114 protein-coding genes (2 of these 114 running past the window's edge) are annotated in these 113064 nt (G+C 43.7%); 61 read left to right on the top strand and 53 right to left on the bottom strand.

Going from position 1 to position 113064, the window contains the following annotated elements; translation table 11 throughout:
• Nucleotides 1-1282, bottom strand: partial view of a GMC oxidoreductase gene (locus V7S74_RS06210; RefSeq protein WP_406777909.1) — the 5' portion only. The gene continues 416 nt to the left of window position 1, outside the view; 1282 of the gene's 1698 nt are visible here — the first part of the coding sequence; its start codon is at nucleotides 1280-1282; its stop codon lies beyond the left edge, outside the window.
• 3 nt (nucleotides 1283-1285) lie between these two features.
• Nucleotides 1286-2035 carry a sugar phosphate isomerase/epimerase family protein gene (locus V7S74_RS06205; protein ID WP_406777908.1) on the bottom strand — a complete coding sequence of 250 codons (750 nt, stop codon included), beginning with the start codon at nucleotides 2033-2035 and terminating at the stop codon, nucleotides 1286-1288.
• A 204-nt stretch (nucleotides 2036-2239) separates the two neighbouring features.
• Between V7S74_RS06205 and V7S74_RS06200 the strand changes: the two genes are divergently transcribed.
• Genes V7S74_RS06200 through V7S74_RS06180 form a run of 5 tightly spaced genes read left to right on the top strand, consistent with a single transcriptional unit; the run spans nucleotide 2240 to nucleotide 5075 of the window.
• The gene (locus V7S74_RS06200) at nucleotides 2240-2740 is read left to right on the top strand and encodes a CYTH domain-containing protein (protein WP_406777907.1); all 501 of its coding nucleotides are present in this window, start codon (nucleotides 2240-2242) and stop codon (nucleotides 2738-2740) included.
• 47 nt (nucleotides 2741-2787) lie between these two features.
• Nucleotides 2788-3138 (top strand): bleomycin resistance protein, encoded by a 351-nt coding sequence (locus V7S74_RS06195; RefSeq protein WP_406777906.1) that lies wholly within the window; start codon nucleotides 2788-2790, stop codon nucleotides 3136-3138.
• Nucleotides 3135-3872, top strand: a complete 738-nt coding sequence (gene bla / locus V7S74_RS06190) for a subclass B1 metallo-beta-lactamase (protein WP_406777905.1) — start codon at nucleotides 3135-3137, stop codon at nucleotides 3870-3872. The genes V7S74_RS06195 and bla overlap by 4 nt, the downstream gene beginning before the upstream one ends.
• Nucleotides 3865-4161 carry a hypothetical protein gene (locus V7S74_RS06185; protein WP_406777904.1) on the top strand — a complete coding sequence of 99 codons (297 nt, stop codon included), beginning with the start codon at nucleotides 3865-3867 and terminating at the stop codon, nucleotides 4159-4161. Before bla ends, V7S74_RS06185 begins: the two co-directional genes overlap by 8 nt.
• A gap of 41 nt (nucleotides 4162-4202) precedes the next feature.
• On the top strand, nucleotides 4203-5075 hold the full coding sequence (locus V7S74_RS06180; protein WP_406777903.1) for a sugar phosphate isomerase/epimerase family protein: 873 nt from the start codon (nucleotides 4203-4205) through the stop codon (nucleotides 5073-5075).
• Nucleotides 5076-5248: 173 nt separating this feature from the next.
• Here V7S74_RS06180 and V7S74_RS06175 read toward each other — a convergent pair whose 3' ends face one another.
• Nucleotides 5249-5950 (bottom strand): type III pantothenate kinase, encoded by a 702-nt coding sequence (locus tag V7S74_RS06175; protein WP_406777902.1) that lies wholly within the window; start codon nucleotides 5948-5950, stop codon nucleotides 5249-5251.
• Nucleotides 5951-6005: 55 nt separating this feature from the next.
• Here V7S74_RS06175 and panD point away from each other — a divergent pair, with 55 nt between their 5' ends.
• Nucleotides 6006-6356 (top strand): aspartate 1-decarboxylase, encoded by a 351-nt coding sequence (gene panD / locus V7S74_RS06170; RefSeq protein ID WP_406777901.1) that lies wholly within the window; start codon nucleotides 6006-6008, stop codon nucleotides 6354-6356.
• Here the strand turns inward: panD and panB are convergent.
• Both panB and panC read right to left on the bottom strand, forming a co-directional pair.
• Complete coding sequence (gene panB, locus V7S74_RS06165) at nucleotides 6353-7168, bottom strand: 3-methyl-2-oxobutanoate hydroxymethyltransferase (protein ID WP_406777900.1); 816 nt, start codon at nucleotides 7166-7168, stop codon at nucleotides 6353-6355. The two genes, panD and panB, sit on opposite strands and share 4 nt — an antisense overlap.
• Nucleotides 7165-7965, bottom strand: coding sequence for a pantoate--beta-alanine ligase (gene panC / locus V7S74_RS06160; protein ID WP_406777899.1), 801 nt, complete (start codon nucleotides 7963-7965; stop codon nucleotides 7165-7167). The genes panB and panC overlap by 4 nt, the downstream gene beginning before the upstream one ends.
• Before the next feature lie 53 nt (nucleotides 7966-8018).
• Between panC and coaBC the strand changes: the two genes are divergently transcribed.
• On the top strand, nucleotides 8019-9215 hold the full coding sequence (gene coaBC / locus V7S74_RS06155; RefSeq protein WP_406777898.1) for a bifunctional phosphopantothenoylcysteine decarboxylase/phosphopantothenate--cysteine ligase CoaBC: 1197 nt from the start codon (nucleotides 8019-8021) through the stop codon (nucleotides 9213-9215).
• 110 nt (nucleotides 9216-9325) lie between these two features.
• Here the strand turns inward: coaBC and V7S74_RS06150 are convergent, their stop codons facing one another.
• Nucleotides 9326-9769 (bottom strand): QcrA and Rieske domain-containing protein, encoded by a 444-nt coding sequence (locus V7S74_RS06150; RefSeq protein ID WP_406777897.1) that lies wholly within the window; start codon nucleotides 9767-9769, stop codon nucleotides 9326-9328.
• A 120-nt stretch (nucleotides 9770-9889) separates the two neighbouring features.
• On the opposite strand from V7S74_RS06150, the gene fabV reads away from it, so the two are divergent.
• Both fabV and V7S74_RS06140 read left to right on the top strand, forming a co-directional pair.
• The gene (gene fabV, locus V7S74_RS06145) at nucleotides 9890-11092 is read left to right on the top strand and encodes an enoyl-ACP reductase FabV (RefSeq protein ID WP_406777896.1); all 1203 of its coding nucleotides are present in this window, start codon (nucleotides 9890-9892) and stop codon (nucleotides 11090-11092) included.
• Nucleotides 11093-11219: 127 nt separating this feature from the next.
• A complete protein-coding gene (locus V7S74_RS06140; RefSeq protein ID WP_406777895.1) occupies nucleotides 11220-13694 on the top strand; it encodes a zinc-dependent metalloprotease in 2475 nt (824 codons plus the stop codon).
• 9 nt (nucleotides 13695-13703) lie between these two features.
• Here V7S74_RS06140 and V7S74_RS06135 read toward each other — a convergent pair whose 3' ends face one another.
• Genes V7S74_RS06135 through V7S74_RS06125 form a run of 3 tightly spaced genes read right to left on the bottom strand, consistent with a single transcriptional unit; the run spans nucleotide 13704 to nucleotide 16617 of the window.
• Entirely contained in the window at nucleotides 13704-14828 is a 1125-nt protein-coding gene (locus V7S74_RS06135; RefSeq protein WP_406777894.1) for a glycoside hydrolase family 88/105 protein, read from the bottom strand.
• A 2-nt stretch (nucleotides 14829-14830) separates the two neighbouring features.
• A complete protein-coding gene (locus V7S74_RS06130; protein ID WP_406777893.1) occupies nucleotides 14831-16171 on the bottom strand; it encodes an alpha-L-fucosidase in 1341 nt (446 codons plus the stop codon).
• A gap of 38 nt (nucleotides 16172-16209) precedes the next feature.
• Nucleotides 16210-16617: an SRPBCC family protein gene (locus tag V7S74_RS06125; protein ID WP_406777892.1), complete on the bottom strand. Its 408-nt coding sequence runs from the start codon at nucleotides 16615-16617 to the stop codon at nucleotides 16210-16212.
• Nucleotides 16618-16769: 152 nt separating this feature from the next.
• Between V7S74_RS06125 and V7S74_RS06120 the strand changes: the two genes are divergently transcribed.
• Nucleotides 16770-17321, top strand: a complete 552-nt coding sequence (locus V7S74_RS06120; protein WP_406777891.1) for a hypothetical protein — start codon at nucleotides 16770-16772, stop codon at nucleotides 17319-17321.
• A 1-nt stretch (nucleotide 17322) separates the two neighbouring features.
• On the opposite strand, the gene V7S74_RS06115 is transcribed toward V7S74_RS06120, so the two are convergent.
• Complete coding sequence (locus tag V7S74_RS06115) at nucleotides 17323-17772, bottom strand: nuclear transport factor 2 family protein (protein ID WP_406777890.1); 450 nt, start codon at nucleotides 17770-17772, stop codon at nucleotides 17323-17325.
• A gap of 145 nt (nucleotides 17773-17917) precedes the next feature.
• On the opposite strand from V7S74_RS06115, the gene V7S74_RS06110 reads away from it, so the two are divergent.
• The 3 genes from V7S74_RS06110 to V7S74_RS06100 are packed head-to-tail and all read left to right on the top strand — an operon-like array spanning nucleotide 17918 to nucleotide 21539.
• Nucleotides 17918-18832, top strand: a complete 915-nt coding sequence (locus V7S74_RS06110) for a helix-turn-helix domain-containing protein (RefSeq protein ID WP_406777889.1) — start codon at nucleotides 17918-17920, stop codon at nucleotides 18830-18832.
• 6 nt (nucleotides 18833-18838) lie between these two features.
• Nucleotides 18839-19300 (top strand): (2Fe-2S)-binding protein, encoded by a 462-nt coding sequence (locus V7S74_RS06105; protein ID WP_406777888.1) that lies wholly within the window; start codon nucleotides 18839-18841, stop codon nucleotides 19298-19300.
• A gap of 1 nt (nucleotide 19301) precedes the next feature.
• On the top strand, nucleotides 19302-21539 hold the full coding sequence (locus V7S74_RS06100) for a xanthine dehydrogenase family protein molybdopterin-binding subunit (protein WP_406777887.1): 2238 nt from the start codon (nucleotides 19302-19304) through the stop codon (nucleotides 21537-21539).
• Nucleotides 21540-21704: 165 nt separating this feature from the next.
• Here the strand turns inward: V7S74_RS06100 and V7S74_RS06095 are convergent, their stop codons facing one another.
• The gene (locus V7S74_RS06095) at nucleotides 21705-22616 is read right to left on the bottom strand and encodes a LysR family transcriptional regulator (protein WP_406777886.1); all 912 of its coding nucleotides are present in this window, start codon (nucleotides 22614-22616) and stop codon (nucleotides 21705-21707) included.
• A gap of 98 nt (nucleotides 22617-22714) precedes the next feature.
• On the opposite strand from V7S74_RS06095, the gene V7S74_RS06090 reads away from it, so the two are divergent.
• The 4 genes from V7S74_RS06090 to V7S74_RS06075 are packed head-to-tail and all read left to right on the top strand — an operon-like array spanning nucleotide 22715 to nucleotide 26813.
• Entirely contained in the window at nucleotides 22715-23689 is a 975-nt protein-coding gene (locus V7S74_RS06090) for a sodium-dependent bicarbonate transport family permease (protein WP_406777885.1), read from the top strand.
• A complete protein-coding gene (locus V7S74_RS06085) occupies nucleotides 23682-24518 on the top strand; it encodes a DUF6671 family protein (RefSeq protein ID WP_406777884.1) in 837 nt (278 codons plus the stop codon). Before V7S74_RS06090 ends, V7S74_RS06085 begins: the two co-directional genes overlap by 8 nt.
• Nucleotides 24519-24525: 7 nt before the next feature.
• Complete coding sequence (locus V7S74_RS06080) at nucleotides 24526-25473, top strand: L-threonylcarbamoyladenylate synthase (protein ID WP_406777883.1); 948 nt, start codon at nucleotides 24526-24528, stop codon at nucleotides 25471-25473.
• Entirely contained in the window at nucleotides 25470-26813 is a 1344-nt protein-coding gene (locus tag V7S74_RS06075) for a dihydroorotase (RefSeq protein WP_406777882.1), read from the top strand. Before V7S74_RS06080 ends, V7S74_RS06075 begins: the two co-directional genes overlap by 4 nt.
• Here the strand turns inward: V7S74_RS06075 and V7S74_RS06070 are convergent.
• Nucleotides 26790-27320, bottom strand: coding sequence for a GNAT family N-acetyltransferase (locus V7S74_RS06070; protein ID WP_406777881.1), 531 nt, complete (start codon nucleotides 27318-27320; stop codon nucleotides 26790-26792). The two genes, V7S74_RS06075 and V7S74_RS06070, sit on opposite strands and share 24 nt — an antisense overlap.
• Before the next feature lie 76 nt (nucleotides 27321-27396).
• On the opposite strand from V7S74_RS06070, the gene V7S74_RS06065 reads away from it, so the two are divergent.
• Complete coding sequence (locus V7S74_RS06065) at nucleotides 27397-28035, top strand: DUF4386 domain-containing protein (RefSeq protein ID WP_406777880.1); 639 nt, start codon at nucleotides 27397-27399, stop codon at nucleotides 28033-28035.
• Here V7S74_RS06065 and V7S74_RS06060 read toward each other — a convergent pair.
• Together V7S74_RS06060 and V7S74_RS06055 are read right to left on the bottom strand one after the other, a co-directional pair.
• Nucleotides 28009-28812, bottom strand: coding sequence for a glycerophosphodiester phosphodiesterase family protein (locus tag V7S74_RS06060; protein ID WP_406777879.1), 804 nt, complete (start codon nucleotides 28810-28812; stop codon nucleotides 28009-28011). The genes V7S74_RS06065 and V7S74_RS06060 overlap by 27 nt on opposite strands.
• Nucleotides 28813-28815: 3 nt before the next feature.
• Entirely contained in the window at nucleotides 28816-29358 is a 543-nt protein-coding gene (locus V7S74_RS06055; RefSeq protein WP_406777878.1) for a hypothetical protein, read from the bottom strand.
• Between the two features lie 259 nt (nucleotides 29359-29617).
• Between V7S74_RS06055 and V7S74_RS06050 the strand changes: the two genes are divergently transcribed.
• The 8 genes from V7S74_RS06050 to V7S74_RS06015 all read left to right on the top strand — a co-directional run bounded on the left by V7S74_RS06050 (nucleotide 29618) and on the right by V7S74_RS06015 (nucleotide 33822).
• Complete coding sequence (locus tag V7S74_RS06050) at nucleotides 29618-29863, top strand: hypothetical protein (protein WP_406777877.1); 246 nt, start codon at nucleotides 29618-29620, stop codon at nucleotides 29861-29863.
• Between the two features lie 59 nt (nucleotides 29864-29922).
• Nucleotides 29923-30708 carry a PhzF family phenazine biosynthesis protein gene (locus V7S74_RS06045; protein ID WP_406777876.1) on the top strand — a complete coding sequence of 262 codons (786 nt, stop codon included), beginning with the start codon at nucleotides 29923-29925 and terminating at the stop codon, nucleotides 30706-30708.
• A 75-nt stretch (nucleotides 30709-30783) separates the two neighbouring features.
• A complete protein-coding gene (locus V7S74_RS06040) occupies nucleotides 30784-30948 on the top strand; it encodes a hypothetical protein (protein ID WP_406777875.1) in 165 nt (54 codons plus the stop codon).
• Nucleotides 30941-31540 carry a zeta toxin family protein gene (locus V7S74_RS06035; protein WP_406777874.1) on the top strand — a complete coding sequence of 200 codons (600 nt, stop codon included), beginning with the start codon at nucleotides 30941-30943 and terminating at the stop codon, nucleotides 31538-31540. Before V7S74_RS06040 ends, V7S74_RS06035 begins: the two co-directional genes overlap by 8 nt.
• A gap of 232 nt (nucleotides 31541-31772) precedes the next feature.
• Nucleotides 31773-32288: a DinB family protein gene (locus tag V7S74_RS06030; RefSeq protein ID WP_406777873.1), complete on the top strand. Its 516-nt coding sequence runs from the start codon at nucleotides 31773-31775 to the stop codon at nucleotides 32286-32288.
• 52 nt (nucleotides 32289-32340) lie between these two features.
• Complete coding sequence (locus tag V7S74_RS06025) at nucleotides 32341-32478, top strand: DUF2256 domain-containing protein (protein ID WP_252624661.1); 138 nt, start codon at nucleotides 32341-32343, stop codon at nucleotides 32476-32478.
• A complete protein-coding gene (locus tag V7S74_RS06020) occupies nucleotides 32453-32746 on the top strand; it encodes a TIGR03643 family protein (protein ID WP_406777872.1) in 294 nt (97 codons plus the stop codon). The genes V7S74_RS06025 and V7S74_RS06020 overlap by 26 nt, the downstream gene beginning before the upstream one ends.
• The gene (locus V7S74_RS06015; RefSeq protein WP_406777871.1) at nucleotides 32746-33822 is read left to right on the top strand and encodes an FAD-binding domain-containing protein; all 1077 of its coding nucleotides are present in this window, start codon (nucleotides 32746-32748) and stop codon (nucleotides 33820-33822) included. The genes V7S74_RS06020 and V7S74_RS06015 overlap by 1 nt, the downstream gene beginning before the upstream one ends.
• Here the strand turns inward: V7S74_RS06015 and V7S74_RS06010 are convergent.
• Complete coding sequence (locus tag V7S74_RS06010) at nucleotides 33802-35241, bottom strand: cryptochrome/photolyase family protein (RefSeq protein ID WP_406777870.1); 1440 nt, start codon at nucleotides 35239-35241, stop codon at nucleotides 33802-33804. The genes V7S74_RS06015 and V7S74_RS06010 overlap by 21 nt on opposite strands.
• Nucleotides 35238-36701 (bottom strand): cryptochrome/deoxyribodipyrimidine photo-lyase family protein, encoded by a 1464-nt coding sequence (locus V7S74_RS06005; RefSeq protein WP_406777869.1) that lies wholly within the window; start codon nucleotides 36699-36701, stop codon nucleotides 35238-35240. The genes V7S74_RS06010 and V7S74_RS06005 overlap by 4 nt, the downstream gene beginning before the upstream one ends.
• 82 nt (nucleotides 36702-36783) lie before the next feature.
• On the opposite strand from V7S74_RS06005, the gene V7S74_RS06000 reads away from it, so the two are divergent.
• On the top strand, nucleotides 36784-37416 hold the full coding sequence (locus V7S74_RS06000; RefSeq protein WP_406777868.1) for a hypothetical protein: 633 nt from the start codon (nucleotides 36784-36786) through the stop codon (nucleotides 37414-37416).
• Here the strand turns inward: V7S74_RS06000 and V7S74_RS05995 are convergent.
• Nucleotides 37411-37899 (bottom strand): DUF4442 domain-containing protein, encoded by a 489-nt coding sequence (locus V7S74_RS05995; RefSeq protein ID WP_406777867.1) that lies wholly within the window; start codon nucleotides 37897-37899, stop codon nucleotides 37411-37413. The two genes, V7S74_RS06000 and V7S74_RS05995, sit on opposite strands and share 6 nt — an antisense overlap.
• A 57-nt stretch (nucleotides 37900-37956) precedes the next feature.
• Nucleotides 37957-39963: a glycoside hydrolase family 3 protein gene (locus tag V7S74_RS05990; RefSeq protein ID WP_406777866.1), complete on the bottom strand. Its 2007-nt coding sequence runs from the start codon at nucleotides 39961-39963 to the stop codon at nucleotides 37957-37959.
• 53 nt (nucleotides 39964-40016) lie between these two features.
• On the opposite strand from V7S74_RS05990, the gene V7S74_RS05985 reads away from it, so the two are divergent.
• Together V7S74_RS05985 and V7S74_RS05980 are read left to right on the top strand one after the other, a co-directional pair.
• A complete protein-coding gene (locus tag V7S74_RS05985) occupies nucleotides 40017-40664 on the top strand; it encodes a DUF1801 domain-containing protein (RefSeq protein WP_406777865.1) in 648 nt (215 codons plus the stop codon).
• A gap of 59 nt (nucleotides 40665-40723) precedes the next feature.
• Nucleotides 40724-41215 (top strand): 2TM domain-containing protein, encoded by a 492-nt coding sequence (locus V7S74_RS05980; protein WP_406777864.1) that lies wholly within the window; start codon nucleotides 40724-40726, stop codon nucleotides 41213-41215.
• 45 nt (nucleotides 41216-41260) lie between these two features.
• On the opposite strand, the gene katG is transcribed toward V7S74_RS05980, so the two are convergent.
• The gene (katG, locus tag V7S74_RS05975; protein WP_406778255.1) at nucleotides 41261-43405 is read right to left on the bottom strand and encodes a catalase/peroxidase HPI; all 2145 of its coding nucleotides are present in this window, start codon (nucleotides 43403-43405) and stop codon (nucleotides 41261-41263) included.
• Nucleotides 43406-43686: 281 nt separating this feature from the next.
• On the opposite strand from katG, the gene V7S74_RS05970 reads away from it, so the two are divergent.
• Nucleotides 43687-44577 carry a LysR substrate-binding domain-containing protein gene (locus V7S74_RS05970; RefSeq protein ID WP_406777863.1) on the top strand — a complete coding sequence of 297 codons (891 nt, stop codon included), beginning with the start codon at nucleotides 43687-43689 and terminating at the stop codon, nucleotides 44575-44577.
• A gap of 33 nt (nucleotides 44578-44610) precedes the next feature.
• Here the strand turns inward: V7S74_RS05970 and V7S74_RS05965 are convergent, their stop codons facing one another.
• The gene (locus tag V7S74_RS05965; RefSeq protein WP_406777862.1) at nucleotides 44611-45264 is read right to left on the bottom strand and encodes a peroxiredoxin; all 654 of its coding nucleotides are present in this window, start codon (nucleotides 45262-45264) and stop codon (nucleotides 44611-44613) included.
• Nucleotides 45265-45438: 174 nt separating this feature from the next.
• On the opposite strand from V7S74_RS05965, the gene V7S74_RS05960 reads away from it, so the two are divergent.
• On the top strand, nucleotides 45439-47778 hold the full coding sequence (locus V7S74_RS05960; protein ID WP_406777861.1) for a TonB-dependent siderophore receptor: 2340 nt from the start codon (nucleotides 45439-45441) through the stop codon (nucleotides 47776-47778).
• Between the two features lie 3 nt (nucleotides 47779-47781).
• A complete protein-coding gene (locus tag V7S74_RS05955; protein WP_406777860.1) occupies nucleotides 47782-48288 on the top strand; it encodes a hypothetical protein in 507 nt (168 codons plus the stop codon).
• A gap of 2 nt (nucleotides 48289-48290) precedes the next feature.
• Here V7S74_RS05955 and V7S74_RS05950 read toward each other — a convergent pair whose 3' ends face one another.
• Nucleotides 48291-48854 (bottom strand): methyltransferase family protein, encoded by a 564-nt coding sequence (locus tag V7S74_RS05950; protein ID WP_406777859.1) that lies wholly within the window; start codon nucleotides 48852-48854, stop codon nucleotides 48291-48293.
• Nucleotides 48855-48963: 109 nt separating this feature from the next.
• On the opposite strand from V7S74_RS05950, the gene V7S74_RS05945 reads away from it, so the two are divergent.
• The 3 genes from V7S74_RS05945 to V7S74_RS05935 all read left to right on the top strand — a co-directional run bounded on the left by V7S74_RS05945 (nucleotide 48964) and on the right by V7S74_RS05935 (nucleotide 52657).
• A complete protein-coding gene (locus V7S74_RS05945; protein ID WP_406777858.1) occupies nucleotides 48964-49881 on the top strand; it encodes a TolB family protein in 918 nt (305 codons plus the stop codon).
• A gap of 34 nt (nucleotides 49882-49915) precedes the next feature.
• Nucleotides 49916-51316, top strand: a complete 1401-nt coding sequence (locus V7S74_RS05940; protein WP_406777857.1) for a Gfo/Idh/MocA family protein — start codon at nucleotides 49916-49918, stop codon at nucleotides 51314-51316.
• Between the two features lie 117 nt (nucleotides 51317-51433).
• Entirely contained in the window at nucleotides 51434-52657 is a 1224-nt protein-coding gene (locus V7S74_RS05935) for a hypothetical protein (RefSeq protein WP_406777856.1), read from the top strand.
• Between the two features lie 51 nt (nucleotides 52658-52708).
• Here the strand turns inward: V7S74_RS05935 and V7S74_RS05930 are convergent, their stop codons facing one another.
• A complete protein-coding gene (locus V7S74_RS05930; RefSeq protein WP_406777855.1) occupies nucleotides 52709-55309 on the bottom strand; it encodes a TonB-dependent receptor in 2601 nt (866 codons plus the stop codon).
• Between the two features lie 134 nt (nucleotides 55310-55443).
• Here V7S74_RS05930 and V7S74_RS05925 point away from each other — a divergent pair, with 134 nt between their 5' ends.
• Nucleotides 55444-55770, top strand: a complete 327-nt coding sequence (locus V7S74_RS05925) for a DUF6370 family protein (RefSeq protein ID WP_406777854.1) — start codon at nucleotides 55444-55446, stop codon at nucleotides 55768-55770.
• Here V7S74_RS05925 and V7S74_RS05920 read toward each other — a convergent pair.
• The 4 genes from V7S74_RS05920 to V7S74_RS05905 are packed head-to-tail and all read right to left on the bottom strand — an operon-like array spanning nucleotide 55767 to nucleotide 61300.
• Nucleotides 55767-56960: a multidrug effflux MFS transporter gene (locus V7S74_RS05920; protein ID WP_406777853.1), complete on the bottom strand. Its 1194-nt coding sequence runs from the start codon at nucleotides 56958-56960 to the stop codon at nucleotides 55767-55769. The genes V7S74_RS05925 and V7S74_RS05920 overlap by 4 nt on opposite strands.
• Nucleotides 56961-57005: 45 nt before the next feature.
• Nucleotides 57006-58394: a TolC family protein gene (locus tag V7S74_RS05915; protein ID WP_406777852.1), complete on the bottom strand. Its 1389-nt coding sequence runs from the start codon at nucleotides 58392-58394 to the stop codon at nucleotides 57006-57008.
• Nucleotides 58384-59682 carry an HlyD family secretion protein gene (locus V7S74_RS05910; protein WP_406777851.1) on the bottom strand — a complete coding sequence of 433 codons (1299 nt, stop codon included), beginning with the start codon at nucleotides 59680-59682 and terminating at the stop codon, nucleotides 58384-58386. The genes V7S74_RS05915 and V7S74_RS05910 overlap by 11 nt, the downstream gene beginning before the upstream one ends.
• A complete protein-coding gene (locus V7S74_RS05905; protein WP_406777850.1) occupies nucleotides 59669-61300 on the bottom strand; it encodes a peptidase domain-containing ABC transporter in 1632 nt (543 codons plus the stop codon). Before V7S74_RS05905 ends, V7S74_RS05910 begins: the two co-directional genes overlap by 14 nt.
• A gap of 130 nt (nucleotides 61301-61430) precedes the next feature.
• On the opposite strand from V7S74_RS05905, the gene V7S74_RS05900 reads away from it, so the two are divergent.
• Nucleotides 61431-62102 (top strand): TetR/AcrR family transcriptional regulator, encoded by a 672-nt coding sequence (locus V7S74_RS05900; protein ID WP_406777849.1) that lies wholly within the window; start codon nucleotides 61431-61433, stop codon nucleotides 62100-62102.
• A gap of 35 nt (nucleotides 62103-62137) precedes the next feature.
• Here the strand turns inward: V7S74_RS05900 and V7S74_RS05895 are convergent, their stop codons facing one another.
• Both V7S74_RS05895 and V7S74_RS05890 read right to left on the bottom strand, forming a co-directional pair.
• Nucleotides 62138-64372, bottom strand: coding sequence for a glycoside hydrolase family 3 protein (locus tag V7S74_RS05895; RefSeq protein ID WP_406777848.1), 2235 nt, complete (start codon nucleotides 64370-64372; stop codon nucleotides 62138-62140).
• A gap of 45 nt (nucleotides 64373-64417) precedes the next feature.
• Nucleotides 64418-66274, bottom strand: coding sequence for a sialate O-acetylesterase (locus V7S74_RS05890; protein ID WP_406777847.1), 1857 nt, complete (start codon nucleotides 66272-66274; stop codon nucleotides 64418-64420).
• A gap of 123 nt (nucleotides 66275-66397) precedes the next feature.
• On the opposite strand from V7S74_RS05890, the gene V7S74_RS05885 reads away from it, so the two are divergent.
• Nucleotides 66398-69136, top strand: coding sequence for a DUF7133 domain-containing protein (locus tag V7S74_RS05885; RefSeq protein ID WP_406777846.1), 2739 nt, complete (start codon nucleotides 66398-66400; stop codon nucleotides 69134-69136).
• 6 nt (nucleotides 69137-69142) lie between these two features.
• Here the strand turns inward: V7S74_RS05885 and V7S74_RS05880 are convergent, their stop codons facing one another.
• From V7S74_RS05880 to V7S74_RS05845, 8 genes are all read right to left on the bottom strand, one after another.
• Complete coding sequence (locus V7S74_RS05880) at nucleotides 69143-72643, bottom strand: family 78 glycoside hydrolase catalytic domain (protein ID WP_406777845.1); 3501 nt, start codon at nucleotides 72641-72643, stop codon at nucleotides 69143-69145.
• Between the two features lie 108 nt (nucleotides 72644-72751).
• Nucleotides 72752-73276, bottom strand: a complete 525-nt coding sequence (locus tag V7S74_RS05875; protein ID WP_406777844.1) for a hypothetical protein — start codon at nucleotides 73274-73276, stop codon at nucleotides 72752-72754.
• Nucleotides 73277-73386: 110 nt separating this feature from the next.
• Nucleotides 73387-74004, bottom strand: coding sequence for a DUF1835 domain-containing protein (locus tag V7S74_RS05870; protein ID WP_406777843.1), 618 nt, complete (start codon nucleotides 74002-74004; stop codon nucleotides 73387-73389).
• Entirely contained in the window at nucleotides 74005-74391 is a 387-nt protein-coding gene (locus V7S74_RS05865; protein WP_406777842.1) for a Dabb family protein, read from the bottom strand.
• Nucleotides 74392-74395: 4 nt separating this feature from the next.
• A complete protein-coding gene (locus V7S74_RS05860; RefSeq protein ID WP_406777841.1) occupies nucleotides 74396-75634 on the bottom strand; it encodes a flavin-dependent oxidoreductase in 1239 nt (412 codons plus the stop codon).
• Nucleotides 75631-76692 (bottom strand): 3-phosphoserine/phosphohydroxythreonine transaminase, encoded by a 1062-nt coding sequence (gene serC, locus V7S74_RS05855; protein WP_406777840.1) that lies wholly within the window; start codon nucleotides 76690-76692, stop codon nucleotides 75631-75633. Before serC ends, V7S74_RS05860 begins: the two co-directional genes overlap by 4 nt.
• The gene (locus V7S74_RS05850) at nucleotides 76692-77864 is read right to left on the bottom strand and encodes an MFS transporter (RefSeq protein WP_406777839.1); all 1173 of its coding nucleotides are present in this window, start codon (nucleotides 77862-77864) and stop codon (nucleotides 76692-76694) included. The genes serC and V7S74_RS05850 overlap by 1 nt, the downstream gene beginning before the upstream one ends.
• Before the next feature lie 5 nt (nucleotides 77865-77869).
• Nucleotides 77870-78379, bottom strand: coding sequence for a DUF3237 domain-containing protein (locus V7S74_RS05845; protein ID WP_406777838.1), 510 nt, complete (start codon nucleotides 78377-78379; stop codon nucleotides 77870-77872).
• A 92-nt stretch (nucleotides 78380-78471) separates the two neighbouring features.
• Here V7S74_RS05845 and V7S74_RS05840 point away from each other — a divergent pair, with 92 nt between their 5' ends.
• From V7S74_RS05840 to V7S74_RS05820, 5 genes are all read left to right on the top strand, one after another.
• Nucleotides 78472-78768, top strand: a complete 297-nt coding sequence (locus tag V7S74_RS05840; RefSeq protein WP_406777837.1) for a Dabb family protein — start codon at nucleotides 78472-78474, stop codon at nucleotides 78766-78768.
• 5 nt (nucleotides 78769-78773) lie between these two features.
• Entirely contained in the window at nucleotides 78774-79961 is a 1188-nt protein-coding gene (locus tag V7S74_RS05835) for a parallel beta-helix domain-containing protein (protein ID WP_406777836.1), read from the top strand.
• On the top strand, nucleotides 79961-80953 hold the full coding sequence (locus tag V7S74_RS05830; RefSeq protein ID WP_406777835.1) for an SO2930 family diheme c-type cytochrome: 993 nt from the start codon (nucleotides 79961-79963) through the stop codon (nucleotides 80951-80953). The genes V7S74_RS05835 and V7S74_RS05830 overlap by 1 nt, the downstream gene beginning before the upstream one ends.
• A gap of 102 nt (nucleotides 80954-81055) precedes the next feature.
• Nucleotides 81056-81829 carry a hypothetical protein gene (locus tag V7S74_RS05825; protein WP_406777834.1) on the top strand — a complete coding sequence of 258 codons (774 nt, stop codon included), beginning with the start codon at nucleotides 81056-81058 and terminating at the stop codon, nucleotides 81827-81829.
• Between the two features lie 8 nt (nucleotides 81830-81837).
• A complete protein-coding gene (locus V7S74_RS05820) occupies nucleotides 81838-82377 on the top strand; it encodes a nuclear transport factor 2-like protein (RefSeq protein ID WP_406777833.1) in 540 nt (179 codons plus the stop codon).
• Between the two features lie 56 nt (nucleotides 82378-82433).
• Here V7S74_RS05820 and V7S74_RS05815 read toward each other — a convergent pair whose 3' ends face one another.
• A complete protein-coding gene (locus V7S74_RS05815) occupies nucleotides 82434-83273 on the bottom strand; it encodes a VOC family protein (protein ID WP_406777832.1) in 840 nt (279 codons plus the stop codon).
• A 146-nt stretch (nucleotides 83274-83419) separates the two neighbouring features.
• Here V7S74_RS05815 and V7S74_RS05810 point away from each other — a divergent pair, with 146 nt between their 5' ends.
• On the top strand, nucleotides 83420-83788 hold the full coding sequence (locus V7S74_RS05810) for a BlaI/MecI/CopY family transcriptional regulator (RefSeq protein WP_406777831.1): 369 nt from the start codon (nucleotides 83420-83422) through the stop codon (nucleotides 83786-83788).
• Nucleotides 83781-85118: a M56 family metallopeptidase gene (locus V7S74_RS05805; protein WP_406777830.1), complete on the top strand. Its 1338-nt coding sequence runs from the start codon at nucleotides 83781-83783 to the stop codon at nucleotides 85116-85118. Before V7S74_RS05810 ends, V7S74_RS05805 begins: the two co-directional genes overlap by 8 nt.
• Nucleotides 85119-85186: 68 nt before the next feature.
• Here V7S74_RS05805 and V7S74_RS05800 read toward each other — a convergent pair whose 3' ends face one another.
• Entirely contained in the window at nucleotides 85187-85813 is a 627-nt protein-coding gene (locus tag V7S74_RS05800; protein ID WP_406777829.1) for a peptidoglycan DD-metalloendopeptidase family protein, read from the bottom strand.
• Nucleotides 85814-86038: 225 nt separating this feature from the next.
• Here V7S74_RS05800 and V7S74_RS05795 point away from each other — a divergent pair, with 225 nt between their 5' ends.
• Together V7S74_RS05795 and V7S74_RS05790 are read left to right on the top strand one after the other, a co-directional pair.
• Nucleotides 86039-87208 carry a cytochrome-c peroxidase gene (locus tag V7S74_RS05795; protein WP_406777828.1) on the top strand — a complete coding sequence of 390 codons (1170 nt, stop codon included), beginning with the start codon at nucleotides 86039-86041 and terminating at the stop codon, nucleotides 87206-87208.
• Between the two features lie 36 nt (nucleotides 87209-87244).
• A complete protein-coding gene (locus tag V7S74_RS05790; protein ID WP_406777827.1) occupies nucleotides 87245-88510 on the top strand; it encodes a M20/M25/M40 family metallo-hydrolase in 1266 nt (421 codons plus the stop codon).
• A 54-nt stretch (nucleotides 88511-88564) separates the two neighbouring features.
• Here the strand turns inward: V7S74_RS05790 and V7S74_RS05785 are convergent, their stop codons facing one another.
• From V7S74_RS05785 to V7S74_RS05775, 3 genes are all read right to left on the bottom strand, one after another.
• A complete protein-coding gene (locus tag V7S74_RS05785) occupies nucleotides 88565-90019 on the bottom strand; it encodes a RagB/SusD family nutrient uptake outer membrane protein (RefSeq protein WP_406777826.1) in 1455 nt (484 codons plus the stop codon).
• A 21-nt stretch (nucleotides 90020-90040) separates the two neighbouring features.
• On the bottom strand, nucleotides 90041-93253 hold the full coding sequence (locus tag V7S74_RS05780; RefSeq protein ID WP_406777825.1) for a SusC/RagA family TonB-linked outer membrane protein: 3213 nt from the start codon (nucleotides 93251-93253) through the stop codon (nucleotides 90041-90043).
• A 135-nt stretch (nucleotides 93254-93388) separates the two neighbouring features.
• Nucleotides 93389-93799 (bottom strand): GNAT family N-acetyltransferase, encoded by a 411-nt coding sequence (locus V7S74_RS05775; protein ID WP_406777824.1) that lies wholly within the window; start codon nucleotides 93797-93799, stop codon nucleotides 93389-93391.
• Nucleotides 93800-93869: 70 nt separating this feature from the next.
• Here V7S74_RS05775 and V7S74_RS05770 point away from each other — a divergent pair, with 70 nt between their 5' ends.
• Nucleotides 93870-94718, top strand: coding sequence for a sugar phosphate isomerase/epimerase family protein (locus V7S74_RS05770; protein WP_406777823.1), 849 nt, complete (start codon nucleotides 93870-93872; stop codon nucleotides 94716-94718).
• Here the strand turns inward: V7S74_RS05770 and V7S74_RS05765 are convergent.
• Nucleotides 94715-95602, bottom strand: coding sequence for a hypothetical protein (locus V7S74_RS05765; RefSeq protein WP_406777822.1), 888 nt, complete (start codon nucleotides 95600-95602; stop codon nucleotides 94715-94717). The two genes, V7S74_RS05770 and V7S74_RS05765, sit on opposite strands and share 4 nt — an antisense overlap.
• Entirely contained in the window at nucleotides 95599-96237 is a 639-nt protein-coding gene (locus tag V7S74_RS05760) for a DsbA family oxidoreductase (protein WP_406777821.1), read from the bottom strand. Before V7S74_RS05760 ends, V7S74_RS05765 begins: the two co-directional genes overlap by 4 nt.
• A gap of 98 nt (nucleotides 96238-96335) precedes the next feature.
• Between V7S74_RS05760 and V7S74_RS05755 the strand changes: the two genes are divergently transcribed.
• Genes V7S74_RS05755 through V7S74_RS05740 form a run of 4 tightly spaced genes read left to right on the top strand, consistent with a single transcriptional unit; the run spans nucleotide 96336 to nucleotide 99442 of the window.
• A complete protein-coding gene (locus V7S74_RS05755) occupies nucleotides 96336-97769 on the top strand; it encodes a DUF2271 domain-containing protein (RefSeq protein WP_406777820.1) in 1434 nt (477 codons plus the stop codon).
• 1 nt (nucleotide 97770) lies between these two features.
• Entirely contained in the window at nucleotides 97771-98349 is a 579-nt protein-coding gene (locus V7S74_RS05750; protein WP_406777819.1) for a PepSY-associated TM helix domain-containing protein, read from the top strand.
• On the top strand, nucleotides 98346-99017 hold the full coding sequence (locus V7S74_RS05745) for a hypothetical protein (protein WP_406777818.1): 672 nt from the start codon (nucleotides 98346-98348) through the stop codon (nucleotides 99015-99017). The genes V7S74_RS05750 and V7S74_RS05745 overlap by 4 nt, the downstream gene beginning before the upstream one ends.
• Complete coding sequence (locus V7S74_RS05740; RefSeq protein WP_406777817.1) at nucleotides 99017-99442, top strand: DUF6174 domain-containing protein; 426 nt, start codon at nucleotides 99017-99019, stop codon at nucleotides 99440-99442. The genes V7S74_RS05745 and V7S74_RS05740 overlap by 1 nt, the downstream gene beginning before the upstream one ends.
• Here V7S74_RS05740 and V7S74_RS05735 read toward each other — a convergent pair.
• Nucleotides 99439-99804 (bottom strand): hypothetical protein, encoded by a 366-nt coding sequence (locus V7S74_RS05735; RefSeq protein ID WP_406777816.1) that lies wholly within the window; start codon nucleotides 99802-99804, stop codon nucleotides 99439-99441. The two genes, V7S74_RS05740 and V7S74_RS05735, sit on opposite strands and share 4 nt — an antisense overlap.
• On the bottom strand, nucleotides 99801-100763 hold the full coding sequence (locus V7S74_RS05730; RefSeq protein ID WP_406777815.1) for a zinc-binding alcohol dehydrogenase family protein: 963 nt from the start codon (nucleotides 100761-100763) through the stop codon (nucleotides 99801-99803). Before V7S74_RS05730 ends, V7S74_RS05735 begins: the two co-directional genes overlap by 4 nt.
• Before the next feature lie 53 nt (nucleotides 100764-100816).
• Between V7S74_RS05730 and V7S74_RS05725 the strand changes: the two genes are divergently transcribed.
• Nucleotides 100817-102211: an alpha-L-fucosidase gene (locus V7S74_RS05725; RefSeq protein ID WP_406777814.1), complete on the top strand. Its 1395-nt coding sequence runs from the start codon at nucleotides 100817-100819 to the stop codon at nucleotides 102209-102211.
• 294 nt (nucleotides 102212-102505) lie between these two features.
• Here V7S74_RS05725 and gpmI read toward each other — a convergent pair whose 3' ends face one another.
• Nucleotides 102506-104026: a 2,3-bisphosphoglycerate-independent phosphoglycerate mutase gene (gene gpmI, locus V7S74_RS05720; RefSeq protein ID WP_406777813.1), complete on the bottom strand. Its 1521-nt coding sequence runs from the start codon at nucleotides 104024-104026 to the stop codon at nucleotides 102506-102508.
• Nucleotides 104027-104078: 52 nt separating this feature from the next.
• Entirely contained in the window at nucleotides 104079-104756 is a 678-nt protein-coding gene (locus V7S74_RS05715; protein ID WP_406777812.1) for an NAD-dependent epimerase/dehydratase family protein, read from the bottom strand.
• 26 nt (nucleotides 104757-104782) lie between these two features.
• Here V7S74_RS05715 and V7S74_RS05710 point away from each other — a divergent pair, with 26 nt between their 5' ends.
• Nucleotides 104783-105172 carry a Dabb family protein gene (locus V7S74_RS05710; protein WP_406777811.1) on the top strand — a complete coding sequence of 130 codons (390 nt, stop codon included), beginning with the start codon at nucleotides 104783-104785 and terminating at the stop codon, nucleotides 105170-105172.
• Between the two features lie 79 nt (nucleotides 105173-105251).
• On the opposite strand, the gene V7S74_RS05705 is transcribed toward V7S74_RS05710, so the two are convergent.
• The 3 genes from V7S74_RS05705 to V7S74_RS05695 all read right to left on the bottom strand — a co-directional run bounded on the left by V7S74_RS05705 (nucleotide 105252) and on the right by V7S74_RS05695 (nucleotide 106687).
• Complete coding sequence (locus V7S74_RS05705) at nucleotides 105252-105515, bottom strand: hypothetical protein (protein WP_406777810.1); 264 nt, start codon at nucleotides 105513-105515, stop codon at nucleotides 105252-105254.
• Between the two features lie 24 nt (nucleotides 105516-105539).
• Nucleotides 105540-105791 carry a hypothetical protein gene (locus tag V7S74_RS05700; RefSeq protein ID WP_406777809.1) on the bottom strand — a complete coding sequence of 84 codons (252 nt, stop codon included), beginning with the start codon at nucleotides 105789-105791 and terminating at the stop codon, nucleotides 105540-105542.
• A gap of 248 nt (nucleotides 105792-106039) precedes the next feature.
• On the bottom strand, nucleotides 106040-106687 hold the full coding sequence (locus tag V7S74_RS05695; protein ID WP_406777808.1) for a TVP38/TMEM64 family protein: 648 nt from the start codon (nucleotides 106685-106687) through the stop codon (nucleotides 106040-106042).
• Nucleotides 106688-106743: 56 nt separating this feature from the next.
• Between V7S74_RS05695 and hisH the strand changes: the two genes are divergently transcribed.
• From hisH to V7S74_RS05670, 5 genes are read left to right on the top strand one after another with little or no spacing between them, the layout of a single operon-like run.
• Nucleotides 106744-107331 carry an imidazole glycerol phosphate synthase subunit HisH gene (gene hisH / locus V7S74_RS05690; RefSeq protein WP_406777807.1) on the top strand — a complete coding sequence of 196 codons (588 nt, stop codon included), beginning with the start codon at nucleotides 106744-106746 and terminating at the stop codon, nucleotides 107329-107331.
• 1 nt (nucleotide 107332) lies between these two features.
• Nucleotides 107333-108061, top strand: coding sequence for a 1-(5-phosphoribosyl)-5-[(5-phosphoribosylamino)methylideneamino]imidazole-4-carboxamide isomerase (hisA, locus tag V7S74_RS05685; protein WP_406777806.1), 729 nt, complete (start codon nucleotides 107333-107335; stop codon nucleotides 108059-108061).
• On the top strand, nucleotides 108055-108816 hold the full coding sequence (gene hisF / locus V7S74_RS05680) for an imidazole glycerol phosphate synthase subunit HisF (protein ID WP_406777805.1): 762 nt from the start codon (nucleotides 108055-108057) through the stop codon (nucleotides 108814-108816). The genes hisA and hisF overlap by 7 nt, the downstream gene beginning before the upstream one ends.
• Before the next feature lie 7 nt (nucleotides 108817-108823).
• Nucleotides 108824-109423: a bifunctional phosphoribosyl-AMP cyclohydrolase/phosphoribosyl-ATP diphosphatase HisIE gene (hisIE, locus tag V7S74_RS05675; RefSeq protein WP_406777804.1), complete on the top strand. Its 600-nt coding sequence runs from the start codon at nucleotides 108824-108826 to the stop codon at nucleotides 109421-109423.
• Between the two features lie 8 nt (nucleotides 109424-109431).
• A complete protein-coding gene (locus V7S74_RS05670) occupies nucleotides 109432-109770 on the top strand; it encodes a phage holin family protein (RefSeq protein WP_406777803.1) in 339 nt (112 codons plus the stop codon).
• A 111-nt stretch (nucleotides 109771-109881) separates the two neighbouring features.
• Here V7S74_RS05670 and V7S74_RS05665 read toward each other — a convergent pair whose 3' ends face one another.
• From V7S74_RS05665 to V7S74_RS05655, 3 genes are all read right to left on the bottom strand, one after another.
• Complete coding sequence (locus tag V7S74_RS05665; protein ID WP_406777802.1) at nucleotides 109882-110082, bottom strand: hypothetical protein; 201 nt, start codon at nucleotides 110080-110082, stop codon at nucleotides 109882-109884.
• A gap of 12 nt (nucleotides 110083-110094) precedes the next feature.
• Complete coding sequence (locus tag V7S74_RS05660) at nucleotides 110095-110514, bottom strand: helix-turn-helix domain-containing protein (protein ID WP_406777801.1); 420 nt, start codon at nucleotides 110512-110514, stop codon at nucleotides 110095-110097.
• 221 nt (nucleotides 110515-110735) lie between these two features.
• On the bottom strand, nucleotides 110736-111092 hold the full coding sequence (locus tag V7S74_RS05655) for a nucleotidyltransferase family protein (protein ID WP_406777800.1): 357 nt from the start codon (nucleotides 111090-111092) through the stop codon (nucleotides 110736-110738).
• Nucleotides 111093-111135: 43 nt separating this feature from the next.
• On the opposite strand from V7S74_RS05655, the gene V7S74_RS05650 reads away from it, so the two are divergent.
• Together V7S74_RS05650 and V7S74_RS05645 are read left to right on the top strand one after the other, a co-directional pair.
• Nucleotides 111136-112506, top strand: a complete 1371-nt coding sequence (locus V7S74_RS05650; RefSeq protein WP_406777799.1) for an MFS transporter — start codon at nucleotides 111136-111138, stop codon at nucleotides 112504-112506.
• A 164-nt stretch (nucleotides 112507-112670) separates the two neighbouring features.
• Nucleotides 112671-113064, top strand: the beginning of a protein-coding gene (locus V7S74_RS05645; protein WP_406777798.1) for a UDP-glucose dehydrogenase family protein. The gene runs 905 nt beyond the window's last position; 394 of the gene's 1299 nt are visible here — the first part of the coding sequence; its start codon is at nucleotides 112671-112673; the stop codon falls past the right edge of the window.

Below are 113064 nucleotides of genomic sequence, written 5' to 3'. Positions count from 1 at the left end.
TCGTCTCCCCCATCATGCCCACGTTGATGTGCCAGTTGCCCAACTTTTGATTTAATAAGGAATTCTTTAAGGATTGGCCGACTAAATCGGAGGCATTTTCGACGATACGCGCCGCACTTAAATTGCTCGCATAGCCTCGCAGGAAATCGGTCTCCTGTTTGTAGACATTTCTAAAGCGAGGGATGTAGCCGGAGGTTGGTCTTTTCCCGGCGGTGGTGTAGTCTAAATCCCCGTCGTATTCTGCCGTAATTCTGCCGCGGTAACTGTGGAAGGCCAGGTGCGTTCCTAAGATGCCGGAGTCATTTCCTAGGCCATTTGGGAAGCGCGATGAGATGGAGTTTAATAGGATTAAGTTAGTGGCCAAAGGCGAAGCATTCACAAAGATGATCGACGCGAAATACTCTTCCATTTCATTCGTCAGCGTGTTCACCACCCGAACTCCGACCGCCTTCTTTTTATGCTCATCATAGATAATGGAATGAGCGACCGAATGTGGTTTTAAGGTTAAATTTCCCGTGTTATACGCCGCTGGCAAAGTCGCGGAATTACTGCTGAAATAGCCGCCATACGGACAACCGCGTTCGCAGAGGTTACGGTTTTGGCATTGACTTCTACCCACAGAAGTGTGGATTTTATCGGCTTGACTCAGATTTGCTGTACGTGCGATGATGACGTGCCGATCGGGGTATTTTTGATTCACCACTTTCCCAAAATGCTTCTCCACACAAGACAGCTCATAGGGCTTGATGAAGTCCCCATCAGGTAAGGTTTCTAAGCCATCTTTATTGCCCGAAATTCCGACAAACTTCTCCACATAACTGTACCATGGTGCGATGTCCTTATAGCGAATGGGCCAGTCGACTGCGAAACCATCGCGCTCAGGACCTGTGAAATCAAAGTCGCTCCAACGCTGCGTGTGACGACCCCACAAAAGGGAACGTCCGCCCACCTGGTAGGCCTGAATCCAGTCGTATGGTTTATCTTGAATGTAGGGCTGCTCTCCGTCTTTGGTCAAAAAATGAGCCGTCGCCTCCGAAAAAATGTAATTCTTACTCGCAGTTTTATATTCCTTTTTCAGCTCTACTGGCACCTGTCCGCGGTGTGGCAAATCCCAAGGATTCGCTAAAGTGGTGGGGTAATCAATGACATGCTTCACATCTCTCCCGCGATCGAGTAATAAGGTTTTTAGACCTTTCTCCGTGAGTTCTTTGGCAGACCAACCGCCGCTGATTCCGGATCCGATGACGATGGCGTCGAAGGTATGTTTGTCTTTAGATGTCATGATTTACATCCACAATTTCGTGAAATTTTTCGCGAAATGTGGAATCGCGATTTCCGGTTCCTGAATTTCAGGATGCCAAAGCTTCTCCCACTCAAAACTATAATACCCCTGATATCCTCCCGCCTTTAGTTCATGTAGCGCCTCTCTAACCGGCGAATTTCCTTCGCCTAAAAGCGTATAGGTTTCCCCTTTCTCCGTTAAGGTGGCATCTTTAATGTGTGTGTGAAAAATGTATTTTTTCAAAGAAGCATACATCTGCTCCGGCGACTCTTTCGTGATCGACCACATATTAAAAAAGTCCCAAACCAACCCCACATTTGCGTGATTCGCAGACTGCATAATGTGCAAAAGCATATCACTTTTAATGACTTTTCCGTGAGATTCTAGAAGCACTTTGACTCCGCTCGTTTTCGCATAATCGCCTAATTCGCGCAAGCTGTTTATGATTGCATCAACCGTAGCATTTTCGTCCTGATCTTTTGGCAAATCGTTGGGGAAAACGCGCACAAAAGGGCAGTCTACTTGATGAGCGAGATCGATGAACTTCTTAGCTTCATCCAGATTTTTTTGCCGTTTCGATAGGTCCAAAAAATGCAGGTTAGTAGATGACCCTAAGTTGACTATTTTGATGTTTGCATCTACCACTTCTCTCTTTGTGCTTGCGATGTTTGAGCTCGAAAAAAGTGGATTCGAAGGAAGATCTAAATCGCCTTTTATGCCCCTGATTTCAATGCCTGCATATTTATTTTCCATAGCATGTTGTATTACCTGAGAAAAATTCCAGGAGGGACAGCCTAGGGTCGAGAAGGATAATAACGGTTTTTTTACCTGCGAAAAATCTAAGGCTGAAAGGCCTAACAAGCCTGTGCTTTGTTTTAGAAATTCTCTACGATTATTCATTCATTTCATTGATATTGAGTGGAAATTAACAAATTTCGTGCCGAAATGAAATATCCTATGTTAAACTACCTCGATTTCACCCTAAAAGCGAGCCTTACTGATAAGGAAAAGGTAGTGCAAAAACTTTTTGAACTAGGCGCCGATTTTCTAGGAATAGACGAGCAACACGATTTCTATTTTCATACGGAAAAAGGGAAATTAAAATACCGAAAAGGTTCTTTGGGGACCCTAATTACGCATTATGAACGATTTTTAGTAGATAATAGTGAGAAAACACATGTCTATCGTTACGATGTAGATCCATCAGAGGAGTCAGTCAAACAACTGTATTTGACCCATGATTTGCTTGGGGAAACCCAAAAAAGTCGCACACTTTTTCAATGGGAAAATGTGACCATCCATCTGGATCTACTACCTGATGGGAATACATTTATTGAAGTGGAGGCAAAGGACTTCGAGCAAGAATTGACAGAAAGCGAACTTCAGCAAAAGTGCCGAGGACTATTCGATTATTTAGAAATACCGGATCGTGATTTAAGGCAAACGGGGTATTTGTAGTTTTCCATTATCTTTGAATTATTCTCCGTTAAGTAATCTTAAAAAGTATGTTATTAACCATCATCCCTAAGCTCCCTATGCGCGATAAGGCCGCATCGAAGCAATTCTATATTCAGGGTTTGGGCTTTTCTGAACTGGGGGATTATGGTGATTACCTGTTATTAAAAAAGCAGTTCATCGAGCTTCATCTGTTTGAATTTAAAGGATTGAATCCTTTTGAAAATGATGGACAGGTATATATTCGAACAACGGAAATTGAGGTGCTCTATCAGGATTTAATGGATCGAAAAATCCCTATTCATCCGAATGGACCATTGGAGAATAAGGCCTGGGGTCAAAAAGAGTTTTCGCTGTTAGATCCGGATCACAACTTGCTTACTTTTGGTGAAAATCTATGAAATTAAAAGGTGTTCTTTTCATTCTTTCCTGGGTTAGTTTCTCAGGCATTGCGCAGAAATTACCCGTCGAGGTCTATAGTTCTGCGGATTTAGTAGTCGTTCAAATTGCGCCAAATACGTTTGTGCACACCTCCTATTTACAAACGAATGATTTTGGGAAGGTGGCTTGTAATGGAATGATTGCGAGAGACGCGAATGAAGCGCTCGTTTTCGATACACCCACAAATGACAAGAGTGCAGAGGAGCTTATTAATTTCATTGAAAATAAGTTAAACTGTAAAATTAAGGCCGTGATTCCTACACATTTTCACGACGATTGTTTGGGAGGTTTAGCGGCGTTTCACGCGCATAAAATTCCTTCTTTTGGCCATAATAAAACAATAGATCTAGCGAAAGCTAGCCAGACGGCATATCCCCAAAATGGATTTACAGAAACGATTACATTGAGTGTAGGAGGAAAATTTGCAACCGCTACATTCCTAGGCGAGGGACATACAAAGGACTATGTAGTGGGCTATTTCCCGTCAGAGAATGTGTTGTTTGGCGGTTGTTTAATTAAAGAAATGCAAGCTACTAAAGGGTTTTTAGGCGATGCAAATGTGAAGGATTGGTCTGCTACAGTGAGGAAAGTGAAACAAGCTTTTCCATCTGTTAAATTAGTTATACCCGGCCATGGGGAAGTTGGAGGCAAAGAGTTGTTAGATTACACGATTAACCTATTCAAGCATGAGTAAATCTCTTTTCCACGAATCACTTATTCATCCGGAACCACCCGCGCATTTTTCCGTGCTTTTAAAAAGCCTTTGGTATGATAAAAAGGGTGATTGGAAAAAGGCGCATGATCTTGTTGACCAACTGCCTGGCGTTGATGCCGCCTGGGTACATGCCTATTTGCATCGCAAGGAAGGGGACATTTGGAATGCCGATTATTGGTATGCGAGAGCGAAGAAAATGCGGCCTTCACATACTTTAGTGGTGGAATGGGAGGAACTAATGAATCATTTTATCAAAAAAATACATTAATTTGTGTTTTCAACGAAAATTATAAATTGTTAACTATGAAAATGAAATCAATTGTAGCGATAGTTGCCGTGCTGGCCATGTCGTTAGTTTCCTTCAAACCAGCGGTTAAAGAGGTTCAAGCGGACAAGCCTTTTGGCGGTTTAGCTTTGTACACGGTGCGTGATGCGATGAAAGATGCACGCGCGACATTAGAAAAAGTGGCACAAGCGGGTTATGTAAACGTAGAATCTGCGGGTTACAATAATGGCAAGTTTTATAATTTATCTCCAGCGGACTTTAAGGCGCTTTTAGATGAGATGAAATTAACGCCCATCTCTGCACACCAGGGGACAGTTACGTTTGATAATATTGATCAGCAAATAGCGGATTTAAAAGCGGCTGGGTTCAAATACTTTGTTGTTCCTGTTCCCCCAATGGGCTTGTTCATGTACGACGCCGTGAATAAGAAATTAGCGATGAAGGGTGGCGCTAAGAATTTGGCAGAAATCTTAGATAAATTAGGCGAGAAATGTGCTGCAGCTGGTTTGCAATTGTTGTATCATAACCATGATTTCGAATTCGTAAAGGATGGTGATGGTGTGGTGCCTATCGATTATTTACTTGAGCATTGCAATCCGAAGTATGTTAATTTCCAAATGGATTTATACTGGGTAACGAAAGCGGGAGCTGATCCAGTAGATTACTTTAAGCGCTATCCAGGTCGCTTCAAGATTTGGCATGTGAAAGACATGGATGATCAAGGTCGTTTCGCTCCAGTGGGCAATGGCAAGATTGATTTCAAGCGTATTTTAGACAATAAAAAATTGTCAGGAATGCAATATTATTTCGTGGAGCAAGATGCTTGTTTCAACGAAACGCCATTAGAGGCGATTGTGATTTCTCACAAAGGTTTAGAGAAGATCGGTTTCAAATAATTATGGGAATCATCCCTGTGAAAAGCCTCGCTAATGCGGGGCTTTTTGCGTTTGATGCCTCTAGGGACAGTTTCGTGTGAAATAACTCGTGAGGTATGTAAAGAGGTTTCTAGGTATTGACAGAAAGAGTCAATAGGCGAAAATGTCTCATATTATGAGATTTTTTACTACGACTAAACCATCGGAATCATTCGCAAAAATCCTTTCCAGGCTAGCAATGGATCAATTTCAAATTGGTCTTTGTAATAGTCCGCGTCACCTCCTGTTAGAATCACCTGAAGATTAGGAAACTCTTTTTTCGCGGAGGCGATAAACCCGTTGATTTCGAAAAGTGTTCCGGAAATAACACCTGCATTTAAATTCGAATTGGTATTAGTTCCGAATGGGGTAAAATCAGGTTTTAAATCGATCAAAGGGAGTTTATCGGTAAACTCTGACATGGCTTTGGAGCGCAAGTGGAGGCCGGGACTGATGGCTCCACCGATGAATTCCCCTGCGGTAGAAATCAAATTATACGTGATGCAAGTGCCTAAGCAAATGCAGAGCGAAGGCTGTGAGGGGAATACCGAAAGACAGGCTTCTGCTAAAATAAGGCGGTCTAAACCTAATGTGCTCGGATCGTAGGTAGAGAAACGAAGGTTTGTGTCTTCTTTGGCAATAATATGAACGGAATAATTTGCCTGTAATGAGGTTAAGATATCCGAAGGGATGTCGATAACCGTGCAAATCGCTAGGAGGCGAATGCCCTCCGTTGGGATAATTTCAGTGATACTCGGGAGCGATAAATCGGCGATAATTCCGGAATCACGCAATTGCGAGCCGTCGAAAAGCGCGTATTTCAAGCGGGAATTTCCTAAGTCTAACAAGAGTACCATGGGAGGGTATTAATAATTTGGTAATTTTGGGAAAAATAATCAATCCGCAAACACTATGTATCAAATTCAAATTCTAAAATCTAAAGTTCACCGTGCCACGATTACTGAAGCCAATGTAGACTACGTGGGTAGTTTAACGATGGACGAGGATTTAATGGATGCGGCGAATATGATCGAGCACGAGAAAATCCAGGTGGTGAACGTGAACAACGGGGAGCGCATCGAAACCTATTTAATCAAGGGCAAACGCGGCTCAGGTGTTATTTGCCTAAATGGTCCAGCGGCTAGAAAAGGGGTTGTAGGCGATATCGTCATCATCATATCCTATGCGGTGATGGATTTTGAAGCAGCTAAAACCTGGACTCCTACCGTTATTTTTCCAAACGCAAAAAATCAACTCGTTTAATACGATTCTTCCGGCGAAGGGAATTGCGCTTGCTTCACATCCTGCACATAGGCAGTGGTAGCACGGGTAATTTCCTCGCCTAATGAAGCATATTTGCGCAAAAACTTAGGGGCAAATCCGTCATTCATTCCCAGCATATCTTGCATTACCAATACTTGACCATCGCAATCCACGCCGGCACCTATGCCGATCGTCGGAATCTGCAAAGCATGAGTAACTTGCGCGGCTAATACAGCGGGAATTTTCTCTAAAACTAGCCCAAAACAGCCCGCTTCTTGCAACATAACGGCCTCTTTAATTAATTTATTTGCCGCTTCTTCGCCTTTTCCTTGGATACCATAAGAACCGAATTGGTGGATACTTTGGGGTGTTAAACCCAAGTGTCCCATGACCGGAATGCCGGCTTTCGTAATTTTTAAGATCGATTCTACGACCTCTTCGCCCCCCTCTAATTTCACGGCATGGGCTCCGGTTTCCTTCATGATTCTCACTGCGGAGGCTAAAGCAATGGAGCTGTCCGATTGATAAGACCCAAAAGGCATGTCCACTAAAACCATCGCTCTTTTTGCTCCTCTACTAACGCATTGGGCATGGTAGATCATGTGATCTAAGGTGATGGGCAAAGTCGTTTCATAACCCGCCATCACATTACTAGCGCTGTCTCCTACTAATAAAACATCGACTCCGGCCGCATCTAAAAGTCCGGCCATCGTATAATCGTAGCAGGTTAACATGGCGATTTTCTCCCCAGCGCCCTTCATGGTTTGCAAGCTGGTGGTCGTGACTCTTTTAACTTCTTTTAAGTAGCTCATGCAAAGGTTTTGTTATCAATTAATCGAACACCGCCGATAAAAGCAGCGACTAAAATGAGGTAAGGCTTCTCGCCTACCGGTTTTTCTTGTAAGGTTTGTGGATCTACACAGGCCACATAATCAATGGATTCAAAACCGTTTTCAAGCAGCGATTGTTTGAATTCAGTTTCAGAAGATAGGCCAAAGCCCCTATAAATAGCTAACGCTTGCTCTTTTTGTTCCTCCGTTAATCGAGCATTTCGGCTACTCAGCGCTAAGCCTTCGCTCGATCTGACCGTCGGGCATTTCACTAATTCGACGGAGGAATTCGTCAGCTCCAGCATCTTGCGCACCACAGCGATTTGTTGGTAGTCCTTCTCCCCCATGAATAATTTGTGGGGTTGCACCGCTTGGAGTAATAAATCGACGACAACGCATACCCCTTGGAAATGTCCAGGGCGATATTTGCCTTCCAAAATAGTCTCGATGAATCCTAAGTCGTAGTGTTTTAATTGCCTTGTGCCTGATGGATACATCTCAGAGACCGAGGGAACGAATACGACATCACATCCTTCGGCCTCTAATTTTTCTAGATCTGCGGCTAATGTAACCGGGTATTTTTCAAAATCCGTCGGGTCGTTAAACTGCGTCGGATTGACGAAAATGCTGCAAACCGTTAGTTCACAGTCCTTTTTTGATGCTTTAATTAAGGCCAAATGCCCTTCGTGCAAAGCTCCCATCGTGGGGACAAATCCAATGGATTTACCGGACGATTGTAGGTAGCTTTGAAGCTCGCTGGTCTTTTGAAATTGTTTCAATTCATTATGTTAATGGGTAAAATTACCATAATTTTGGCCAAAATATTCCATCCATGTCGCTCCAAGGGAAAAAAATAATACTCGGAATTACCGCCAGCATTGCTGCCTATAAGTCGATTCAGCTCGTTCGTTTGTTAACGAAAGAAGGTGCAGAAGTGCGTGTAGTTTTGACTAAAGCGGCGCTTGATTTTGTGTCTCCCTTAGTGCTGTCGACTTTTTCTAAGCATTCAGTGTGGGTGGAATTTCAGGAGGGTTCTGTTTGGAATAACCATGTGGAATTAGGCTTGTGGGGGGATGTATTTATCATCGCACCTGCCAGCTGCAACACACTCGCTAAGATGGCGCAGGGTTTGTGTGATAATGTGCTTTTAGCTACGTATTTATCCGCGCGCTGTCCGGTTATCGTGGCTCCTGCGATGGACGAAGATATGTTCTTGCACCCAGCGACCCAGCGTTCTATTTCTACTTTGAGAGGAGATGGTGTGACGGTTTTAGAAGTTAATTCTGGGGAACTTGCTAGCGGATTAGTAGGCCAAGGGCGCATGATGGAGCCGGAGGAAATCGTCCAGCATTTGATTTCTCAAACGTTTAGAGGGTCTTGTTTCGCAGGAAAAAAAATAGTCATTACTGCTGGACCTACGGTCGAACTAATCGACCCGGTGCGTTATATTTCCAACTTTTCGACCGGAAAAATGGGTCTTAGCCTGGCCGAGGCCTATTATCTTCAAGGAGCTGATGTGACTTTAATTGCAGGACCCTTGCAAGTTTCTACTCGTCTTCAGGGAATTAAGGTGGTGGACGTGAGGTCTGCAGCAGAAATGGAAGCGGCTTGTTTAGCTCATTTTACTTCGGCTGATCTGTTGATCATGGCGGCTGCCGTGGCGGATTATCGTCCGGCTGTTCAGGCAGTGGAGAAAATAAAAAAATCAGAGGCGACGACTTCGGTGGTTCTAGAAAAAACGACGGATATCTTAGCGGCTTTAGGGGCAGTGAAAAAGCCTTATCAACTACTGGTAGGGTTCGCATTAGAAACTGAAAACGAGGAGGTGAATGCTTTGGCGAAAATGAAAACGAAAAAAACGGATTTCATCGTTTTGAATTCGCTGAAAGATGCGGGCGCTGGCTTCGGAGTAGATTCGAACCAGGTAACGGTTTTTGCTGCTTCGGGGGAAAAGAAATTGATTCCGCTTCAGTCGAAAGAGGCGGTTGCTTCGGAAATTATTGACTTTGTGTCGCGCGGTATGTTGTAAATCGTGGTGTAGTGGGCCTATTCGCCATTTGCTAGAATTTCGCGAGATCTATACAAACGATTTTCAGGTATTGACAGAAAGTGTCAATAGGCGAAAACGCCTTTCAATACTTACGCCTTCACACTCAAAGTCGCACCCGTCACCTCCACGGTCAATTTCGTCAAACCTTTCGTCGCAGGTCCTTGCGTCACAGCGCCATCAGCAGCAAAAGCAGAACCGTGAGCAGCACAATAGAAGGTCGACTGCCCGTTATTGTATTCCACCGTGGCACCCGCGTGAGGGCAAACCGAAGAAAGGGCTAAAAAGCTGGCTGGCGTATTTCCGCTGGCTTTGCGGATGACAATGACGCCGCTTTTAGCCACGAAATCGTTAACAGACTTTAGTTCGGAATCTAAATTTACCGTGACGGAATTCGTGCCCACTCCTCCACCTCCCGGATTAGGGGTGATATTTCCTCCGCCCGAATCGTCTTTAGAACAAGCGGCCACTAGGCAGCTGACACAGGTAGCGGCGATTCCTCCGGATAGTACGTTGATGAATTCTTTTCTTTTCATGGCAGATTTATTTTCATAGATAACTAGTCAGACTATCAATTGTTTAAAACCAGATTTTGAACATTAATTGCAGATGTAGGCGAAGAAATTTATCTTTGTGTAAACAAAACAAGCGCACGTATGATTATCGAACCGAGAATTAGAGGGTTTATCTGTTTGACTTCCCACCCGAAAGGATGTGAGCAAAGTGTCATAAATCAAATTAACTACGTTAAATCAAAGGGAGCCATCGATGGCCCTAAAAAGGTGTTGGTGATAGGAGCCTCTACTGGTTTTGGTTTAGCTTCTCGCATTACAAGTGCATTTGGTTCGAATGCGGCGACGATCGGTGTTTTCTTTGAGAAGGCGCCAGCAGAAGGAAAAACAGCCTCTCCGGGCTATTACAATAGTTTAGCGTTTCATACGCAAGCAGAGAAAGCGGGTCTTTATGCGAAGAGCATTAACGGTGACGCGTTCTCGAACGAAGTGAAAAAGCAAACGATCGATTTAATCAAAGCGGATTTAGGCCAAGTAGATTTAGTGATCTACAGCTTAGCTTCCCCAGTTCGTCAGCATCCGGTGACGGGCGTGTTGCACCGTTCGGTGTTGAAGCCTATCGGCGATACGTTCTCGGATAAAACGGTGGATTTCCACACGGGCATTGTTTCCGAAGTGACGATTACACCTTGCAGTGATGAAGATATTGCGAACACGGTTCAGGTAATGGGTGGGGAAGATTGGAAGATGTGGACGGATGCCTTATTGGACGCTGGTGTATTAGCTGAAGGTGCGATGACGGTGGCTTATTCGTACATTGGGCCAGATGTAACTGAGCCGGTTTACCGCAAGGGAACGATCGGAATGGCGAAAGAGGATTTAGAGGCGACGGCGTTTGAGATTACAGAGGATTTGGCCAAAATAGGAGGCAAAGCATTCGTTTCCGTAAACAAAGCCCTAGTAACACAAGCAAGTTCGGCGATCCCAGTGATCCCTTTATATATTTCATTGCTATACAAAATCATGAAGGCGAAAGGCTCGCATGAGGGTTGTATCGAACAAATTCAACGTCTTTACAGCGAACGCTTGTACACAAACGGCGAGATTCCTGTAGACGAAAAAGGCCGTATCCGCATCGACGATTGGGAAATGGATGAGGCGGTTCAAAAAGAAGTGGCTGAATTATGGAAAGGCGCTACTACAGAAAACCTTCCAGCGATTGGTGACTTGAACGGATATAAATCAGACTTCTTGAATCTATTCGGTTTCGGTTTTGATGGCGTAGATTACGCAGCGGAGGCGAACGAAATGGTCGAGATTCCAGGTTTGATTACGGTAGAAAAATAAACGGGAAGCCATCTGAAAGGATGGCTTTTTTTATGAAAAGGGTGGGCAAATAGCAGGATAAATCAGGTGATTATTTGAACAACATCCCTTACTTTTGGTTTAGACTTCATTCACTGAATTTTAAACTATGAAAAAAGGTATTCTTTCGGCGGTATTTATTTTAGCCGCTGTTATTTCCACACAAGCACAGGCTCCTAAATCACCGGTAGCTCCGAAGCCAGCTGATTCTACAGCAGCTAAAAAACCGGCCTCTAAAATCAAATCATATGACCAGGTCATCACGAAGGAAGCGAAATCTTCCAAAGGCCTTTTCACCACCCACCAAGTAGGCGATAAATACTATTTCGAAATCCCTAAAAAGCATTTGGGAAAAGACATGCTTTTGGTTAGCCAGATTGCGAAAATTCCCAATGGATTAGGCGGAGGCTATGTGAATGCGGGAACATCGAGCCATGAGCAACTGATTGTTTGGGAGAAATTCCAGGAAAAAATCCTCATCAAAATCAAGTCTTACGCCGCCGTGGCACCAGATTCTCTGCCTATCAGCTTGTCTGTAAAGGCGAATAATTATGAGCCTACTTTGTATGCTTTTGACATTGAAACCTATAGCAAGGACACTTCTGCCATCGTCATCGATGTGACGAAATTCTATACAAGTGACATCCCGGCGATGAGCGGTTTAGATGCCTCGCTTCGTGAGACTCACAAGGTGAGAAATTTAGATGCGAGCCGCAGTTTCATTCGTTCCGTGAAGTCCTTTCCTTTAAACATCGAGGTGTTGCAAGACTTCACCTATAATGCGACGAAGCCGTCCGCGACCGCTTACACGGAGACAATCAGCATGCAGATGAATCAGTCGATGATTCTCTTACCTGAGAAGCCGATGAAGCCTCGTTTATTTGATCAACGCGTGGGCTATTTTACCCAAAAACAATTCGATTACGGCAGCGAGGAGTTGAAGTCAGACCAAAAGACCTACATCCAGCGCTGGCGCTTAGAGCCGAAAGACCTGGCGGCTTACAAGCGTGGAGAATTAGTAGAACCCATCAAACCGATTGTCTATTACTTAGATCCGGCGACGCCGATGAAGTTGCGCAAGCACATGAAAAAGGGCGTGGAGAATTGGCAAAAAGCCTTCGAGGTGGCCGGCTTTAAAAATGCCATCATTTGCAAGGATCCACCGACGAAAGAGGAGGATCCCGATTTCTCACCAGAAGATATTCGCTATTCAGTAATTCGCTACGTGGCGAGTACAACCAGAAACGCGATGGGTCCTAGCGTGAGCGATCCGCGTTCGGGAGAGATTATTGAAAGTGACATTATTTGGTACCATAATCACCTACGTTCGTACCGCAATCGGTTCTTAATCGAGACAGCTGCGTCTAATCCGAAAGCTAGAACTTTAGAGACGAGCGAGGAAGATATCGGCGAGATGATGGAGATGGTTATTTCGCACGAGGTGGGCCATGCCTTAGGTTTTCCGCATAACATGGGGGCAAGTAGTTCCTACGAAGTGGAGAATTACCGCAAGGCTGATTTCACTCAGAAGGAGGGTATTTCTGCGAGTATTATGGACTATGCGCGCTTTAATTACATCGCACAGCCGGAGGACAAGGGCGTTCGTTATATTCGTCAGATGGGCCCATATGATAATTATGCCGTGAATTGGGGATACCGTCTTTTGCCTGATGCCAAAACTCCAGAGGACGAAGTGCCTACCCTAAACAAATGGGTGGAGGCAAAGGCGGGCGATGCTCGATTCCGTTTTGGCAATCAAGGAACCACATTCGATCCCAGTTCTCAAACCGAAGACATCGGTAACGACCCCGTTCGCGCGAGCACGTATGCTGTGAAAAACCTGAAATATGTGGCGAAAAATTTAGCTTCGTGGACGAGCAATAAGACAAATGATTACGAAGATTTAATCGAATTAAACGACGAATTATTGAGCGCTTGGTCGCGTTATGTAGGCCACGTAACGACTACCGTAGGTGGAGTTTACGAGCAATACGCAAAGCCAAATCAACAAATTGCTAGCTACGTTGTAGTCCCTAAAGCCACACAACAAACGGCCGTGAAATGGTTATTAGCGAATGCTTTCGCTAACGTAGATTGGTTAATCAACCGTGAAGTTGTTACCCACCACATGATGGGGTATACCGATCGCATCAGAAGCCTGCAAGCTAGTCCGCTAAACCGCATGTTAAGCTTCGAAACTTTTGCACGTTTAGATAATAGCGGGTTGAGCGCGGCGAACGCTTATAAGACGGTTGACTTATGCCAAGACTTGCGTCAAGGCTTGTGGTCAGAGTTAGCCACTGGTGCTAAGATGGATGGATTCCGTAGAAACATTCAGAAAGCCTACGTCGAGCGAATGAAGTATTTATTGACGGAGCAAATGACTCCATCGCCATTCGCGCGCGACTTCTATAACGTTTCTCAATCCGATGTACGCTCGATCGTCCGTGGGGAATTGAAGACTTTATTAGCGTCTTTACAAGCCGCGAAAGGCAAGTATGCAGATAAAGAAACAGCCTACCATTTAGCAGACTGTATCGATCGAATTCAAACCGCATTAAATCCGACCAAAGCCCAGAAATAGGGCTTTGGTTTATTCTAAAAGCGCATTTACGCACCAAAGCAGCGGTCCCTGCCCATGCAAATCACCCGTGATGCGCTTGCGGTCTAGGTAATATTGGTGGTCGTTTTTCTTGTTTGTGCCTTCGCAAATTTCGGTTAAATCACCGTTTTCGTTGATGTAATCTTGCAACTTAATCCAGGCTTTACGCGCCGCTGTTCCGTAGGTTTTCTCATCTAGCCAACCCTTTTTCACGCCCACAATAAAGGCATAGGTAAACATCCCGGTGCAAGATGTTTCCGGCCAAGCATTCGGGTCATTAATCAGCTGATGCCACATGCCTTGCTTGTCTTGGTGCTTTAATAAAACGCCCATCATGTCTAAATAACCGCGCATAATGCGAGGACGGTGTGGATTATCTTTTGGCAATACTTTTAATAAATCAGCCATCCCTGCCGCTAACCAACCATCGCCTCGACCCCAGTAAAAAGGCACATCAGGAGCATGATAAAACAGTCCATCTTTATTCTGAAGCGTATCTAAATAAGCCACCATTTCGTAGGCCGCCCGATCTAAGTATTTGCGGTTTTTCGTGACCTCATACGCCTTCGCCTGAACTGCCGTAATCATGTACATATCATCCATCCAAAAGCGCGTCACCCAACTCAATCCCGCCGCATACCAATTCCGCACTTCGGGTTTCAAGCTTGTATATTCCCCTGGGCTCAAGGTCTTAAACTCCTCATCCGCATAGGACATCCCCAACGTTTTCAATTCCTCGTTTCTATTCTCTAGATAAACCGCCAGCGGAATCGCACCAAAAACAAAGTTATCCACATGGTTTTTCTTCGGCTGCAAATTTGCTTCTTCCTTCAGTAATAAAGCGGTTTTTGCATGTAATCTCGCTTGCAAATCTTTGTCATTCGTCTTCTTCGCAAAGCCTAAGGAACCGAGCCAGGTGCATACATCTGGGTAGGTGATTTGGGTCGCTGGCGGATTCGGAAAAGTCACTCCGTAGCGGGAGTGAGGAACTGCCATGAAGCGCTCTGCGGTTCTTTTCCCAACCGTGATAGGATCGGCTTTTTTAGGCCAATTCGTAAAGACTTTTTGCGCCAGTATAGGCGTACTTAATAGTAAGAAAAGGAGGATTTTTTTCATAGTTATTTTGCCCCATCCAGGGTGCTTTGTTTCGTTTGATCCAGTAAGGCTACGCGACCTTTTGCGTTCGCGATTTTTAACACGACCGCATTCGGCCATTTGTTATTCGTATAGAATCTTTGTCCATTGACAGCGCTGATAGTTAGTCCTAGAGGACTGGCTGACACATAGGTTTTCGCATCAAAGTTTTGCTTGTATTCCACTAATTCAGCCTTATAACCCAGTATTTCAACGGTCGTTTTATCTGAACCTAAGATATTATGAAGAACAAAATTCTTGCGCTCGCCGTATTTCCAATCGTCCGGAGAAGACCTTAAAATGAAGGCATAAATGTATTTTTCGTCGTTCGATTGGGTATACCAAACTCCCTCTTCTCGGATGATGGGCATCGGCTTCACCGCATAAATAGCCTCGGAATAAGCGAAGTTCCAAAGCGCCATTTCCCGCAATATCGCCTCCTGTTCTATCTGAATTTCGCCGTTCGGTTTAGGACCCACGTTTAACAAAAAGTTTCCGCCTTTTGCCCGAATTTCAGCAAGCATATTGATGACTTGCGTTCCCGATTTTTGCGGATCATTTGTGGGCTTGTATTGCCAATCCGTTCCCATCGTATAACACGCTTCCCATGGTCTAGGCAAGGCCGCATTAGGAGTGGTTTGCTCGGGAGTTTTCATCGCATCACGCGTGATCACTAAATCAGGATTGATGGACCAAGCAAATTCACGCAAGCCATCTCCTGGTCCATCGATAAATAGAATATCAATCTTTCCGTATTGAGTGAGCAATTCTTTTAATTGGGCTTTGTCATATTCCATCAAGCCCGGATTCGTCATCGGATAATGCGCCGGATCTTGTGCTCTTCCGATGGGCTGTTTGTGCTGGTGCAAATAGTAGAAATCGTCTGGAGAGAAATACAATCCTACGGCGATACCTTCTGCGCGATAAGCCTCTATGATTTCTTTTGTGACGTCCCTTTTGAAGGGCGTATTCATCACGTTAAATGGGGTAGTTTTGGTTTGAAACATCGCAAACCCTGCGTGGTGTTTTGCGGTAAAAACCACGTATTTCATCCCCGCTAGTTTAGCGAGGCGGGCCCAATCTTTGGGCTTAAATTGTTCTGGATTAAAATAGGACGGAAGCTCCCGGATATATTTCTCTACATAGGCATCGGAAGCCCCAGCGAGCGAATGGCTGATGACACTTCCTAGGCTAACGTCCACGTTCCAGTGGATAAACATCCCGAAACCGAGGTCTTGAAACCATTGAACACGTTCTGGTTTATTGGCAGTTTGCTGCCCTAAAACGGGTAAGCTAAGTAGGAATAAAAGTAAGAGCTTTTTCATATAGTTAAAAGAATAAACTCCTGCTAATCTACTAAGTATCAGCTCTCCGCGTGCTTCTTGAAGTTGTCTACAATCGATTGCCAGCCAGCTTGTTGCATCTCTTCTGGGTTTTGATTCTCCGGCTCGAATTGCTCGATAATTTGAGTACCCTCTGATGTTTCAGAGAAGTTAATCTGCACTTTACGGCCATCTCCTATGGTATACTCGATCGTTTTTTCTGAAATAATGTTCGTGTAAGTTCCCCAAAAATCAAAGGACATCGACCCGTCTTTCGAGGCCATTTCGTAGTGAAATTCTCCACCTATTTTGAAGTCATTTTTTGCGGAAGGACAGCACCAATCATCACTGGCAAAGTTCCATTTTGTGATGTGTTCTTCAGTAGTCCAGCAATCCCAAACATGGGAGATTGGGGCTTGGATTGTATTTTGTACGGAAATGTAGGCCATAAGCATTTTGGAAAAATTAAAAATACACAAAGGAGAAGAACTTGGGAAATGATTGTAGAAAAATCTGTCGACGAACGACTGACTTTGCATCGACGAAATGGTACACAAGATGTAATTCCCGAACCTAATTTTGCAGACACAAACTATATACCATGAAAAAATACGTAACCATTGCACTTCTATCCGTAGCCTTATTGAATTGTAAAAAAGAAGACGATATCGAACCCACGGATGACAATGAACTCATCACACGCGTAGATCTTGTTTTCACTGATTCCGCAAACAAATCTACCATCTTCTCTTTCCAAGATAAGGATGGAGACTCTCGTACGAATCCAGAGAAATTTGACAAAATCGTCTTAGCAAAAGGCCAAACTTATACCTTAAAGATCGAGGTATATGATGACACAAAATCTCCTGTAGAAAACATTTCAGATGAAATTTTAGAAGAATCAGATGTGCACCTATTCGTATTCAAATCAAATCCCACAGGTTTGTTGACAACGACCTTAACTGATAAGGATAAGAATGGCTTGCCTATAGGGCTGGAGTCCATTGTAAAAACGGCTGCCACTACCGGCAAAGGTACGTACCAAGTCCTACTGAAACACCAACCTGATTTAAATGGGGTGAAAGTAAAGACAGGACGTGAAGAAGGTGGAAGTACGGATATTGACTTGAGCTTCGAGGTAGAAGTGCAGTAGTCTACTTTTTTAGGGCATGCGAATCACGCACGCTGCTGAAAGTAAGGTCGAGCATCTTCCAGGTGCTCCCTTGCTTTTTATATACCTCCGTTACAGTGAATTCAGTCACGACTACTTGATCGCGAACTACGGCGTCTAACGTAATGCGATTCCATACAATCGCCGTATTTTCAAAAATTTCTACGGCCGTATCTTTTACGTTGGCTTTGCGGTACCAAATACTTCCCGACTTGATAATTTCTAATTCCTCTTCCTTTTTCCAAGTTCCACTCATGTGGACGAATTTCGCTTTGTCATCAAATAAGTCTTTTAGCTTGTCTACATTTTTATCAGACATCCATTGCCATTTATCCATTGACAACTGAATAAGTTCTTTATCCGTTGCGGACTGAGCAAATGCCCCCGTGATACTGATGAATAAGAAGGTGCTTAAAACAAGGATTTTTTTCATGTTATTTTAGATTATTTGAAAACGCAACTTCAACATTTAATCAAGAGAATTGATTACCTCAATTACCGTATTTTCTACCATTTTTACTGATGTCTCGAATTCACATCATTTAATTGTTTAAATTTCGTTTACAAGCAATTAGCGTATGATACGTAACTATTCAGTAGACTCCATTAGTCAATACAATGCGGATAATAATCATCCTACGTTGCATCCATTGGTGAGCGTGATTGATTTTTCTAAAGCGGCTCCCCGTTCTTGGGGTTCTGAAATTCAACGCATTAAATTTCACTATGGACTTTATTGTGTGTATTTAAAAGATGTCAAGTGTGGCGATATCGTTTACGGCAGACATACCTATGACTACCAAGCTGGAACATTAGTATTCTTTGCGCCAGGTCAAGTTTCCGAATTTGAAATTCCTGCGCAAGCGTATCAACCTAAGGGTTATGGTCTCGTGTTTCATCCGGATTTAGTGCATGGTACGTCACTAGCAAAAGCCTTAGCGACCTACCATTTTTTCAGTTATCAATCGAATGAGGCTTTGCATATTTCAGATGCGGAGCGCCAAGTGGTGTTAGATTGCTTTTCTAAAATTGCTTTTGAATTATCCCAAAGCATCGATAAGCACAGCAAGAAATTGATTACGGCAAATATTGAGTTGTTCTTAAGTTACTGCGAACGTTTCTATGACCGCCAGTTTATCTCTAGAGAACATGTGAATAAGGGGGTTTTAGCGCGATTTGAAGAGCAATTAAATGCCTATTTTTTGTCCGATAAACCATCGACTTTAGGATTGCCTTCGGTAGCCTATTTCGCGGAACAATTGCATTTGTCACCTAATTATTTTGGGGACTTAATCAAAAGAGAAACGGGTCAATCGGTGAAAGAAATGATTCAAAATAAATTGATCGATGTGGCGAAGGATCGGGTCTTTGATGGCGACAAAACAGTGAATCAAATAGCTTATGAATTAGGTTTTAAATACCCCCAACATTTTACGCGTTTGTTTAAGCAACGGGTGGGGAACACACCTCTGGCATATCGAAATTTAAACTAGAAAAGGATGATCAAGAAATTCACAGTTCGCATTAATAAGAAATCCCACACCGTGACGGTGGACGAGAACATGCCGCTTTTATGGGTGCTCCGGGATATTCTGGACATGAAAGGTACAAAATACGGTTGTGGCGTGGGCTCCTGCGGCGCCTGTACCGTTCATTTGAACGGGTCGGCTGTCCGGTCGTGTCAGTTGCCTATTTCGGCTTTGGCAAATCAAGACATAACAACCATCGAAGGTTTAGCGGAAAAGGGAGATCATCCAGTCCAAAAAGCCTGGTTAGACGTCGACGTAGCACAATGCGGTTACTGCCAGTCAGGCCAAATCATGAGTGCCGCGGCCCTGCTAAAAAGCACACCGAAACCAACGGAGGAAGATATCGAGAATTTCATGACGGGCAACATTTGCCGTTGTGGAACCTATACACGCATTAAAAAAGCCATCCTACAAGCAGCAGCCTCGAAATAAGATGAAAAAGACCAACGAAAATTACAGCAGACGCTCATTTCTAAAAGTCTCGTCCTTAACAGGAGGCGGACTGATGTTAGGTATATCTTGGTTCGCTTCTGCGAAGTCGGAGGAAACCTTGAAGGAATTGGGCGCGGAGCCTACTTGGGAACAATTAACGAGTTACATCAAGATCACACCAGATAATTTGGTGAAGATATTCTCGCCTAATCCAGAGTTTGGCCAAAACGTCATGACCTCACTTCCTATGCTCATTGCAGAGGAATTAGATGTTGACTTTAAATCTGTTCAGGTGGAGCAGGCAAATTATAGTCTTGCTTTATACAATCGTCAATTTACGGGAGGTAGTCAGTCCATCCGTCAAGCGTGGAAATTATTACGTACGGCAGGTGCTTCAGCTCGCCAAATGATTCTTACCGCGGCCAGCCAAGAATGGAATGTTCCCATTGCGGAATTAACGACCGCCAATGGAATGGTAATGAATTCATTCAGTGGGAAGTCTGCGACCTATGGATCCTTTGCGACGGCCGCTTCGAAATTACCTGTTCCGAAAGACATCGTTTTAAAAGGAAATAAAAACTTCAAGTTATTAGGCACCCCACAGAAGAATGTGGAGGGGCCTAAAATTGTGAAAGGCCAACCCTTGTTTGGTATGGATTACCAAGTTCCTGGTATGCTTATTGCGATGACAGAACGACCTCCGGCTTTCGGTATGCGCTTAAAGTCCTTTGATGCGACAGCTGCTAAAAAGATGCCAGGTATCGTGGATATTTTCCCTATTCAAGTGTATGAGCCTACACAGAAACTAGCCATGTTCGACACGCGTACTTTTAATGAAGTGATCGCGGTAGTAGGAAAGACAACCTGGGATGTGATGAATGCCCGCAAGGTATTGAAAGCGGTGTGGGAAAATGCCCCAGAGACGAAAGAGCTAGGTGTAGGCGGTCGCGATACGATCGTGCCAGCCGGACTAGAAAGTACAAAAAAACATTATGCTCAAATGCTTGAAATGGATAAAAAACCGGGACGCGTAGAGCGGAAAGACGGGGATCCAGAAAAAGCTTTTGCGGAGGCAAAACATGTAATCGAGCGGACCTATACGGCGCCGTTTTTAGCCCATAATATTATGGAGCCTACGAATACTTTTGCGCACGTTCAAGGGGATAAAGTGAAAATCGTAGGACCTATTCAAGGGCCAGATATGGTAGCTGCAACGGTGGCGACACGTTTAGGGATTCCAAAAGAGAATATTGAGATTCAATTAGCCCGTATGGGTGGAGGCTTTGGTCGCCGTGCTTACGGACATTATATGCTGGAGGCGGTGTTGATTTCGAAGCAGGCAAACGCGCCCGTGAAATTAATTTATAAGCGCGAAGACGATGTGAGTGCGGGTATTTATCGACCAATGTACCAAATGACGTATCGTGCCGCTTTCGATGAAAACAAGCGCTTAACAGCTATGCACATTAAAGGTGGAGGCGTTCCTGAATCCCCACTCCATGCGAATCGTTTCCCAGCAGGAGCTTTGGATAATTACTTAGCGGAGAGCTGGGTAATTCCTTCTAACATCACGATTGGGGCTTTTCGTGCCCCGCGTTCTAATTTCAATGCGGCGGCAGAACAATCCTTCTTAGATGAGATTTCTGAGTACATGGGCAAAGACCCGATTGCTTTCCGTTTGGAATTATTACAACGCGCAAAGGACAACCCAGTAGGTAAAAGCAACGATTACGATGCGGCGCGTTATATGGGGGTTTTGGAATTAGTGCGAGATAAGTCGGGCTGGGGGAAACCCGAAAATGCAGGAAAGAAACGCGGAGTTTCAGCGTACTTCTGCCACAATTCCTATGCAGCTCAGGTAATAGATTTACAGGTGAAAGATGGTAAGGTTATCGTAGACCAAGTGACTTCCGCTTTAGATTGTGGCGTGGTCGTGAATCCAGAAGGCGCGAAAAATATGGCGGAAGGTGCGGCGATTGATGGCATTGGTAATGCGCTATTCGGACGATTAAGTTTAACGGACGGACGCACAGATCAAAAGAACTTTGATACCTATCGGATGATTCGCCATAACGAAGCACCTAAGAAAATAGATGTACATTTTGTCCAAAATGAAGTGGATCCTACGGGTCTTGGCGAACCTCCATTCCCTCCTATTTTTGGGGCGATGGCGAATGCCTTGTACAAGGCGACTGGGAAACGTTTTTATAAGCAGCCATTTATGGACGATTTATCATAAATAACGTTTATGATATTCATTACAAAGTTTAAATTTTATTAATTATCTCTGCTATCTAGTTTTGTAATGCAAACAGATGCAACTGATTGAAATTCATATATTTCTGTTGGTTTAATTAATGAAAAACGAATACAATAAAGCCAGGTAATTTTTACCTGGCTTTATTTAGTTAAAGAAGCTCTGTTTAATCCTTTCGTTGTTTTCTAAAACAAAATTCATGAAAGCTTTCGCCACGGGGGAGGGCTTTTTTTCTTTATGCCAAATCAATTTCCAATCGGTCGTGATAGGTAGCCCTTCTCGAGGAATGATGGCTAAATAGCCGTCCTTAATTTCTCTTTTTATACCGATCAATGGCATGATGGAATAGCCTAGGCCCGCCATTACGGCCTGTTTAACAGCCTCATTCGACATTAATTCGATTCGTTTTAAGCTACTGACTCCTTGTTTTTTTAGATAGCTCTCCATAATTTTTCTAGTTCCTGAGCCAGACTCCCTAAAAATGAGGGGCAACTCATGTTTAAACGTATTGTAATCAAAGGAGGGATTCATCGCCGCAGTTTCCGTATTTCCCACGAGAACGAGCTCGTTTTTTAGAATGTCAATGAAATCGAATTGTGTGCTCTCTAGCTGGTCTGAAACTAGGCTAAAGTCGACCTCATTTTGTTCTAAACTTTCGATTACTTTTCCCCGATTGGTCACATCAATACTAATTTCGACGCCTGGATTAGCTTTTAGAAAATCGGATAAATAATAGGGCAATACATATTTGCCTGTGGAGACAATGGATACTTTTAATCGTCCGATTAGCTGATCTTTGAAGGCCATTGTTTTGTAATTGATGGCGTATACTTGCTCTAATATTCCTTCTGCGGATGCAGCAATTTCTTTCCCAAAATCCGTCACATAAATTTTCTTTCCGATAATTTCCAATAAGGGAATTTCAAACTGAGCTTGAAAATTTTTGATCTGAATAGAGACCGCTGGCTGCGTTAAATTTAATTCTTCGGCCGCTTTCGTAATGCTCGCCGTTTGCACGACTTTGACAAAAATCTGCAGCTGATTTAGGGTATAGTTCATAACAATTCATTATGGATTTCATTATAAACTTAAATAAAAATTATTAATGTACGCCTATTTACTTTGCAAAAAGAAGTTTTACCCGTAACCCGCCGCGAATGATCAATTTTGAACTATTGACCTTTAATCTAACGAACCCTACCTTATTGTTTTTTATTCTAGGGGTTTTTGCGAAATACGTTAAAAGTGACTTAGAAATTCCAGCTGCCACGAAGAGCTTTATTTCCCTGTATTTACTATTCGCCATCGGATTTAATGGAGGAAGCGAATTAGCGGTGACAGGCATTACAAGTGAGGTAATAACTAGCTTGCTTTTGGGTATGTTGCTTGCTTTGATCATTCCGATTTATTCCTTTTTTATTCTTCGCATTAAGTTAAATTCCTCCGATTCGGGTGCTATTGCGGCTTCTTATGGCTCTGTAAGTGCCGTCACTTTTGTATCTGCGGTTGCTTTTTTAGAGATGAATCAGCTGAAGATGGGCGGTGAAATGGTGGCGGTGATGGCATCGATGGAATTTCCTGCCATCATTATGGGGGTTATTTTAATCAATCTTTTTCCAGACAAAACGGAAGAGAAAAAACGGGGTTCCATTGATTGGAAATTAGCGATGAAGCACTCATTGACGAACGGAAGTGTGTTAATGATTTTTGGTAGTTTACTCATCGGTTTTGTTTCTGATTCCTCCCAATCGATCGGGATTAAACATTTCACGACAGATATTTTCAAAGGCTTTCTGGCCATCTTCTTGCTAGACATGGGGATGCTTGCCGCCAGTCGATTTAAGGCGTTTAAACAGCAAGGGCCATTCCTGATTTTCTTCGCGCTTCTTGTTCCTCTTTTCAATGGTTCTGCTGTGGCTTGGCTTACGCAATTCCTAATTCATGACGAAGCTAATCGATTGATTTTTGCTGTTCTAGCCGCCAGCGCTTCGTACATTGCCGTACCTGCCGCGATGCGTTTAGTCGCACCCAAGGCGGATCCGGGAATCTATATCCCCATGGCATTAGGGGTGACTTTCCCCTTAAATATTACGATCGGGCTACCGCTGTATTTTCAATTAATTCATGGGTAATCAGGCGTTTTTTGAGGGTAGGGAAATTCGTATTGCGACTATGCATGGCAAGGAAAAGGTGATAGGCCCTGCTTTGGAAGAAGCATTCAAAATGAAGTATTCGGTCGCCGCTTTCGATACGGATTTATTAGGCACATTTTCAGGTGAAGTAGAGCGTCTTTTAACACCGTTGGAGGCAGCAAGAGAAAAATGCCGCTTAGCGCTGGAGAAGCATGATTCGGAGATAGCGATTGCTTCTGAGGGGTCTTTTGGAACTCATCCTACTTTATATTTCATGCCATCTGATGAAGAAATTTTACTTTTAGTCGATCGAAAGAATGACCTTGAAATTGCCGTAAAGCATACGAGTCTCCAAACGAATTACGGGTATTTTTCCACGGAATCTGACGAATCTTTAGCGGATTTTTTAAAGCGAGTGAAGTTTCCATCTCATGCGCTGATAGTGAAAACAGCCGATTTTATAGAAAAGGGAATTCAATCCAGGGAGCAGCTAGATCGAGCCATCAATGCATGTATTTCTCTGAATGGAAAATACCAACTGATGACGGATATGCGCGCGATGTACAATCCATCGCGGATGACCGCTATTCAGGAGGCAACCGATAAGCTAATCCAAAAGATGCAAAGCCAATGCCCCGGATGTAGCAGGCCGGGCTTTGGTATAACAGATGCGCTAAAGGGTTTGCTCTGCTCGACCTGCTCGATGCCCACGCGTTCTATCAAAGCAGTCATCTATTCCTGTGAAGGCTGTCATTACACGGAGAAAGTAGATTTCCCAGAAGGGAAAACGGAAGAGGACCCGATGTTTTGTGAATTGTGTAACCCCTAAGTAAACGATGATTACGACTGATTTAAATTTAATAAAACAACAGTTAGAACAAGGCGATGTCGTCGGAATACCGACCGAAACGGTCTATGGTTTAGCCGCTAATATCTTTAATGAGCAGGCGATCTCGACCATTTTTTCGACGAAGAAAAGACCCCAGACGAATCCGCTCATTGTGCATGTACATTCCTTAGAAAAAGCAAAAGAAGTGGCCGCGCATTTTCCGCCCAAAGCGGAGCAATTGGCGGCATATTTTTGGCCTGGCCCCTTGACCTTAATTTTACCTAAAAGCCCACTCATTTCCGATAGCATTACCGCGCATCAACCCACGGTGGCTATCAGAATACCTAACCACCCGATAACCCTACACTTATTACAAACGCTAGACTTTCCCATCGCAGCGCCTAGTGCAAATCCGTATAACCGAATTAGCCCTACTCGTTCTTCTCATGTGGAAGCATATTTCCCTGATATTGCCATTTTAGAAGGGGGAAATTGCGAGGCGGGAGTAGAATCCACTATCCTCTCGTTCGAAGGGGATGAGGTAGTTTTATTGCGACACGGTGCTATTTCGATCGAAGCGATTCAACAAAAAGTAGGCCGTATTTTAGACCGTACGGCGGGCACAGACCACCAAGCACCGGGTCGATCAAAAAAGCATTATTCCCCTTTATGCGAATTAATTATCAGCTATGAACCACTCTTTATGTTGAGTGCTGTACAGGAAAAGAAGGTGGGAATTTTATGGTTTAAGGAGGTGAAAATTGCGAGCCCTAAAGTGTTCAAAAACGTCGTTTTGTCTCCTTCGGGGACCTATGAGGAAGCGACAGCTAACATGTACGACGCCTTACATAAGTTAGAAAAAGATGGCGTGGATTTAATTATTGTAGAACGTCTGCCAAACGAAGGTTTGGGAAGAACCGTTAATGATCGATTTGAAAGAGCCTCAGCTAAATGAAAAAGATACTACTTGTAAATGCTAAAATTGTCAATGAGGGAACCTCGTTCGCCTCAGATGTTTTGATTCACCAGGGCAGAATTGAAAAAATAGGTCCGCATATTACTTCATCCAATGCGGACATTATCGACCTAAATGGGAATTACCTCCTCCCTGGAATGATCGACGACCAGGTACACTTTAGGGATCCGGGATTGACCTACAAGGGAGATATTTCCTCTGAATCAAAAGCGGCCATCGCGGGCGGCGTGACCTCCATTATGGACATGCCTAATACTGTCCCCAATACCTTAAGCAGAGAATTATTAGAACAGAAATACCAATCCGCCGCCTTGCATTCAAGCGCAAACTACTCCTTCTTCATGGGAGTGACCGCCGCTAATTTAGAAGAGGCATTACGGGTGGATAACGAAACGGTTTGCGGAATCACGGATGATGGATTGTACTTTAATGGGCAGGAAATTTTAGCGAATAATCCGGAATATTTAGAAAAACTCTTCTCTCGTGCGGAGACCTTGGTGGCTTTACACAGCGAGGATGAATCCATTATTCATCGTAACTACCAGCATTATTTCCACGAGAAGGAAGGTAAAATTCCGTTGTCTTATCATGCCAAAATCAGAAACGCGGAGGCCTGTGTAACCGCCACTAAACGGGTGCTTGCTATTCAATCGAAATACCATAACCGCTTGCATTTTTTTCACATTTCAACGGGAGCCGAAGCGCAGTTATTTTCTGCCTCCCCATCCATCAGAGAAAAGCGCGTGACAGCAGAAGCGTGTATCCATCACCTTTGGTTTAATGAGTCAGATTATGAGAAGCGAGGAGGCTACATTAAATGGAATCCGTCTATAAAATCCGAGGAAGATAGACGCCAGTTAATCGAGGCATTAAAAGAAGGCCGTTTGGATATTATTGCCTCAGACCACGCTCCACACAGCAAAGAAGAGAAAATCGGAACTTATGATGAAGTAAAATCAGGTGCTCCTGTCGTGCAACATACCTTGCCACTTCTATTTAAATTAGCCTCTCGTGGAGAATTATCCGTGGAACAAATCGTCGAGAAAACCAGTCATCACGTGGCTGAGATTTACCGCCTAAAAGAAAGGGGATATATCAGGGAAGGATACTTTGCAGACCTCGTCGAAGTTGCTCCACATTCGCCTTTTGAGGTAACGGAAAACTCCCTGTTATACAAGTGTGGATGGGCGCCAGTCGTGGGGGAAAAACTAAGCGCAAAAGTGAAGCGCACGTTTGTGAATGGGAATCTACTTTACCAGGATGGAGAATTTGTTTCAGATGAGAAGGGAGCACGATTACTTTTCGAGAAGATTCGGTAAACTAAGTTTCATCAAAATATCCGTCTGCTCATCATCGCCTAGTTGGAAAATGTGTTGATCAAATTTCACGAAACCCTGCTTCTCATAGAAGCGAATCGCACGTGGATTATGTTCCCAAACGCCTAGCCAGATATAGGCGGCTTTTCGTTCGTGCGCGATGGACAATGCTTTTTGATATAGCGCCAAGCCCACCTCTTTTCCATGGAATTCCTTCAGCAAATAGATTCGCTCAATTTCTAGTGCATCTGGATCCTGTTGTTCGCTTTGTGCATTACCCATGTTCACTTTCAAATACCCCAGTACTCTACCATCCATTTCCGCGAAGTAAAACTGGGAATTCTTATTTGCTAGTTCTTTTGTTAGTTTTTCATGTGAAAAACCTTCTGCAAGGTAACGCGCTAAATTCTCCTCTGAATTCCCCTCTGCGAAAGTTTCCACAAAGGTTTTCCTGCCTATCGTTTGCAAAGCAGGTAAATCATGGACTGAAATTTGTCGGATATGGATCATTGTTTTCAAAGATAGCAGACTTGCCGCTTAAATAATAACGCGTCATTTTAAAATAAGAAATACCGAAATTTATCTCATGAATCAATCCCGCAAAACCTCCCTCGCAGCCGGTATCCTCTACTTGCTCACGTTCATTTCGATCCCGACGCTGTCGTTGTATCATGAAATTCACCAGCCTACTTTTATTCAAAGTACGGCCCCCACTTCAGATGTGGTCATCGGTGGGATATTAGAATTGCTGATGGCTTTGTTTTGCATTGGGACTGCGATTGTTTTGTATCCGGTATTGAAGAAGCAAAATGAAACCTTGGCTTTGGGTTTTGTGGCGGCTCGTGTATTAGAAGCGGCGTTGATTTTTGCTGGAGTTGCGGCGTTGTTAACCGTTTTGCAACTGCGGACGTTCGGGGCGGAGGCTTCGGTGATGAGTCGTGGTTTGGTGATGCTCTATGATCGCTTGTTTTTGATAAGCCAAAGTTTCATCCCTGCCATCAATGGCCTTCTTTTAGGTATACTTTTATACCAAAGTCGTTTAGTTCCCCGCCTTCTCCCTATCATCGGAATCATCGGGGCGTTTACCTTAGTGGCAGGAGATTTGGCTGTGCTTTTTGGCCTATATGATCAACGTGCTCCTGAAATTGCGATTACGGTTATCCCCATCGCTTTGTGGGAATTTTCGCTAGGAGTTTACTTAGTGGGGAAGGGTTTCAAGCACTAATTTAGGCTTGTCCGTTTGAATCAAATCTACCCCTAATTTAGCGGCCTTCTTGTAGTTAGTTTCGGTATCTAACGGACCAAGTAAATCGGTGAATACACGAATGTTTTTGGAATGTATTTCATCTACCATTTCTTGGGTTAAACTTAAAAAAGAAGCGTCGAAAGCGGCGGGATGAAGGGACGCTATTTTAGTTTGAATTTCTTCTTTATTACGAAGGCTTGGCATTAATCGCGCTTGGGGAAATACCTGTTTTAACGAAAGCAAGAAGGAATCATTTCCATAAAAATAGGATTCATTTGCGAGTTTGTATTTTTCTAGCGTTTCCACTAATGGGGCAGGAGCAACGTCCTTACAATCCACATAAATATAAGTTTTCTTTTTATGCCAAATATTCCATCGCGAAATCAATTGACACACCTCCTTCAATGTCGGAATTCTTTCCTTATTAAATTCGATAAAACCTTTTCCTGCGGATAATTCTCTTAGCTCAACAATGCGTTTGTTTTTCAGAGGCCCTTCTCCGTTCGTAGTTCTATTTAGAGTAGCGTCATGCAGAATGACGAGTTTCCCATCCAGTGTTGTGCGCACGTCGATTTCAACATAATCAACACCTACTTTTAAGGCATCTTTATAGGCCGCTAATGTATTCTCAGGCGCCTGTCCTGTATTTCCGCGGTGTGCAGAAATCAGGATGGGTGCAGGAGAATTGGTTTGCTGTGCTTGAACCTGAAAGGCACATACACAAACAAGAAATTGCAGTACTAAAAATCGTTTCAAAAATTACTTAGTAAAGTCGGTATACGAATCAGAATTTGCTTTTGTTCTTAATTCTAATTTTGGATTAGTTAAGGCGAAATCATCTAAATTTTCAATGTTGCGATTACCTATTGTTATTCGAATGTAATTTTTACCTGGCATCAATTGTGCAGGGCTCAATAAAAAACTAAGTTTCGCACTATTTTGACCAACAGGAGAGTTAACGACTAAATCACTTAATCCCCTCACTTTGAAAAAATAGAATTTAGCAGATTGATTTACCACGGGGAAGTAAATGTTAGCCTGAACCGTTTTACCATTTACAATAACTTCTGGTAAGTCGAATGGATTCAAATGATGTGCATCCATGCTTACTTGAGCAAAAGCGGCCTCCATTTTTGCATCATAGGTAAAGGTAAGCAATCGAGATACTGCCGTCTTAGGGTTGTCACCTAAACGAATCGTATCAGCCTCGTTTGTAAGTTGAATCGTTGCGTATTGTGCGTTTGCATTCGAGTGAATAAGTACAGCAAAACATACGCTTAAGAATAGAACAATTTTTTTCATTTGATTATTTAATTAGTTAAGCAAGCAAGTACCTATAAATCAGCCACAAGAGAGTTACCGAATTGTTAAATATTGCACATGTAGTACAGACTTAATGGGGCTCATTTTTGTCAAAAAAAGCCTTCAATTTGGCTAATTTCGAAGGGTAATTTTTTGGTCTTTTTTTAACAGAAATTAGCCAATTCCTTAACTATTTGATTAAATGTTAAGCGGGTATTTCTGTTATTTTTGATTAGATAAACACCTAAACAATCTGATTATGGAAATGCCCTTAAATCTCACTGAAGGCCAAAAAGAGCTAGTAAAAGCTGTTTTCGAATCGTATTCGACAAAAGTAAAATCCATTTTTGATGTGGATTATTACATTGATCAAATTTTCGAGACTTGTATTTTCCAATCGGAGGAATTTGACCTTTCTAATGACAACATTTCTGGCGATTTAGCGGTTTGCTATTTCAACTTGATTTATGATTATTTAGATCTCGTTTACGAAGAAGTAGCCTAAGCTCATTTTTGCTGAAAATTCGTAACTTGTCCTCTTCAACTATTACGATTTTCGCGCAAATGCAAATTCCTATTTTCCAAGTCGACGCCTTCTGTAATCAATTATTCAAAGGCAACCCCGCCGCCGTTTGTCCTTTAACAGAATGGCTGCCGGATGAACTGATGCAAAACATCGCTCAGGAGAATAATTTGGCCGAAACGGCCTTCATTGTTCCTACTAATGAGGGTTACGAAATTCGTTGGTTTACCCCCACCGTGGAAGTGGATTTATGTGGACACGCTACCTTAGCGAGTGCGCATGTGGTGTTTCACGAACTAGGCTACTCGGGAGATTTCGTCCATTTTCATTCACCTAGAAGCGGCCTGTTAACGGTGACAAAAAGAGGGGCCGAATTCGTTCTGGATTTCCCTAGTGATACGATTTCGCAAATCGATGTAGAACCCATTCATAGTTCTGGACTTTCCAAAGCCCCTCGCGCCGTTTACAAAGGCAAAACGGATTACTTGTTCGTCTATGATGCTGAGGCAGATATCCGAGCGCTACAACCCGATTTTGAAGCTTTAAAAATTCACCCGGTTCGTGGGATCATTGTGACGGCTCCGGGTGAAAAGGTGGATTTTGTTTCTCGGTTTTTTGGCCCAGCTTGTGGAGTGAATGAGGACCCAGTGACGGGATCAGCCCATACCACTTTGACGCCCTTTTGGTCTTCGGTTTTAGGAAAAACCACTTTGTCCGCTCTTCAATTATCCCAAAGATCCGGCTCACTGACATGTACCTTGAAAGGCAATCGCGTGGAAATTGCCGGAGAAAGTGTGTTATATTTGCGTGGCGAGATTAACGTGTAATTAGTTAATTATCAGGATATTGGATTTTAATACCGAAATTATAGTGTAATTTTGTGATTCAATAATACTTCAATTATGAAAGATTTCTCCAATACAGAAAAACGTGTTGCTTTTTTTCAAAAGCAGTTGGAGAAAGCAATGCCAGCAGTTAGACAGCAAATAAAAGTCTATGAATCTCATGTTAAATCAGGTACTACAAATAAATCCCCATTAGTAGCACCTCAATTTAAACATGCATAAACCTCGCTTGCTAGTCATCGCAGGATGTAACGGCTCTGGCAAATCTTCTTTTTCTCGATCTTTAGTTCCCTCGGATTCGATTATTCCATTTGATTATGATTTTCATTTCTTAAGTCGCTATAAGTCCTTATTAGAAATTGATATCAAGGAACAAATGGCGCACAATTTGGCATCTTCAGATTTGACAACTGAAATAGAAGAAGCCTGGGAATTGGGAAAAGATTTTGCTTTTGAAACTAATTTCGATAATGAACCTATGTTTTGGCCCGACCAATTTAAAGCCAAAGGGTATGAGATTTTTTTGATTTTTATTTGCTTGGAGTCAATAGACTTAGCGAATAAACGGGTGGCCATTAGGGTAGAAAATGGGGGACATTTTGTTCCTAATTTTGAAGTAGAGCGTAGGTATAATGCAGGATTTAAGAATTTGAACAGGGTCTATTCTCAATTCGATTTCGTAGATATATTGGAGGGCTCAGCTCATGGAAAAGTGCCAAAGCACATTGCATCCATTGAAAATGGTAAAGTTGTCTACTTAACCTTGGAAGATGAATATCTACATAACCTTATCCCTAAGATAATTATTACCTAGACCGCATATCAACATTTACTTAGCAAAGTGTGCTATATTTGCCGATAGAATTAACGTATAATTTGTCAGATGAAGAATAGTCCTAAGTCCAAATCAGGAGGAATATTTGCCGGTCGAAAAACCGTGAATGAGCTTCGAAAAAACGATAAAATTATTCCCAAAAGTCCGTTTAAAAGTAATTTGGTAAAAACAGTCAATAAACGCGTAAACAATCCCTATAAATTATAACGAAATGAAAAAACTATTTACCTTCTTCGCCATGCTAGCGATGGCCACTAGCTTAACAGCACAAACTCCTAAAGAGAATATTTTAAAAGACTGGGAGCGCGCTCGTGCTTATACGAAGGAATATTTAGATGCGATGCCTGAATCAGGATATGCGTTAAAACCGACGAAAGAAATGCGTTCGTTTGCAGGCCAAATGCTTCACATCGCTGACGCTAATTATGGTATCGTAGGAACCGCTACGGAAGTTGCGCCTACGGTAAAAGATTTGGAAAAATCGAACGATGTTGTGAAAGTGAGCGTAACGGAGAAAGTATTAGCGTCGTATGATTTTGCGATTAATGCGATTAAAAATTACCCGGATGCGAAATGGGCAGAGATGATAAAATTATTCAATCGCTTCGACGTAACGCGTGGCCAAGTGATTGATAAGGCATTCGAGCACCAAACACACCACCGCGGTCAAACTACGGTTTACATTCGTATGGCAGGCGCGACTCCTCCAGCAGAGAAGTTGTTCTAGTCGAAACATTTTTAGATGAAAAGGGTTTGTCTTCATAGGCAAGCCCTTTTTTATGCAAGGCGTTAAGAAACAACATTTACCTTCCAAAACCTGTCCCGTATGCAACCGCCCCTTCGCCTGGCGCAAGAAATGGGAGAAGAATTGGGATCAAATCATCTACTGTGGTGAAAAGTGCAGACGTAGCAAATAAGTTTACTGACGAGGATATCGACCGCATCATCCAAATGGCGTGGGAAGATCGCACGCCTTTTGAGGCGATTGAATTTCAGTTTGGGCTGAAAGAAAAAGAGGTCATCGAATTCATGCGATTGAATAGCAAGGAGTCGAGCTTCCGCATGTGGCGCAAGCGCATGACGGGTCGCGGAACGAAACATTTGCAAAAGCGCGTTGCGGTAGATCCCCGTTTTAAATGCACCCTGCAGCGTAGCATCAGTATGAATAAAATCAGCAAACGCTAGTGGAATTTCCGACGACACTTGAAGCCGTTTATGCTCGAATCGATACATTCGATCCCGCACATTATGCCCGCTCCCGTAATTTTCTGAACGGTGGTGTATCCTACCTTTCTCCCTATTTATCCCGCGGATTTATCACCGTTCCACAAGTCGTAGCTCGGCTAAAAGACCGTGGAATTGGCATGGAACAGGCCGAAAAATTCATACAAGAATTAGCTTGGCGCGAGTTTTATACGCGTACCTGGTTTCAAAAAGGGGATGGAATTTTTACAGACATTCGTCATCCGCAAGAGGGAGTGCTGAACAGCGGAATTCCAGAAGCGGTGTTATCTTCGGAGACCGGGATTCGGTCGTTGGACACCTTCTTGGCCACATTTCCGCAACGCGGTTATTTACATAATCACCTGCGTATGTATTTGGCGGCCATCACCTGCAATGTGGGAAAATACCATTGGTCAGAACCTGCGGCCTGGTTGTACTACCATTTATTAGACGGCGATTTAGCGAGTAATGCCTTGAGCTGGCAATGGTGCGCGGGCACTTTTAGCAATAAGCTATATTATGTGAACCAAGAAAACATCAATAAATACACGGGCAGCAGGCAACAGGGCACTTTTTTAGATTGTACCTACGAGGAATTGCCTTTGCTTCAGGTGCCAGAGGAATTAAGAAAATCAGCGAAGGCCGAGCTTCTTTTCACACCACCCGTGACGAAAGCACTCGAGATTCAGGAAGATATTCCCACCTTCGTGTATACTCATTATACCCTAGATCCTACGTTTCACGAAGGCGAGGAAGGTAATCGAATTTTGGTCTTAGAGCCGAGTCATTTCGAGAAGCATCCGATGTCTCCACGGACAATGGAGTTTATCTTTTCCCTCGCTGAAAACATACCTAGAATTCAGATCTATTATGGGGAATATTCGGATTTACGCGTGCGAGGAATTTTCCGTGACCACCCCATTAATGCTCATTTTCAAGGGGTGCGCGAAGCACATCCGACGTTAGCTCCAGGATTAGTTGGCGAGTTCAATAGCTTCTTTTCTTATTGGAATAAATTAAGCAAAAAGTTGAGTTAGGAATACTTCAGCGTTGTTTAAATGTGTTTGCTTTTTTTCCAAAGGCATCTTGTCCCAGGTACTGATCAGCATCGCCCAACGCGGATTTTTGCGGAATGTCTCCCGTTGTTTATCTAAGAATCGCCAAAACAAACCATCCCAAATCTCCTGCCATTCGCCCTTCGGGTAGTCACTCATTTTCAAGATGTAATTGGATCCGCAGATATAGGGTTTCGTTGTCATCAATCCACCATCGCTAAATTGCGACATGCCGTAGACGTTAGGTACCATTACCCAATCGTAGGCGTCGATGTACATTTCCATGAACCAGCGATAAACAGCGTCGGGTTTTATTTCACACAATAACATGAAATTCCCCAGTACCATCAAGCGTTCGATGTGGTGATTATAACCCGTTTTTAAGAGCTTACGAATCGTCTGATCGATGGGTTCTAATCCTGTCGTTCCGTCATAAAAGGCAGCCGGCATCTCATTCGTGAAGCCCCAGTAATTCGTGGTACGTTGCTGCACGCTTATTTTGCGATACAGCAATTGGACAAATTCGCGCCAGCCTATAATTTGGCGAATAAAGCCTTCCACGCTGTTTAATGGGCCATGGCATGTGGCGACACGTGCCACAACATCAGCAGGATTAAGTAATCCCACATTAATCAACGGACTTAAAATACTATGAAACAAGGTCTTCTCCTGTGCTTTAATCGCGTCTTCGTAATCACCAAACAAGTGCATCCGTTCCCTTAAAAACAATTCCAATGCAGCTTGCGCTTCCGCATGTGTCACGGGATAATAAGCCCCGGAAAAGGGCATGTCACTAGACCCAAGGTTATCTGGGAAATGCTGTGAAACATAGGCGACCGCTTCGCTAATGTATGCGTTCGGAACGGCCTCTGGAAAAGGAGCTGGAATGACCGTATTCTTGGGAATTTTCTTTCTGTTTTCGGAGTCGTAGGTCCATTGTCCTCCCGCCGGTTTGCCATCTTCTTCTAGCAAGATGCCACGGTCTTTGCGCTGCTGGGTATAGAAGGCTGTTTGGTAATAGGGCTTGCGATTTCCTAATAAGGCGGTGTCCGTATTTAGGAAATTAGGACTAGGTAAAAAACGAACGCTGCCAGACTTACGCAAGCGTCGCTCTAACAAATAATCATTCGGATCGAACAGGGTAATTTCATCCTTTATAGATGCCGCTAATGCCACTTCTGCAGAACGGGAATCGTGTGAATCTATATACTCTATGACTTTTCCTGCCTCACGAAGGCGATCCGCAAAAGCGCGCATGCTAGCTCGGTGGAAAATCAGTTTCTGTTTGTGAAAGGCATATTGCTTAAAAAACAAATGGGATTCGACGAGGTAGAAAACGTCTGCCTCCTGAGTCAAAGTCTCCTCGAAAAGTTGGTGGGGAAATATTAGGAATGTGCTCATTTGTTCACGTGTTTTTGGAGGATACGACTACTCTCTTTTCTGGCCGTGCGTGTTTTACGCATCGCCCAAACTTGATCCGACGCCGTCTTGCGCGTCGCGCTTAAATCAACCACTGGGGCAGGATAATCCACGCCAATTTTAACCCTATACAAAGTCTGTTCCATGTCGCTTAGTTTCCATGGTTCATGGATCAAGGTGGCTGGAACACCCGCTAATTCTGGGACCCATTTTTTGATGAAAACGCCATCCGGGTCGTGTGCATAGGAATTTTTCACTGGGTTATAAATGCGGATGGTATTAATGCCCGTCACACCGGCTTGCATCTGGATTTGGGGATAATGAATACCGGGTTCGTAGTCGAGAAATTGCCGTGCTAAAAAGTGCGCTAAATCCCGCCAATCTTGCCACAGGTTAAACACAAAAAACGACACGACCATCGCTCGCATTCTAAAATTCAAATAGCCAGTTGCCACGACACAACGCATGCAAGCATCCACTAAAGGCACACCCGTTTTTCCTGTTTGCCAGGCTTCGATTAATGCAGGGTCCCGCGGTTTTTCCAAACCTTGGTAAGCCTTATTTACCGGTTCAAATTCCATGCGCGATTCATCTTCGAACTTTTGTATAAAGTGACTTTGCCAATGCAGTCTCGAAACGAAATTTTGAAGAGAACGCTTGTTTCGAGCCGTTTTATAATGCTGCATCGTAAACGTGTGCGCCATCCGCATGCTGATATTTCCGTAGGCTAAGTAGGGAGAAATTCGACTGCAAGCCTTGCGACTTGCTTCTGGTTTGCTGATCAATGAACTATACCCCACATGTCGTGTTTCAATGAAACTTTTCAAGTATTTCCAGCCCCAATATTCTCCGCCTTCTTGGAAGATGGGATTGCGTGTCTTAAAAGACGATGGCAATTCAGGGCCCTTGTGAGCCGCATAAAAATCAGCAGGCAAAGTCAGTAAATTCCAATCATCCTCTCGTTGAAAAAAGGGTTCGCTGCGCATCGTTGCTTCCCAACGTTGCTGCCAGGTTTTTCGGGATTTCAAGCGGCGGATAACCCCGTTCGTCGGGGTCTCTTTCCAGGTAATTCCTGAACTCACGCAGAACGCCGCCACGTCCTTATCCCGCTGAAAACTGAGCCCATTCCCTATTTCTTCGTGGGAATAAAGGGTCTGAATATCGTAGGTGGATGCGAGTGCCTGCAACACAGGGAGCACCTCGGAATGAAATAAATACAGCTGGCCATTTCGGTCCTCCAGCCTGCCCTGCATCTCTACTAAAGACTCATGAATAAAACGCCAATGACGCACATCGCTATCCGGGAAAGCGATGAGGGAGGGCTCGAAAAAATAGATTAAAAGGGTGGGAATTCCAGTGTCCAAAGCCCGATACAAAGGTTCATGATCCGTAAATCGGAGATCACGTTTAAACCAGACAATATTGATCGGGGACTTTGGCATACCATAATAACTTAAAAGGCCATAGGATGTTTTCAGAAAGAAAACACTACCTTTGCACCGCCTTATTATTTAATGTATCAAAATGAAACAATTATTAACCATCTGTCTATTCGTCCTAGCTTCTATTTCGCTTAAAGCCCAAACGGGTAGCATCGAGATGAGTACGGGAGGCTTCTCTTTTATTCCCGCATTCACTTCGAAAGAGCCCAATATCATCATCAACGCGAGCACAAATCCGAAAAGAAGATTAACAGGTGCGATGATGTATATGATGCGTGTGCAAAGCATGACTCCCACGACGGTTGCTCTATTCACGCGTTACCGTTTTATAGATAAGAAATTTAAGGCTACGGCCGGAATTCACATTCCCGCGTTTCAGATGACAGAAGATTATAAAGTAACGAGTTTCTTCGGCCGCGAATTAAGCTTAAGTTATCCGCTTAGCTCGAAATGGAATGTGGGGTCATTTATCTTGAATGGAAATGCTCGGAATACTGATTTTAAAGTGACGCTGGTATCTGGAAACACGAATTACCACCATAAAAAATGGAATTTCTTGTCTCAGGGTTACTACCTATCTGTGGGGGATTTAACCGGCGTTGCAGAAACGATTTCTTATGACATTAATAAACATTTTCAGGCCAAAGCCTTTGGTAATTATACCTTAACGGATGGAAATGTTATCGGAACGGTAGGTCTGAAATATAACCTATAAGGATTTCGCTTTAAAGGTCCAGGTAAAGACAAATTCAGCGACGATTTCGCCTGCCTGATTACGTCCAATTGATGTCACTTGCAATTTTGTACCCTCGGGTTTAGCTAAAGCTTTATTTACTGTATCGCGCAAAGCCTCGCCATCTTCGCAGGTAAAAATAATCACCCCAGTCGCTTTCTTGACGAACTTGGCTTCTAGCTTTTCTACCAACATACTCACGGCTGGTTGGTGTTTATACACCTGCCCAAAAGCCAACATCCCACAACTCATCTCCGCCGCCATCGCCTCAACGGCGAAGTACATCGATCGAAACGGATTCTGATTAAACCACGAAAGCTTAACGCGAACCCCACACGATTTTTCATCGAAGTGCGCTATCGATAATCCTGCCCAGAAAGCGGCGGACAGCTTTTGGAAAACAAAAAATTTAAAGAGCACTGGATTCGTAATGATCCGTTTGAAGGCAGGGAAGTGTGGGTTCATGGTACGCAATTTGCTGAACCAAATATATAAAAAAAGGGGCGATTAAGCCCCCTTCTATTAATAACTCAATCCCAGTCCGAACTGAAACAATCCATATCCCGGACCTTCCATATAACCCGGAACATCCGATTTATTTGCATCTACCGCCGCCTGACTAACCGGAGTCGTGAATGGCATCTTCCCCGTCGGATTATAAGCACCCGTCACGATATCTAATAGGGCATCTTGCGTAGTTCCAAAAGTCGCAATAATGGAAGAAGCCTTCCCCTTATCGATCTCAGAAATCACCCAAGGGTTCGTGTAGTTGATCGCCACAATCGTTGGTTTCGCATTTAAAACCTCATTTACGTGATTCACATCGATGCGATTCGCTGACAAATTCAAATCAATTTTAGACCCTTGTGAGCTGAATAAACCTCCAGTTGAAGGCACTAACCATAATAAAACGACATCTGCTTCTTCTTTTGTCGACACGAATTCTAGGCCTGGGTAGTTTGGTTTCGATACTTTGATCGCCTCGCCTGCGTTACGACCTGATTGGAAATAGGTCTCGAAATACACTTTCGTTTTCTTCGCGATTGGCAAGCGCTTCTCATCGTTTCGCACTAATACGATGGATTTGCGAAGGGCTAAATTAGCCGCATCCACGGCCTCTTTATTGCCTACGATTTTTACCGCCTCCTCTACATTCACGTAAGGATTTTCAAACAAGCCTAATTCGAATTTCTCCTTTAATAATTTCGCCACCGATTGGTTGATGCGCTCTTCAGAAACTAAACCTTTCTTCACCACTTGGATCAAGGTAGTCGGGTCTGCTGCACCAGAGAAGATGTCAACGCCTGCAGTTAAGGCTTTTTGGTAACGCTCCTCAATACTTAATTTTTCCACGCCCCAAGGCATCATTTCAATAGGACCCGTATCTGAATTGATAATTCCTTTGTAACCTAATTTACCTTGTAGGGAATCGCGGATAATCGCCTTGTTAAACGAGAATCCTACCTCTTCGAATTCCTTGCCTTTTGGCGCAGAATAGTAGGGCATAATGGCTGAAGTTCCAGCCGCGATTGCCGCCTTAAATGGCTTCACGTGGTAGGAGAACATATTGCCTGGATAGTGCGCAAACTTACCCCAGTCGAAGTGTGAATCTTGTCCACCCTCTTGCGGGCCACCACCTGGGAAGTGTTTCGTGGTCATCGCCACAGATGAAGACGAAAGTTTCGAACCTTGGAAGCCTAATACGATTTGGGTAATCATGTTAGCCGCTAAGTCAGCATCCTCCCCAAAAGTGCCTTCTACACGACCCCAACGTGGTTCCGTCGCTAAATCCGCCATGTACATATAGCCCTTGCGAAGACCTACGGCACGCCATTCAGCAGAGGCCGTTTCAGCAAATTTGCGGGTTAATGTAAAGTCGCGCATCGCCGCTAAACCTAATTCACCAGGCCATTTAGAGAAAGCCGTTAGGCCCACACTTAAGCCTACCGAAGCATCGGTAGTCACGTGGTTACGTGGATTCGAAGCCACGATCGCTGGGATTCCCAAACGAGTTGATTCACATAATTCTTGTAAGTTGTTCGCCCATTTCGCCATGATCGCAGGTTCTGCACTTGCGCGCAAAATGAAGTGACGTAGGTGAAATTGAGTTACCCCTTTTGTAGTACCTGCCGCCGACATATTCGGCGCCTCTAGCGGCTTGCGGGTGAACATGTTGGTGTTTTGGACTAAATCCTCCTCATTAAATCCTTCCGTAATTTTAGGACGAGGCCCCGTGTTTCCTTGAACGCCATTAGCAAAAACTTGATCTCCACCCATCCGCGTCGTGCTGATAAGCATGAAGCCTATTTTTTCTTCCAAAGTCATCTGCGAAACCAAGTCTTTCGCTCGTTCCGCCACCGGTAAACGCCAGTCCTCGTATTTATCGAGTTTATTATTCTTGTTTAAATCCTTAAAGGATAATTTGCCGATGCGCAAAGTAGGCGCTTTCATCGCCACTAAAACAGGTTGTGTTTGGGCAAATAGAGAGCCAGATGCAAAAAGCAAGGCAAGGAGAACACGTGATTTCATAGGTTTTTTCTTTCTTTGTATAGGAAAGCACATTCGAACCTATTTCTAATCAGATGAAAGACCCTAATGTAGACGAATTCATACAAAGTGCCGACAAGTGGCAAGCGGAGATGGCGTATTTACGCTTCCTCTTACTGGACTGTTTGATGGTCGAAACCTATAAATGGAGAACACCGGTGTATATGGTGGGCAAGAAAAACCTCATTGCCATCTCCAGTTTAAAAGAACATTGTGCTTTGAATTTTTTCAATGGAGCATTGCTTCAGGACGAGGAGGGCTTATTAATTAAACCCGGTGAGCACACGCAATTAGGACGCTGGATGAAGTTTAATTCGGTGGAGCAGATCCAGGAAAAAGAGGATCTCATTAAGGCCTATATTTTAGAAGCAATCGAAGTAGAGAAACTGGGTTTGAAAATGGAGAAGCCATCGGAAATCCCTTATCCAGATGAATTAGTCACCATTTTCGCCGCGAAACCCGCTGTTAAAGCAGCATTTGAAAAATTAACCCGTGGTCGTCAAAGAGCCTACCTCCGCTTTTTTTCAGACGGAAAACAATCCGAAACACGCACGTCGCGCATCGAGAAAAACGAAAAGTACATCCTAAAAGGTATCGGTATCACGGATTGCATTTGTGGCTTGACAAAACGGAAGCCGAGTTGCGATGGATCGCACCGAGCGATTGAGAATTTTAAAAGATGACGCAAAGAAGTCATAAGAAAGGCGTTTGTTGCCCCACTTTTTAAACCCAATTTTGCCCCATGAATTTTGGAGAACAATTAAAGGAAATCCGCACCTCGAAAGGATTAACCCAAAACGAGCTGTCTGACAAGAGCGGCATCGCTTTGCGGACCGTTCAACGTATGGAACGTAACGAAGGGAAACCCAGTTTGTATTCGATGAATGCGATCGGGGAGGCTTTAGGGGTGAATTTGACTTTATTGTATGCTCCAGATGATGAAACTGAAAAACGAAATATCATGGAAAGCACAGACGTACAATTGTGGGCAATCGCGAAGAAACGCGCGAAGTTTAAAAGAGGCCTAGGGGCCTATTCAGTAGTAATCCCCATTTTGTGGGTTATTTGGTTTTTATCCTCTCAGGATAAAGATATTAATCGCATTCCGTGGCCTATTTGGCCGATGTTAGGCTGGGGGCTTGGACTGGGAATTCAATATGTGAATGCTTATGTGATCGAAGTGGGTTCGCTGGAGCAGCGGGAATACGATAAGCTGAAGGGTGGGCAAAAATAAAAGCCAGCCACAAAATGCAGCTGGCTTTTCAAATGTTAACCTTAACTATTTAAAAGTAACGTCGAAACGATCTAGGTTCATCACCTTCGTCCAAGCCGCTACGAAATCCTTCACAAACTTCGTTTGTGCATCCTTCGTTGCATAGACTTCAGCAAGAGCACGTAGCTCTGAGTTCGAACCAAAAATCAAGTCAGCACGCGTTGCCGTCGCAACCACAGCGCCTTTTTCGTTTTTACCTACGTATTCTTCTTTTGCTTCGTCTACTGGCTTCCAGGTAGTTCCCATCTCCAATAAGTTCACAAAGAAGTCGTTCGTTAACGCATCTTTCTTCGTTGTAAATACGCCGTGTTTCGAACCGTTGTAATTCGTGTTTAATACACGCATACCCCCTGTTAACACCGTCATCTCTGGCGCAGTCAAGGTTAATAATTGTGCTTTATCTACGAAGATTTCTTCTGTCGAAAGCGTGTAACGCGTTTTCGTATAGTTACGGAAACCATCGCCCATCGGCTCTAGCAAGTTAAATGAAGCTACATCTGTTTGCTCTTGAGATGCATCCATACGTCCTGGCGTGAATGGAACGGTTGTTTTCACACCTGCATTCGCCGCCGCTTTTTCCACTGCAGCTGAACCACCTAATACGATTAAGTCTGCAATAGAGATTTTTTTCTTACCTGATTTGGCATTAAAATCTTTTTGAATTTTCTCCAAAACAGCCAAAACCCTCTCTAATTGCTTCGGATTGTTTACCTCCCAATTACGTTGTGGCAATAAGCGAATACGAGCTCCGTTTGCACCTCCACGGCGATCAGAATGACGGTAGGTAGAAGCAGAAGCCCAAGCCGTCGAAACTAATTCGCTGATCGATAAACCTGAGTTCAATAAAGTCGTCTTCAAAGCCGCTACGTCTTGCGCATTCACAACCTCGTGATTCAACGCAGGAATTGGATCTTGCCAAAGCAATTGCTCCTTCGGAACCTCTGGTCCTAAATACGTCGAGCTAGGACCCATGTCGCGGTGCGTTAATTTAAACCACGCTTTCGCAAAAGCCTTCGCATACAACTCCGGATTCTCTAAGAAACTACGTGAGATTTTCTCGTAAACGGGATCCGCACGTAAAGCGATATCCGTCGTCAACATCGTAGGTTTGTGGAAGGTATTTTTGTCAAACGCATCCGGGATAATGTTTGCGCTATTTTTCGCAATCCATTGGTTAGCACCCGCTGGGCTTTTCTCTAAGGTCCACTCATTATTGAATAACAAGTGTAAGTAACCGATTCCCCATTGTGTAGGCGTCGAAGTCCACGTCACCTCTAAACCAGACGTGATCGCATCTTTTCCTTTACCCGACTTATAGGTACTCTTCCAGCCTAATCCTTGCTCCTCGATTCCTGCTGCTTCTGGATCTGGACCTACGTTCGTAGCTGGACCTGCACCGTGTGTTTTACCAAAGGTGTGACCTCCCGCGATCAACGCAACTGTCTCCTCATCGTTCATTGCCATACGGCCAAACGTCTCCCGGATATCTTTTGCCGAGGCAATTGGATCTGGCACCCCATTCGGTCCTTCTGGATTCACATAGATTAAACCCATTTGAACCGCAGCTAATGGCGACTCTAATTTACGGTCACCTGAGTAGCGATTTTTATCGTCTAACCATTTCTTCTCTGATCCCCAGTATACGTTTTCTTCTGGTTCCCAAACGTCCGTACGACCACCCGCAAATCCAAAAGTCTTAAAGCCCATTTGCTCTAGCGATACGTTTCCAGTCAAGACCATTAAGTCAGCCCAAGAAATTTTATCACCATACTTTTGCTTGATCGGCCATAACAAACGACGCGCCTTGTCAAGGTTTGTGTTATCTGGCCAGGAATTCAATGGAGAAAAACGTTGTTGGCCTGCTCTTGCACCCCCACGTCCATCACCTGAACGATACGTACCTGCGCTATGCCAAGCCATACGAATGAAAAGTGGGCCATAATTACCAAAGTCGGCCGGCCACCAATCTTGTGATTTCGTCAACACTGCCGCGATGTCTTTTTTCAACGCGAAATAGTCGAGGCTTTTAAATGCTTTGATGTAGTTAAAGTCAGGTCCCATCGGGTTTGACTTCTCTGAATTTTGACGTAGCATACCTACGTTTAATTGGCTAGGCCACCAATCCTTGTTCGTTGTTGCGGAAGGCTTCATTCCCGTGTGTGGGTTGATGCCTGCGTGTGGGTTAGTTCCTGCTGCTGCATGTGGGTTAGCACCGCCTGCCGCGTGTGGATTCGCTGCGTGGGGATTTGCGCCCGCCGCCGCACCGTGTGGATTCGAATAATCCTGCGCTTGGACTGCCGAAGCAGCAAAAAGCGCGCTGATGAAGAGTAGTTTTTTCATGATTCTTGATTTTAGTGGTGCCAAATTAGTGGCAAATTATTTATAGAGAAAACTGAAATTTTCTATATTTGGCATAGACAAAATCTATATCAGTGAATATACAGCAATTAGAATACATACTGGCAGTTGACCAATTTAAAAGCTTCTCCAAAGCAGCTGATTATTGTCATGTTACGCAGGCGACTTTGAGTGCGATGGTGAAAAAGCTCGAGGAGCAGCTGGATATTGTCATTTTCGATAGGAAGGCAAATCCCATCGCGACGACAGAAAATGGGCGAGAAATTTTAGCGCAGGCCTTGCAAGTGGTGGCGCACGCAAATGCGCTACTAGATTCGTCTAAATCCATCAATCGGAAAATTGAAGGCAAGCTAAAATTAGGGGTGATTCCCACGATCGCCAGTTCGTTAATGTCCATCATCTTAAAACCGCTGATGGAAAAATACCCGGCCTTGATTTTTGAAATTCACGAGCAAACTACCTCCCAATTGATGAAAAGTCTGCTTGATGGAAAACTGGATTTAGGGATTTTAAGTACCCCCATCGCCACCTCTGACCTAGAAACGGAACTGCTCTACAAGGAGGAATTAGTCTTGTACGGACACTTTGGGAAGGGCGCCATAAAAAAAGCCGAATTAAACGAGCAGCGCTTATTTTTATTGCAAGATGGGCATTGCCTTCGGGATCAAATCATTCAACTTTGCGAATTGAAGAAGAACAAATTTCTTCCTGGAAATTTGCGTTTTGAGTCGAATACCTTCGATACCCTGTTGAATTTAGTGGACGATTTTCAGGGGATGACCTTTTTGCCCAAACTGTATTCAGCCCAATTATCCGAAGCACGCCAAAAGCGCCTGATTCCCCTCGTAGAAGGCCGAATCGAACGCGAAATCAGTTTATGCTATTATCGGCCTTATGCTAGGTGGAATGTGATTAAGCGATTGAATGCCGATATTCAGGAGCTGGTGAAACTGCATTTAAGCTAAAAAAGCCCTCCTTGTGTAAGGGAGGGCTTTTTGTTAAATTGTTTTTTTCGCAAGGTAAAAGTCGATTTTTTCACAAGTCGTATCTGCAATACGTGCGTCCATTTCCGCTAAGGTTTTCGGTGGAGGCACAATTACTTGATCTCCTGGTTTCCAGTTTAACGGAATTGCCACTTTGTGTTTATCAGAGAACTGAAGTGCTTGAAGAACCCGAACGATTTCATCCATATTACGACCTACATTTAATGGGTAATACATAATCAAACGAATCTTTTTAGCTGGATCGATGAAGAATACGGCACGTACAGCAGCTGTTTCACTTTCGTTTGGCTGTAACATACCGTATAATTTAGATACATGCATGTCTAAGTCAGCGATGATTGGGAATTGAAAGTAAACACCCGTTTTCTCTCTGACATTGTTTACCCAAGCCAGGTGTGAGTGAATACTATCAATACTTAAGCCGATTAGCTCTGAATTCATTGCCGTGAATTCGTCTTGGCGCTGTGCAAAACCACTCATTTCTGTTGTACATACTGGCGTAAAATCAGCAGGGTGTGAAAACATGACAATCCACTTGTCCTTTGCAAATTCTGAAAATTTGATTTTACCGGTTGTTGTTACCGCTTCAAAATCGGGTGCGATGTCGCCTATCCGAGGCATGGCATACACTTGTTCGTTACTTTCCATATCGTAATTTTTTTGTTAGACTAATTTGTTATGCAAAGGTGAAGAGCAGAGAGGTATAAAAATGTGACTTTTGTCACTTATTTAAAATAATTCTAAATAAGCTTGCAAATGTAAGAATGCCACCGTAGTTTTGAATGTTATTTTTAATCAATCTAAATAAAAACAGCACTCAAAATGTCTATTAAAAGCCGCCTAATCGCCTTATTTATACTTACTTCAACTTCCATTTTTGCCCAGAATTCACGTTTAGCAGGTAGTGTTTTCGATGCTCGTCGACAGCCCGTGAACGGAGTTAATGTTCGACTTTTGGAATTAAAGAAAGGGAAATTATCAGATGAGACTGGTCAATTTTCTATTCCATCATTACCTTCAGGTACCTACACGCTTCAAGCCTCTTATGTAGGATACAAGACTTTACAACAATCGATCACGTTAGAAGAAGGCAAGACATTAAATTTGGCGCTCGAACTCTTGGAGACCACAACGGATCTAAAAGAAATTGTCGTAGTGGGGCATGTTAGTCAAAATGAAAAACCCGTAAGTATCGGAAAATTGCCTATCCGGCCTATGGATTTACCTCAAAGTGTCATGACCCTAGATCGTACACTTCTAGAAACACAACAGGTTAGATCAATGAGTGATGTTTTAATGAATACAAATGGGGTCTACATTATGGGAACTACTGGAGGCTACCAAGAAGAGATTTCTGCTCGAGGTTTTTCAATGGGAAGTTCTAATACCTTTAAAAATGGAATGCGGTATGCGAATGGGATGATGAGTGAGCTAAGTGGGATTGAAAAAGTAGAAATTTTAAAGGGAAGTGCGGCGATTTTATATGGTAATGTAGCTGCAGGTGGGGTGTTGAATTTAGTGACGAAGAAGCCTAAATTTAATTTTGGAGGAGAAATTAGTTTGCGTTCTGGTAGCTGGGGTTTAATCAAGCCATCTATTGATTTCTATGGAGGATTGTCCTCGAAGGTGGCTGTTCGATTAAATGCTACGCATGAAAAAGCGAATAGTTTTAGAGAGGGAGTTCGTTCAGAGCGTTTCTATGTGAATCCATCGCTTCTTTTTAAGTTGTCTGATAAAACGGAATTAGTAGTGGAAGGGGATTATTTAGAAGATCGTCGCACACCTGATTTTGGCGCTGGGATTATCAATTATAAAATCGTGGACGTACCGAGAGAGCGTTTTTTAGGAGTGGCATGGTCTTATATGAATCAAAATCAATCAAGCATCACAACGTCTTTAACCCATCGTTTAACAGATCAATGGACGATTAAATTAATGGCAGGGATTCGAAATAATGGATTTGATTTATTCTCGAATGCTAGACCTAACGCAGGCTCTTTTGTTTCAGAGGACGGTCGATGGATTCGCAATTTACAAAAAGCGAATGCTCGAGAGAATTATGGCATAGCTCAAGTGGATGTGACAGGGACCCTTCATACAGGAGTGATAAAACACCAACTTTTAGTAGGCGCAGATTCGGATTACTTTAACACGGTTACTAATGCATTTAATCAATTCGCGCGTTATGATACGATAAACATCTTAGGTCCCAATCCAGCTAAAAAACGGGTTGATCAGCCAGCGATGACTCCATTTACCACCACAACAGCCCCTATTAATCGGGTGGGCCTATATGTACAGGACTTAGTTCATGTGAGTGAAAAAATGAAGCTTTTAGTGGGCTTAAGGTATTCTTATCAACAAACAACTAGTGAATTATATACGTATAGCACATCTAAAACAACGGTATCTACTAACTTTGACGGCGCCTTTTCACCTCGTTTGGGACTTGTGTTTCAGCCTACAAAATCTCACGCTATTTTTGCTAGCTACGCTAATTCATTTGCTTTGAATTCAGGCGTCGATATAAATAACAATGCCTTGCCTCCTTCCCTAATAGATCAATATGAGTTGGGAATAAAAAATGAATTGCTCAAGGGGATGCTTTCGGCAAATGTGACGGCCTATCGAATTTTGAACAATAATTTAGCCCAAAACTCTTTAATCAATGCGACAACCTATTCCTATGTAAAAGAATTAGTGGGCGCTGTCCAAAGTGAGGGCTTAGAAATTGACCTGAGCACTAAACCAGTTGCTGGAATTTCATTTACCGGAGGTTATAGTTATAACGAAACGAAATATGTGAAAAGTAACACCTACATTGAGGGAAGTTTATTGCGCTATAATCCGAACCATACCGCTAATATTGGGATTTCTTTCCGTCACAATGGATGGCAAGCAGGCTTAACATCTGTTTATATTGGGGAACGCTTCGCTGGCAGATCCACTCGGGTCGCTGTGGCAAATGACGCTTACAGATTAATCGAATTACCGGCTTATACACAAGTTGATTTTAGCCTTTCTTATCGGATAAAACATTTTATCGTTCGCTCTAAAGTAGCTAATTTAGGCGACGTATTAAGTTATAATGTGCACGATGACAATTCGGTAAATCCTATTACCCCCCGAAATTATAGCCTTAGTTTAACCTTTGCTTTCTAAATCATGAGTCAACTTTCTTCTAAAATGAGAATTTACCACCGTTACCTAGGCTTTTTTCTGGCCGGTATTATGGCGGTCTATGCAATCAGCGGCATTATTTTAATTTTTCGCGAAACTAAATTCTTAAAAAGTGATGTGCATAAAGTAATCACATTACAGCCCGGTTTACAAGGCGAAAAGCTGGGTAAAGAACTTAGAATTAAGGGGTTTAAGCCTGATACTACACTAGGTGACATTGTTCGATTTAAGCAAGGAACCTACAACCTGAAATCTGGGGTAGCGGATTATACCGTATCGGAACTGCCTAAGGTAGTTAGCAAGATGACAAAACTGCACAAGGCAACTACGAATGATCCCTTGTTTTATCTGAATATTTTCTTCGGTTTATCCCTGCTTTTCTTCGTGATTTCATCCTTCTGGATGTTCTTGCCGAAGACGACCATTTTTAAAAAGGCGATGCTTTTTACGGCGGCTGGGGCTATTTTGACCCTCGTATTATTGCTGTTGTAAATCTAGTATAGGTAGGGAATAAGTGCTTTCACGCGTTTTTTGTAAGTAGTATATTCTTCGCCAAAAACAGCGACTAACTTACGCTCCTCCAGTCGGTAGCCTACCATAAGGTAGACGTAAGAAATGAGAAGTACGAGTCCCATTTTCTGCGTGGGGATAAGCAGAAAAAGACCTAAAATCAAGATGATTGTCGCGAAATAGAGTGGATGACGAACGTGTTGATACATCCCTTTTTGGACTAACTCTGGTTTCCCTTCTGCCTTAATTCCGAGAAATTCAGCGCCGTCAAAAGCTTTAAAAGCGAGGAATAAAAATACCAGACCGATGGCCGTTATGGCACTACCTAGGGCTAAGTTGCCTGTAAATAAATAGGCGTCAGGCGCAAGGATGCTCTGAATCAATAAAGGAATCAATCCCCCTAAAGCGATCAAGTTATAGAGCAGTCGGTAATAGGTAAAAAGGAAAGGCGATTTCCGTTGAATGAGTGCCTTAGCCGTAGTGGAGGCTAAAAAGCTATGAACAAAAAAATAGAACACCCAAGCTATTCCGAGAATCGTGATTTCCATTTTGAAATGATTTGGCACAAATCTAAACTATTAAAGACATAATTTTCCTTTTTATCAGGATATGAAATGCTAAAACTATTTCTAACTTATGTTTCTAAACCTATGAAACATGAAATATCTAGCTATCCTTTTACTAGGATGTAGCCTTTCTTTATCAGCCCAAATTCCGGCTGGCAAAAAGGTCATCACCTCCCTGTATGTGTACGATCTAGCTTCTGGAAAGTCCGAATTAATTCTGACGGAGAAGCGCCATTTTGAAGCGCCTAACTGGTCTCGAGATGGCAAGTTTTTGTTAATCAATGCCTACGGAAAACTCGAAAAAATTAGCCCAAAAGGGGAGAAATTAGGCGAGCTAAACACAGGTTCCGTAGCTAAGGCGAATAACGATCACGGCTATAGTTTTGATGGCAAATCACTTTATATCTCTAGTGCAAAAGCAGAAATCAAAGAGCATACCTCCTTTATTTATAAGGTTTCAGCGGAAGGTGGAGAACCGGTTCAGTTGACTCCATTGACCCCTTCTTATTGGCATGGGGTCTCACCTGATGGCAAAACCATCGTTTATTGCGCGGCCAGAAATGGCAATTATGACATTTATTCGATGCCTTCGAATAGAGGAGATGAAATTCGATTAACTACTACGGATGGTTTAGATGATGGCCCAGAATACTCACCAGATGGGAAATACATTTACATCAACTCCTACCGTTCTGGGATGATGCAGATTTGGCGGATGAAGGCGGATGGATCTGATCCAGAGCAGATGACCTTTGATGCACATTCAAATTGGTTTGCACACATTGCGCCTAATAACAAAGTGGCGACAATTATTACCTATATGGAGGACCAAAAGCAGGCCCATCCTTTTGGACATCAAGTCAAACTTCGTTTGTTGGATCTGAAGACGAAAGAAGTGAAGGATTTAACAGAGGAGTTTTATGGGGGACAAGGAACGATTAATGTACCTTCTTGGAGTCCAGATGGCAAGAAATTTGCCTATGTGCGCTATGCCTTGGAAGATTTGTAAAAAGGGAGTAAATTCACAAAAAACCTATTGAAATATGAACAAAGATAGTCAAGCTTCTAGACGGAAGTTTTTACAACAAATAGGGGCAACTAGCCTAGTCGCGGCGTCTTCGCCCTTCGCCTCTTTAGGCGCACAGCAAAAAGCAGAGGAACGTATATTGACCTACGAAAAACGCATTTCGGTGGGCGAAAAGATCCGCTTAGGTGTGATTGGTTTTGGGGTACAAGGTCACTTCGATCTGGCTTCAGCGCTGAAAGTTCCTGGGGTAGAATTAGCTGGAATCTGTGATTTATACACCGGTCGTATCGAAAACGCGAAGGAATTATACGGCAAGGATTTATACACGACACGTAATTACAAAGAATTATTAGACCGTTCAGATATCGACGCGGTGATCATCGCGACACATGATGTGTGGCACGCGCGCATCACCATCGATGCTTTGGCAAAAGGCAAACACGTCTATATCGAGAAACCGATGGTCTATAAAATAGACGAAGGTCCGAAGGTGATTGCCGCCCAAAAGAAATACGGGAAAGTCCTACAAGTAGGTTCTCAACGGGTGAGCAGCATCGGATTAGCGAAAGCGAAGGAGATGTTAGCTGCCGGCGAGATCGGAAAATTGAACATGGTGAACGCGGTCTATGATCGCCAAAGCTCCATCGGCGCCTGGCAATATACCATCCCTAAGGACGCAGATGCATCCACTTGCGATTGGAATCGATTCATCGAGGCGACGGCTAAAATGGAATTCGATGCGAAGAAATTCTTCTGGTGGCGTGCCTTTAAAGAAGTAGGAACGGGCGTAGCAGGTGATTTATTTATTCACTTGTTATCAGGAACCCACTTTATGACAAACTCGAATGGACCAGAAACCATCTTCTCAACGGGACAATTCAGTCATTGGAACGACGGCCGTAACCTTCCAGATGTGATGTCAGGCGTTATGCAATATGGCAACACGGCGGAACATCCTGCCTTCCAATTAACACTTCAAGTGAACTTCGTGAGTGGAACGGGGGGACAAGAAGTCATTCGTTTGATCGGTTCAGAAGGGGTGATGGATGTGAAAGGCAATACGATTTCCGTGAAGCATAGCATTATGCCGGAAGCTCCAGGCTTCGGGGGATATGATTCGGTGTTTACACTTCCTAAGAGTATGCAGGAAGAAATGACCCGCGAATACAATGCGAAGTGGACGGAAGCGCAGCGCAAGCGCCCTACGAAAGAAGACGTTATTTTCAGAGCGCCTGCAGGATATGACGAGCACGTGGATCACTTCACTCACTTCTTCGATGCGATCCGCAACGGAACGTCTGTAGTGGAAGATGCGGCGTTTGGATTTAGAGCTGCGGCACCAGCCCTGGCTTGTAACGAAAGTTATTTCCAAAAGAAAATCATTCAATGGGATCCAGTGAATATGAAATTGAAGTAAAGATAAAAGCCTCAGATCATCCGATTTGGGGCTTTTTTTAAACCACTTATCTGTCGATATGACCGCTTAATAAAAGAGTGGATATATATCTGTTGCGGGCTGTAATTTTCTGAAATTATGGAAAACGAAATCATTAAAAACATCTCGAACCCAGCAGCTTTGGAGAGCTTGTATCGTTCGAATCCTGCTACATTTAGCCGTGCTTTCGAAGCGGTTTATCCACAAATCTCCACGGAACTTGCTGCCCAAATTTGGCAGGAACGTTTAGCTGTTTCCTCTACGTCTTGGGGCTCTAAAAACGATTGGATATTGCTGGTGGCCTTTGCGCTACTCGCCGGTTTCTTTATGCAGCTTCCCGATCTAGCACATCTTTCACATGACCGCTATTTCCCGCGTAACATGTCCTTTTTTGTGATGCCCGGAATAGGCGCCTACTTTGCTTATAAGCAAGGGCTAGGTTTGAGAGAACTCCTGTGGCCTATCGCCACCTTAGTGGCATCCATCCTTTTTATCAATCTGTTGCCGGAGAAGAGCACGACTTTGCTATTAACCTGCTTGCATATTCCTATCTTGATCTGGTTAGCGGTGGGATACATTTTTGCGGGATCTGATGCGGGCAAGCGGATGGATTTCTTGCGTTACCACGGGGACTTAGTGGTGATGACGGTCGTTATTGGATTAGCTGGGGGATTGTTTACGGCCTTAACGTTGAATCTGTTTAATTTAGTACAGCTTAAAATAGACGATTTTTATTTCCGCTATATCGTCCTTTCTATCCTTCCTTCGGTGCCGCTTTTTGCCACTTTATTAGTGCGCCAAAACACCAGTTTAGTCAGCAAAATTTCCCCTGTGATCGCCCGTATTTTTACGCCTCTAGTAACGATCACATTAGCCATTTTCTTAGTAGCTATTATTTTCACGGGGAAAGATCCCTACAATGACCGGGATTTTTTGCTGATCTTTAATGGGGTGTTGATAGGCGTGATGGCCTTGATTTTGTTTTCTCTAGGTGAAGCGACAAAGCAACATGCCTCTCGCATTCACCAGTATTTTCTGTTGGCCTTAGCCATGGTAGCCATCATTGATAATGGGATTGCCTTATCAGCGATTGGGTTCCGATTAATGGAATTTGGCGTTAGTCCTAATCGACTCGCAGTTTTAGGAAGCAATGCGCTGGTTATGGTTCATTTAGTATTAGTAACACGTCACTTATCCCGGTTTATAAAGGGAGTTGAAACGGTGGAGGGAATCGAAAAAGGCCTGACTACCTACCTTCCTTATTACGCAGTTTGGGCGGCGATCGTGAGTTTTATTTTCCCGTTGATTTTCTCTTTTAGTTAATAAAAAAGGCCCGGAATTCCGGGCCTTTCGTTTGATAGGGTTAGGGGTATATTATTGCATTTGCATCGCATCCATTCCACCACCTGAATTGTTCTTTTTCATTTGGCTCATGTCGAATTTACCGAAACGAAGAGAGAACGTTAGACGAATCATTTGTGGATTCGCTAAGCGGAAAGAGGTCTGCGAGAATCCTTCGCCGAAAGAAACGCGGGTGTTTCCACGTGAACGTGTGATATCATTGAAGGCTAATGTCAAGGAAGCCATATCATTTTTCAAGAAGGTCTTTTTGATCGCTAAGTCAATGCCAAAGAAAGGTTCAATATATCCCTGCGATGAACTTTGTGCTTGACCACCCGGAGGGCCTGGCATCTGTTGGCCAGAGGTAACAGGCACATTTGTTTTTCCTTGGTAATCACCAGACAACTGGATGCTCCACTTTTTGGGCAAAATAAACGTGTTATTTAGCTTCCCAAAAACAGACCACAAAGCTTCGTTTACTTGTGTCGCATCGATGTTCGAAATGTTGATTTTCGAATTGTACATGTTCACGTTCGCCGTTAAATCCCACCAGCTTTGAAGCTTGTTTGTGTAAGTAAATTCTACCCCGTAATTGATGCTCGAATTCGCGTTCACAAACGTGTTAATTAAATCCAGTTTCCCGCTGATTGGATTCGTCTCCTGCTTCAAATAACGCGTGATCAAATTATCTGTGTACTTATAATATCCAGACACTAAGAAGGTGGCAGAACCCTGTGACTTGCTGTAAGAAAGTTCACCCGATGTGGTGAATTCTGGAACCAAATCCGCGTTACCTCGCTGGATATTTAAGCTGTCGCTATAATCTACAAACGGAATGATTTGGAAGAAATTAGGGCGATTCACGCGGCGGGTCACACTTAATTGTAACTGATCCGTCTTCGATAAATCCTTCTTCAAGAAGATGGATGGGAATAAGCTAATCGGGTATTTATTGCTAAACGCTTGATTCGTATTTAATAATTTACCCTCGTATTCTGAGCTCTCCCCACGTAAACCAATCTTGTAGGAAAGTGTTTTGCTCGCCTTTCCAGAGATAGAGAAATAGGCGGCGTACACCTTGTTCGTACTCTCATAATTCGCAGATGCAGCAGAAATAGTTTTATAAACATCTGTACCTACTGGCTTAATGGTATTCAGAATTTGATTTTCTAGGTCATTAATTTGCGCACGTAAGCCTGTTTCGATAGTCCCTTCATTTTTAATGGGAGTTACATAATCTAATTGAGCTGTGATAAATGAATTTTTACCGGAACCTACATTCTTTTGAATTTGCGTGCCTGTGATGACATTGTTTTTCAAATAATCGGTAGTGAAGAGACCGTCATATTGATTTGTTCCTCCAAAATAGTTGAAATCGCCCGTTAGCTCTCGACCGGCTTTTGGATAACTGTGCTTAAATCCAGCCTGAAATCCAGCCGGTTTAAATTCACGCATATTCTCGGATAAGCGTTGACTTTGTGTAGTAACTCCATTGACAGTACTCACAATTTCGGTGTTTTCCGTAGGGCGGAATTGACCGCCACCACCAAAGAAAGCGCCTAAAGAAAGCGTCGTCCGGTTGCTGGCTGCATAGTCTGCCGCGAAACGGGGGAATAACATCATCCCTTGCGTTTTGTTATCTGATTCCTGGCTTACAGAGGATAAAACACCCCCTAAATCGCTCGAACGAAGACTATTCCCGATGGAATTATTGCGCATGCGCATGTTCATTAACGTCGCCGTTAAATTCCATTTGTTCTGTTGGTAGGTAAAATTTCCCATGATATTCGAACCTCCAAAACGATCCGCTCCCACATTCACCATCCCATTATAGCCGTTCTTTTTGTTCTTCTTTAACACGATGTTGATGATACCCGCCATACTTCCTGAGGCATCGTATTTCGCAGATGGATTCGTGATCACCTCTACTTTTTCGATGATATCTGCAGGGATTTGGTCCATCGAAAGACTCGTAGGACGGCCATCGATAAACAAGGTCGGGTTCGCATTACGTACCTTTACATTACCATCGATATCCACTTGTACGGATGGAATATTACGCATCACGTCGATGGCAGTTCCGCCTGTGGTCACCAGGTTTTGGGCTACATTAAAAGATTTTTTATCGATGTCCATTTCGACCAAAGACTTCGTCCCCGTCACCACGACATTTTCTAATTCCTTCGAATCTTGGGCTAATTTGATATTGCCTAAATCTTTCTCAAAAGCGGCCATCATTTTCGCCATATCGGGTTGCTGGCCTGGCTCCATTTTAGGCATTTCGAATACCACCGCAGCTTCGTAATTTTTGTAACCTACAAAACTGATTTTGATTTTTAAACGTGCGTTGACCGGGATTTCTTTGAAGTTGAAATCTCCGTTTAGTTCAGCTGTTTGGGCTTTTACTAAGATGTCTTTCGACTGTTTAGTTGCAGGATCAACCGTGGATTTCAATAAAACGACCGAAGCGAATTCAACAGGTTTCCCCATTTCGTCTACGACTTTTCCATAGACATGACCCTGATTTAGATTAGCTCCAGGACCACGGGCCCCCGCTGGAGGACCTCCGGGAACTTGTGCAAAAGTGGTCATGGAAAGAAGCGCGAAGAGCGCCGAAGCAAGTGTTTTTCTCATTAGGTGGATTGTTTACCATAAAATTGTACCACAAAGGTACATTCAATTAAATGGATAGGGCATTTTTTCTGCCTGGCGGTTGATTGTATAGATGAATGATGGATATTTTGCGAGAAAAGGTTTTTCTTTACAGCATGAAAAAGCTCTTCTTCCTCTTCTTTCTGGCGGCATTTACCGCCACCGCCCAATCCAAACCAGCTGGTAAGTTAGATACGTCTAAACCAGTTCTGACCCTTGAGGCTTCATGTGGTACTTGCAATTTCGAGATGAAAGGCAAAGGCTGTTTTTTAGCAGTGAAATACGAAGGCAAGGCCTATGCCGTGGAGGGCACGGGACTTGATGATCATGGAGACGCACATGAGGAGAAGGGATTTTGCAATGCGGTTCGTAAGGCCAAAGTCCAAGGTAGCCTTCAAGGCGCAAAATTCGTCGTTACCTATTTCGAACTATTAAAGCCTTAGCTTGCCGTATACTTTCTTCCGATTCCGAACAAAATCGTGTTTGCCAGCACCGCACATCCGAAGATGATGATTGCCATCGTAAACGGTGTTCCGTCGAAAAACAAACCAACTAAGGTGGCGCATACTGCTCCCCAAGCCATTTGAATGGACCCTAACATGGCCGAAGCTGTTCCGGCTCCTTTGTGAAATGGGCGTAAGGCTAGCGTTGCCACATTGGGGAAATTAAATCCTTGGCAGCCCATAATAAGGAAGAGCAAAGCGATATTTAATTCTATGGACAATAGGTCTAGTTTAGCTAAAATGGAAAGCAACAGACCTAAGATTAATTGCGTAGGCAAGGTTACTTTCAAAATTTGTAAGCTAGAATACTTCTTTAAAACGACCCGATTCAATTGACTTGCGGAGATAATTCCGGAAGCGACGATGGCGAAAATGAATCCAAATTTGGACTCATTCACCCCATAATACGTTAAGAAAGTAAGCGGCGCACCACCTACATAAGTGAAAATACTTCCAGCGCCTATGGCTCCTGTGAAAGCAAAGACTAAATAATGCTTCTCTTTGAATAAAGATTTGTATGCTTTTATGATGGTCGAGATTCGAAATGCACCCCCATGTTCGCGGTTCGTCTTTTCGGGCAGCCAAGATTTAATTAAAAAGATGATTACTAATAAGATAGCAGCCAAGGTTAAAAAGATGGCTTTCCAGCTCGCGATCGTTAATAATAGACTACCTAATGAAGGAGCTAAAATAGGAGATACTCCTAAAATCAAGATCATTAACGACATCACTTTAGGGCGATCATGCTCTTCAAAGGTTTCTCTAATCACTGCATTAGGAGCTACCATTCCTACGCTACCACCTAGTGCTTGGAACAGGCGAAAAACAACTAGCATTTCGACAGAGGGCGAAAAGGCGCAGGCGATAGAGCTTAACACATAAACGGATAAGCCAATGTAAAGCACATTTTTGCGGCCGAAATGGTCTAAAAGGGGTCCACTTATTAACTGGCCTAAGCAAATGCCAAAAAAGAAACTAGATAACGTATATCCCATTTCTTCTTGTGAGCAATTCAGCGCTAAGGCAATGTTCTTGAAAGCAGGCAAATACATGTCGATGGACAAAGGTCCAATGGCAGACAAGATTCCCAGAATTAAAATAATTTTCGTGCGGTTAGCAGAAGTAGGCATTATAGAGGGGTATATTAAGAAAGGACAAAGGTACGCCCAATATTCTTAAATTAATACCCCGGCACTAGCCTGCAATGCATAAATGGTTTTAAAGAGGTAGGCTTTCAGCTCCGTTAATTTCTCAGCTGCCTCCATCGCTTTTGTCTCCCGGCTATTGATCAAAAATAGCGACGATTCCCCTTGTGCAAAGCGATTTTCTTCCGCTTTCACTAGCGTCTGGTAGTTTGAAAGGGCTTTTTCCTGGGTTTGGATTTGCTTTTTTAGGGCTTCTACCTGGTTATAATAGGAATTGATTTTCACTTGAATTTGCTGTCTTTTTTGGGCTAAATTCAAGGATTCCTCCTGTATTTTTAATTTCGCTAATTGGTAATCTGCGCGACCTTTTGAGAGACGTAAAGGCATCTCAAATTTGATGCCGTATTGGTAATTATTATCAAAAAGAGCCCGCGTTTCAAGGCTAGGAGCTAGGCCTTTCGAAAGGGCATTATAACTCACGTCTAGCTTGGGAAGTAAACTCTGGAACTTTAATTTTTTCTCTACTTGCAAGCCCTCAATCTTGTACTGGTAGGCACTTAGATCTGGGTGATTCGCATAAGCCTTTTCTAAAAGAGACGAAAGGTTTAAATCTAATTCGGCTAATATGGCCATCTCATTTTTCACCTCTGCTGGCTGCACCTCTAGTGGCAATTCTTGTGGCGTACTGTTTTCTTGCCACAAATAAACGGATAAGGCTAAACGGGAATTTTCTTTCTCCATCCATTTTGCCTGATATAAATTGTCAAAATACTGTTGCTGCGTCGTCGCTTCTACGGTATCAACGGCTGGTCTTTCTCCCAGTTCCACACTACGTTTAACGAAGGAAACACGCGCCTCAGCGATGCGAAGATTTTGGTCGACAATTTTTAAAACTTGTACACTTTTCACCCAATTCCAATAGGCAGCCATCGCATCAGAAAACAAATCGTTTAAGACACTTCGCTGCTCTTGCAGGGCCATTTTATTCATCAATTTTGCTTGTTGCAAACTAGCTCTTCGTTGATCGATAAAAAGGTTTTTTGCTAACGGAACAGTGATCCCCATATAGCTCGTTTCACCTAAGGTTTCACTTGAATTGAGGCGTGTTCCTTGTAAGTTTTCCATTCCAGAGCGCAGCTCAATTCCATACCAAGTTGGGATGTTTAATTCGGGCGCATGGGACTCATAATAGTTCTTGCCATCAAAGGTTTTCTTCGCACTGTAGTGACTTAAAATAGGGTCAAAACCCGCTCTAGCCTGTAGGATTTGAGCTTCAGATTTTTGTACACCGATACCAGCCTGCTTCGCAATGGGATGGTAAGCCTGTACAATTTTCAAGAACGCCTCTGGATACAATATAGGCGTTTGAGCTAAGCTCGAAAAACTCAAAAGGAAGAATAGTATGAACTTATTTTTCATCTTTTTTTACCGTGTAAAAGTCAGCTGGGAAACCGTTGATGTTTCGCCATAATTCATACCACAATGGCACATCATTTAACAAGGCAATGCCTTGCGCACCCGCTCCCATTTTGATTTGCTTGGGCCATTTTTTGTCTTTAGGATCCTCGACCACAATAACACGGAACATGCCCTTTTCGTCAATGTTATTTTCTACCGCTCGGATTTTACCTGGGAAAGTCCCGAAGCTTTGATCTGGCCAACCACCCGCGAAAATAATCGCCGGGAAACCATCGAAAATAAAACGCACTTCTTGTCCAGGAGAAACAAGTGGTAAATCGACAGGTCGTACGTACATCTCCACGGCATAATTTGTGTTTTGAGGAACAACCGTTAATAATTCCTCCCCATCTTTTAGAAGCTCGCCAATACCCGCTTTTTTCGCGTTAATTACCTGACCGCTTTGGGGAGCTAAAATATAGTACATCCCATCTCGAATGGTATAACTCGATACTTGGTTTTCTAATTTAGCGATGTCTCCCTTTCCTGTCTCAATCATCCCTAAGCTTTGGAATTTTTCTCCCTCTGCCTTGTTCATTTTTTCACTGTATTCCTGGTCCACTCCACGTAATTCGATTTTCGTATTTTGAATCTCTTGTAGCGTCTGATTTACTTTATTTTCAGCGATGGTTTTCTTCGCTAAAGCGTTCTGCATCGCGGCATTACGCTGTTGAAATTGTGTCTGCGAAATCAAGCCCTCTTTGTACATTTTTGAGTTACGCTCGAACTGATCTTTGGCTAAATTGTATTCGTTGTTTGCCGCTTCTAGCTCCGATCTTTCCCCCGTTATTTTTTGCTGTAATTGGGTGATTTTGTTTGTTAGCTGATCTTGTTTTAATGATTTAGAAGAGCGTAGGTTCGCAATTTGATCTTCGGTAGCTTTTACTTTTTGTTCGTAAAATTCGACAGTCCCTTTTTTAGCATCTAGCTGTTCTTGGGTTCTCAAAATTAATTTCGGATCTAGGTATTCTGCCTTGATCTCCGAGATTTTAGCTAAGGTATCTCCTTGTTCCACAAAGTCTCCCTCTTTCACCCACCAACGACTGATTTTGCCGGCGATGGGGCTATAGATTTTTTGGGGTTTTTGCTCCTGGTACAAACTGGTGATCTGCCCTTTGGATCTGATATTTTGGGTCCAAGGAAGGAAGAGGACGCCTAGTAATATAAGTCCCAGTCCGATTAACCAAGGTCTCGTAGCCGGTCCTTTTCCGCGCAGGTAAATTTGATTAAATGACTTAAACTTTTCCATGATCGAAAACTAATTTTTTATCGAATCCGATAGACTCGTTAGTAGAAATAAGAACCGTTGCATTCGATTTTTTTAATAAATAATCGCGCAAATTATCTGCTATTTGGGCATCTAAACCATTCCAAGGATTTTCCAATAAAAGCAATTGTTTGTCACCACAAAGTGCGCGAAGTAGCAAGATCTTTTTAATGATCGTTTGTGGCGTCTTCTTACCTAATGGCTCGATCTCTGTATCAAATCCTTGTGGGAAATGATTTAAGAAATCAGCGAAGCCTAGGTTTTCAGCCGTCTCTAAAATAAGAGATGGGTTTACTTCTTTATTCCCTAAGCTAATATTTTCCCAAACCGTGCCATTAAATATCTCTTGCGCTTGAAGCAGTATGCCGGTATGCTTTCGCAGGCTATCTAAGCTGTAGTTTTTGATCGGGACTTTGTTGATTAATAAAGTTCCTTTAAAGTCGGGGTAGTTACCCGTTAAAATTCGCATGAAGATCGATTTACCTGAACCAGCCGGACCCGTTAATTGTATTTTATCGCCTGCATTAATGAGCAGATTTAAAGAATCTAATACAGGCTTGCCAGCTTCAAATTCAAAACTAAAGTTTTTCACCTCGATTTCAACTCCCTCCCGCGTTTGTAGCTCTAAATCTCCACTGGAGTCTAATGGACTATCCGTGACGCTCGCTAATTTTTCTAATCCAGTTATAACATCATAGGCGCTATCTAAGCTAGTAATCAATTTTTCTACCGCACCGATCACTAACATAATAACGATTTCTGCCGCTACGAATTCTCCTACGTTTAATTGCTGGTTAATTAACAAATAGGAGCCTAAGGTTAGCATCAAAGTCGTTAAGGCAATCTTAAAAAATAGGAGTGATTTGTATTGAAAAAGTAATACCCGAAAGTGTGTGGTTCTAGCCGTTAAATAGCCTATGACACTAGCGTCTGTTCGCTTTAAATTCAAATCAGATCCTTGGCTAAATTTGAATGTTTTAATGGTGCGGGCAATCTCTCCAAAAAATCCAGCCACTTCGTATTTATAGTTGGACTCCTCAATACTTGTTTCGATTCCTTTTTGGGAAGTATAATATAAAATCAATCCTAAAAGCACTAATAGTATTACCCCTAAAATGATGAATAAAGGATGATAAAGAGATAGAAGAACGATACCAAAAACAATTTGAACCGTCGCTACCGGTATGTCAAGCAACAACTTTGCGAATCCCTTTTGAATATTTAGCGAGTCGAAAAATCGATTCACTTTCTCTGGAATATGGTACTTATCCATTTGCTTTAAATCCAACTGAGGGATTTTATCCGCAAATTCAAAGGCGTAATGAGCGAAGACCTTTTGCTGAATTGATTCGATGATTTTCATCTGATTTATTTGGAATAAACCCATGAGAAAAACCCCTAAAACCACGAGGAAAATTAAGACATAAATGGAGGTGACCATGGTGGCACCCATGACCAAACCGATGATCGTTTGCACTCCAAGGGGTAAGCTTAGATTGACAATACCACCTAAAATAGAGAATAAATAAATCGAACGAATCTCCTGATGATGATCCTTTATCAGGGATTGGATTCTCTTGAGCGGACTTATTTTTTGCATGTCGTCTTTATTTCTACCGTAAAACTAGGAAGACTTTTTGATATAATAGTATTACTATTATTAATAATTGTTAAAATATCTTTTGTGTTAGTAAATCTATTGTTATTTTTGCTTCAGATTAAAGACAATAATGGATTATTCACTCAGTTTCAAGGTAAATGAAAAGATCTTCGTAAGAGATCCAGAAGGCACGGAACTTGGAAAGCAAATCGTAAAGAATGCGATCGATTTGATTTACAAGCTGGGCTTCGAACATTTTACGTTCAAAAAACTAGCGAAAGAGATGAATACGACAGAGGCGACCATCTATCGCTATTTTGAGAACAAGCATCGATTGTTGTTGTATATTTTGAATTGGTATTGGTCATACCTGGAATACCTGGTTGTGTTTCAGTTACAACCACTGGCAAATACCACCGATAAATTAACTAGATTAATCGAATTGCTTACCCACGAGTTACCCGAGAGCGAAGGGCAGTCTGATTATAACAAGAAGTTTTTGCATCAGATTGTGATTTCTGAGAGTAGTAAGGTATACCTCGTAAAGGAGGTAAAAGAGATTAACGAGGACAAAGTTTTCAAGCCATTTAAAGATCTCTGTGCCCGAATTTCGGAATTGATTCAGGCCCATAATTCGGCGTATAAATTCCCTCATTCATTAAGCAGTACCTTAATTGAAACGGCTCATTCGCAGCTTTTCTTTAGTCAACACCTTCCTAAGTTGACAGATGCTGGAAACGAGAATAAGCAGTTGTTTGTGGAGAATTACTTGAAGGATTTGCTGTTCAAATCCCTCAAATAAACCCCTGCTGGCGACTAGCGACTAGTGACTATCGACTATTTGAATTGCTTTGTTCTAGCGTCTTGAATGACTCCTTTCCAGTTCAAGCCATAACCAAAATCATAGCGATGACCTTCTGAATCCACATGGCATTCCATATCGAATGGCACGTCTTCTTTTTGCTTTTCTACCACACTCATGTTCGCCGGCATTTGCATCGGCAATAGGGCTTGTGGTTCCGCTTTACCTGAGATGATCTCTAAGATAGCCTGATCTTGTACGCCAAAGCTAGCTAAAATCGCATCCGCTTTTGCTTCGAATTCTGCGAAAACCATCGGGTTAGAAACGTTGATCGAAACGATGACAGGCTTGCCGTTCATCTTCGATTTTGTGTCTTCGATTAATTGGATGTCAGTTAAGTTACGGGTCTTAACCGTTTTCCCTTTGTAGCTTCTGTTGGTGAAGTTTTCCAAAGGATCTCCTCCCGCCAGACTCACCTCACGGGCATCATTGGCGGTGTAATCTCCGTATTGTAATGAGATAGGTAAGTACCCGTTTCCACCTTTGGCCACATCCTCCTTATCATAACCGATATTGCTTTTTGGATTTTCGATACACACTAATGCCACATCCGCTTTCGAAGCATCGTCTGTCACGTTAAAGTATTTCTGTACAAGTTCCATGTTGATCGGGAAATCGTTCGATGCCGGAATCGGGAATCCTAAGAAGTGACGAGTGGCAGCGATGAAACGCTTCGGAATATAAATCGTTTTCTTCTCCTTAATCGGTAGCACATTCGCCTTGTTTTTTAACAAAACAATTGAAGCTAATTGCGCCTCAAATCCAGCCTTCATGTATTCTGGTTTTCCCACAATTTGCTTCGTTTCTGCCGGACTTACATAGGGATTTTCGAACAAACCTACTTGAAAAATATTACGTAATAAACGTACCGCAGATTGCTCCATTCTAGCGCGCATCCAAGCTTCACCGTGCTCTTTCACACCCATCGCATAGGCTTCGATGATCGGTTTCATATCATTATTTCCACCAAACTGATCCGCTCCGGCCATTAATACTTTGTAATGACGTTCTGCCATGGTTAACTTTTCTACCCCCCACACTTTACCGTCAACGAATACGTCCATCGCCTTGTGATCACCGGTAACAGACCAGTCTGTACAAACCACGCCATCATATCCGTACTTTTTACGTAACAGATCTGTGACTAAGTATTTATTGTAGTTATTCGCTACGTTTTCGTTCGTTTGATTCCAAGAAATCGTGTAATAAGGCATCACTGCCGCCGCCTTTTTCGTATTCCCAGTTAACTTAAACGCGCCTTCTGTGAAGGGGATTAAGTGCTCATTAAAGTTATTTCCTGGATACACTGCAAACTTACCGTTCGCATAGTGTGCGTCACGACCAGCTTCTCCAGAGCCACCACCAGGCCAGTGTTTCACCATCGCATTGACGCTAAGTCCACCCCAATTGTCTCCTTGGAAACCGTTGCAATAGGCTTCACCCATAGCTGCTGAAAGTTTCGAGCTCTCACCAAAAGTCCCATCAAAACGCAACCATCTGGGCTCTGTTGCGATATCTACTTGCGGCGAAAGCGCTGTAGCAATACCTAAAGCGCGGTATTCTGTTGCCGCAATGCGACCGAATTTCTGAATCAGAGAAGGCTGGAAAGTAGCCGCCATTCCCAGTGATGATGGCCACATCGAAATCAAACCACCTGCAGCCGCATTAAATTCGGCACGAGCGGATGTTCCATGACGTGGATCGCTACTATTGTTAGCTGGAATACCTTTGCCCACTGACTCGCAGAATGCCTGGATTTTATTGTTCCATTTCGCCGCATCTTCCGGACTTGAAACCGTCGTCAATAAGACGTGGCGCAGATTATCCTCTTTTAAAAATTTCTTTTGTTGATCCGTTAGATCACTTGGATCCATCGTTTTAGGGTCAAAAGGTTTGCCATTATACGTCCCCGCAAAATAACCATCCGGTCTAGCTGGCACCGCTTGGTGACCCGAATACAACATCAAACCAGCAATCTCCTCTACGCTTAATTGCTTCGCTAAATCTTTCGCACGCTCATCTACCGGCTTTCTCCAATCTTCGTACACGTCCAATCGACCATTCTTGTTCAGGTCTTTAAATGAAAGTCCGTCTTTTTGAATGATTTTAGTTTGATCGAAGCCTAAAGTGGGGCCATTTTTCTGTTGAATAAACTGCTGCTGGCTGAAGGCCGCAGTGGAAATGGCTAGTAATCCTAGAATTTTTTTCATGTAAGGGATAATAATTTTTTCAAATGTAACAAATTGATACAATAGTTAAAAATCCGTTCTAAATGGGGAAGCCGGTAAACCTTCCACATTCATTAAATTTGCACCCTCTGGATTGTCTGCCCACCCATAGCGCACGTACATAGGCTCTGCCACCTCATCGCTCCAAACCACCACTGTGTTTCGTTCAATGATTGCTTTTGCCCAGACAAACTTTTTGTCTTTCCCCGCAATCACGAAATACGTCAGCTCGTCTTCATCCGTTTTGTTAATAGCAAGACCGCTTCCGGTTTCGCGGAAACGAATGCGAATCCGGTTGCCTTCGATAGCATTAGATTCATAGATGGGTCCAGAGGAAACGATGTTTTCGCCATAGGCTATTTTTCTTGCGGCAAGTGCGAGTCTTTCCCCGATCGGTTTCTTTTTCAAAGGATGAATGTCATTCCATTCGCCAAGATCTAAGGTCACGGCCATTCCGCTTCGAGGAATGTGTAAGCTCTTTAACTGACCCTCCCGCAAGACCGCCATATTACTTTCTGAAGGAAGGAAATTGCGGTCCTGAAAGCCGGGTAATTGCACGTATAAAAAGGGAAGTTCAGGTTGTTTGAATTTGGTCCGCCAGTCTTTCGCTAAGGCAGGTAAAAGCGACGCATAAACGTCCGGTTTCCACACATTCGTCTCGCCTTGGTACCACACAATTCCTTTTAAGGAGTAAGGTAAGAAAGGCGCAATCATCGCGTTGTATAAAGCTGTAGGAGTGAAATTAGAGGGTGCGGGCTTTTCTACGAGCGGCGGAAATACCTCGCCCACTTTGTATTCCCAATCTCCTTGGAGATCGATGGTTTGATCACCTACCAGCATTTCATATTTTTTGTCTGGAACAAATCCACCTTTGCCAGCGGTATTCGTCACCCTTATCACTACTAAATTTTTGCCTGCTTTTAGTAAATCCTTTTTTACCGTATATCTACGAGGCGGATATTGATAAGTCACATTTCCCACCTGCTCGCCATTCACAAAAACTTGATCTGCATCGACGATTCGACCCATAAATAGTTTAGCAGGTAATCCGGCAAGCGAAGTAGGTATCTCGATTTCACGTCTAAACCAAACCACCCCATTCAAGTCTTTCAAACCTTGATCTTCCCAAAAACCTGGGATAGCAAAGCGCTTCCAACCTTTGGGTGAATAGCTAGGACTTGCCCACTTTTCTGCTAGTCCACGGTCGGTAGATTTTTTCGCGGTAGGTGCCGGTGAAGCAGTCTTAGTTGTGTCTTTTACATAAGCTGGAAATTCTTTTAATCCTTCCTCGCTGATCCATGATTCGATGGGAGTCCCGCCCACGCTGGAGTTAATGATTCCGATGGGCACTTGGTATTTCGCATACAAATCGCGTGCGAAAAAATAAGAAACGGCACCCATTTGCAGGACGTTTTCCGGGGTAACAGGAAGCCACGAACTCGCAGGTAAATCTTGCTTAACATCTACTTTAGAAATGGCTGTGGGAATGAAGAAATTTCGAATTTGTGGGTTGTTCGCGGAAGCAATATCTGTGGGATATTTCTCCTTCACTCGCTCCATATTGATAACCATATTCGACTGACCTGAACAGAGCCACACATCCCCGAAAAGGACGTCTTTTAAACGAATCTCATTTACTTGAATTTCATAAGGACCTCCAGCAGGAGTGGCAGGAAGTGTAGTAGACCAGTTTCCGGACGCATCCGTTAACACGCGTAATTTTTTCCCTTTAAAGGTCACGGTTACTTTCTCGCCAGCGTTTGCCCAGCCCCAAATTTTGACCGGAATATCCCGCTGCAGCACCATTCCATTGCTAACCAATGTGGGAAGTTTTACATCTGAAAAAGCACTAAAGCTGAGGAGTAAAAAGAGGAATTTTTTCATAGAGGTATAGATCTTAAAACGAAGATACTCATTTTTGCGAAGGATGGCTTGACCTGATAATTCCGTGTAACCTATTGTTATTCAATGAAATTCTGTATTCCTTGTGTAAAATTCTAAACCTACATGAAAAAATTAGCCGCTTTATCTTTGGCAGGAATGCTGTCGCTGGCTCTTTTGGCCTCCTTTCATTCCTCTTCTACTCGCACTACTTTAGTTGACACGCTGAAGATTCCGGACGGAGTTGATCCAAATGATGAGAACTGGAAAGGGATTGATTTAGCGCCTAAAGATCCGGTGCAGCCTTTGACCATCGACGAACAGCTGAAGAAGTTTTTACTTCCGGTAGGCTATCAAATGCAGCCGGTTTTAGCTGAGCCACAAATTCAACAGCCTGCAGAAATTGTGTTTGACGGGAATGGGCGGATGTATGTTTTGGAACTCAGATCCTACATGTTAGATGCGGATTCCAAAAATGAGCTTGAACCGACCAGCCGTATTTCACGCTGGGAAGACAAAAATAATGACGGAGTTTACGAAACCGGAACTGCCTTCGTGGACGGATTAATCTTCCCTCGTTTCGTCTTGCCCTATGGCAAAAACAGCGTTTTGACGATGGAGTCAGATCAAGACAATATCTACAAATACACGGACACAAACGGTGATGGCAAGGCCGATAAAAAAGAGTTTTTCACGAACAAATATGGTCGTTCTGGGAACGTAGAACACCAGCAAGCTTTCTTGTTTTACGGCATGGACAACTGGCTTTATTCGACCTATAATGCATTCCGTATCCGTGAAACCCCTAATGGCATCATTCGCGAAAAAACGGGCGCAAACCGTGCCCAGTGGGGAATTACGCAAGATGACGATGGGAAATTATACTTCCAAGGTGGCGCCTCAGGTGTTCCCTCGCACTTCCAATTTCCGATTCAATATGGCAATTTTGAGGTGCCTAACGAACTTGCGCCAGGCTTCGTTATCCCTTATGGTGCGCCGGTAAAAGTATCCGATATGCAAGGTGGAATGGATGAGATTCGCCAGCCAGATGGCTCCCTAAATCGAGTGACTGGTTCTGCCGGAAATGATATTTTCCGAGGCGATCGTTTGCCGGCATCTCTTCGTGGTCAGCTCTTTTATGGAGAACCAGTGGCGCGTATTGTCCGCCAAATCAATCCGGTAAAGACAGAAGGTTTAACTACTTTACACAACGCCTACCAAGATCAAAAATCCGAGTTCATCCGCTCTACTGATCCCCTTTTCCGACCTATCGATATGGCCACGGCTCCTGACGGAACCATGTACATCGTAGATATGTATCACGGAATCATTCAGGAAGGACAGTGGACTCCAAAAGGCTCATACTTGCGAACAAAAATTGAGCAGTATAAATTAGACAAAGTGGTGGGTTTGGGACGTATTTGGCGATTAAGTCACGAGGGCTTTAAGCGTGATACGAAACAGCCACGGATGTATGATGACAAGTCCGCGACTTTAGTAACTTATTTAAACCACCCCAATGGTTGGTGGCGTGATATGGCGCAACAAGTTTTAGTGCAACGTCAAGATAAAACGGTGGTGCCAGCATTAACAGCGATGGCTTTGAAAGGAACGAATGTGAATGCTCGTATTCATGCGATTTGGACCTTAGAAGGGCTAGGTGCTTTGAAAGTTTCCACGGTTACGAAATTAGCGAGTGATGCAAATTCGCGCATTCGAATCCAAGCCCTAAAGGCTTCAGAGACTTTGTACAAAGCAGGCGAAAAAGGCTTAGCGGATGTGTACAATAAAGCCTTGAAAGATACTGATAATGAAGTGGTGATGCAGGCGATTTTCTCGCAGAAATTTTTGAAAATTCCGGAACATGAAACCGCTATCAAAACGACTTTGGCTTCGAATAAATCGGCCGGGGTGAAGTTGATTGGCGAGCAAATTATTGCGCCACCGAAGTCGCGAAACAACGCGCCATTTAACGGGCCAGAATTGAGTAAGGAGCAGAAGGGTATTTTAGAAAGAGGCGAATTAGTGTTCGCTGAATTGTGCTCTCAATGCCATGGAAATGATGGGATGGGAAAGCAGATGGGAGATGGGAAATTGTTAGCTCCGGCTTTGGCAGGATCCTTCCGCATTCAACAACATCCGGAGTATGCGGTGCGCGTTATCTTGCACGGCTTAGAAGGAGCCATTGAAGGTAAAACCTATGCAGGCGGTTTGATGCAACCTATGAAAGAGCAGTCAGATCAATGGATTTCGGACGTGGTTTCTTACATCCGAAATGGCTTATCAAATGACGCCTCTTTCGTCACACCACAGCAGGTAGCAGCGATTCGGGCGAATACAAATAAGCAGGCTGGGATGTATAAATTTGAGTCTTTATTGAAGCAAGTGCCGGTAGAATTTATACCGGACCAAAGCTGGAAATTCTATGCTACCCACACCTCATCCACTCGCGTGGGCGGGAACGCTTCACCTAAAAGCGCCTTCAATTACGAGGGCTGGTCGACAGGAAAAACGCAGGAGAAAGACATGGTATTTCAGGTGGAATTTCCATCAGAATACATGCTATCCGAATTCCATTTTACCTCTACCTCTGGTTTCAAAAAAGGGATAAGACCGAAAGCAGGGGAAGCTCCTGAATTCACCCATACTTATCCGCGAAACCTGCTAGTCGAAGCATCCACAAACGGAACAGATTGGAAGGTCGTTCAGGCAAACGTGAAGACTAATCAAGGCGATAATATCGTAGCACTTCCGCCTACCCGGACTAAGTTTTTGCGCTTGAAATTAGCGGACGGAGTCACGGCAGCCGCGGACGACATTACCCCTTGGTCGATGCGGAGTATGAAGATTTATGGATTGCGTTAGGCTAAACTACTCCAGGACCACTTCATACAGGCCAGCGCTGAGTTCGATTTCGATTCGATCCGTGCTGGTTTTTGTTTTAACACCCGCCAAGCCTTTCACTATTTTTTGACCTAAAAGTTTTACCTGTGCTGAGGTATTCGCAGGAATTAAGAATCGGTACGTTGTCTGATTTCCGTTCTTTCTCCATTCACTTTTGATGGTGCCGTACATCGTTTCTACATGACCTTTTGCAAAGGTAATTTTGCCCGTCGGATCCGGCGTAGGCTGTAAGATGAAATGCTGGTAACCTGGGGATGCTTCATCGCGTTGTATACCTAGCGAGTGTGTGTACATCCAGGCCGCCACAGCTCCGAAAGAATAATGGTTAAACGAGTTCATACTATTGTTCCCTCCGAACCCGTTTTCAATCGTGTAGGAATTTAACCTTTCCCAAATACTAGTCGCCCCATTTGCTACTGAATACAACCAAGAAGGATAGGTTTTATTCGTCAATAATCCATAGGCGATGTCATGTTTTCCGTTCGCTGAAAGCGCCTCGGAAATGGATGCGGTACCGATGAATCCGGTCATTAACGAATAAGGAGGACGAGCTACTCCTTGATCATCTGTATTCGAACGAGTGACCGCAGAGACTAAATGGGCTAAAGCACGAGGGGCATTAGTTGCGTTGAATGTTCCTAAGGCCAAAGGAATCGCATAAGACGCCTGCGTATCCATGAGCTGTCCTTTGTCGGTTGATTCGGTGCTGACACGGTCATTTGGCGCTCCCATGAACCCTGTCTTAACTCCAGATTTAATAGTTTTGAAGTTGGTCTTGTCTACATAAATTTCGTTGAAGGCGATTTTTTTAGCTTCGCTTTGGGCTAAATAATTATCAGCCTCTGCCGTAAAACCTAGCACGCGTGCGACCTTCGAAACGATAGCTAAATCAGCCGCTTGGTAGGCCATCCAAAACAAGGTATTGTCATTTTTATTTCCCTCCGGACTGAGCCAGTCCCCTAATGGGCCCTCGTTCAGAATACCGTCTTTTACTTTCGAATCCAAGAATGTCATGTAGCGTTTCATGGCATCATAATGTTCTGCCAGCATCGCCTTATCGCCGTATTGCAAATACGTTTCCCATGGGATCACAATGCCTGCGCTTCCCCACAAAGTTCCGCCAAAACCACCGCCCATCGGAGCCACGTCCGTGAAACGGCCATCCGCTCGTTGCACATCGCGCATGCCTAACAAGTGGCGGCGCATGAAGTTGTTTACCGGAGCCATCATGGTCGCAGTTTTCGAGAAAACGTTGATGTCGCCGCTCCATCCCATACGCTCATTTCTAGCAGGGGTATCGGTCGGAATCGATAAGAAATTCGAGCGCATCGACCAGGTAATGTTCGACCAAAGTTTGTTCACCATCGGGTCCGAAGTCTCATAAGAAGAGCTGATATTTTTCACGGATGAAAGTACGATTCCAGCTACTTGAGCTAATGCCGGAGCTTGGTCTACACCGGTAATTTCGAGATATCGATAACCGTGGAAGGTGAAGCGAGGTTGAATATATTCGTCGCCTCCTTGCAGGATGTGGATGTCTTGAGCAAGTGCTGCTCGGATATTTTCGAGCATGACCATTCCTTTTTGGCCAGCGTATTCGGCTAAATCAGGGTATAAAACTTCGGCAAAACGCATCGTGATGACTTGTCCCGGCTTTCCATTTTTGATAAAAATCTTAGGAAATCCGACCATGTTTTGGCCCATATCATACACATAAACTCCTTTTCTAGGCTCCGCTATTGATTTTGCTTGTAATACCTGCTGAACGCTTACGCGATCATCCAGGTGATTAACGAGTTTCATGCCCTTATAATCCAAGGCAAAGCTCGTTCCAGCCAAGTCGATTTTTGCAGCTGGGGCCCAATTTTTATCATTGAAATTTGTCGTAGCCCAACCTTCGATAGCCGCTTTTTTTCGCGCATCGAAAACCTCTCCTTGGAAGAAACTTCCCACACGAATGGGACCATCTGTGAAGGTTTTCCAGTTACCAGGATTCGTCTGAATGACTTGTTCCGTTCCGTCCGTGTAACGAATTTCGAGCGTAGCTAAGAGCGATTGACGATCGCCAAAATAGTTCCAATTGTCCCCGCTAAACGTAATATTTCCACTCCACCAGCCCTCGCTCAACCAAGCTCCCCAGGCGTTCACGCCTTTATTCAATAGCGAAGTCACGTCAAAAACCTGGTAGGTATGTGTCTTATTGTACTGCGTTAATCCTGGGTTAAAAAACTCATCCCCCACGCGTTTCCCATTCAAATACAATTCATAAATTCCTCTCGCCGTCGCATACATGCGCGCACTTTTAATCGTTTTTCCTTCTGTTGATGCGAATTTAGTACGCAACATCGGTGCGGCGTGGCGACTTGGATTAGCTACGCTAAATTTCCCGGAAACGGTGAAGGCTTTACCATCGTAGCCTAGCTCTTTCCACAAACCAGGATTCTCTGATGCTTGAAATAAGGGATTACTCGGCAGTCTAAAATTGCGGATAATTACCTCTGAAAAACGGGCCGATTCTCCTTCGGGAGTCGCAAATCCAATATCCGAAAGCATCGGAAAACTGATGAAATTATTCCCAGCACCGATCGGGTTAAGATTCACGCCGGAGGGCGCAAAAATATTCGCGTTTTTATCGGTAGGATTAATCTTGTGTTCCTTGTCCACCGCGTCGATATAGAAATCAAACACGCCGAAATTACACTCCGCATACACGGTATGTTTTTCGGATTTATTCGATTGGTTAATGATGTTAACGGGGATTTTAAAGCTTTTAAATGCCTGATCTGCGCGGTCTTTTTTATCGTATCCTACGCGGTAAATTTGCAAATAGGCTTGTCCTGAATCTGATTTAGCTAGCTCGGATATATCTAATTCTAGTTTGACATAGGATTGATTCTGAGCGCTTGCCACCTCCTGAATATTCAGATTTCGGTTTTGTAAACGGGGATCATTTGCCCCAAAAATAAAGCTAGCCTTCGTCCCCTTATCGATCTGAACACCGTATTGAAATTTGTAAACAGACAAGTAATGACTGTAAAAATTCAGGTCATTGGATCCGATCCAGTCTGCCCCTTTCCAGGCATCGATTGAAGGGTTCATTAGTCCTGTTTCGAAATTTGCCTTTTGTGATGTTTTCACATTTTTCCCATTCCAAACCTCCAGTGTCCAGCGATAAGCCGTCTTAGCTTTCAGTGCTTCGCCCGAATACGTAATTCCTAAAGAAATGGAGGTGTTTTGTTTTTTTGAATCCCAAACTGTCCGCCCCGTTTCGTCTTGCACCACAATGCGATAGGCACTTTGTTTTTCTCCGCGAACAGGGGATTCCATTTGCCATGAAAAACGCGGATGAGCCTCATCTAAACCAAGTGGAGCAGTCTGGTATTCTACCTGTAGTTTGTTGATTTTTACTTGTGCTTGTGCGATAAATGAGAACGCAATCAGTAGTCCTGCGAGGATTCGTTTTTTCATGTTTCAATAGGTTTGCAACTAAAGTACAAAAAGAAAACGAAGTGGGTGTCCTAGGGGGAGATAGGACAGAAAAAAATGCAGCGCCCGCAGGGCGCTGCATTAACTCAATTACTTAGAGATTTCAACAAAAGCACTTCTGTCATAGTGTAACCACTCTTCTACTTGCTTACCATCTCTGATCGCATCTACTGCGAAAACGACCATTTCCGATTTCTTTTCTCCCCTTGTAAAAATGAATTTACACTTACTCATCACATAGTTTGTGTAACCCTTTTTCTTGGAAGGCTTATCAAATTGATTTTCCCAAACTGGCCCCATTTCAATTTTTAATTTAATGCCTTTTTCTGCCATTATTTTAAACATTTGCATGTTCTCATTGATTCCCATCGAATCTAGGTTATCATGGAAAACGACATCTGGAGAATAAGTTGAACGGTAGGTAGCTGAGTCACCCGCTTCGATCGCCGTTATCGCTTTCATAACTAAGCCTACGTTAGCAGATGTATCGATTACAACTCCAGCTAAAACTACGGATGGGTCAGTTGAAGTGGTTGCTGCTGCTGCACCGTCTTCCTTTTTAGTACAAGCGAAAATGCTTCCCGCAAGGACGAATAATAGAACAATTTTTTTCATTTCTTTGGTTATTTAAAAGAGTTAAAATATGACCAAAGAACGTACAATTAATCTCTATTAACTGTAATTGAAACACGCATATGTTCCCTTTTCGGATTTGGGAACAAATTTTAGGAAAGAATGCGGGTAATTTGCCCTTCCGTTAAGCCCCAGCGAGCCTCGATTTTCGTTGCTTTTTCAAGTTGAGGATAGTCCTGTAGGTGTTTCTGAAGGAAAGGGACTAAGCGATGATGTAGTCCAGAACCCTTTTTGCCTAGTCGCTTCCAAACGTGTCTAAAAGCTTGAATATCCTTTCTAGAAAGCGGTGTCTTTTGTGAGAATGCCTGCATCAAATCATCTTTTGTATGCAGATCAAATCCGCGCCAAATTCGGAATTTTCTTTTACGGAGTGGGCGAACTACATACAATTGGAGCGTTTTATCCGCTTGTAATAATTCAATGATGAACAATAAATGTACGAAGCAATAAAGGTCAAAATCGAACCACAGATATACCTCAGAATGCTTCGGAATGTGGTGCATTTTTTTGAATTCTGACACCGTTTTTTGCTGGTATTCTGATGCAGGAATACCGTATGTTTTTTCTAAATAGTCAGCGCGCAATTGAAAAAAACGCTCTTCTGAATCAGCCTTTAATGGGCCTTCCACCAGCATTTCTCGAACGACGAGCGCATTTTCTGCTTGCAAGACATACTGCAAACAATCCCCATTTAGAATGTGTACTTTCACCTAGGCATCAATTGAATCGTACACGATTACCTTCTTCCACAAGTGCGCATAATTCTTTACGAAATCGACGTGGATAGGGTGATCTTGGTAGACTTTTTGGCCAGCCTCATCATCGAAAAACATCAATTCAGAAACGTCCCAACTCGTGTCGACTACGTCACGTTTTTCAGTCGAAGCCAAAGTTCCGATGTGGATTTCTTTAATTGTCGGAATTCCTTTTAAGGCTTTCAGTCCTTTGATTAATTGCTGCTTGTCTTCTTCTGAAGCCGGATTATTTAACCAAAAAAACACGTGGTGCAATAATGGTTTTTTAGCGGCTGCGGCTGCACTAACAGTTCCTGTGCTTGCTAACAAGCCAGCTGAGGCAATAAAATGACGTCTTTTCATAGTTTTACGATTTAGCGTTCAGGCTTTGGATATCAAAACCTGCCACTTGTTTATATTGATTCATAATTTGTTGTAGTTCCTCGTGTGGAATTTCTTCCTCGCTAAACCCAGCTGGGAAGCGTTCCTCCATTAAGTCCATGATAAAGTCGGGACCTTTTTGGCGGTTTTGTAATACCACTTTTGCGGTCGCAGGAACACGTTCCGCATCGTAATTTTGCAGTGCTTTCATGACATCTTTTTCAGCCAGTAAAGCTAATGCTAACGCGTCTGCATCTAATATCGCTTGTGATGCGCCATTGGATCCGATTGGATACATCGGATGTGCTGCATCTCCTAAAAGCGTGACGCGAGAGAAGGACCATTTGTCTAGCGGATTGCGATCTGACATGGGGAATTCAAAGATCCCTCCGTCTGTTTTCTCAATCATCTCGGGCACATTAATCCAGTCGAATTTCCAGTCCTTGTAGAGTGCTAATAAGGGCTCTTTTTCGACTTTTCGATTCCAATCTCGCACCGTGATTTTGGCGCCTTCTGGCTCACGAACGTTCGCCACCCAATTGATGACTTGGTTCCCTTCTGCATCGGGCTCGCCTATCGGATAGATGACCATTTTCTGTTTCATGGAACCGATCATGGCCATCGAAGAACCCGTTTTATAAGGTTTCATTAGCGCAGTTCCGCGGTATAAAATGTTGCCTGAAAAGACGACGCTGCCTTCGTTTGGATACAAGGTTTGACGCAAAACGGAGTTGATTCCATCCGCACCTATCAAAATATCGCCTTCTTCTTTTGCGATGATTTCTCCCGTTTCTTTGTTGATAAAAGTGGCTGTGATTTTGTCCCCTTTTTCTTCAAATGACTGTAAGTGACAATTCGTTTTCAGGTTTTCTGTGCCTATCGTTTTGAGGGTTTCTTCCCAAAGCATCACTTGAAACTTCCCTCTGTGAATCGAGAATTGTGGCCAGCGATATCCAGCAAATTTACCCCGAGGCTCAGACCAAAAAAATTGCCCAAAACGATTCGCATAAACCAGCTCTTTCGTCTCCACAGCGATGGCGGCAACTTTATCTAATAGACCGATATTTGTTAAAACGCGCACCGCATGAGGCAATAAATTAATCCCTACACCCAGTGGTTTTACTTCTTCCACCGACTCAAAAACCTTCACCTCAAAACCAGCTTGATGCAAGCGCATCGCCGTCACTAATCCCCCAATTCCACCTCCAGCAATCAATATTTTCATAGCGGCAAATTTTGTAATAATTCAACTAAATGTGCCACGCTTTCCACTGACTGGCCATTGTAAATGGAGGCTCTAAACCCTCCTTTGGTAGGAAATCCTTTAATTCCTACGATATCGTTTTGCTCTAAAAAGCGCAGGATTTGCTGATCCATTTCGAGCGATTGACTTTTAAAGCAAGCGTTCATTACGGAGCGATCTTCGGTCACCACGATTCCTTGTAAAAGCGGATTGCGATCAATTTCGCTATAAATTAGCGAAGACTTCACCTGACTTAGTCGTTGCATTTCTGCCAGACCCCCTTGCTTATCGATATAGCGCAACATTAATAGCGCCACATAGACGGGGTAAGTTGGAATCGTGTGATACAATGAGTTCTCTGCAATGTGCGTGTGGTAATCAAAAATCTTTGGAATCTTCCGACTGCTTTTATCGGGCAGTACGTTTTTATTTACCAAAACACAGGTAATTCCCGCTATCCCAAAGTTCTTTTGGGCAGATGCAAAAATTACCCCAAACTTCTCCATCGGCAAAGGCCTAGAAAGAAAATCGGATGTCATGTCTGCCACTAAGGGAACATCCACTTCAGGGAATTGATGGTACTGAGTTCCGTCGATGGTTTCGTTTGAAACTACGTGTAAATAACGCGCACCTTGGACATCTGTAATCTTCGGAATTCGATCGTGATTTGTGTCTTTAGAGGAAGCTAAATAAAAAGCATTTGCTTCGTTTGATGCCGCTTCGATGGCGCGATCTGCCCAAAAGCCTGTGTCCACAAAAGCGATCTCATCTGATGGTTCTGTTAAGTTCATCGGCGCCACGGTTAGCTGACTTGAAGCACCACCTGGTAGCCAAAGCACCGCCCAGTCATCCGATAGGCCGTATAGTTTTTTAACGAGGGCGTTTGCCTCGTCTAATAAATCCGTGAAAATAGGGGAACGATGGCTAATTTCAGCAATTGAAACGCCCATTCCATGGTAATCAACTAAACCTGCAGCGGCCTCTTGGATGACTTCAAAAGGTAAGGTAGCAGGTCCGGGAAAGAAATTGTGTTTGCGCATTAGGATATGGTTTTGGCGCTAATTTTTAAAGTAATAAGTCCAGCGATAAAGGAAGGAAGAGCAAAGAAGATAAAACTTTGTGCCATCCCAAAACCTAAGCCCACTAATAATCCACCCAAAACAGGCCCAATAATTCCGCCTAAACGTCCCATACCAATGGCCCAACCTACACCGGTAGAACGGAAAGCTGTTGGATACATGCGAGCTGCTACGGCATACAATCCGACGAAGCTTCCTTGCACCCCGAACCCGAGGAAAAACAAGACAACTAGGATTAAATTGGACCCAGAAAATAGACCAAAAATTCCTAATAAAACGGCAGTTATCAAAAGCAAGGTTCCGATTGATTTTTTCAATCCAAAACGACTCGAAAAATAGCCCTGAACCGGAATGCCGACGATGGCACCTAGATTAAAAATCGTCCCTGAATAAATGGCTAATTCCATCGATAGGCCTGCATTAGTGGCTAGTTTTGGAATCCAGTTCATCAAAAAATAAAGCGTGGTAAATGACAAAAATAAAGCACCCCAAAGCTGCCAAGTGCTCCACTTATATTCAGCCGTAAAAAGGGCACTGAGCTTCGCATCTTCTGGCTTTGCTTTGGCCTTAAATTCATCCGACTCTTTCAATAAAAATAATAAGATAGGCACGACTAAAAACGTCGCAATTCCAGCTAGTTGAAACAGGTGCTCCCAACCACTTTCTGCGATAATTTTAGCCGATGAAATTCCCGTTAAAACAGCACCCACCGGATAGCCCGCCACCACCGTACTCACCCAAAAATCCCGTGTCGAAACAGGCGCATATTCCGCGGTAATCGCCGCTGTACTCGCCATCATCGTTCCGATACCAAGTCCACTAATAAATCGGTAGATCATTAACACATTAATGTCGGTCGCAAAAGAGGTCAAATAAATACAAGACCCCATAATCAGCGCGGCTAAAATCATCAATGGCTTACGCCCAAAACGATCCGCCAAAGGCGCTAAAAAGATCGCTCCCACCGTCATTCCGACCAAGCCAGAACTAAAAACAATTCCCAAGTTCGCCGGGGAAATACTCCAAGCCTTCGCAATCGCCGGAGCGGTATAGGAAATAATGAGTACATCCATGCCATCCAGCATATTGCACAGAAAACAGATCAGAATAATCAGGACTTGTATTGCTCTCATAAGAATTACATGACTTTCCAAACACGAATTAACACGTAATCCGGTAAGCGTTCTCCCGTGCACACAAATAGGCTATTATTTACCCAATCGTATTTGCCTTTAGGCGCCTCGAATTTAGGCGTTGCACGGAAATAATATTCGTTCGCATTTACTTTTTCACCCTTCGCTATTCTCGCTGCAATTTCGGGTGTAGCCGCACGAATTCCCGTATTTTTCACATATATCAAGGTCCCGTCATCCGTTCTAAATTGGTAATGCGCCTCTAACTCGGTCACCCCATCGGTACGCAACACTTGCCAATCGGCTCCTCCATTCAACACTTCGCCTTTAATTTTAGGGCCCTCTACAGTACCACCTATGATGGGAATAATGCGGCGCGTTCCGTGTGGTGTTTCACCCACAATGAGTGCAGGATCAAGCTTCACTTTTAAGTCGCAGAAATACTCGAGTGCAGGCGCGGTTTGGGCCTGGGATATGGAAATGCTCATAAGGATTAGGAGGAGAATTTTTTTCATAGGTTTAGATTTTGCCTCAATTTACTAGATAAAGGCTCTTTTTGCTAAATTATACCTTGAATTCTGTATTTTAGTCGCCTAAACCTATACGAATGAGCATCAGACACGCAGGCATTTTTAATTTCAAACCCACGGTTTCAGAATCGCAAAAACACGAATTCTTCGTTGCCTTAAAGGCTTTAGAAGACATAAACGGGGTAGAAAAAATGGAAGTTTCTCGCCAAACCAGCACAAAAAACAAGTTCAAATACGGCTTCTCCATGGAGTTTGCTTCGAACGAAATTTACCAGGCCTATTCGATTCATCCTCAGCATGATGCCTTCGTGAAAGACTTTTTTATACCTTTAGTGGAGGATTTTATGGAGATCGATACCGAACAATTAATGTAAACCGGATGAAATACCTTTTATTTTTACTCTGCTTCACCGCCTTAGGCCAAGCGGACTTCGAAAAAAACCTACAGAAACGTCTGATTTTAGCCGAGGATGGCTCTACAATTGAGATCGAGGCGGGACGTTTTCAGCTGACGAAAAGCTTGTCTTTGGAAGGTAAAAAGAACATTACCTTACGGGGGAAAGGGATCGATCAAACCATCCTTAGTTTCAAAGGTCAAACCCAGGGAGCCGAGGGGATTAAAGTTTCAAACTGCGAAAACATCGTCATCGAAAACATGACGACGGAGGATTCGAAAGGGGATTTGATCAAAACGATGAATGTGAAAGGCATTACGTTTCGAAAAATAAAAGCCGCTTGGACGGGAAAACCGAAGGCGACGAATGGCTCTTACGCGCTCTATCCTGTTTTATGCGAGCATGTGTTGATTGATTCTTGCATCGCCATCGGGGCATCGGATGCAGGTATTTACGTGGGGCAATCGAAACATATTATCGTTCGCAATTCAGAAGCTTACCAAAACGTCGCCGGCATCGAGATCGAAAATTCCCTGTATGCAGATGTGTACAATAACAAGGCGATCGGAAATACGGGCGGAATTTTGGTGTTTGACTTGCCTGATTTAGTTCAAAAAAAGGGCGGTCACGTTCGCGTCCATCACAACTTAGTGAAAGAAAATAATCTAGCGAATTTCGCACCGAAAGGAAACATCGTAGGCAACGTGCCGAAGGGAACGGGGATGATGGTGTTAGCAACGAGTAATGTCGAGTTTTTCGAAAACCAAATCATCAATCACGCGACGATTGGTGTCGCGATTATCTCTTACTACATGACCGAAAATGCGATTAAGGACAAGGAATACGATCCTTATCCGACGGCCGTTTCGATCCACCACAATACCTTTGAACGTATGCCGAGACGCGCGCCGATGGATAGCCGTTTTGGTAAAATGTACCGCTTCGTTTTACGCTTCGGACGCCAAGTTCCAGCGGTGGTTTATGATGGTATTTTGAATCCAGCAAAGGTCGGAACCGACGGAAAATACCCCTTACATTATTCGATTTGTGTGAAAGATAATGTCAACCAAAGTACGGCTTTCCTCGATGCAGAAAATAATTTCAAAGGTTTGAAGCAAGGCAAAGATCTCTTCGACTGTGATTTAGAAAACGTTAAATCGGTGAAATTCTAATGCGGATATTCTGCCTATTATTTTTAGCTTTTTTTGGCCTGGTTTCGGCGGAGTCAAATTACAGAGAAAACCTCTCTGATTATGGCTTTTTCAAAGGTCTTTTGAAGGACCAAATCCCCGTCGATGGCGTCATGCCCTATGCGTTGAATTCCCCCCTTTTCTCTGATTATGCGTCTAAATTGCGCTTCATAAAACTACCGGAAGGTCAATCTGCTAATTACAATCCCGATTCAGTTCTGCAATTTCCCGTGGGCACGGCCATCGTTAAAACTTTTTATTATCCTATCGATGAACGTAACCCGAAAAAGGGCCGTCGTTTGATGGAGACTCGGGTTTTATTACATGAGTCCAAAGGCTGGGTGGCCCTACCCTACATTTGGAACAAAGAACAAACTGAGGCCGTACTCGAAGTGGCCGGCGGAAGTGATGAAGTGGCCTGGATAGATGGCTCCGGTAAAAAGCAATCCTTTGTGTACCAAGTCCCTAATATGAACCAGTGCAAAGGTTGCCACGAGCGCTCCGGCGAAATGACTCCCATTGGTCCGTCCGTTAGACAATTAAACGATGGACATCAATTACAAAAATGGGAAACAGCGGGGCTATTAAAGGGCTTGCCCAAAGACCACATTCCCGCCCTCGTCAATTATTCGGACGCATCTGCATCACTCGATGATCGTGTGAAAGCCTACCTCGATATCAACTGTGCGCACTGCCATAATGCGACGGGTCCGGCCAGATCTTCTGGCCTTTATTTGGATTGGAATTCGAAAGATCGGACGGCCTACGGGTTCTTAAAACCCCCAGTGGCAGCGGGCCGAGGTTCCGGAAATCTGAGTTATGACATCGTTCCAGGCAAGCCTGATCAAAGTATTTTACCCTATCGAATGGCCTCCCGCGACCCAGGCGTGATGATGCCGGAGTTAGGAAGACAACTCACTCATCACGAGGGAGTTGAACTAGTCCGGAATTGGATTTCATCTTTGCCGCACTAAGCAGATTTGTTCCCTTTTCGGATTTTGGAACATCTTAGAATCATCTATTTTTTTCTTTGGAGCGGAATATTTTTAGGTTCGAGAAATCAAACACCTAAAAAAATGAAAAAACTACTCACCTCATTAGCCCTTGTCCTGCTCGTATCTGCAGCGACTTTCGCACAAACGCGTTACACCATGGTAGCGTATCACAAATTACAACCTGGTAAAACATTGGATGATGCCATCGCAATCGAGAAGCAATATCTTCCTATTCACGAGGCACGTAAAGCGGCCGGTCTTATCGGTGGATGGGCCATGTATGTTCCTTATAACAACATCAAATCAGAAGGAATTGATTTCGATTACATGACCGTAAACTGGGGTTCCGATTTAGATAAAATCCACCTTTATCCGATGGAATTATTTGGAAGTTTGTTAAAAACAGATCCAGGTCTTAAGAAGTTAGCAGCCGCTACTATAAGTACACAAACCATTCTTCGCCATTCCATAGGTAAGAAAATTACAGGAACAAATCCCGGCACGAACAAAGATCATTATATCATTTTTGATATGATGAAAGTATCAGATGCTGCTGCTTACGAAGCATTTGAAACAAAAGTTCAAAAAGTACACGAGGAAAGAGTAGCTGCTGGAAATATTTCTGGCTGGTCTTTGTATAAAAATCTTTATCCCTCTTCCGATGAGGTGAAGTTTAATTATACTACAGTTCAAAGTGTGGAAAAATTATCTAACCTAGATCAATTCTCAGACAGCTATTACAAAGCTATTCCAAAAGCTTTAGGCATTTCTCCAGAAGAATTCATGAAGCAAGTAACGGTTAAAAGAACGATGACTGCTACGATGATTACTAAAATTGCCTTATCTACTAAATAAACATACCGATGAAAAAAATAATCATGATCATGGCTGTTGCAACAGCTTTATTCTCTTGCGGACAGAAGCAAGATTCCGCCGCTTCTACAGAAGCAAGCGCAGATTCATTAGGAGGCACCTTCTCTTCTACTGATGAAAAATCGCAAATTATTCAAAACCAGATTAAAGCGGCGATGTCTGGTGACACGACCTATAAGTGGGATGAATTAGCGGATGATATTGCGGTGTTTTATCCAAGTGATACGATTCCAGACATCAAAGGTAAAAAAGCGTATTTGGCAGACTTTGCGGCTAATAAGTCTTTTTGGGAGAATCCGCATTTTACGTTCTTACGCGTAGTCACTTTGAAGATTAATAACGGTGAAACCTGGACAAATGTGTGGGGAACTTGGCATGCAAAAGGCCGTTATTCAGGTAAAGATATTACTACGAATATTCACCAGGCATTAAAATGGGAGAATGACAAAGAGACGCAAGAGATTAATTTCTTTGATACAAAATTTGTCGTAGATGAAATGGCTGCTAAACAAGCCGCTGAAAAAAAATAGTAGAATTTTTGTTGAAAAGGGTATGGAAAAAGGGAGCGCTTTTAGTGCCCCCTTTTTTATTTTACCGCATTCTCTAAATCCGCGATGACAAACTTAGACATCTGCAAAAACGCATAAGTTGCCTTGGGAGCGGTTTCTGGATTCGTCATTAATTTGCCCAAAATAGATGGGACAATCTGCCAAGAAACCCCATACTTGTCTTTCAACCAACCGCATCTTCCTGGTGCTCCTCCCTCGACTAAGTTATCCCACAGCTGATCAATTTCCTCTTGCGTATCCACCGTTACCATCATCGAAACACCCTCGTTAAAGTTATGCTGATGATCCATCGAACTCTCCATTAAATGGAAGGGTTTCCCATTTAACGTAAACTGAGAATATTTTACATTCCCTTCTGTATCGTGTTCACCTTTTTCGTAAAGTGCTTTAAATAGAATCTTTGAATTGGGGAAAAGTGAGGTGTAGAAATCAATTGCTTCTGAGGCCTGGCCGTTGTTCGCTCCATTGAACATCAAGTTAGGTGCCAGCTTTTCGTGCGACTCATGATTTTTCATGATCTGCCAATTCACGCCAAATTGATCTGCGCACCAGCCATAGAGCGGACTCCAAGGATAGGAGTTTAGATCCATCAAAACGGTGCCATTTTTGGTTAATTTTTCCCAAGTCTCTCGGATTTCATTCTCCTCTTCTAGGTTGATAAAAAACGAAATAGATGGATTTATCGGATAACCTGGTCCCCCATTCAGGTGCATAAAACGACGACCTAATAAGCGATAGTTAACCGCCATTGGATTTTCTGAAATAGGTTCAAAACCTGAAAATGTGCTCTTGTAGAAGTCAGCAGCCTCTTTTGCATTCTTATCAAACCAGAGGCAAGTAGCGATTTCGTGTATCATATCGGATTAAATTTCGATAGAAATTTTGACTTTTCCATTCCATCTGAACAGCTTATTGATAAAATAAAAAATAACTAAAAAAATAGTTAGAAATATTTTGTAACTAAAAATTTAGTTATACATTTGCCTCAACGAAATACGAAAAGATGAAAAAACTAACACAGGCAGAAGAGCAGGTGATGCAAGTGATTTGGAATTTGTCAGACGGCGGATTCTTAAAAGACATCATCGAGCTATTGCCAGAACCTAAACCGCATTCGAATACGGTCGCGACTTTGTTGAAGATTTTAGTGGAGAAGGACTTTGTGCAAATCACGAATCCGAATCGCAACAACTTGTATTCTGCGAAGGTCTCGAAGCGGGATTATTCAGGCCAAAGAATGGCCGGTCTAACTGAATCTTTTTTCGATGGATCTTACGCGAATGTCGTTTCTTATTTAGTCGACAAAAAGCAGATGTCCATCGAAGATCTAGAATTGCTATTGCAAAACCTTAAATCGAAAGGCGATGAATGATACATTTATTTACCTGTTGAAATCGATGATCTATGCAGGAATTTTCTTCGGTTATTATTCGCTATTCTTGAAGAACACCATTTACCATTCCTATAATCGCTATTATTTATTAGCGTCGATGGCCTTGAGTGTCGTTTTTCCTATGGTGCATTTAACATTAGGCGTTTATGAAGAAGAAGTAGCAGCGACTCCCGCATTGAAATACCTGATGTATAGCTCAAGCGCTCCCGTTCAGGAAGCACACATTCCTTGGGAAATGATGGCTATGGGTGTAATCAGTGTTTTATTGCTCTCTTATTTAGCCTATTCCGTCCTTCGGATTTTCCGATTGAAAGCGATACATAGTAAAACCCAGATGGGCGATTTTACTTTTATCGAAACGGACTTAGAGGAGGCGCCGTTCTCGTTTTTCTCGAATCTTTTTTGGAAAAAATCCATCTCCATAGAAGAGGAGAACGGCCAGAAAATGCTGCAACACGAGCTCGTCCACATTCGCCAAAAACACACCTGGGATCGCTTATTTTCTCAATTTATTTGTGCGATTTTCTGGATGAATCCTTTCAATTGGATCATTCAAAAAGAACTGCAAAATATTCATGAATTCATTGCTGACCGGGATGCGGTGGGCACGGGTGAAGTGGATGCTTTTGCCAAAATGCTTTTACAAACCTATTACGGTAATCATTTTTTAAACCCGAGTCATTCCTTTTATTATTCATCCATTAAACGAAGAATTATTATGTTAACAACCTCAAAAACCCCTACATATGCCTACCTCAGAAAGGTGGCCGTATTGCCCCTATTTGCCATTTCTTTAATCGTAATCTCTTTTCAATTAAGCGCGCAAAAGCCCAAATCAAAGAAAGAGGAAGCTGCTCAATTCACAGTTACCATGCGTCCAGATTCCACTACTTTTTCTGATCCTAAAACTGGCAAGAAAGTATTCACGGTAGCCACGCGTGACATGCCACCTCCGCCACCACCAGCCGGTGCGCCAGCGCCGCCGACTCCGCCGGTTCTCACTTTACACGGCTCAGGTTCTGAAGTCAAATGGATTACTATCGATTCAACCACGGTAGAATTCAAAGGTAGAAATAGTGAGGGAAAACAAGTGGTATTTCGGGCAGAGAAAGTGGGTAATACCGCTACTTCTCCTAAAGAAAAACCGCTCATCGTCATCGATGGCGTCATCACATCGGATCTAGATATGAACAAAATCAACCCGAACAATATCGCATCAATGAATGTGTTGAAAGGCGAAAAAGCGACAACTAAATATGCTGAAAGAGGAGCGAATGGCGTGATTGAAATCACCACCAAAAAGCCCTAGCGAAGACGAGTTTAAAAAATGATAGAATAATATGTAATAGGCGGTGATTTTCACCAGCCTATTACCGTTTAGGGGCGGTAAAAACTAGCGGGATCTGGGCAGTTCCCCGCATAAAAGTCGAGATCCCGCTGAGAACAAACACCTGGATAATCCCCGTGAAAACCCTGCATATCGCGGATCAATTGAAAATGTAAATGCGGAGGCCAGCCACCATTTTCGTGCGGCTCTCCCAGGTGGCAAAGTACCTGTCCTTCAGAAATAGGCATTCCCTCGTACAGACCTTCCAGATCTGTAGAAGCTAAGTGCCCATACAAGCTATAAATTCCCAGAGCGGGGTGGTGTAAAATGATGGTAGGTCCATAATTCCCAGAACCCAGGTTGACCTGAAAACTGTGTACCACGCCATCCGCCACAGCGAAAACAGGTGTTCCTGCATCTGTCCAAAAATCAATGCCTAAATGGATGTTCCTAAAATCCGCGGAAGCCGTGGCGAAATTATCGTGTGCCTCATAGATAACCCGGTGTTCGAGGTAGCCGCCTACACCGGTTTTGGCCCCTAATTTCTGATTAATATACGCGCAAAAAGACGAGATGTCCCCGAAGATAGCCGGATTCAACTCCTGATTCGAAGCACTGAGATCTAGCGCAAGGGTATTCGAGGACGTAAGGGGCTCAGAAAACAGGCGATGAGTCATTCTTGAATTTATTTGCTTAAATTTAATCAAAGATAAATAATGAACCCCTATTCCATCGAAATGCGAGGCGAAATGGGAAAAATCGGGATGGCGGATCTGCTACCTTTGGACTTTGATATAAGTCAACCTTAGTCTATTCATCGCCGGGATCTTAAGAAACGTCTACTAGACTGCCTGTAAGCATACTAATCTCTTACCTTTACGTTTAGGTAAAAATTCAATCCTATGCGCTATTATTCCCTGCTTCTATCTCTTCTTCTTTTCAGCTGTAAAGACGCGCTCGACACGGCCGTAACGGCGGATCCCTATACCGAGATTAAAAAAGCCTTATCGATTGATCCGGCGGCCTTAGAAAATTACGCAGCACAGGGGAAACCCGCCTACGTGAACAAGGATAATACCGCGGCGAATCCGATTACAGATAAAGTCGCCACCTTGGGTCGGGTCTTGTTTTATGATAAGAATCTCAGTGTTAATAACGGGTTTTCGTGTGCGAGTTGTCACAAGCAGGAATTTGCATTTGGGGATACCGCGGTGTCTAGTTTAGGGGTGGATAACGGCCGCACGATTCGCCATTCGATGCGCTTGATTAATTCGCGTTTTGCGAATGAGGCGAAGTTTTTTTGGAATGAACGGGCGGCTAGTTTAGAGGCCCAGACGACCATGCCCATTCAGGATCATTTGGAATTAGGTTTTAGTGGCCAAACCGGACGCGGCAACATGACCTCCCTCATCACAAAACTAGGAGGAATAGGGTATTACAAGGAATTATTTAAACTCGCTTATGGCGATGCCACGATTACAGAAGCGCGGATGCAGACGGCTTTAGCTCAATTCATTCGTAGTATTCAATCCTTCGATTCGAAATACGATGTAGGTCGCGCACAAGTGCCAAATGACGGTGCCCCTTTCCCTAACTTTACGGCACAAGAAAATGCGGGTAAAAACCTGTTTTTAGCGCCGCCTATTTTCAACGGAAATAGCGAACGAATTGGGGGTGGTTTTGGCTGTCAAGGTTGCCACCAAGCGCCGGAGTTTGACATTGATCCGAACTCCCGAAACAATGGTTTCATCGGCGTGATTGGAAGCACGCAAATCGATCTGGACAATACGCGTTCCCCTTCTTTACGCGATATTTTGAATGCATCGGGTGTGGCGAATACTCCTTTTATGCACACCGCAGCCTCCCAGACCATTCGCCAGGTATTAAATCACTATAATACGATTGCGGCAGGACCGAGGAATACGAATTTAGACGCCCGTTTGAAGCCGAATAATATAGGCCAAAACCTTCAAATGACCCCTGCGGAAATCGATGCCATGGTCGCCTTTTTACGTACCCTAACCGGAAAGGATGTGTACACGAATAAGAAATGGGGGAATCCCTTTCTGTAGATAATTGTGTAATATTGTCGGAATTAAATTCTTCCGATGAAAAAAATCTTACTACTCTTAGCGCTGCCCTTGCTAGCTCAAGCGCAGAAAATTGACAAAATCATTACGCGCGCAGAAACTGAGCGCATCGAAACCTATTTAGCCTCGAACGAACTGGCGGGCAGAAAACCCTTCACGCCGGGCATCGAAAAAGCCGCCAAATTTATCGCGGAAGAATTCGATAAAGCAGGTTTACAAAAGACGAATGGCACCTATTTGCAGTCGTTTTTGATGTATCAATCTAAACTCCTGAGTGCATCCGGTACCCTAGAAGGGAAGGTCTTAGTAGACAAGCAAGTGGCCATCATTTCGAAAGAGGCCTCCATTCAGATCGATGAAAAATCGGGTTTCGAAGTGGCGAGCATCAAGGAAGGAGAGAACTTTGGCCAAAACGCCTACCGCCTCCTCAATGCCAAGAAGGCAACCATTGTCTTTCTTCACGAAAGCTTTGCTAAGTATATCCCGCGTTTATCTAACAGGGGCCCCTTAAAAGAAAGCCAGCCCACGGTTATTTTCGTGGTAGCGAACGATATTCCTTCGACATTCAAAGTAACGGCAACCCAACAAGTAGAGAAGTTGCAATTATCAAACGTCGTAGGCATCCTACCCGGCAAATCCCGCCCGAATGAATACGTGATCTTCTCTGGCCACTATGACCACCTAGGCATTGGTAAACCGGTAGAAGGGGATTCCATCTATAACGGAGCAAACGATGATGCCGCTGGTACAACCGCCGTGATGATGCTGGCAAAATACTATGCGAAGAAACGCGATAACGAACGTACCTTGATCTTCGCAGCCTTCACTGCGGAGGAAAGTGGCGGACATGGAAGTCAGTATTTCTCGAAGCAATTTAATCCGGATCAGGTAATGGCTATGTTCAATCTGGAGATGATCGGCACAGAAAGCAAGTGGGGAAAAAATAGTGCCTACATTACGGGCTATGAGAAGTCGTCGATGGGCGAAATCCTGAAGCAAAATTTAGTCGGATCTCCGTTTACTTTTTACCCAGATCCCTATACTGACCAAAACTTGTTCTACCGCTCAGACAATGCCACGCTTGCAGAGCTAGGCGTACCAGCCCATACGATTTCAACGTCAAAGATGGACAGCGAACCTAATTACCACAAGGCGAGTGATGAAGTTCAAACTTTGGACCTTGATAATATGACCGAAATCATCAAGGCCATCGCGAAGAGCGCCACGACTATTATTTCGGGCAAGGATACCCCAAGCCGAGTCGATACGACTAAACTGAAGTAATAAAAAAAGCCGCTCCCTCGAATGAAGGAGCGGCTTTTTACTATTCGAACTGAATTACTTATTCAAGTTCGGGTTGTTTTGAACTTCTTCGATTGGAATCTTGAAAGTTAAACGTGTATCATTCGAAGGAATTGGAGTCGCGACGAACTTCAAGTGGTTAGTACCACGGTTCACTATCCCTTTGTTTCTCTTCAATGATAAGTATGACTTTCCTTCACCCCAAAGCTCAATACGAGTCTGTAAGTAAATCTCATCTAACAAGGCTTTACCTGTTAATGCATCGATGTAAGATGCATCAGGAACACGTAGCGCCATGATCGCTTTTAAAGACTTTCTTGCACCTGCCTCGTCACCTGTTTTAGCACAAGCTTCAGCATTTAACAAGTACATCTCTTCCACACGCATGTAGATATAATCCGCGTCGATTGTTCTTTGACCACCGATCACTTTGTTCGGGTGGTAGAACTTACCGATTGGAGCTAACTTATTAGCAGCAGAGAATTGAGCCTTTCTAACGTCAGTTGCTGGGATGGCATCATAAAGGGCCTTATCCATACCCTTGATATCTCCCGCCCAAGCGTAAGAATACGTATAAAGGTCCATTTGTCCCCACCAAGAGATCAAGTTAAGCTTAGAATCTACTGTGATATCTACACCCCACATCCACTGGCTAGTACCTAGGTTGTTAAAACCACCTGTTACTTCAGCAGCTGTCATGATTTTGAAACCACCTGTAGAGATGACATCAGCCGTAACTGTTTTCATCGCTGCGTTGTTACCCATCGCACCGTGAACATACGCTAACATACCTTTCGCTACAGCAGCGTTCACTTCAGACTTATTAGCGCGGTTAAAGTCAGCTAATAAAGTTTGCGCATCTGTTAAGTCTTTTACCATTAAGGCATATACATCCGCTGCAGTGCTCTTAGGCAAGTTAGGATCTACGGTGTTTTTGTACAATGGTAAAATTTTCTCCGAAGGGTTGTATTCGTTTTGGAAATACTGAGCTAAGTAGAAATAAGAGAAGGCACGCATTGCTTTCGCTTGTCCCATGTACCAACGACCTGCCGCTGTTGCTGGAATCGCATCGCTACCGCCTAAACCATCGATAACTGTGTTAGCAGCAAAGATCAAGCGGTAGTAGAAACGCCATACTTGGTAGTTATCTTGGAACGTATAATCTACTGTTGTTTGGAATTCCGTAATCGTTCTGAACCAGCCGTAAATAACCGAAGTTAAGGCCATATCACCTGATAATAAATCTCCATACATATCGTAAGATTTATGACCAAAGTCATCGTGACCCGTCGTACCGCCCGTACCCGCACCATACATTGTTGCGTAAATACCTGCTACGTTCGCAGATTGCAAACTTGGATTTAAAGCAGACGCCTCAGCGATTTGATTTGCTGAAATCAATTCCGTCGGTTCTGTCTGCAAAAATTCTTCTTTACAACTAACTGTTCCCATTAGGACAGCCGCAAATAAAAATTTATATACTGTTTTCATCTTTCTATTTCGTTTAAAAAATTAAAACTTAACTCGTAAGCCTGCAGTCAAGGTAGACAATGGAGAGTAACGATATTGATCGGAGCTTCCTGTTTCAGCAGAACTTGGGTTGAAACCATTTCTAGCCGAAGCTAAGAATAAGTTATCACCTGACACCCAGATGTAGACACCTGAAATTGGGCTATTCGTGAAGAATTTGCTAGGAACCTTGTATCCGATTTGAATATTATTTAACGTTAAGAAATCCGATTTCGTAATGAAACGTGTTGATGCAGAGTTAACGTTTGCATCTTGTCCTGCAGATAAACGAGGTACGTCAGTTGCTTGACCCGCTTTTTGCCATCTAGCTAAGATGTCTGTGTGGTAGTTGTTACCACCCGCAGCACCACCAGAGTTCATCAAGTTAGCATAAGCACCATCATAAGCGTATCCGCCTAAGCTGTAAAGGAATTGAGCGCTAATATCAAAATTACCTAATCCACCATTTAAAGTAAATGCACCTCTTACTTTAGGGAATGGAGATTTGTTGATAAACTTCGTTGTACCGTCAGCATAGGTTGCTGTACGAGAAACCTTCACCGTTTTCATCGTTTCTGCCGTAGCTGTTGCTTCGAAATCAGCCATTGACTTGATGTTCTCTGACGCTTGGCGAACATTGTCACCATTGGCGTCTGCCCAGTATACATTCCATTCAGAAACACCCGTCTCTGGGTTAACACCAGCGAACTCACGAGTATAGAAATCGAAGATTGAGTGACCTACTGCTCTACCATAGATACCATCGATGTCGATGATTTTCTCTTTACCCGTTGCTGGATCGATCGGTAAACGAAGCATTCTGTTTTCGATCATCTCACCATTGATAGTCAAGTCTAAGTAGTTCTTCTTCGTTTGCAATAAGTGTGCTGTGATATCAAATTCTAGACCTGTATTACGTAAAGCACCATCGTTTACACGAAGTGAAGCATAACCTACGGAAGGTCCTACACGGCGATCAAAGATCAAGTTATCTGTTGTCTTTGTGTAGTAATCAATCGCCACATCAGCGAATTTGCCTAATTTGAATTCAGCACCTACCTGCATTTGCTTCGAAATCTCCCATGTTAAATCTGGATTACCCTTTGAAACGAATGATAAAGAGATGTTAGAGTTCAAGTTTTGAACTTGGAATAAGTCATATCCAGGATAAAGACCGATACCACCTTGCTCTCCGATTAAACCGTAAGAAGCCTTTAATTTCAAATCTTTAATCACTGGAACGTTTTCCATGAAAGCTTCCTTCGACACTAACCAAGCAGCACCCACTGAACCGAAATCACCCCATTTGTTTTTCAAGAAACGAGACGATCCGTCACGTCTTACCGTAGCAGATAAGAAGTATTTTCCATCGTAGTCATAACTTAATTGACCGAAATACGACTCTAATGAGTAGTTGTTTAGGTAAGACTGTGGAGGGTTTGAAATTACCGCATTGTTAAATTCAACACCATCTGGCATGACTAACTTGTACATCGAAGCCCACATGTACTTAATTTCGTTCGCATAGCTCTCGTGTGCTACGAATGCTTCAAAGTTGTTTAAGTTGAATGACTTCTTGTAACGTAATAAGTTTAACAAGTTGTAGTTTAATGTCTCTGTCTTTTGCTTGTAGATATAACCGCCTTGACCTGCGTTAGGACCATAGAATGGGTTGTTTTGGTTATCTAAAGAAGAGTTAGCGTACTGTAAACCTAATTTGTTCTCTAATGATAATCCTTCTGTGATTTGGATATTCAAGGAAGTCGCTGCGTTGATGTCATGTGACTTCGTGTTACGAATACCTAATTTCGCATCTGCGATCGAGTTTGTTAATGCACCGAAACCACGACCTACACCGTAATCGTATTGGTATCCATTGTAGTATGGATCACGTACGTATTGTGAAGTAGTGTTATCATGTAAGAACAAAGGATAGATCGGTGGCAAGTTATCCACAAACCAGAATACTGAACCTGAATCAGATGATTGACCTGGGTTGTTTGTTACACCGTAGGAGTAACCAATGTTCGTAGTCGAGCTTAACCAAGACTTCGGATTGTGAGTTAAGTTCAAACGAGTAGAATAACGCTTGTAATCTGTGTTAACTGAGTAACCCACGTCTTCTAAAGCACCGTATGATGCGAAGTATCGTGTTTTGCTGTTACCACCTGAGATTTTCAAGTTTGCTTCGTTACGGTTTGAGTTTTGGAATGCAAAATCAGCCCAATTTTCTGGGATATAACGACGTTGTACACCTGGATTTACTTCTCTCGTTGCTGGGTTAATTAATTGAGCCGCAGGAACTGTCCACATGTTGTAGTTAGGCATGTTAGCAAACAAGTTGGTGTTTGCATAAGCCGTAGGGTTTGCGTTAGCTAAAGCAACGCCTCTATTATACCAACCTTCCCAAGTCAAACCGATGTATTGCTCAGGGTTACGGATCGTAGAATAACGAGGTAGTAAGCTCATGTTTTGACCAGACTTTAATTCTAGTTCAATCACTGCGTCACCTGTCTTGCTACCTTTCTTAGTGTTGATTACCACTACACCATTCGCTCCACGAGAACCGTAGATCGCTGTTGCAGCCGCATCTTTTAAGATCGTTGTGTTTTCGATATCACCTGGGTTAATCGAGTTAATGTTTCCTTCAAAAGGCACACCGTCTAATACGTAAAGTGGGCCACGGCTACCATTAACAGTACCGATACCACGAATACGAATCGCAGCAGAAGTACCTGGTTGACCTGAGGAGTTGATAACAGTCACACCGGCAGCCTCACCCGCTAATCCCTTAGAGATGTTCGAGAAGTTTTTACGCTCGATGTTTTTTGCATCTACGACCTTCGCCGTACCTGTAAAAGATTGTTTTGTAGACGTGCTGTAGGACGTTACGATAACCTCATCTAACGTGTTGTCAGATGTTAATGCTACTTGAACAGATGAAGTGGCACTGGTTACAGCGACCGTAGATTTGTTGTAACCTACGAAGCTGAATGTTAAACTTTGGCCATCAGCGGCCGCAATAGAGAACTTTCCAGACTTGTCTGTGTTAGTTCCCGTTTTTGTTCCATTTACAATAACAGATGCGCCCACTAAAGGTGCGCCATTCTCATCTGCTACTGTACCTGTTACAGTTTTCGTTGCTTTCTGGGCGAACGATACCTGCATCATGAACACTAAAACTAGTGTCAAAAGGCTAGTAATTTTTGTTTTCATAAGCGATGAATTTTGCAAAAATTGGGTTAAAAAATGATAGAATTAATTTGGGTTATTTGTTGATTGCCAAATCATTATTTGGTTTTCAAACCGAAAAAAAGCACAGAATGTTTGAAAATCAAAGAAAATTCCAAACTATTTCAATTCATCCACCTGGTCTAAGACATAGCAATGGGCGTGATTTTGCATCCCAATTTTCGGATAATATTGTTCTGCAGCGGGAGCTGCTAATAGGATGATTTTTGCTCTGGGAATAAAATGCTTCACCTCTTTTATCAGCTGTTTACCTATACCTTGGTGCTGGTAGGCCTCATCAATCGCGAGGTCAGAAAGGTAGCTTGTAAACACAAAATCGGTCATTACGCGCGCTAAACCCACTAATTTATCTCCATCATAGGCGCCCACATACACGTTGCCGTGCTGAAACATTAGTTCCATCGCCTCTACATCAGCTAATGGACGGCGAAGGCCCAAAGTAGACCTGTCCAAGATATTGATGAAATCCTGACAAGTGATTTTTGGTTGCGGGATGTAGGAGATGGCCATCTGAAAATATTTTTTTTCGATTCTTAAATAATTCACAAAAAAAAGTCATTTTTACACAAAACCTAAACTTATGAAAATTAAACAATTGTTAATGATTGGCTTGCTAGCTTTGCCTGCTTTTGTACAAGCCCAGAAATTATACACCTATCCGATTGGTGTTCAAGCGTATACCTTCCGTAATCAGTTTCCCAAAGACGTAGCGAAAACTCTCGATCTCATTCAATCTATGGGGATCACGGAAATCGAAGGGGGGGCTCAAAAAGGCCAAACCCCAGAACAATTCAAGCAAATGTGCGCAGACCGCGGCATCAGCGTTCCCTCCACAGGCGTAGGTTATGATGAACTTGCAAATCCTGCGGAAGCCATCGCAAAGGCAAAAATCTTAGGCGCGAAATTCGTGATGTGCGCTTGGATTCCTCACAAAGTACGCGGAGGCTTTACTTTGGAAGAAGCGGAGAAAGCAGTAGCCTTATTCAATGAAGCTGGTAAAAAGTTCAAGGAAAACGGGTTAACCCTGTGTTACCATGACCATGGCTATGAGTTCCAGCCGTTTGGCAAAAATGAAACCCTTTTAGATTACATCATTCAAAACACCAATCCGGAATACGTTTCTTTCGAAATGGATGTTTTGTGGACGATGCACGGCGGAGGCGCTGATATGCCGGAAAAATTGTTGAAGAAATACCCAACTCGCTTTAAGCTGATGCACGTGAAAGATCTGCGCAAAGGCGTGGCGGGCGACTTAACCGGCGGAACTCCAGCTGAAAATGACGTCCCAGTGGGAACAGGACAAGGTAATTGGAAAGCCATCATCAAACTAGCGAAGAAGAACGGCATCGAGCATTGCTTCATCGAAGACGAAAGTAACCAAGAAGAGCAATTTGTGCCTATCAGTATTGCGTACTTAAAGAGCCTTTAGAATTTAATGTTGCAGGCGATGTAGGGGATGGCCGAGAATTCCGAACTTGTCGGGCTCAGCAAACCTACATCGAATGCATACCGACGACCTACAATACGAGCACCGGCTGAAAGCAAACCATTGTATGCTGAAACGGTGTTCACGTATTGGCCAGTTCCACTGTCATAATTCACGGTTTTAGTTGAAAAAATCCAGTTTTCGGTCATCAAAAGCACTCTTTTAGAAATACGTGTCATCCCAGAAATCGTAAACATGGGCTTGCTCGCAAACTTCCATTGGTAGTCATTGCTGCCTAGACCGGTATTCTCATTTACTGCACCCAAGCCCGCATTCACCGTAAAATTGTGCTCATTCGTACCGTAAGTGAACGAACCATACACCGTTCCCACCCCAAAATTAAAGTCCCGAATCAGTGACGTCGCAAACAATAGGCCACCCCCTACGTGGACTTTAGGAGCCACTTGGTAACCGATTTTAGGCGTGATAAATAAGGCAAATGGAACAAACACTCCACCTCCGAAAGAAAAATGGTCGCTCAACCCAGCTTGTATGGAATTCAACAAGAAGTAGGCATTCTGGTAATATTTATCCCCTTTCTTTAGCGGGATAGCAGAAGGAGCGAAGAAATAGCGCGTCGGTTGCGGATTCGCAAACTGATGGATCTCCTGTTTTGAGATGACATTTACCGATTCGATGGCGGACCAAGGTAACATCACAGTCCCGAGGTCTGTGGTTAATATAGACACCTCCGCATCGGACTTATGTAGCAACTGACCAGACACGGAATTCCCGTTTTTCAACGCGACGTTCACGTAGGTGGTGGATTCCTGGGCTTTTGCCAGTAGGCTGGCAAGTATTAATAAGAGTAGGAGGAGGTTTTTCATTCTGCAGCCGTTTGCATTAAGGTTTTCGTAAACACTTCAATAGGTTCAGCACCGGAGATGCCGTATTTTCTGTCAAAAACAAAGAAGGGAACTCCTCGTACGCCCAGATTTTCTCCTTCTTGAATATCTTGTTTAACCCGATAAGCATAATTCTCGTCTTGCAAGGCATTCAGAATTCCCTCGCGTTCTAGTCCTACAGCTTCACCACATTCCACCAATGCGTCATCTTGAGCCAGGTTTTTGCCTTCCATAAAATAGGCTTGAAACAAACGCTCTTCGATGGCATCGCCTTTGCCCTGGTCTTTCGCGTATTGGATGAGGTGGTGGGATTTCAGGGAATTAGCGACTTTGGCCTGATCAAAATCGTAGTGTAAACCCACCGCTTCCGCCATTTCAGAAACTCGTTCGTGCATACCTTTGACTTGCTCAAGAGAAATACCTTTGCGCGCCGCTAAATAGTCATATACACTTGTTTCCTCTCCTAAATCCATTGGGATAGTGGGATCTAATTGGAAACTCTTCCATTCGATTTCTACGTCGTCCTTTCCTGGGAATGTTTCTAAGGCTTTTTCCAAATGCCTTTTACCTATGTAACAAAACGGACACATGATATCACTCCAGATTTCGATTTTCATTTTATTCCCTGATTTATCTACAAATCTCAACGCTTTATCTCAAAATTCACGCTTCTAAACGGTTTATTTTTCAATATTGTGAACTAAATAACAACCCTATGATCAATTCAATCGCCTTAAGTCTTTTAAGCCTATCGCCTTCGGCGTCTTCTAACGGCTTATTAAGCGCCCATTTTGATAACGTATTAGGTACATCATTGGATTTGAAAATTATCGCAAATTCAGAGGTATCTGCTTGCCTAGCTGAAGCGAAAGTGTTAGCGGAGATTAACCGCTTGAACGAAATTCTCTCGGCTCATGGCTCTTCCGAATTTTCTAACTGGCTTAGTACACGCGGCGAATCCGTTGAAATCTCTTCCGAATTACGCGAAGTCTTGCAGCATTTTGATGAGTGGAATGCAAAAACAGATGGTGCATTAAATGCGGCATCGGAACATATTTCACAATTATGGAGATCTGAGGTTCCTTCTGTGGAAGCGCGCGCAAATGCGGTGGCGGAGGTAAACCAGCCACATTGGTCTGTAGATGAAAGTGGAGCAACCCGTTTAACAGATACAGAATTGAAATTACATAGTTTTACTAAATCTTATGTAATGGAGAAAGTGGCCTCAGAGGCCATGAAAGAAGAGGGTGTAGCTGGAGTCGTGCTGAATATAGGGGGTGATTTTGTGGTGAAAGGAGATTGGACGGAAAAAATTGGGGTGTCGAATCCGAGAAATTCGGGGGAGAACGCTGAGCCCTTAGCCTATTTACAAGTGAATAATAAGGCGGTGGCGACATCGGGCGATTACCGCAGAGGAACTGAAATCGATGGGGTATCTTATTCGCACATCATGGATCCGCGGACGGCAGAACCTGCTTCGGAAGTCATTTCAGCGACGGTTGCTCATGAGGATGCGGTGACAGCGGGTGCTTTGGCGACGGCGTTTAATGTGTTAGGAGTGGCGGCTTCGATTGATTTGGCGGCGCAGTATCCAGAGGCATCGTATTTAATCGTGGACAAAGAGGGGGCGGAATATAGAAGTGAAAACTGGCCAGCGACCTCTACTGAGAAGTCTGCCATCAGTTTAGTGAATGTGAAGGAAAAAACGTGGACGGCGGGTCAGTCGTTGGACATTAAGTTCGAGTTAGCTCGCTTTGAAGGCAGGGCAAGACGTCCTTTTGTGGCTGTTTGGATTGAGGATGAAAAGCACAAGCCGGTGAGACGTATTGCGGTATGGTATAATAAGCCTCGATGGTTGCCGGATTTGCGTTCTTGGTTTGCGGCGAAGAGAGAAGCGGAGTTTGATGTGGCTTCGGTGACAGGTGCGACGCGTCCGTCTGGAGAGTATACTTTGGTGTGGGATGGTAAGAATGATGCGGGGGAATATGTACCTTTGGGCAAATATACCGTGTTTATTGAGGCAGCTCGCGAGCACGGAACATACCAATTAATTAAGCAGGAGATGAAGTTTGATGGCAAGTCGAAAAACCAAGTATTGCCAGGAGGAGAAGAGATGACCGCCGCTTCATTAAGTTATAAAGCAAAGTAATATGAGGGATTTAGCCACCTGGTCGAGATGGCTGCACATCTATTTATCGATGTTCAGTTTCATCATTGTGTTGTTTTTTTCGGTAACGGGTTTGACGTTAAATCACGTAGATTGGTTTCCGGAGAGCACGGTAGTTTCTGAGTTAAAAGGCGCAGTCAATGCGAAATGGGTGTCTGTTTCGGATACAGCCAAAATCCCCAAACTCGAAATCGTCGAACAACTTCGAACAAACCACAGCATCAAAGGACAATTGAACGATTTCAGAATCGACGAAGAAGAGATTTCCATTTCTTTTCAAGGTCCCGGCTACACCGCAGACTTCTTCATAAACCGCGCCGATGGCTCCTATGAAGTGACGGAAACGAAGATGGGCATCATTGCTGTGATCAATGACTTGCACAAAGGCCGCGATACCGGCAAAGCCTGGTCTTGGGTCATCGATTTTTCTGCCATTTTTATGATTATAATCTCGGTAACGGGCTTAATTTTGTTATTATTTTTAAAGAAAAAGCGCACGAACGGATTGCTTTGGTTAGCGATAGGCGGGGTAATTGCGTGGTTATTTTACTATTTTTTATGAGACTTTCAGCTACCATTCACCATTTACCATTCACCATTTTACTTTTCTGCTCAATAGTTGTTTTTGGTCAGGATCATGCTCCCGCCATGCCCGCTCCGCCCATTCCTGTGGAAGCGACTTTTGGGAATAACCGCGTTCAGTTTATTGGTGTGTTAAATCGCCCAGTGTCTGCGGATGGAAAGTTGAGTTATTTCAATTTGAGTACGGGGATGGTGGATTATTCGAATACTGCTTCGGAGACGGAATTGGTGATTGTGAATAACTTGACCTACGCGCTTTTTGGGAATATCCGAGCGACGGCAGGTGCGGAATGGCATTATAAATTAGGCTTAGTCCCTCAGGTAGGCTTGCAGTATTTTAAGGCGAATCGTACTTGGTTATTTTTATTAAACCCAAACATCAACCTCCAGCCTTCGAAAGCCATTTCAACCATCGGAATCGTGGAATTTAAACCTGCTATTTCGAAGGATCTTGCCTTTTATTCCAAAGCCCAAATTTTGCATGTCTCTAGTTTAAGCGAAGGAACTCACGCACGCAGTGCCTTAATGCTTCGTGCCGGAATTACGAAAGGCAAATTCACGGTAGGTCTAGGGGCAAATTTTGACTATTATGGTCCTATGAAGATGGAAAAGGATAATGTGGGCCTATTCACTCGTTTAACACTATAATGTACAGAATCCTCGTTCTATTTTGTTTGATTTTAGCGGGTTGCAGAACCGTGGAGCCACTGGATGACGCTTCGACGAACCTGAATCTTTGGAACGAAAAGAAAATTGTGAATTATTCTTTTTCCTTCAAAAGGGTTTGTTTCTGTCCTTTGGAATATGTGGGCCCGCATCAGGTAGTGGTTCAAAATGGTAAAATTACCACAGTGAATGGCGCGCCCTATAATGCGGCGGAACGTTACGGTTCGATACCGACCATCCCAGAATTATTGCAAATCATCAAGACGAATGTGGATAAAAATCCCTACCAAAAAACGTTAAATTTCAACCCTACCTACGGCTACCCGACGAGCGTATTTTTCGATTTCTCCCAGCAAATGGCAGACGAGGAAATAGGCTATGAAATCACAAATTTCAAGGTCAATTAAGGGCAAACCGAGACAGGAAGCGACTTCCTTGGAGTGGGAGAATAGGCTTTGCAAGTAATGCAATCAGCGGTCAGTTGTGTAGAATCAAGTTTGAAAAAGAATTCATCGCCTTCTTTAAGACTCACAGGCAACGCGCAGGGATTTGATAGCGCAAAGGCATTTGTATAGAATTTCCCCGTATCTGGATTTTTCCATTGGGCTTCGAGCCGCGACGTGTCTATTGTGCCTTCGACTAATTCGATCACGTAATTATTGCAAATGCCTTTAAGTGCAAGGCGTCCTTTATAGCAGTTTTCTGGCAAGACCTCTTGCGATTTGCAAGCGACTAGGCTTAAGCAAAATAATAGTAGTAGTGGTTTCATTCTGCTAAAGTAATCATCGATTTGATTACCTGTGAGCCCGGAGCGTTAATTTTTGTAAAAATATCAAGTACTTGATTTTTGCCAAAACAGTGGCTGATAAACATCCCCGCCTCCATCTTCCCAGAACGGAATATATCCATCACATAATCGAAATCTTCAACAGTTGCATTGCGACTACTCATCAAGGTCGCCTCTCGTTTGTGAAATTCAGGATGTGAAAAAGAGATCGCCTGTTTTTGCAAACCTATCAATACGTATTTTCCCCCATGAGCTAGTTGAGCGAAACCTGATTCGATGGCTTGTAGATTCCCGGTCGCATCGATGACGATCGTATAAGAAGCCGCGGAGGCCTTAGAAACGCCTATATTATCCAGGCAAAATTGCAAGCGAGAAGGATTGGGTTCCAAAACCTCGACGCTAGCCCCTTGAATTTTGGCAAGTAAAACAGTAAACAAACCGATCGGCCCGGCACCCATCACAAGGACCTTTTCGCCAGGATTTAACGCAGCCCTACGAAGCCCATGCGCCGCTATCGCCAAAGGCTCGACCAGTGCCAGTTCCTCCGCAGAAAGGCCATTCCCAGGTAATATATAGCGATCTTCGACGACGATAAACTCCCGCATTCCCCCATCAATATGCACCCCAAAAACCTGGATATTCTCACAGCAATTCGACTTTCCCGCCTCGCAAGCTCCACATGTTGCGCAATTAAAATAAGGGATAATCGTCGCTAATTCGCCCTTTTCGTAGGTATCAGATTCCACGATTTCCACCGCCAGCTCGTGACCTAAAATGCGGGGGTATTGAAAGAAGGGCTGGTTGCCCGCGAAGGCATGAATATCCGTTCCGCAGATACCGATTCTGAGAACGCGTAGCAGAGAAAATCCCGCCTGGCGCTGAGGCATTTCGACCTCTTGCAGGCTCATCGTTCCCGGCTGATTACATATCCATTGTTGCATAAGGTTGAAATTAACAATTTTAATTAAATTAGGCTCGATAAAATCTAAACCTTATGAAAATCAAGTTCTTAATTCTGGCTTTTTGCCTTGTTTCGGGCACTCTTTTCGCCCAAAAAACCTACGAATCCACCTGGGAATCCATCGACAGCCGCCCCGTTCCGACTTGGTTTGAAGATGCGAAGTTTGGCATATTTATCCACTGGGGTTTGTATTCCGTTCCCGCTTATTCGCCCACGGCCCGCGACAAAGTTGGAGTTTATGAGCGGTATGCGGAATGGTATTGGAAACGTTGGCAGGATCCAAGTAAAACGCAGCACTTTTTTACGGATTTCCACAACAAAGCTTTTGGCCCAAATGTAAAATACCAAGACTTCACCCAGGAATTCAAAGCTGAACTCTTTCAGCCAGATGAATGGGCTCGCCTTTTTGAAAATGCAGGCGCAAAATACGTCGTATTGACCTCCAAACACCACGAAGGATTCACCCTCTGGCCATCCAAACAATCCTGGAATTGGAACGCCGTGGATGTAGGTCCACACCGCGATTTACTAGGCGATTTGACAAAAGCGGTCAAAAACAAAAACATCAAAATGGGCTACTATTACTCCCTTTTAGAGTGGTACAACCCCCTTTACAAGAAGGAAACGCTGAACGAATACATCGATCAGCACATGTTCCCGCAGATGAAAGATTTAGTGAATACCTACCATCCGGATTTGGTTTGGACGGACGGCGAGTGGGATTATACCTCGGATAAATTGCGCAGCACGGAATTTTTGTCCTGGTTATATAATCAATCTCCCGTTCGCGAAAGTGTGGTGGTGAATGACCGCTGGGGCAAAGAAACGCGCAGTAAACATGGCGGATTTTACACCACGGAATATGATTTAGTGCACAACGGTGATGCGAACGGTTTGGATTTCGCGCGCCCATGGGAAGAATGCAGAGGCATCGCCGGCTCTTTTGGCTATAATCGAAACGAAAATTTAGAAGATTATTCTAGCTCTGAGCAGCTCGTGCACATGTTGATTAACAAGGTAGCGCGCGGCGGAAATTTGTTGTTGAACATTGGACCCACAGCGGATGGCCGCATTCCGGTGATTATGCAGCAGCGTTTGACGGACATCGGTTCCTGGCTGAAAGTGAATGGCGAAGCGATTTATAGTACTCGTAAGTGGGCCAAAGCCCCTAAAGTCACCCCTACCACCAAACAATACTTCACCCAAAAAGGCAATGACTTGTATCTCATAACAACAGAATTCCCCAAAACCGCCTTACAGATTTCTGGTTTGAAAAAACCCATTTCTGTCTCCCTTCTAGGCTCAGATGTGGCGGTTCGCAGCACATTTAAGAACGGCGTTTTAACCATTTCACCCCCAGCTATCACACCAGGGAACAACCCGAGTCAATATGCTTGGGCCTTTAAGTTAGCAAGGGCTTCGTTGTAAAGCATAGTGCCTCTGTGGGCTCCATACCCAATAAAGGGTGAAATAAAGTCGTAAAGCATAAAAGGCATTTTCAGATATTGACAAAATCTGTCAATACGCGAAAATGCCTTTTGTATTATTCGAGGTCTTTTAACACTCGTGCCATTGCAGCCACTGAAGCGGCTTCGGACTAAGCGACACAGTCGCAACTTAGTCCCGTAGGGACGACTAAGCCGAAGGCGACTAAATCGCGAAGCGATGACTCCGACGCAGTCGCGACTAAATCGCGCAGCGATGACTAAGCCCGCAGGGCGACTAGAACAACGCTACCCCCGTCATCTCTTTCGGTTGAGCCACACCCATCAGTTTCAAGATCGTAGGTGAAACGTCCCCTAATTTACCATCGCGAAGCTCAGGCTTGAAGTTGTTGTCGACCAAAATACAAGGAACTAAATTCGTCGAGTGCGCCGTGTTTGGTGAACCATCTTCGTTCATCATCACATCCGCGTTACCGTGGTCTGCGATGATAATGAAAGAATAACCATGCGCTAAACCAGCTGTTACTACTGCCTCAGCACAAGCATCAACCGTTTCGACTGCCTTAACTACCGCAGAGAAAACGCCTGTGTGCCCCACCATATCTGGATTAGCGAAGTTTAAGCAGACGAAGTCTACCTCTTCTTTTTCTAATTCCGGGATCAGCGCATCGCGAAGATCTGCCGCAGACATTTCGGGTTGAAGATCGTAGGTTGCGACTTTTGGGGAGTTGCGTAAGATGTTTTGTTGTCCTTCAAAAAGCGCCTCGCGGCCACCTGAGAAGAAGAACGTAACGTGTGGATATTTTTCGGTTTCGGCGATGCGAATTTGTTTTTTACTAGCGCCCTCCAAAACTTCACCCATCGTCATAGGCAAGTTAGAGTCGTTGAAAATCACGTGGACGTTTTGGAATTCTTTATCGTATTCCGTCATCGTCAAGTAGTACAAATTCAATTTCTGCATGCCCTCCTCTGGGAAATCACGTTGCGTCAAAGCTTGCGTGATTTCGCGACCACGATCAGTGCGGAAGTTGAAGCAGATCACCACGTCACCCTCTTGGACATTTCCTACAGGAGCACCTGACGCATCTGTCATAATAATTGGGTGGATGAATTCGTCCGTTACCCCCGCTGCGTAACTTTCTTCGATGGATTTCAACACGTCAGTTGAAGGATTTCCTTCGCCGTTTACCATCGCTTTGTAAGCCAAAGCCACACGCTCCCAGCGATTATCGCGGTCCATCGCGTAGTAACGACCCGTTACTGACGCGATTTGCGTGTTAGTTTTTAACGTATGTTGATATAAATCAGTCATGAATTTCAGACCTGATTTGGGATCCGTATCACGACCATCCGTGAAAGCATGGACGAAAACCTTGCCCAAACCTGCCTCAGACGCCGTTGAAAGCAAGGATTTCAAGTGCTCGATGTGCGCGTGAACGCCACCGTCGGACACAAGACCCATGAAGTGAACGGACTTGTTATTTGTTTTTGCGTAGTCGAATGCTTTCGCTAATTCAGGCTCCTGGCCTAAGGTATTTTCAGTGACTGCTTTGTTGATGCGAACGAGGTTTTGGTAGACCACGCGGCCTGCTCCTAAGTTCATGTGGCCCACTTCGGAGTTACCCATTTGGCCCTCTGGTAAACCCACTGCTAAGCCGGACGCCTCTAATTTCGAGTGCGCATATTTGCCGTAAAGCGAGGAGATAAATGGCGTTTTAGCCGCGTCGATTGCGGAAACTTTGGGGTTTGTTGCGATGCCCCAGCCATCTAAGATCATTAAAACTACTTTCTTATCCATTCTAAATTGTATTACATTTCAGGGCAAAAATACCCATTTCCCGGGACTTCCCCTAGATTCTGTTTTTCATTTGTTCTGCCAAAACCTTAATATCCACCACCTCAATCGTCTTCTTCTCCACTGGAAAAGCAGAAACCTCGATCATCGCTTTGGCTAATTCTTCCAAAGTCGACGCCGTCTTCCCCGCCACCAAAAGCAGCAGCGGATACATCCAGTCGATGTATTTATAGTATTTCAAGGTAAATTTATTCCCCTTCATCGGCTGCAAATACCCCGGTCTAAACGAATACGAATCCCGAAAACCCATTTTCTTGAGATCATTCTCCGTTTTACCCTTCACCCTCGCCCACATGATCGAACCCTTCTCCGTACTATCCGTGGACATCCCAGAAATATAACTGAAGCTGATGTTTTTAGGCATTTGCGCCGCAAATCCCAACGTCAAGTCGTAGGTCTTGTGTCTAAATTCTTCTTCTTTCATCCCCACGGACGAAACCCCTAGACAAAAAAGACACGCATCGTAGTCTTTTACGACCTCTTTGATCTCTTCTGGCTGATAAAAATCGGCCAAAAAATACTCTTTTAACTTCGGATGCGAATGACCAGACGGCTTGCGACTAATCGCCAAAACCTCACTCACAAAAGGCGATCGCAACGCCTCCAGCATTACGCCCTCGCCCACCATTCCGGTCACACCGGTCACAATCACTTTGATTTGTGGAATTTCCATTGTAGAATTGAAAAAATATTAAACCTATGTCAACTACTCGCCGCGACTTTATCGCCCTTGCCTCCACTTTGCCCTTTGCGGCATCAGCAGAACCGTCTACGAAAATGACCTTTATACATCATGTGTTGTTTTGGGCCAAAAACCCCACCTCCACCACCGAAACCGATCAACTCTTTCGCGCCCTAAAATCTTTAGGAACCCTCCCAATGATCGCCTCAGCCCACGTAGGCAAGCCAATTGTCACTGATTTTGACAAATCCGTAACAGAAGCAAGTTACACTTTTTCAGTGGTCCTCGTTTTCGACAGCGCCGAAAAAGAAAAGGAATACCTCTACCACCCCCTCCACAAAAAATTCATTCAAGATAACATGCACCTGTGGGGAAAAGTTCAGGTGATAGACTCGGAGGCACTCTAGTCGCATCGACTGCGTCGAAGTCATCGCTTCGCGATTTAGTCGCCTACGGCTTAGTCGTCCTGCGGACTTAGTCAGTGGGTTATTTTTTGAGTAACAGCAGAATCATTACAACGTTGGCAGCTGTTTGAGTAACCCAAAAGAAGCACATCCATTGGAATAATTCGGATTTAGCTTCTATTAACTGAATTTCCAGTTTAGTGAATTTTTCAAGGAGCCTGAGCTCTAAATTATGTAGTTGTTCGATTGAATTAAATTCAATTCTTTTTTCAAGCTTGACGCCTAAATTCACTTGAATTTCATCTCGGTGCTTTTGCAATTCTTGAATATTCGAATCGGTGCTCATGACGTCATGTAGTAGGAAATGAATTTATTTTTTAATTAGCAACAAAACGATTCCAAGAGTAATTGACATTTGGCCTACCCAGAAAAGAAATATCCATTTTAGAATGTCAAATTTCGTTTCTGAAAGTTCTTTGCTTACAAACTCCTTCGTAGCTAGATTTTCAAAACGGTGATCTTGCAGTTCGTGAATACTCGATACAAATTCCATTGCGTCGGTGTCGTTTAGATTCAATTTAGCACGTGCCAAATCGTAAAGTTTAAAGTTTAGTGGTTCCATGGATAAATGTAGGTTTATTTAGCGGTAAAGCAACTTAAAAAACTGATAATTCTCCGCAGGAGAAAGTCGTCCTTCGGACTTGGTCGCGACTATGTCGCTTAGTCGTCACTTTGTGACTCAGTCGCCCTACGAATTTGAACTTTGATCTTTGAAATTTGAATTTTGACACATTCTGTCAATACCTGAAAAGTCGCTCCCCTACTTCACACTTATTTCATCAATAGTGCCAAAAAAGCCCAGAAACACCATTACTTAAAAGAACGGCGTCCTAAAATATACATCCCCGCTGCTGAAACAATCAAAAACAAAAGAGAAACCACATCTTGCCAGCGCAAAAGCTCTGGTCGGGCAAACAACAAAGCCCACGAAGACGCCGAAATTCCGGTAAACACGGCTAAAAATGTACGAGGGAGCATCCCCAAAGTTCCAGCCGTTATAAACCAACGAAAGGGCACGCCCACAAAGGCCATAATGGCGTTTGTGATCGCAAAGGGGAAAATAGGAGAAAGCCGCGCGAGGAATACCCACGAAAAGGAGGATGACCGCACGTTCGTTAGGAAGCTAGAAGGAACGCGCGACAGCAGAGCTGTCGCGCCGAATTGTTTGGCAAGAAAATAACCCAAAGCCGAAGCCGCCGAATATGCCAAAATCAAGGGCAACAAACCCGAAAACCCATACACATAGCCCGTAAACAAGGCAAAAAACGTCGTAGGACAAAGCGCCAGGCCCATAATCAAGGCTGCACAAATCCAAAAGACCACCGATCCCAGCAAAGAAAATGACGTAAAAAACGAAGGATTTGCCAGCGCGTAATAGCCCAAAAAGCCAGACGCCAGCAGTGGTAAAAGCCCCATCCAAACAAGGTAAAGCGATTCGTAAACGAGTTTTTTGTTCATAAAAGGGCCGCGCGAAGGAGGCAATTATCCCCCAAAGTTAATACCTTTGTACGCTTATGGAAATTGCAATCATAAAATACAATTCGGGAAATGTGGCGTCGGTGATGTACGCGTTGGACCGTATTGGGCAAAAGTACAAGTGGACGGATGATCCTGAGGAGATTAAAAAGGCCGACAAAGTGATTTTTCCGGGAGTGGGTGAGGCGAGTACGGCGATGGCCTATTTGAAAGAAAAGGGCCTCGACACCTTGATAAAAGGTCTAAAGCAGCCAGTTTTGGCGACTTGCATCGGCATGCAATTGTTGTGCAAGCACTCGGAAGAGGGGAATGTGGATTGCATTGGGGTGTTTGACGTGGAGGTGAAGAAGTTCCAAAGCAAAGACTTGAAAATCCCGCACGTCGGGTGGAATTCGATCACCGCAAAAGGCGATAATCCCTTAATGAAAGGGCTGAAAGAAGAAGAATTCGTCTATTTCGTGCACTCGTTTTATGCGCCTGTAAATGCGTACACGACAGCGGTTTGTGAGTATGTGCAACCGTTTTCGGCGATGTTACACAAGGATAATTTTTATGCCGCGCAGTTTCACGCGGAGATCAGCGGCAAGGCTGGTGAACAAATTTTGAAAAATTTCTTAGCACTTTAATATGTTTCAATTAATTCCGGCGATCGATCTGATAAATGGGCAATGCGTACGCTTGACTCAGGGGGATTATGGCCAAAAAAAGGTCTATTCCGAGGATCCTTTGGAGATTGCCAAAGCCTTTGAAGGAGCTGGAATTCAGCGATTACATTTAGTGGATTTGGACGGAGCAAAGGCAAAAAAGATTGTCAATGCACACGTATTAGAGCGTATCGCATCGAACACATCGCTGCACATTGATTTTGGCGGAGGAGTTCAGTCCGACGAAATGATCGATACTGCTTTTTCAGCCGGTGCAGCCCAAATCACCGCCGGCAGCATTGCCGTTCGCAATCCAGAATTAGTCTGCGAATGGCTACAGAAGTACGGATCAGAGAAGATTATTTTAGGGGCAGATGCCCAAAACGAAATGATCGCCGTGTCTGGCTGGCAGGAGAATTCGAACATCTCGATTTTTGACTTTTTGCAGGATTATACGGCGAAAGGCGCGAAATATGTGATTTCAACAGACGTCGCCAAAGACGGATTATTACAAGGTCCCAGCTTCGATTTATATGAAAAGATTCAGGCTTCGAGCCCATCGCTGAGCGTGATTGCGAGTGGTGGCGTGGCTTGTATTGAAGATTTAGTCAAGTTGCGGGATATGCATTTATTTGGGGTGATTGTGGGGAAAGCGTTTTATGAAGGTCGGATTAGTTTAGCTGATTTGGCCAAATTTTCAGCAGCATGTTAACCAAGCGAATCATACCCTGTTTAGATATTAAAGAAGGGCGGACCGTGAAAGGGACGAACTTTGTGGACCTCCGCGATGCCGGCGATCCGGTGGAGCTGGGGGCCCTTTATGCCCAACAGGGAGCAGATGAGTTGGTATTTCTTGATATCACGGCGACAGTCGATGACCGCAAAACTTTAGTGAATCTAGTGCGCGAAGTTGCGCGCCACGTCAATATTCCCTTTACTGTGGGTGGTGGAATTTCGTCCATTGCGGATGTTTCAGCCTTGTTGAACGCCGGCGCGGACAAAGTTTCCATTAACTCCTCTGCCGTGCGCCGGCCGGAGCTGGTGGATGAATTGGCTTTGGCTTTTGGCTCCCAATGCATCATCGTCGCGATCGACACCCGCTTTGAACCCGCCGTGGGCCTGGACTTCGTCCACACCCACGGCGGCAGACGCATCACCGAACTTAAAACACTCGAATGGGCTCGCGAAGTTGAAAACCGCGGCGCTGGCGAAATCTTATTAACCTCGATGGACGCCGACGGCACGAAAGCTGGTTTTGCCTGTGATTTGACTGCGAAAGTATCCTCAGCAGCCTCCATTCCCATCATCGCCTCCGGCGGAGCGGGAACGATGGCCCATTTTACCGAAGTATTTACCAGTGGCAAAGCCGACGCCGGTCTTGCCGCAAGTATATTTCACTTTAAAGAAATTGAAATTTTGGCATTGAAGAATTACCTTGCAACCCAAGACATCCCGATGCGCATTTAATAGAAATATGTCAAAGCAACCTGATTTTTCCAAAGGCCTCGTGCCTGCCATCATCCAAGATGCGTCCACCCGCACGGTTCTCATGTTAGGTTACATGAACGAAGAAGCGTATGCGAAGACCGTTTCTGAGCAGCGCGTGACCTTTTTCAGTCGTTCGAAGAACCGTCTTTGGACCAAAGGTGAAGAATCAGGCAACTTCCTCGATGTCATCAGACTTTCGATCGATTGCGACGCTGACACCATTTTAATTCAGGCCAAACCAGCCGGCCCCACCTGCCACACCGGAGCAGACACCTGTTTCAACGAGTCAAACGCAGACAACGCCGCCTGGCTTGATCAACTAAAACACGTCATAAGAAGCCGCAAAACTGCTCCCGCTTCATCGTCTTACACCGCCTCTCTTTTTCAATTAGGCACCCACAAAGTTGCCCAAAAAGTAGGCGAAGAAGCCGTCGAACTCGTTATCGAAGCCTTAATGCAAAACGATGACCTTTTCAAAGGCGAAGCGGCCGACTTAATCTTCCACTTACTCGTCTTATTAGAAGACCGTGGCATCGATTTAAGCGAAATCATCGCCGTTCTTCAATCTCGTCACGCATCTAAATAATCTATCTTATGATCGGTTTCATCATTCGTTACATCATCATCGCCTGCGTCGTTTTAGTCATTCCCCGCTATTTAAAGGGAATTACCGTAGACGGATTTACCACTGCACTTTTAGTCGCTCTAGCGATGGGTTTCGTGAATTCGTTTATTAAACCCGTGTTAAAGATCATCAGCTTACCTATCACGTTTATGACTCTAGGGTTATTCTCTTTAGTGATCTCGGTAGGCCTTGTCTATTTAGTCGCTGCCTATGTTCCAGGGTTTGTGGTTACCGGCTTTATTGCTCCTTTGATTTTTAGCTTTATCGTGTCTCTTTCGACCTCTTTTGTAGGGCTTTTTACGAAATAAGACTCTGGGGGCACTTTTTGCTATAATTAGTCGAGATGTCTTGTAGCGACTTTTCAGGTATTGACACATTCTGTCAATACGCCAAAATACCTTCTGTACCCGCGCGACATTTCATCTATTCCTTAATTCATTCAAGAACTTCCGCGAATCAAAAATCAATGTCTTGGTCGTTACAGGAGCCACAATCACGGATTCGCTGAATACTTCTTTGTCTTTTTCGATGATGGTAATCGTCACTTTGGTGAACTTGTAGGGACCCATGTGGCCGTTGTAGAAGAGCAGGGGCTCTTTTGGGTTAAAGAAATTAAACATGTTTTCCAGGGTTTAGTGGTTAGTGACGCCGTGGCGGCGGAATTGAAAATGGCGTAGGGTGACGGCCTGGGTGTGGTCGTAGACGATAGCGTTTTTGAGGATGAGCTTGAAGCTGAATTTCCTTTCCAGCTTTACTTTGTGGAATTTGAGGTAGTATTTGACGTCTTTTTCTGCATCAGGCAAAGCATCCTCTACTAAATGTTCATAGCCTACAAAAGATCGTTTGATGCGTTCCCGCATCCAATACACACAAAGTTCGCGCGCGTCTACCTGGTGGTAATGGGCAAAAATGATGACGAGTTCGATATCTGGGATTCGGTTGCCGTTTTCGTATTTGCTCAAAAGTCCGGCATCGATCCCGAGATCCTGCGCCATCACGTGCAGCGGAACCGCACGGATGAGCTTCAGGTATCTAGAGAAGTGGTTAAACATATTGATTAGTGGTTTGGTGTTCCAAATGTATTCCCACTATTTCTCCCATCCTAACAGCTTATTGATAATCTAAAAAAGGGGTGTGATAATCATCGCTGAGCCGTATAAACGATTTTCAGGTGTTGACAGATTGTGTCAAAACCTGAAAACACGCTTTATAGAATTCCAACCGAGAGCATCAAAAATGGGCTATAGACTCTTCAGAATCAATATTACCAGTTTTAACTGCTAGGGTTTTCATAAATTAAAATTTTATCGTGGTTAAGGTTTTTTGTGATACTCTTTAATGGGGCTCCTAGCATGACTAGGTCGACTTCTAAGGTGAGAAGCTGGGAGAGGTCGTGTTGGATTTCGGCTAGGTCAAAAAGAGTGAACGGGGTGTTTTTGTATACTTGAATCTGAATATCGATATCGCTGGTGGGAGATTGGGTGCCACGGGCGTGGGAGCCAAAGATCCAGGCGCGGCGGATGGGCGCTTTTTGTTGGAAGTAAGTGGCGATAAGATCGAGTGTATCCGAGTTCATGTAGGAAAGGTAGTGAAATCCGAATGGAATAATGAACAAGGCAATGTCAACCATTGTGATATTTTCTGTATTTTTAGGAATAATTCAATAAGAGCTTATGCAAGGAGTGGATACTATTTTTGATAATAATAAAGTGCCGGTAAAGAAGTTGTGGCAGGTGATTATGGCGTCGAGTGTGGGGACGGTGATTGAGTGGTATGACTTTTATATTTTTGGGAGTTTGAGTGCGATTATTTCGGTTAGTTTCTTTCCGAAGGAGGATCCGACGGCGGCGTTCATTTCGACGTTGGCGGCTTTTGGGGCGGGGTTTGTGGCGAGGCCTTTTGGTGGGGTGCTTTTTGGGAGGTTGGGGGATTTGATTGGGAGGAAGTATACGTTTTTGTTGACGCTGCTTTTGATGGGTGGGTCGACTTTTGCGATTGCGTTTATACCGAGTTATGAGAAGATTGGGTTGGTGGCTCCGGCTTTGCTTTTGGCATTAAGAATCATACAGGGATTAGCCTTAGGGGGCGAATATGGGGGCGCCGCCACCTACGTTGCGGAATATGCACCGGACGCAAAACGCGGGAAGTACACGTCCTACATCCAAACCACCGCCACCCTCGGATTCTTCGTCTCCATCCTAGTCATTTTAGTGACCCAGCAGGTAATGGGTGATGCGGCCTTCAAAGACTGGGGCTGGCGCGTACCTTTCGCCCTTTCCGGCATCCTCGTCGTCGTTTCCTATTTCATCCGCCGAAACATGGACGAATCGCCACTCTTCTCCAAACTCAAAGCCGAAGGGCGACTCTCCGAAAACCCCTTAAAAGAAGCTTTCGCGAGCAAGGCAAACCGCCGCTTAATGCTCATCGCGATGTTCGGCGCTATCGTAGGACAAGGCGTCGTCTGGCACACAGGCCAATTTTATGCCCAAATCTTCATCAACAAGATCCTGCAGGTCGATTTCATTACCACGAATCTCATTATCGCCGCGAGCTTAGTGGTGGGGACGCCTCTCTTCGTCTATTTCGGCAGTTTGTCCGACCGCGTGGGTCGCAAGAAAGTGATGCTGGGCGGGATGGCCCTCGCTGCGCTCGGGTACTACCCTTTATTCTCTTGGATGGCCAGCATCGTCTCTGAAGAGGGCACCCTAATCAACGGTTCGATTTTCCTAACCTGGACTGGCAAGCTTGAATTAGCCTTCATTTGCAGCCTATTGGTGAGTTTCGCGGCGATGGCCTACGGCCCGATCGCCGCCTTCCTAGTCGAACTTTTCCCAACCAAAATCCGCTATACCTCCCTTTCCATCCCATATCACTTTGCTAATGGGGTGTTCGGCGGTTGTGCCCCTTTCGTGGCCACCTGGCTGGGATCGATCACCCACTCAAATTTCGCTGGATTGTTTTATCCCATCGCCCTAGCGGCCTTAACGGTCATCGTGGGCGTGATTTATTTGCCAGAAACCAAGGGGAAAGCGTTAAGCGACTAAAATAGGACTTTTCCATTAATTCGGTGGACATATTTTGAAATATTCCCTTTAAATAAATATGCTTTGGCGCTAAACCAAAATGGGGGTATATTTGTTTCTAAATTTCGTTTTTCTGAGAACCCTTTTTGTGTGACTCAGGATGGCAAAGCCGTGGAGAAAGTAAAATGAAAATAGCAGTTATAGGTACGGGTTATGTAGGTTTAGTTTCAGGAACGTGTTTTGCTGAGACTGGAAACACCGTGACTTGTGTTGATATAGATCATGTTAAAATTGATCGATTGACTCATGGAGAAATTACCATTTATGAACCAGGTCTTGAGAAAATGTTTCTTAAGAATCTGAGAGATGGTCGTTTAAAGTTTACTACAGATTTAAAAAAAGGAATAGAAGGCGCACAGATTGTTTTTCTAGCACTTCCTACCCCGCCAGGTGAAGATGGAAGCGCTGACCTAAAATATGTATTGGGTGTAGCAGATAAATTAGGTCAGATATTAGAAGATTACAAGGTTATTGTAGATAAAAGTACAGTCCCTGTGGGTACTGCCGATAAAGTTAAGG

The organism is Aquirufa novilacunae (assembly GCF_045310505.1).
GTDB lineage: Bacteria > Bacteroidota > Bacteroidia > Cytophagales > Spirosomataceae > Aquirufa > Aquirufa novilacunae.
The sequence above is the reverse complement of the archived record's forward strand: the minus strand, read 5'-3'. Positions and strand labels throughout refer to the sequence as shown.

Bases quoted from the DNA above. Each gene is read 5' to 3' on its own strand.
- V7S74_RS05895 (WP_406777848.1), bottom strand. From the start codon at position 64,372: ATGAAAAAAATTCTAGGATTACTAGCCATTTCCACTGCGGCCTTCAGC.
- V7S74_RS06085 (WP_406777884.1), top strand. From the start codon at position 23,682: ATGGGTAATCAGGCGTTTTTTGAGGGTAGGGAAATTCGTATTGCGACT.
- V7S74_RS06135 (WP_406777894.1), bottom strand. From the start codon at position 14,828: ATGAAAAAAATCCTCCTTTTCTTACTATTAAGTACGCCTATACTGGCG.
- V7S74_RS05790 (WP_406777827.1), top strand. From the start codon at position 87,245: ATGAAAAAAATCTTACTACTCTTAGCGCTGCCCTTGCTAGCTCAAGCG.
- V7S74_RS05770 (WP_406777823.1), top strand. From the start codon at position 93,870: ATGAAAATTAAACAATTGTTAATGATTGGCTTGCTAGCTTTGCCTGCT.
- V7S74_RS05940 (WP_406777857.1), top strand. From the start codon at position 49,916: ATGAACAAAGATAGTCAAGCTTCTAGACGGAAGTTTTTACAACAAATA.
- V7S74_RS05990 (WP_406777866.1), bottom strand. From the start codon at position 39,963: ATGAAATCACGTGTTCTCCTTGCCTTGCTTTTTGCATCTGGCTCTCTA.
- V7S74_RS05755 (WP_406777820.1), top strand. From the start codon at position 96,336: ATGATCAATTCAATCGCCTTAAGTCTTTTAAGCCTATCGCCTTCGGCG.
- V7S74_RS05765 (WP_406777822.1), bottom strand. From the start codon at position 95,602: ATGAAAAACCTCCTCCTACTCTTATTAATACTTGCCAGCCTACTGGCA.
- V7S74_RS05900 (WP_406777849.1), top strand. From the start codon at position 61,431: ATGGATTATTCACTCAGTTTCAAGGTAAATGAAAAGATCTTCGTAAGA.
- V7S74_RS06125 (WP_406777892.1), bottom strand. From the start codon at position 16,617: ATGGCCTACATTTCCGTACAAAATACAATCCAAGCCCCAATCTCCCAT.
- V7S74_RS05840 (WP_406777837.1), top strand. From the start codon at position 78,472: ATGAGCATCAGACACGCAGGCATTTTTAATTTCAAACCCACGGTTTCA.
- V7S74_RS05830 (WP_406777835.1), top strand. From the start codon at position 79,961: ATGCGGATATTCTGCCTATTATTTTTAGCTTTTTTTGGCCTGGTTTCG.
- V7S74_RS05980 (WP_406777864.1), top strand. From the start codon at position 40,724: ATGAATTTTGGAGAACAATTAAAGGAAATCCGCACCTCGAAAGGATTA.
- V7S74_RS05965 (WP_406777862.1), bottom strand. From the start codon at position 45,264: ATGGAAAGTAACGAACAAGTGTATGCCATGCCTCGGATAGGCGACATC.
- V7S74_RS06140 (WP_406777895.1), top strand. From the start codon at position 11,220: ATGAAAAAAGGTATTCTTTCGGCGGTATTTATTTTAGCCGCTGTTATT.
- V7S74_RS06105 (WP_406777888.1), top strand. From the start codon at position 18,839: ATGATCAAGAAATTCACAGTTCGCATTAATAAGAAATCCCACACCGTG.
- V7S74_RS05695 (WP_406777808.1), bottom strand. From the start codon at position 106,687: ATGAACAAAAAACTCGTTTACGAATCGCTTTACCTTGTTTGGATGGGG.
- katG (WP_406778255.1), bottom strand. From the start codon at position 43,405: ATGAAGCCTTCCGCAACAACGAACAAGGATTGGTGGCCTAGCCAATTA.
- V7S74_RS05750 (WP_406777819.1), top strand. From the start codon at position 97,771: ATGAGGGATTTAGCCACCTGGTCGAGATGGCTGCACATCTATTTATCG.
- V7S74_RS06200 (WP_406777907.1), top strand. From the start codon at position 2,240: ATGTTAAACTACCTCGATTTCACCCTAAAAGCGAGCCTTACTGATAAG.
- V7S74_RS05845 (WP_406777838.1), bottom strand. From the start codon at position 78,379: ATGAAAAAAATTCTCCTCCTAATCCTTATGAGCATTTCCATATCCCAG.
- V7S74_RS05715 (WP_406777812.1), bottom strand. From the start codon at position 104,756: ATGGAAATTCCACAAATCAAAGTGATTGTGACCGGTGTGACCGGAATG.
- V7S74_RS05935 (WP_406777856.1), top strand. From the start codon at position 51,434: ATGGAAAACGAAATCATTAAAAACATCTCGAACCCAGCAGCTTTGGAG.
- V7S74_RS05905 (WP_406777850.1), bottom strand. From the start codon at position 61,300: ATGCAAAAAATAAGTCCGCTCAAGAGAATCCAATCCCTGATAAAGGAT.
- V7S74_RS05745 (WP_406777818.1), top strand. From the start codon at position 98,346: ATGAGACTTTCAGCTACCATTCACCATTTACCATTCACCATTTTACTT.
- V7S74_RS06075 (WP_406777882.1), top strand. From the start codon at position 25,470: ATGAAAAAGATACTACTTGTAAATGCTAAAATTGTCAATGAGGGAACC.
- V7S74_RS05800 (WP_406777829.1), bottom strand. From the start codon at position 85,813: ATGACTCATCGCCTGTTTTCTGAGCCCCTTACGTCCTCGAATACCCTT.
- V7S74_RS05785 (WP_406777826.1), bottom strand. From the start codon at position 90,019: ATGAAAACAGTATATAAATTTTTATTTGCGGCTGTCCTAATGGGAACA.
- V7S74_RS06010 (WP_406777870.1), bottom strand. From the start codon at position 35,241: ATGAGCACATTCCTAATATTTCCCCACCAACTTTTCGAGGAGACTTTG.
- coaBC (WP_406777898.1), top strand. From the start codon at position 8,019: ATGTCGCTCCAAGGGAAAAAAATAATACTCGGAATTACCGCCAGCATT.
- V7S74_RS06185 (WP_406777904.1), top strand. From the start codon at position 3,865: ATGAGTAAATCTCTTTTCCACGAATCACTTATTCATCCGGAACCACCC.
- hisIE (WP_406777804.1), top strand. From the start codon at position 108,824: ATGTCAAAGCAACCTGATTTTTCCAAAGGCCTCGTGCCTGCCATCATC.
- V7S74_RS05670 (WP_406777803.1), top strand. From the start codon at position 109,432: ATGATCGGTTTCATCATTCGTTACATCATCATCGCCTGCGTCGTTTTA.
- V7S74_RS06115 (WP_406777890.1), bottom strand. From the start codon at position 17,772: ATGAAAAAAATCCTTGTTTTAAGCACCTTCTTATTCATCAGTATCACG.
- V7S74_RS06120 (WP_406777891.1), top strand. From the start codon at position 16,770: ATGAAAAAATACGTAACCATTGCACTTCTATCCGTAGCCTTATTGAAT.
- V7S74_RS06070 (WP_406777881.1), bottom strand. From the start codon at position 27,320: ATGATCCATATCCGACAAATTTCAGTCCATGATTTACCTGCTTTGCAA.
- V7S74_RS06205 (WP_406777908.1), bottom strand. From the start codon at position 2,035: ATGGAAAATAAATATGCAGGCATTGAAATCAGGGGCATAAAAGGCGAT.
- V7S74_RS06065 (WP_406777880.1), top strand. From the start codon at position 27,397: ATGAATCAATCCCGCAAAACCTCCCTCGCAGCCGGTATCCTCTACTTG.
- V7S74_RS05820 (WP_406777833.1), top strand. From the start codon at position 81,838: ATGAAAAAAATAATCATGATCATGGCTGTTGCAACAGCTTTATTCTCT.
- V7S74_RS05705 (WP_406777810.1), bottom strand. From the start codon at position 105,515: ATGAGCACCGATTCGAATATTCAAGAATTGCAAAAGCACCGAGATGAA.
- V7S74_RS05945 (WP_406777858.1), top strand. From the start codon at position 48,964: ATGAAATATCTAGCTATCCTTTTACTAGGATGTAGCCTTTCTTTATCA.
- V7S74_RS05880 (WP_406777845.1), bottom strand. From the start codon at position 72,643: ATGAAAAAACGAATCCTCGCAGGACTACTGATTGCGTTCTCATTTATC.
- V7S74_RS05885 (WP_406777846.1), top strand. From the start codon at position 66,398: ATGAAAAAATTAGCCGCTTTATCTTTGGCAGGAATGCTGTCGCTGGCT.
- V7S74_RS06110 (WP_406777889.1), top strand. From the start codon at position 17,918: ATGATACGTAACTATTCAGTAGACTCCATTAGTCAATACAATGCGGAT.
- V7S74_RS05915 (WP_406777852.1), bottom strand. From the start codon at position 58,394: ATGAAAAATAAGTTCATACTATTCTTCCTTTTGAGTTTTTCGAGCTTA.
- V7S74_RS06130 (WP_406777893.1), bottom strand. From the start codon at position 16,171: ATGAAAAAGCTCTTACTTTTATTCCTACTTAGCTTACCCGTTTTAGGG.
- V7S74_RS05875 (WP_406777844.1), bottom strand. From the start codon at position 73,276: ATGAAAAAAATTGTTCTATTATTCGTCCTTGCGGGAAGCATTTTCGCT.
- V7S74_RS05930 (WP_406777855.1), bottom strand. From the start codon at position 55,309: ATGAGAAAAACACTTGCTTCGGCGCTCTTCGCGCTTCTTTCCATGACC.
- V7S74_RS05955 (WP_406777860.1), top strand. From the start codon at position 47,782: ATGAGTCAACTTTCTTCTAAAATGAGAATTTACCACCGTTACCTAGGC.
- V7S74_RS06150 (WP_406777897.1), bottom strand. From the start codon at position 9,769: ATGAAAAGAAAAGAATTCATCAACGTACTATCCGGAGGAATCGCCGCT.
- V7S74_RS05725 (WP_406777814.1), top strand. From the start codon at position 100,817: ATGAAAATCAAGTTCTTAATTCTGGCTTTTTGCCTTGTTTCGGGCACT.
- V7S74_RS06080 (WP_406777883.1), top strand. From the start codon at position 24,526: ATGATTACGACTGATTTAAATTTAATAAAACAACAGTTAGAACAAGGC.
- V7S74_RS06000 (WP_406777868.1), top strand. From the start codon at position 36,784: ATGAAACAATTATTAACCATCTGTCTATTCGTCCTAGCTTCTATTTCG.
- V7S74_RS06055 (WP_406777878.1), bottom strand. From the start codon at position 29,358: ATGAAAAAAATTGTTCTATTCTTAAGCGTATGTTTTGCTGTACTTATT.
- V7S74_RS05985 (WP_406777865.1), top strand. From the start codon at position 40,017: ATGAAAGACCCTAATGTAGACGAATTCATACAAAGTGCCGACAAGTGG.
- V7S74_RS06040 (WP_406777875.1), top strand. From the start codon at position 30,784: ATGAAAGATTTCTCCAATACAGAAAAACGTGTTGCTTTTTTTCAAAAG.
- V7S74_RS05920 (WP_406777853.1), bottom strand. From the start codon at position 56,960: ATGCCTACTTCTGCTAACCGCACGAAAATTATTTTAATTCTGGGAATC.
- V7S74_RS05660 (WP_406777801.1), bottom strand. From the start codon at position 110,514: ATGTTTAACCACTTCTCTAGATACCTGAAGCTCATCCGTGCGGTTCCG.
- V7S74_RS05910 (WP_406777851.1), bottom strand. From the start codon at position 59,682: ATGGAAAAGTTTAAGTCATTTAATCAAATTTACCTGCGCGGAAAAGGA.
- V7S74_RS05730 (WP_406777815.1), bottom strand. From the start codon at position 100,763: ATGCAACAATGGATATGTAATCAGCCGGGAACGATGAGCCTGCAAGAG.
- V7S74_RS05950 (WP_406777859.1), bottom strand. From the start codon at position 48,854: ATGGAAATCACGATTCTCGGAATAGCTTGGGTGTTCTATTTTTTTGTT.
- V7S74_RS05700 (WP_406777809.1), bottom strand. From the start codon at position 105,791: ATGGAACCACTAAACTTTAAACTTTACGATTTGGCACGTGCTAAATTG.
- V7S74_RS05850 (WP_406777839.1), bottom strand. From the start codon at position 77,864: ATGAGAGCAATACAAGTCCTGATTATTCTGATCTGTTTTCTGTGCAAT.
- V7S74_RS06025 (WP_252624661.1), top strand. From the start codon at position 32,341: ATGCAAGGCGTTAAGAAACAACATTTACCTTCCAAAACCTGTCCCGTA.
- V7S74_RS05865 (WP_406777842.1), bottom strand. From the start codon at position 74,391: ATGAAAAGACGTCATTTTATTGCCTCAGCTGGCTTGTTAGCAAGCACA.
- V7S74_RS06005 (WP_406777869.1), bottom strand. From the start codon at position 36,701: ATGCCAAAGTCCCCGATCAATATTGTCTGGTTTAAACGTGATCTCCGA.
- V7S74_RS05780 (WP_406777825.1), bottom strand. From the start codon at position 93,253: ATGAAAACAAAAATTACTAGCCTTTTGACACTAGTTTTAGTGTTCATG.
- V7S74_RS06035 (WP_406777874.1), top strand. From the start codon at position 30,941: ATGCATAAACCTCGCTTGCTAGTCATCGCAGGATGTAACGGCTCTGGC.
- panB (WP_406777900.1), bottom strand. From the start codon at position 7,168: ATGAGCTACTTAAAAGAAGTTAAAAGAGTCACGACCACCAGCTTGCAA.
- gpmI (WP_406777813.1), bottom strand. From the start codon at position 104,026: ATGGATAAGAAAGTAGTTTTAATGATCTTAGATGGCTGGGGCATCGCA.
- hisH (WP_406777807.1), top strand. From the start codon at position 106,744: ATGGAAATTGCAATCATAAAATACAATTCGGGAAATGTGGCGTCGGTG.
- V7S74_RS05795 (WP_406777828.1), top strand. From the start codon at position 86,039: ATGCGCTATTATTCCCTGCTTCTATCTCTTCTTCTTTTCAGCTGTAAA.
- V7S74_RS05835 (WP_406777836.1), top strand. From the start codon at position 78,774: ATGAAATACCTTTTATTTTTACTCTGCTTCACCGCCTTAGGCCAAGCG.
- V7S74_RS06195 (WP_406777906.1), top strand. From the start codon at position 2,788: ATGTTATTAACCATCATCCCTAAGCTCCCTATGCGCGATAAGGCCGCA.
- V7S74_RS05805 (WP_406777830.1), top strand. From the start codon at position 83,781: ATGAATGATACATTTATTTACCTGTTGAAATCGATGATCTATGCAGGA.
- V7S74_RS05710 (WP_406777811.1), top strand. From the start codon at position 104,783: ATGTCAACTACTCGCCGCGACTTTATCGCCCTTGCCTCCACTTTGCCC.
- V7S74_RS05775 (WP_406777824.1), bottom strand. From the start codon at position 93,799: ATGGCCATCTCCTACATCCCGCAACCAAAAATCACTTGTCAGGATTTC.
- hisA (WP_406777806.1), top strand. From the start codon at position 107,333: ATGTTTCAATTAATTCCGGCGATCGATCTGATAAATGGGCAATGCGTA.
- serC (WP_406777840.1), bottom strand. From the start codon at position 76,692: ATGCGCAAACACAATTTCTTTCCCGGACCTGCTACCTTACCTTTTGAA.
- V7S74_RS06090 (WP_406777885.1), top strand. From the start codon at position 22,715: ATGATCAATTTTGAACTATTGACCTTTAATCTAACGAACCCTACCTTA.
- hisF (WP_406777805.1), top strand. From the start codon at position 108,055: ATGTTAACCAAGCGAATCATACCCTGTTTAGATATTAAAGAAGGGCGG.
- V7S74_RS05960 (WP_406777861.1), top strand. From the start codon at position 45,439: ATGTCTATTAAAAGCCGCCTAATCGCCTTATTTATACTTACTTCAACT.
- V7S74_RS05815 (WP_406777832.1), bottom strand. From the start codon at position 83,273: ATGATACACGAAATCGCTACTTGCCTCTGGTTTGATAAGAATGCAAAA.
- V7S74_RS05860 (WP_406777841.1), bottom strand. From the start codon at position 75,634: ATGAAAATATTGATTGCTGGAGGTGGAATTGGGGGATTAGTGACGGCG.
- V7S74_RS05925 (WP_406777854.1), top strand. From the start codon at position 55,444: ATGAAAAAGCTCTTCTTCCTCTTCTTTCTGGCGGCATTTACCGCCACC.
- V7S74_RS06180 (WP_406777903.1), top strand. From the start codon at position 4,203: ATGAAATCAATTGTAGCGATAGTTGCCGTGCTGGCCATGTCGTTAGTT.
- V7S74_RS05810 (WP_406777831.1), top strand. From the start codon at position 83,420: ATGAAAAAACTAACACAGGCAGAAGAGCAGGTGATGCAAGTGATTTGG.
- V7S74_RS05995 (WP_406777867.1), bottom strand. From the start codon at position 37,899: ATGAACCCACACTTCCCTGCCTTCAAACGGATCATTACGAATCCAGTG.
- bla (WP_406777905.1), top strand. From the start codon at position 3,135: ATGAAATTAAAAGGTGTTCTTTTCATTCTTTCCTGGGTTAGTTTCTCA.
- V7S74_RS06095 (WP_406777886.1), bottom strand. From the start codon at position 22,616: ATGAACTATACCCTAAATCAGCTGCAGATTTTTGTCAAAGTCGTGCAA.
- V7S74_RS05740 (WP_406777817.1), top strand. From the start codon at position 99,017: ATGTACAGAATCCTCGTTCTATTTTGTTTGATTTTAGCGGGTTGCAGA.
- V7S74_RS05890 (WP_406777847.1), bottom strand. From the start codon at position 66,274: ATGAAAAAATTCCTCTTTTTACTCCTCAGCTTTAGTGCTTTTTCAGAT.
- V7S74_RS06030 (WP_406777873.1), top strand. From the start codon at position 31,773: ATGAAAAAACTATTTACCTTCTTCGCCATGCTAGCGATGGCCACTAGC.
- panD (WP_406777901.1), top strand. From the start codon at position 6,006: ATGTATCAAATTCAAATTCTAAAATCTAAAGTTCACCGTGCCACGATT.
- V7S74_RS05655 (WP_406777800.1), bottom strand. From the start codon at position 111,092: ATGGTTGACATTGCCTTGTTCATTATTCCATTCGGATTTCACTACCTT.
- V7S74_RS06175 (WP_406777902.1), bottom strand. From the start codon at position 5,950: ATGGTACTCTTGTTAGACTTAGGAAATTCCCGCTTGAAATACGCGCTT.
- V7S74_RS05665 (WP_406777802.1), bottom strand. From the start codon at position 110,082: ATGTTTAATTTCTTTAACCCAAAAGAGCCCCTGCTCTTCTACAACGGC.
- V7S74_RS05760 (WP_406777821.1), bottom strand. From the start codon at position 96,237: ATGAAAATCGAAATCTGGAGTGATATCATGTGTCCGTTTTGTTACATA.
- V7S74_RS06050 (WP_406777877.1), top strand. From the start codon at position 29,618: ATGGAAATGCCCTTAAATCTCACTGAAGGCCAAAAAGAGCTAGTAAAA.
- V7S74_RS05735 (WP_406777816.1), bottom strand. From the start codon at position 99,804: ATGAAACCACTACTACTATTATTTTGCTTAAGCCTAGTCGCTTGCAAA.
- V7S74_RS05650 (WP_406777799.1), top strand. From the start codon at position 111,136: ATGCAAGGAGTGGATACTATTTTTGATAATAATAAAGTGCCGGTAAAG.
- fabV (WP_406777896.1), top strand. From the start codon at position 9,890: ATGATTATCGAACCGAGAATTAGAGGGTTTATCTGTTTGACTTCCCAC.
- V7S74_RS06100 (WP_406777887.1), top strand. From the start codon at position 19,302: ATGAAAAAGACCAACGAAAATTACAGCAGACGCTCATTTCTAAAAGTC.
- V7S74_RS05825 (WP_406777834.1), top strand. From the start codon at position 81,056: ATGAAAAAACTACTCACCTCATTAGCCCTTGTCCTGCTCGTATCTGCA.
- V7S74_RS06045 (WP_406777876.1), top strand. From the start codon at position 29,923: ATGCAAATTCCTATTTTCCAAGTCGACGCCTTCTGTAATCAATTATTC.